This window comes from Sulfitobacter sp. SH24, from assembly GCF_965641895.1.
In the GTDB taxonomy this organism is placed as follows: Bacteria; Pseudomonadota; Alphaproteobacteria; order Rhodobacterales; family Rhodobacteraceae; genus Sulfitobacter; species Sulfitobacter dubius.
Map to the genome: position 1 here is coordinate 726,494 of NZ_OZ282575.1, position 113,048 is coordinate 839,541.

General features: G+C 59.6%; 105 protein-coding genes (2 of these 105 running past the window's edge). 69 read left to right on the forward strand and 36 right to left on the reverse strand.

The genetic code is table 11. The features are described from left to right. Positions 1 to 190: the final stretch of a DUF2938 family protein gene (locus ACSQ16_RS06060; RefSeq protein WP_243261331.1), read on the forward strand. It extends 305 nt beyond the left edge of the window; the window shows 190 of its 495 coding nt (coding positions 306–495); its start codon lies beyond the left edge, outside the window; it ends in the stop codon at positions 188 to 190. 336 nt (positions 191 to 526) lie between these two features. Here the strand turns inward: ACSQ16_RS06060 and ACSQ16_RS06065 are convergent, their stop codons facing one another. Both ACSQ16_RS06065 and ACSQ16_RS06070 read right to left on the reverse strand, forming a co-directional pair. Beyond that, the gene (locus ACSQ16_RS06065) at positions 527 to 910 is read right to left on the reverse strand and encodes a nuclear transport factor 2 family protein (protein WP_243261330.1); all 384 of its coding nucleotides are present in this window, start codon (positions 908 to 910) and stop codon (positions 527 to 529) included. A gap of 361 nt (positions 911 to 1,271) precedes the next feature. Continuing rightward, the gene (locus tag ACSQ16_RS06070; protein ID WP_243261329.1) at positions 1,272 to 1,868 is read right to left on the reverse strand and encodes a TetR/AcrR family transcriptional regulator; all 597 of its coding nucleotides are present in this window, start codon (positions 1,866 to 1,868) and stop codon (positions 1,272 to 1,274) included. A 119-nt stretch (positions 1,869 to 1,987) separates the two neighbouring features. Between ACSQ16_RS06070 and ACSQ16_RS06075 the strand changes: the two genes are divergently transcribed. The 5 genes from ACSQ16_RS06075 to ACSQ16_RS06095 all read left to right on the forward strand — a co-directional run bounded on the left by ACSQ16_RS06075 (position 1,988) and on the right by ACSQ16_RS06095 (position 5,651). After that, the gene (locus ACSQ16_RS06075; RefSeq protein WP_243261328.1) at positions 1,988 to 3,013 is read left to right on the forward strand and encodes an aldo/keto reductase; all 1,026 of its coding nucleotides are present in this window, start codon (positions 1,988 to 1,990) and stop codon (positions 3,011 to 3,013) included. A 68-nt stretch (positions 3,014 to 3,081) separates the two neighbouring features. Beyond that, positions 3,082 to 4,032, forward strand: a complete 951-nt coding sequence (locus ACSQ16_RS06080) for an SDR family oxidoreductase (RefSeq protein ID WP_243261327.1) — start codon at positions 3,082 to 3,084, stop codon at positions 4,030 to 4,032. 75 nt (positions 4,033 to 4,107) lie between these two features. Further along, complete coding sequence (locus tag ACSQ16_RS06085) at positions 4,108 to 4,614, forward strand: hypothetical protein (protein ID WP_093928258.1); 507 nt, start codon at positions 4,108 to 4,110, stop codon at positions 4,612 to 4,614. A gap of 114 nt (positions 4,615 to 4,728) precedes the next feature. After that, positions 4,729 to 4,887, forward strand: coding sequence for a hypothetical protein (locus tag ACSQ16_RS06090; protein ID WP_243261326.1), 159 nt, complete (start codon positions 4,729 to 4,731; stop codon positions 4,885 to 4,887). A 302-nt stretch (positions 4,888 to 5,189) separates the two neighbouring features. Beyond that, positions 5,190 to 5,651, forward strand: coding sequence for a LysR substrate-binding domain-containing protein (locus ACSQ16_RS06095; protein WP_243261325.1), 462 nt, complete (start codon positions 5,190 to 5,192; stop codon positions 5,649 to 5,651). A gap of 130 nt (positions 5,652 to 5,781) precedes the next feature. On the opposite strand, the gene ACSQ16_RS06100 is transcribed toward ACSQ16_RS06095, so the two are convergent. Beyond that, positions 5,782 to 6,147 (reverse strand): bestrophin family ion channel, encoded by a 366-nt coding sequence (locus ACSQ16_RS06100; RefSeq protein ID WP_243261324.1) that lies wholly within the window; start codon positions 6,145 to 6,147, stop codon positions 5,782 to 5,784. Between the two features lie 107 nt (positions 6,148 to 6,254). On the opposite strand from ACSQ16_RS06100, the gene ACSQ16_RS06105 reads away from it, so the two are divergent. Next, positions 6,255 to 6,497, forward strand: a complete 243-nt coding sequence (locus ACSQ16_RS06105) for a hypothetical protein (protein ID WP_435988713.1) — start codon at positions 6,255 to 6,257, stop codon at positions 6,495 to 6,497. A 21-nt stretch (positions 6,498 to 6,518) separates the two neighbouring features. Here ACSQ16_RS06105 and tcuB read toward each other — a convergent pair whose 3' ends face one another. The 3 genes from tcuB to ACSQ16_RS06120 are packed head-to-tail and all read right to left on the reverse strand — an operon-like array spanning position 6,519 to position 9,638. Beyond that, a complete protein-coding gene (gene tcuB / locus ACSQ16_RS06110) occupies positions 6,519 to 7,586 on the reverse strand; it encodes a tricarballylate utilization 4Fe-4S protein TcuB (protein WP_243261323.1) in 1,068 nt (355 codons plus the stop codon). Beyond that, positions 7,576 to 8,961 (reverse strand): FAD-dependent tricarballylate dehydrogenase TcuA, encoded by a 1,386-nt coding sequence (gene tcuA / locus ACSQ16_RS06115; RefSeq protein WP_243261322.1) that lies wholly within the window; start codon positions 8,959 to 8,961, stop codon positions 7,576 to 7,578. Before tcuA ends, tcuB begins: the two co-directional genes overlap by 11 nt. Further along, positions 8,958 to 9,638, reverse strand: a complete 681-nt coding sequence (locus ACSQ16_RS06120) for a GntR family transcriptional regulator (RefSeq protein WP_243261321.1) — start codon at positions 9,636 to 9,638, stop codon at positions 8,958 to 8,960. The genes tcuA and ACSQ16_RS06120 overlap by 4 nt, the downstream gene beginning before the upstream one ends. Before the next feature lie 72 nt (positions 9,639 to 9,710). Between ACSQ16_RS06120 and ACSQ16_RS06125 the strand changes: the two genes are divergently transcribed. Next, complete coding sequence (locus ACSQ16_RS06125) at positions 9,711 to 10,775, forward strand: AbrB family transcriptional regulator (RefSeq protein ID WP_394805067.1); 1,065 nt, start codon at positions 9,711 to 9,713, stop codon at positions 10,773 to 10,775. Here ACSQ16_RS06125 and ACSQ16_RS06130 read toward each other — a convergent pair. The 6 genes from ACSQ16_RS06130 to ACSQ16_RS06155 form a co-directional block, all read right to left on the reverse strand. Further along, positions 10,750 to 11,724, reverse strand: a complete 975-nt coding sequence (locus ACSQ16_RS06130) for a D-2-hydroxyacid dehydrogenase family protein (protein WP_243261319.1) — start codon at positions 11,722 to 11,724, stop codon at positions 10,750 to 10,752. The genes ACSQ16_RS06125 and ACSQ16_RS06130 overlap by 26 nt on opposite strands. Positions 11,725 to 11,732: 8 nt before the next feature. Beyond that, on the reverse strand, positions 11,733 to 11,891 hold the full coding sequence (locus ACSQ16_RS06135; RefSeq protein WP_269345510.1) for a hypothetical protein: 159 nt from the start codon (positions 11,889 to 11,891) through the stop codon (positions 11,733 to 11,735). A 7-nt stretch (positions 11,892 to 11,898) separates the two neighbouring features. Beyond that, complete coding sequence (locus ACSQ16_RS06140; protein ID WP_243261318.1) at positions 11,899 to 12,714, reverse strand: universal stress protein; 816 nt, start codon at positions 12,712 to 12,714, stop codon at positions 11,899 to 11,901. A gap of 1 nt (position 12,715) precedes the next feature. Beyond that, positions 12,716 to 13,804: a 4-oxalomesaconate tautomerase gene (locus tag ACSQ16_RS06145; RefSeq protein ID WP_243261317.1), complete on the reverse strand. Its 1,089-nt coding sequence runs from the start codon at positions 13,802 to 13,804 to the stop codon at positions 12,716 to 12,718. Positions 13,805 to 13,815: 11 nt separating this feature from the next. After that, positions 13,816 to 15,846, reverse strand: coding sequence for a tripartite tricarboxylate transporter permease (locus ACSQ16_RS06150; RefSeq protein WP_243261316.1), 2,031 nt, complete (start codon positions 15,844 to 15,846; stop codon positions 13,816 to 13,818). Positions 15,847 to 15,917: 71 nt separating this feature from the next. Further along, positions 15,918 to 16,994 carry a tricarboxylate transporter gene (locus tag ACSQ16_RS06155; RefSeq protein WP_243261315.1) on the reverse strand — a complete coding sequence of 359 codons (1,077 nt, stop codon included), beginning with the start codon at positions 16,992 to 16,994 and terminating at the stop codon, positions 15,918 to 15,920. 150 nt (positions 16,995 to 17,144) lie between these two features. On the opposite strand from ACSQ16_RS06155, the gene ACSQ16_RS06160 reads away from it, so the two are divergent. After that, positions 17,145 to 17,816 (forward strand): response regulator transcription factor, encoded by a 672-nt coding sequence (locus ACSQ16_RS06160; protein ID WP_243261314.1) that lies wholly within the window; start codon positions 17,145 to 17,147, stop codon positions 17,814 to 17,816. After that, positions 17,813 to 19,183 carry a sensor histidine kinase gene (locus ACSQ16_RS06165; protein ID WP_093928269.1) on the forward strand — a complete coding sequence of 457 codons (1,371 nt, stop codon included), beginning with the start codon at positions 17,813 to 17,815 and terminating at the stop codon, positions 19,181 to 19,183. Before ACSQ16_RS06160 ends, ACSQ16_RS06165 begins: the two co-directional genes overlap by 4 nt. Positions 19,184 to 19,601: 418 nt before the next feature. On the opposite strand, the gene ACSQ16_RS06170 is transcribed toward ACSQ16_RS06165, so the two are convergent. After that, entirely contained in the window at positions 19,602 to 20,579 is a 978-nt protein-coding gene (locus ACSQ16_RS06170; protein ID WP_243261312.1) for an AraC family transcriptional regulator, read from the reverse strand. A 157-nt stretch (positions 20,580 to 20,736) separates the two neighbouring features. Here ACSQ16_RS06170 and ACSQ16_RS06175 point away from each other — a divergent pair, with 157 nt between their 5' ends. From ACSQ16_RS06175 to ACSQ16_RS06215, 9 genes are all read left to right on the forward strand, one after another. Further along, complete coding sequence (locus ACSQ16_RS06175) at positions 20,737 to 21,186, forward strand: cupin domain-containing protein (RefSeq protein WP_243261311.1); 450 nt, start codon at positions 20,737 to 20,739, stop codon at positions 21,184 to 21,186. Between the two features lie 12 nt (positions 21,187 to 21,198). Beyond that, positions 21,199 to 22,032: an alpha/beta hydrolase gene (locus tag ACSQ16_RS06180; protein WP_317405797.1), complete on the forward strand. Its 834-nt coding sequence runs from the start codon at positions 21,199 to 21,201 to the stop codon at positions 22,030 to 22,032. Further along, positions 22,029 to 22,499 carry a cupin domain-containing protein gene (locus tag ACSQ16_RS06185; protein ID WP_093928273.1) on the forward strand — a complete coding sequence of 157 codons (471 nt, stop codon included), beginning with the start codon at positions 22,029 to 22,031 and terminating at the stop codon, positions 22,497 to 22,499. Before ACSQ16_RS06180 ends, ACSQ16_RS06185 begins: the two co-directional genes overlap by 4 nt. After that, the gene (locus ACSQ16_RS06190) at positions 22,496 to 23,740 is read left to right on the forward strand and encodes a flavin-dependent oxidoreductase (RefSeq protein ID WP_243261309.1); all 1,245 of its coding nucleotides are present in this window, start codon (positions 22,496 to 22,498) and stop codon (positions 23,738 to 23,740) included. The genes ACSQ16_RS06185 and ACSQ16_RS06190 overlap by 4 nt, the downstream gene beginning before the upstream one ends. A gap of 92 nt (positions 23,741 to 23,832) precedes the next feature. Further along, complete coding sequence (locus ACSQ16_RS06195) at positions 23,833 to 25,002, forward strand: ABC transporter substrate-binding protein (protein ID WP_243261308.1); 1,170 nt, start codon at positions 23,833 to 23,835, stop codon at positions 25,000 to 25,002. Between the two features lie 73 nt (positions 25,003 to 25,075). Continuing rightward, on the forward strand, positions 25,076 to 26,002 hold the full coding sequence (locus tag ACSQ16_RS06200) for a branched-chain amino acid ABC transporter permease (protein ID WP_093928276.1): 927 nt from the start codon (positions 25,076 to 25,078) through the stop codon (positions 26,000 to 26,002). Next, complete coding sequence (locus ACSQ16_RS06205; RefSeq protein WP_317405800.1) at positions 25,999 to 26,949, forward strand: branched-chain amino acid ABC transporter permease; 951 nt, start codon at positions 25,999 to 26,001, stop codon at positions 26,947 to 26,949. Before ACSQ16_RS06200 ends, ACSQ16_RS06205 begins: the two co-directional genes overlap by 4 nt. Then, a complete protein-coding gene (locus ACSQ16_RS06210) occupies positions 26,946 to 27,692 on the forward strand; it encodes an ABC transporter ATP-binding protein (protein ID WP_243261306.1) in 747 nt (248 codons plus the stop codon). The genes ACSQ16_RS06205 and ACSQ16_RS06210 overlap by 4 nt, the downstream gene beginning before the upstream one ends. Beyond that, positions 27,689 to 28,390 carry an ABC transporter ATP-binding protein gene (locus ACSQ16_RS06215; protein WP_093928278.1) on the forward strand — a complete coding sequence of 234 codons (702 nt, stop codon included), beginning with the start codon at positions 27,689 to 27,691 and terminating at the stop codon, positions 28,388 to 28,390. The genes ACSQ16_RS06210 and ACSQ16_RS06215 overlap by 4 nt, the downstream gene beginning before the upstream one ends. Positions 28,391 to 28,498: 108 nt before the next feature. Here ACSQ16_RS06215 and rlmF read toward each other — a convergent pair whose 3' ends face one another. Further along, positions 28,499 to 29,404 carry a 23S rRNA (adenine(1618)-N(6))-methyltransferase RlmF gene (gene rlmF, locus ACSQ16_RS06220; protein WP_243261305.1) on the reverse strand — a complete coding sequence of 302 codons (906 nt, stop codon included), beginning with the start codon at positions 29,402 to 29,404 and terminating at the stop codon, positions 28,499 to 28,501. A 126-nt stretch (positions 29,405 to 29,530) separates the two neighbouring features. Further along, positions 29,531 to 30,511, reverse strand: coding sequence for a LysR family transcriptional regulator (locus tag ACSQ16_RS06225; protein WP_093928280.1), 981 nt, complete (start codon positions 30,509 to 30,511; stop codon positions 29,531 to 29,533). Positions 30,512 to 30,709: 198 nt separating this feature from the next. Here ACSQ16_RS06225 and ACSQ16_RS06230 point away from each other — a divergent pair, with 198 nt between their 5' ends. From ACSQ16_RS06230 to ACSQ16_RS06260, 7 genes are all read left to right on the forward strand, one after another. Then, positions 30,710 to 31,789: a TRAP transporter substrate-binding protein gene (locus ACSQ16_RS06230; RefSeq protein WP_243261304.1), complete on the forward strand. Its 1,080-nt coding sequence runs from the start codon at positions 30,710 to 30,712 to the stop codon at positions 31,787 to 31,789. 63 nt (positions 31,790 to 31,852) lie between these two features. Next, entirely contained in the window at positions 31,853 to 32,404 is a 552-nt protein-coding gene (locus ACSQ16_RS06235) for a TRAP transporter small permease subunit (protein ID WP_093928282.1), read from the forward strand. Beyond that, positions 32,401 to 34,026, forward strand: a complete 1,626-nt coding sequence (locus tag ACSQ16_RS06240; protein WP_243261303.1) for a TRAP transporter large permease — start codon at positions 32,401 to 32,403, stop codon at positions 34,024 to 34,026. The genes ACSQ16_RS06235 and ACSQ16_RS06240 overlap by 4 nt, the downstream gene beginning before the upstream one ends. A gap of 48 nt (positions 34,027 to 34,074) precedes the next feature. Further along, positions 34,075 to 35,787, forward strand: a complete 1,713-nt coding sequence (gene ilvD / locus ACSQ16_RS06245) for a dihydroxy-acid dehydratase (protein WP_093928284.1) — start codon at positions 34,075 to 34,077, stop codon at positions 35,785 to 35,787. Continuing rightward, the gene (locus ACSQ16_RS06250; RefSeq protein WP_243261302.1) at positions 35,784 to 36,689 is read left to right on the forward strand and encodes an NAD(P)-dependent oxidoreductase; all 906 of its coding nucleotides are present in this window, start codon (positions 35,784 to 35,786) and stop codon (positions 36,687 to 36,689) included. Before ilvD ends, ACSQ16_RS06250 begins: the two co-directional genes overlap by 4 nt. Next, positions 36,686 to 37,453 carry an SDR family NAD(P)-dependent oxidoreductase gene (locus ACSQ16_RS06255; protein ID WP_243261301.1) on the forward strand — a complete coding sequence of 256 codons (768 nt, stop codon included), beginning with the start codon at positions 36,686 to 36,688 and terminating at the stop codon, positions 37,451 to 37,453. Before ACSQ16_RS06250 ends, ACSQ16_RS06255 begins: the two co-directional genes overlap by 4 nt. Positions 37,454 to 37,476: 23 nt before the next feature. Next, positions 37,477 to 38,400, forward strand: a complete 924-nt coding sequence (locus tag ACSQ16_RS06260) for a 2-hydroxyacid dehydrogenase (protein WP_243261300.1) — start codon at positions 37,477 to 37,479, stop codon at positions 38,398 to 38,400. Between the two features lie 477 nt (positions 38,401 to 38,877). Here the strand turns inward: ACSQ16_RS06260 and rsgA are convergent, their stop codons facing one another. Continuing rightward, positions 38,878 to 39,912 carry a ribosome small subunit-dependent GTPase A gene (rsgA, locus tag ACSQ16_RS06265; protein ID WP_243261299.1) on the reverse strand — a complete coding sequence of 345 codons (1,035 nt, stop codon included), beginning with the start codon at positions 39,910 to 39,912 and terminating at the stop codon, positions 38,878 to 38,880. Between the two features lie 777 nt (positions 39,913 to 40,689). Here rsgA and ACSQ16_RS06270 point away from each other — a divergent pair. From ACSQ16_RS06270 to ACSQ16_RS06285, 4 genes are all read left to right on the forward strand, one after another. Continuing rightward, on the forward strand, positions 40,690 to 42,258 hold the full coding sequence (locus tag ACSQ16_RS06270) for an ABC transporter substrate-binding protein (protein WP_243261298.1): 1,569 nt from the start codon (positions 40,690 to 40,692) through the stop codon (positions 42,256 to 42,258). An 82-nt stretch (positions 42,259 to 42,340) separates the two neighbouring features. Beyond that, positions 42,341 to 43,297 carry an ABC transporter permease gene (locus ACSQ16_RS06275; RefSeq protein ID WP_067630964.1) on the forward strand — a complete coding sequence of 319 codons (957 nt, stop codon included), beginning with the start codon at positions 42,341 to 42,343 and terminating at the stop codon, positions 43,295 to 43,297. Positions 43,298 to 43,299: 2 nt separating this feature from the next. After that, positions 43,300 to 44,118 carry an ABC transporter permease gene (locus ACSQ16_RS06280; protein ID WP_243261297.1) on the forward strand — a complete coding sequence of 273 codons (819 nt, stop codon included), beginning with the start codon at positions 43,300 to 43,302 and terminating at the stop codon, positions 44,116 to 44,118. A 19-nt stretch (positions 44,119 to 44,137) separates the two neighbouring features. Continuing rightward, positions 44,138 to 45,754, forward strand: coding sequence for an ABC transporter ATP-binding protein (locus ACSQ16_RS06285; RefSeq protein ID WP_243261296.1), 1,617 nt, complete (start codon positions 44,138 to 44,140; stop codon positions 45,752 to 45,754). 10 nt (positions 45,755 to 45,764) lie between these two features. Here ACSQ16_RS06285 and ACSQ16_RS06290 read toward each other — a convergent pair whose 3' ends face one another. From ACSQ16_RS06290 to ACSQ16_RS06310, 5 genes are read right to left on the reverse strand one after another with little or no spacing between them, the layout of a single operon-like run. Next, positions 45,765 to 47,096, reverse strand: a complete 1,332-nt coding sequence (locus ACSQ16_RS06290) for an aspartate aminotransferase family protein (protein ID WP_243261295.1) — start codon at positions 47,094 to 47,096, stop codon at positions 45,765 to 45,767. Between the two features lie 3 nt (positions 47,097 to 47,099). After that, positions 47,100 to 48,212, reverse strand: coding sequence for a phosphotransferase (locus ACSQ16_RS06295; protein ID WP_243261294.1), 1,113 nt, complete (start codon positions 48,210 to 48,212; stop codon positions 47,100 to 47,102). Further along, positions 48,209 to 49,498, reverse strand: a complete 1,290-nt coding sequence (locus ACSQ16_RS06300) for an ArgE/DapE family deacylase (RefSeq protein WP_243261293.1) — start codon at positions 49,496 to 49,498, stop codon at positions 48,209 to 48,211. The genes ACSQ16_RS06295 and ACSQ16_RS06300 overlap by 4 nt, the downstream gene beginning before the upstream one ends. Before the next feature lie 19 nt (positions 49,499 to 49,517). After that, the gene (locus ACSQ16_RS06305) at positions 49,518 to 51,080 is read right to left on the reverse strand and encodes an acetolactate synthase large subunit (protein WP_243261292.1); all 1,563 of its coding nucleotides are present in this window, start codon (positions 51,078 to 51,080) and stop codon (positions 49,518 to 49,520) included. After that, a complete protein-coding gene (locus tag ACSQ16_RS06310; protein ID WP_243261291.1) occupies positions 51,077 to 52,105 on the reverse strand; it encodes a histone deacetylase family protein in 1,029 nt (342 codons plus the stop codon). The genes ACSQ16_RS06305 and ACSQ16_RS06310 overlap by 4 nt, the downstream gene beginning before the upstream one ends. Positions 52,106 to 52,228: 123 nt before the next feature. On the opposite strand from ACSQ16_RS06310, the gene ACSQ16_RS06315 reads away from it, so the two are divergent. From ACSQ16_RS06315 to ACSQ16_RS06350, 8 genes are all read left to right on the forward strand, one after another. Next, on the forward strand, positions 52,229 to 52,888 hold the full coding sequence (locus tag ACSQ16_RS06315; protein WP_243261290.1) for a GntR family transcriptional regulator: 660 nt from the start codon (positions 52,229 to 52,231) through the stop codon (positions 52,886 to 52,888). 99 nt (positions 52,889 to 52,987) lie between these two features. Continuing rightward, positions 52,988 to 54,562: an ABC transporter substrate-binding protein gene (locus ACSQ16_RS06320; protein WP_394805068.1), complete on the forward strand. Its 1,575-nt coding sequence runs from the start codon at positions 52,988 to 52,990 to the stop codon at positions 54,560 to 54,562. 76 nt (positions 54,563 to 54,638) lie between these two features. Next, positions 54,639 to 55,610, forward strand: coding sequence for an ABC transporter permease (locus ACSQ16_RS06325; RefSeq protein ID WP_093928298.1), 972 nt, complete (start codon positions 54,639 to 54,641; stop codon positions 55,608 to 55,610). Continuing rightward, positions 55,607 to 56,446: an ABC transporter permease gene (locus ACSQ16_RS06330; RefSeq protein ID WP_243261288.1), complete on the forward strand. Its 840-nt coding sequence runs from the start codon at positions 55,607 to 55,609 to the stop codon at positions 56,444 to 56,446. The genes ACSQ16_RS06325 and ACSQ16_RS06330 overlap by 4 nt, the downstream gene beginning before the upstream one ends. Beyond that, positions 56,443 to 58,065 carry an ABC transporter ATP-binding protein gene (locus tag ACSQ16_RS06335; RefSeq protein WP_243261287.1) on the forward strand — a complete coding sequence of 541 codons (1,623 nt, stop codon included), beginning with the start codon at positions 56,443 to 56,445 and terminating at the stop codon, positions 58,063 to 58,065. Before ACSQ16_RS06330 ends, ACSQ16_RS06335 begins: the two co-directional genes overlap by 4 nt. Positions 58,066 to 58,104: 39 nt before the next feature. After that, positions 58,105 to 58,851 carry an SDR family NAD(P)-dependent oxidoreductase gene (locus ACSQ16_RS06340; RefSeq protein ID WP_243261286.1) on the forward strand — a complete coding sequence of 249 codons (747 nt, stop codon included), beginning with the start codon at positions 58,105 to 58,107 and terminating at the stop codon, positions 58,849 to 58,851. Positions 58,852 to 59,005: 154 nt separating this feature from the next. After that, complete coding sequence (locus tag ACSQ16_RS06345; protein ID WP_067940853.1) at positions 59,006 to 59,476, forward strand: (2Fe-2S)-binding protein; 471 nt, start codon at positions 59,006 to 59,008, stop codon at positions 59,474 to 59,476. Next, positions 59,469 to 61,781, forward strand: coding sequence for a molybdopterin cofactor-binding domain-containing protein (locus ACSQ16_RS06350; protein ID WP_435988714.1), 2,313 nt, complete (start codon positions 59,469 to 59,471; stop codon positions 61,779 to 61,781). Before ACSQ16_RS06345 ends, ACSQ16_RS06350 begins: the two co-directional genes overlap by 8 nt. 95 nt (positions 61,782 to 61,876) lie before the next feature. Here ACSQ16_RS06350 and ACSQ16_RS06355 read toward each other — a convergent pair whose 3' ends face one another. From ACSQ16_RS06355 to ACSQ16_RS06375, 5 genes are all read right to left on the reverse strand, one after another. Then, a complete protein-coding gene (locus ACSQ16_RS06355; RefSeq protein ID WP_243261284.1) occupies positions 61,877 to 63,553 on the reverse strand; it encodes an amidohydrolase in 1,677 nt (558 codons plus the stop codon). A gap of 77 nt (positions 63,554 to 63,630) precedes the next feature. Further along, entirely contained in the window at positions 63,631 to 64,650 is a 1,020-nt protein-coding gene (locus ACSQ16_RS06360) for an ABC transporter substrate-binding protein (protein WP_243261283.1), read from the reverse strand. Positions 64,651 to 64,670: 20 nt separating this feature from the next. Beyond that, positions 64,671 to 65,474 carry an ABC transporter permease gene (locus ACSQ16_RS06365; protein WP_093928306.1) on the reverse strand — a complete coding sequence of 268 codons (804 nt, stop codon included), beginning with the start codon at positions 65,472 to 65,474 and terminating at the stop codon, positions 64,671 to 64,673. After that, a complete protein-coding gene (locus tag ACSQ16_RS06370) occupies positions 65,467 to 66,378 on the reverse strand; it encodes an ABC transporter permease (RefSeq protein ID WP_243261282.1) in 912 nt (303 codons plus the stop codon). The genes ACSQ16_RS06365 and ACSQ16_RS06370 overlap by 8 nt, the downstream gene beginning before the upstream one ends. A gap of 3 nt (positions 66,379 to 66,381) precedes the next feature. Beyond that, a complete protein-coding gene (locus ACSQ16_RS06375; protein ID WP_243261281.1) occupies positions 66,382 to 67,455 on the reverse strand; it encodes an ABC transporter ATP-binding protein in 1,074 nt (357 codons plus the stop codon). Positions 67,456 to 67,624: 169 nt separating this feature from the next. Here ACSQ16_RS06375 and ACSQ16_RS06380 point away from each other — a divergent pair, with 169 nt between their 5' ends. The 9 genes from ACSQ16_RS06380 to ACSQ16_RS06420 all read left to right on the forward strand — a co-directional run bounded on the left by ACSQ16_RS06380 (position 67,625) and on the right by ACSQ16_RS06420 (position 78,234). Further along, entirely contained in the window at positions 67,625 to 68,389 is a 765-nt protein-coding gene (locus ACSQ16_RS06380) for a helix-turn-helix transcriptional regulator (protein WP_243261280.1), read from the forward strand. 165 nt (positions 68,390 to 68,554) lie between these two features. Then, entirely contained in the window at positions 68,555 to 68,890 is a 336-nt protein-coding gene (locus ACSQ16_RS06385; protein WP_243261279.1) for an Hpt domain-containing protein, read from the forward strand. A 13-nt stretch (positions 68,891 to 68,903) separates the two neighbouring features. Then, entirely contained in the window at positions 68,904 to 70,847 is a 1,944-nt protein-coding gene (locus ACSQ16_RS06390; protein ID WP_243261278.1) for a cellulose biosynthesis cyclic di-GMP-binding regulatory protein BcsB, read from the forward strand. 6 nt (positions 70,848 to 70,853) lie between these two features. Beyond that, entirely contained in the window at positions 70,854 to 72,746 is a 1,893-nt protein-coding gene (locus tag ACSQ16_RS06395) for a glycosyltransferase family 2 protein (protein WP_243261277.1), read from the forward strand. Then, complete coding sequence (locus tag ACSQ16_RS06400) at positions 72,743 to 74,158, forward strand: hypothetical protein (RefSeq protein WP_243261276.1); 1,416 nt, start codon at positions 72,743 to 72,745, stop codon at positions 74,156 to 74,158. The genes ACSQ16_RS06395 and ACSQ16_RS06400 overlap by 4 nt, the downstream gene beginning before the upstream one ends. 4 nt (positions 74,159 to 74,162) lie before the next feature. Then, positions 74,163 to 75,128 (forward strand): response regulator, encoded by a 966-nt coding sequence (locus ACSQ16_RS06405; RefSeq protein ID WP_243261275.1) that lies wholly within the window; start codon positions 74,163 to 74,165, stop codon positions 75,126 to 75,128. Beyond that, positions 75,115 to 77,118: an ATP-binding protein gene (locus ACSQ16_RS06410; protein ID WP_243261274.1), complete on the forward strand. Its 2,004-nt coding sequence runs from the start codon at positions 75,115 to 75,117 to the stop codon at positions 77,116 to 77,118. The genes ACSQ16_RS06405 and ACSQ16_RS06410 overlap by 14 nt, the downstream gene beginning before the upstream one ends. Beyond that, positions 77,115 to 77,474 carry a response regulator transcription factor gene (locus ACSQ16_RS06415; protein ID WP_243261273.1) on the forward strand — a complete coding sequence of 120 codons (360 nt, stop codon included), beginning with the start codon at positions 77,115 to 77,117 and terminating at the stop codon, positions 77,472 to 77,474. Before ACSQ16_RS06410 ends, ACSQ16_RS06415 begins: the two co-directional genes overlap by 4 nt. A gap of 64 nt (positions 77,475 to 77,538) precedes the next feature. Next, positions 77,539 to 78,234, forward strand: coding sequence for a hypothetical protein (locus ACSQ16_RS06420; protein WP_243261272.1), 696 nt, complete (start codon positions 77,539 to 77,541; stop codon positions 78,232 to 78,234). Here the strand turns inward: ACSQ16_RS06420 and ACSQ16_RS06425 are convergent. Continuing rightward, the gene (locus ACSQ16_RS06425) at positions 78,231 to 79,160 is read right to left on the reverse strand and encodes a LysR family transcriptional regulator (RefSeq protein WP_243261271.1); all 930 of its coding nucleotides are present in this window, start codon (positions 79,158 to 79,160) and stop codon (positions 78,231 to 78,233) included. The genes ACSQ16_RS06420 and ACSQ16_RS06425 overlap by 4 nt on opposite strands. 159 nt (positions 79,161 to 79,319) lie before the next feature. On the opposite strand from ACSQ16_RS06425, the gene ACSQ16_RS06430 reads away from it, so the two are divergent. The 13 genes from ACSQ16_RS06430 (at position 79,320) to ACSQ16_RS06490 (ending at position 98,210) form a co-directional block, all read left to right on the forward strand. Further along, positions 79,320 to 80,306 carry a zinc-dependent alcohol dehydrogenase family protein gene (locus ACSQ16_RS06430; RefSeq protein WP_093928318.1) on the forward strand — a complete coding sequence of 329 codons (987 nt, stop codon included), beginning with the start codon at positions 79,320 to 79,322 and terminating at the stop codon, positions 80,304 to 80,306. Positions 80,307 to 80,480: 174 nt separating this feature from the next. Then, complete coding sequence (locus ACSQ16_RS06435) at positions 80,481 to 81,662, forward strand: efflux RND transporter periplasmic adaptor subunit (protein ID WP_243261270.1); 1,182 nt, start codon at positions 80,481 to 80,483, stop codon at positions 81,660 to 81,662. Then, positions 81,655 to 84,738 carry an efflux RND transporter permease subunit gene (locus tag ACSQ16_RS06440; protein ID WP_243261269.1) on the forward strand — a complete coding sequence of 1,028 codons (3,084 nt, stop codon included), beginning with the start codon at positions 81,655 to 81,657 and terminating at the stop codon, positions 84,736 to 84,738. Before ACSQ16_RS06435 ends, ACSQ16_RS06440 begins: the two co-directional genes overlap by 8 nt. Before the next feature lie 340 nt (positions 84,739 to 85,078). Further along, entirely contained in the window at positions 85,079 to 86,059 is a 981-nt protein-coding gene (locus ACSQ16_RS06445; protein ID WP_243261268.1) for a TAXI family TRAP transporter solute-binding subunit, read from the forward strand. An 88-nt stretch (positions 86,060 to 86,147) separates the two neighbouring features. Continuing rightward, a complete protein-coding gene (locus tag ACSQ16_RS06450; protein ID WP_243261267.1) occupies positions 86,148 to 88,388 on the forward strand; it encodes a TRAP transporter permease in 2,241 nt (746 codons plus the stop codon). A 110-nt stretch (positions 88,389 to 88,498) separates the two neighbouring features. Then, positions 88,499 to 89,410, forward strand: coding sequence for an AEC family transporter (locus ACSQ16_RS06455; RefSeq protein WP_243261266.1), 912 nt, complete (start codon positions 88,499 to 88,501; stop codon positions 89,408 to 89,410). 120 nt (positions 89,411 to 89,530) lie between these two features. Next, on the forward strand, positions 89,531 to 90,121 hold the full coding sequence (locus tag ACSQ16_RS06460; protein ID WP_243261265.1) for a TetR/AcrR family transcriptional regulator: 591 nt from the start codon (positions 89,531 to 89,533) through the stop codon (positions 90,119 to 90,121). Positions 90,122 to 90,123: 2 nt separating this feature from the next. Then, a complete protein-coding gene (locus ACSQ16_RS06465) occupies positions 90,124 to 91,203 on the forward strand; it encodes an efflux RND transporter periplasmic adaptor subunit (RefSeq protein ID WP_243261264.1) in 1,080 nt (359 codons plus the stop codon). A gap of 4 nt (positions 91,204 to 91,207) precedes the next feature. Then, positions 91,208 to 94,258 (forward strand): efflux RND transporter permease subunit, encoded by a 3,051-nt coding sequence (locus tag ACSQ16_RS06470; RefSeq protein WP_243261263.1) that lies wholly within the window; start codon positions 91,208 to 91,210, stop codon positions 94,256 to 94,258. 190 nt (positions 94,259 to 94,448) lie between these two features. Then, the gene (gene osmF / locus ACSQ16_RS06475; protein WP_243261262.1) at positions 94,449 to 95,363 is read left to right on the forward strand and encodes a glycine betaine ABC transporter substrate-binding protein OsmF; all 915 of its coding nucleotides are present in this window, start codon (positions 94,449 to 94,451) and stop codon (positions 95,361 to 95,363) included. 17 nt (positions 95,364 to 95,380) lie between these two features. Then, positions 95,381 to 96,547: an ABC transporter permease gene (locus ACSQ16_RS06480; protein ID WP_435988715.1), complete on the forward strand. Its 1,167-nt coding sequence runs from the start codon at positions 95,381 to 95,383 to the stop codon at positions 96,545 to 96,547. Next, positions 96,544 to 97,479, forward strand: coding sequence for an ABC transporter ATP-binding protein (locus tag ACSQ16_RS06485; protein ID WP_243261260.1), 936 nt, complete (start codon positions 96,544 to 96,546; stop codon positions 97,477 to 97,479). Before ACSQ16_RS06480 ends, ACSQ16_RS06485 begins: the two co-directional genes overlap by 4 nt. Beyond that, positions 97,476 to 98,210, forward strand: a complete 735-nt coding sequence (locus tag ACSQ16_RS06490; RefSeq protein WP_243261259.1) for an ABC transporter permease — start codon at positions 97,476 to 97,478, stop codon at positions 98,208 to 98,210. The genes ACSQ16_RS06485 and ACSQ16_RS06490 overlap by 4 nt, the downstream gene beginning before the upstream one ends. Before the next feature lie 3 nt (positions 98,211 to 98,213). Here ACSQ16_RS06490 and ACSQ16_RS06495 read toward each other — a convergent pair whose 3' ends face one another. The 3 genes from ACSQ16_RS06495 to ACSQ16_RS06505 form a co-directional block, all read right to left on the reverse strand. Beyond that, positions 98,214 to 98,909, reverse strand: coding sequence for a haloacid dehalogenase type II (locus ACSQ16_RS06495; RefSeq protein WP_243261258.1), 696 nt, complete (start codon positions 98,907 to 98,909; stop codon positions 98,214 to 98,216). A gap of 71 nt (positions 98,910 to 98,980) precedes the next feature. Then, entirely contained in the window at positions 98,981 to 100,291 is a 1,311-nt protein-coding gene (locus ACSQ16_RS06500) for an NAD(P)/FAD-dependent oxidoreductase (protein ID WP_243261257.1), read from the reverse strand. Then, positions 100,291 to 101,640 (reverse strand): glutamine synthetase family protein, encoded by a 1,350-nt coding sequence (locus tag ACSQ16_RS06505; RefSeq protein WP_243261256.1) that lies wholly within the window; start codon positions 101,638 to 101,640, stop codon positions 100,291 to 100,293. Before ACSQ16_RS06505 ends, ACSQ16_RS06500 begins: the two co-directional genes overlap by 1 nt. A 125-nt stretch (positions 101,641 to 101,765) precedes the next feature. Here ACSQ16_RS06505 and ACSQ16_RS06510 point away from each other — a divergent pair, with 125 nt between their 5' ends. The 3 genes from ACSQ16_RS06510 to ACSQ16_RS06520 all read left to right on the forward strand — a co-directional run bounded on the left by ACSQ16_RS06510 (position 101,766) and on the right by ACSQ16_RS06520 (position 104,696). Further along, the gene (locus ACSQ16_RS06510; RefSeq protein WP_093928334.1) at positions 101,766 to 102,509 is read left to right on the forward strand and encodes a GntR family transcriptional regulator; all 744 of its coding nucleotides are present in this window, start codon (positions 101,766 to 101,768) and stop codon (positions 102,507 to 102,509) included. Between the two features lie 79 nt (positions 102,510 to 102,588). Next, positions 102,589 to 103,683, forward strand: a complete 1,095-nt coding sequence (locus ACSQ16_RS06515; protein WP_243261255.1) for an alpha/beta hydrolase — start codon at positions 102,589 to 102,591, stop codon at positions 103,681 to 103,683. Between the two features lie 95 nt (positions 103,684 to 103,778). After that, positions 103,779 to 104,696: an MYG1 family protein gene (locus ACSQ16_RS06520; protein WP_435988716.1), complete on the forward strand. Its 918-nt coding sequence runs from the start codon at positions 103,779 to 103,781 to the stop codon at positions 104,694 to 104,696. A gap of 40 nt (positions 104,697 to 104,736) precedes the next feature. Here ACSQ16_RS06520 and ACSQ16_RS06525 read toward each other — a convergent pair whose 3' ends face one another. The 5 genes from ACSQ16_RS06525 to motA all read right to left on the reverse strand — a co-directional run bounded on the left by ACSQ16_RS06525 (position 104,737) and on the right by motA (position 107,115). Beyond that, positions 104,737 to 105,075 (reverse strand): peptidoglycan-binding domain-containing protein, encoded by a 339-nt coding sequence (locus tag ACSQ16_RS06525; RefSeq protein WP_243261253.1) that lies wholly within the window; start codon positions 105,073 to 105,075, stop codon positions 104,737 to 104,739. Between the two features lie 67 nt (positions 105,076 to 105,142). After that, positions 105,143 to 105,274, reverse strand: coding sequence for a hypothetical protein (locus ACSQ16_RS06530; RefSeq protein WP_276326648.1), 132 nt, complete (start codon positions 105,272 to 105,274; stop codon positions 105,143 to 105,145). Positions 105,275 to 105,572: 298 nt separating this feature from the next. Continuing rightward, positions 105,573 to 105,998: a hypothetical protein gene (locus tag ACSQ16_RS06535; protein WP_243261252.1), complete on the reverse strand. Its 426-nt coding sequence runs from the start codon at positions 105,996 to 105,998 to the stop codon at positions 105,573 to 105,575. Continuing rightward, on the reverse strand, positions 105,995 to 106,249 hold the full coding sequence (locus ACSQ16_RS06540; RefSeq protein WP_243261251.1) for a hypothetical protein: 255 nt from the start codon (positions 106,247 to 106,249) through the stop codon (positions 105,995 to 105,997). The genes ACSQ16_RS06535 and ACSQ16_RS06540 overlap by 4 nt, the downstream gene beginning before the upstream one ends. Then, the gene (gene motA / locus ACSQ16_RS06545; RefSeq protein WP_093928340.1) at positions 106,249 to 107,115 is read right to left on the reverse strand and encodes a flagellar motor stator protein MotA; all 867 of its coding nucleotides are present in this window, start codon (positions 107,113 to 107,115) and stop codon (positions 106,249 to 106,251) included. The genes ACSQ16_RS06540 and motA overlap by 1 nt, the downstream gene beginning before the upstream one ends. A gap of 93 nt (positions 107,116 to 107,208) precedes the next feature. Between motA and ACSQ16_RS06550 the strand changes: the two genes are divergently transcribed. The 6 genes from ACSQ16_RS06550 (at position 107,209) to ACSQ16_RS06575 (ending at position 112,842) form a co-directional block, all read left to right on the forward strand. Next, entirely contained in the window at positions 107,209 to 108,309 is a 1,101-nt protein-coding gene (locus ACSQ16_RS06550; RefSeq protein ID WP_093928341.1) for a hypothetical protein, read from the forward strand. Between the two features lie 186 nt (positions 108,310 to 108,495). Beyond that, the gene (locus ACSQ16_RS06555) at positions 108,496 to 108,963 is read left to right on the forward strand and encodes a MucR family transcriptional regulator (RefSeq protein WP_093928342.1); all 468 of its coding nucleotides are present in this window, start codon (positions 108,496 to 108,498) and stop codon (positions 108,961 to 108,963) included. Between the two features lie 42 nt (positions 108,964 to 109,005). Then, positions 109,006 to 109,935, forward strand: a complete 930-nt coding sequence (locus tag ACSQ16_RS06560) for a flagellar motor protein MotB (RefSeq protein ID WP_243261250.1) — start codon at positions 109,006 to 109,008, stop codon at positions 109,933 to 109,935. Between the two features lie 275 nt (positions 109,936 to 110,210). After that, positions 110,211 to 110,843 carry a hypothetical protein gene (locus tag ACSQ16_RS06565; RefSeq protein WP_093928344.1) on the forward strand — a complete coding sequence of 211 codons (633 nt, stop codon included), beginning with the start codon at positions 110,211 to 110,213 and terminating at the stop codon, positions 110,841 to 110,843. 44 nt (positions 110,844 to 110,887) lie between these two features. Continuing rightward, positions 110,888 to 112,162, forward strand: coding sequence for a flagellar hook-length control protein FliK (locus tag ACSQ16_RS06570; protein ID WP_243261249.1), 1,275 nt, complete (start codon positions 110,888 to 110,890; stop codon positions 112,160 to 112,162). Positions 112,163 to 112,173: 11 nt separating this feature from the next. Continuing rightward, positions 112,174 to 112,842 (forward strand): flagellar hook assembly protein FlgD, encoded by a 669-nt coding sequence (locus ACSQ16_RS06575; RefSeq protein ID WP_243261248.1) that lies wholly within the window; start codon positions 112,174 to 112,176, stop codon positions 112,840 to 112,842. A gap of 18 nt (positions 112,843 to 112,860) precedes the next feature. On the opposite strand, the gene ACSQ16_RS06580 is transcribed toward ACSQ16_RS06575, so the two are convergent. Beyond that, positions 112,861 to 113,048, reverse strand: partial view of a hypothetical protein gene (locus ACSQ16_RS06580; protein ID WP_243261247.1) — the final stretch only. It continues 391 nt past the right edge of the window; the window shows 188 of its 579 coding nt (coding positions 392–579); the start codon falls outside the window, past its right edge — the gene reads right to left on this strand; its stop codon occupies positions 112,861 to 112,863.

The window sequence follows — 113,048 nt, forward strand, 5'->3', positions numbered from 1 at the left end:
GCAGCCCATGAGCCTTTCTATTGCTTTGCTTGTCTTGCCGTATTTTATCATGATGCCGGGCATGGGGCTGGGTATCGCAGCGTCGCGGGCGCCTTCTCCGAATGTTGCCCGGTTGAAAAGCGTTTTCGGCCATTCGGTTTTTGGCCTTGGCCTGTTTCTTGCGGCGTTGGTGTTGGAAATCGTTTCCTGAAGTACGCAATTTCTTTCTTGGTATGCAATACAGCCGTGAGTGGCCTGACAAAGTAGAACCTTAAAGGCGGCAGTCATATGACACCTCCCTCAGGGCCAGCCCGCGCACAGTCTGAAGGAGAGGCGATGGGTCATCGCGGCACCAAGCCAGTGCGAGGGACAAATAGGGAGCCGGGCCTTCGAGATCGACAATACGCATGTCAGCCTTGATCGCGCTATCGATGCGACTGGTCACAAAGCTCACTCCCAAGCCTGCGACAAATTTCGAATAGCTTTGACCTTAGGTACATCTCCTGACCCTTAGTTGCTGCATCGTGCTCGAACGGCATCCATTGCTTCAAAACATGCCATTGTCGTTCTTACTATGCACAGGCATTTCCTGAAGCACGTCCCAATGCTCGACGATCTTCCCTTCCTTATCGAGACGGAAAATGTCCATGCCTGCATAGTCGGGGCCGTTGGGCCATAGCTGATGGCAATGCAGGATCACATGATCGCCGTCCACGAATGACCGCTTGACCTCGACATGTTTGCCCGGATGTTCGCGGGCCATCCGTTCGAAATAGTCAACGAAGGCCGCCTTGCCGTCCGCCACATGGGGATTGTGCTGAATGTAATGCGCTCCGGCGTAGCGCGCGATGGCGTCTGCGGGGCGGCAATCATTGAACATCATTTCGTAGAAAGCGATGACGTTGGCCTTGTCGGTCTCTGGATCACGCATGGTCTTCCTTTCTGAACCTGTCGTTATCATGGGGCATGTCTGCGGGGATTTCTGAGAGAGTATCACGATGCTCCACTATCTTTCCATCTTCGACGCGGAGGCGGTCTCCGTCGAGGTGCGGTCAAGCTCTGTCAACTATTGTTGGGGCACCCTTGCCGAGATGGGGTCCAACGGAAAACGGGTTATTCGGGCGGCGTGATAGGTTTTTCTGGTCAGGCCATCTCAAGCGACATCAGGTCTGCTGTTGATGACGCTCCGCACTGGCCCGTGCAAGATCGGCGATCGCCTTGTAGGAGGATACGTCGGAACTGCGCCGATAGATGCAATAGAGGGGAAGCGGAGGCAGCTGCACATCTACCCCTCAGTCTTTCTCGCCGTAATGCGCGAGGAACATGTCCAGGCAATCGGCGATCACCGCCTCTGCGTCGACATCGGCCTTTTCGCCCAAAAGGAACTCCGGCCACATCAGGAAATGCTTGATCATCGACAGGAGCTGCCCGGCGGCAAGGCCCGGTTCGGCCCGCCGCAGCGCGCCAGCCTGCATGGCTTCGGCGATCAGCGCCTGTATCGGGCCGTCCTGCATCGCGGCTTTGGCAAAAAAGGCCTGGGCGAGATCCTGATCGCGCAACAGCTCTGACATTACCAGCCGGTTGAGGCCCATGTATTCTGCGCCCGAGAGGTGGCCTATGTAATCCCGCGCCGCCGCGATCAGCTGTTCTCGCAGTGGGGCCTGAGGGTCGTAGCGCAGCTTCGGCGTGGCGGCGATCTGCTCGAGCAGGATGTCAGTGATAGCTTGGAACAGCACCTCCTTGCTCTCGAAATGTTTGTAGAGCGTGCGCTTCGAAACCTCGGCCAATTCGGCGATTCTATTCACCCGCGCCGCCGGAAACCCCTGTTCGCGGAACTCCTGGATTGCGGCGTCCAGAATATCTTTTCGTTTCTTTTCAGTCAGTTTCATCGGATATACCCCGTTCGGCCGAAAAAATGTAAACACGGGGGTTTACCAAATGCGTCCTCCTTACTAAGTAAACATCGCAGTTTACAAGCGCAAGCGCCGCGGCTCGAAAGGACATCACGATGAAATACAAGCAGCTTGGACATTCCGGTCTCTATGTTTCCGAACTGACGCTGGGCACCATGACCTTCGACAACGAAGACGGCAGCTATGCCGATCTGGTGGGCGCCACCGGTCAGGAGCTGGCAACACGCATGGTCGATCTGGCCATCGAGGCGGGCGTTAACATCTTCGACACCGCCAATGTCTACAGCTCGGGCGTCTCGGAAGAGATGCTTGGCGTGGCGCTTGGCGCGCGCCGTCAGGACACCCTCATCGCCACCAAGCTCTACAACACTATGTCCACCGGCCCGAACGATCTGGGTACCAGCCGGCTGGCCATCATGCGTGAGGTCGAGGGCAGCCTGAAGCGGCTGGGCACCGATTACATCGACCTCTACCAGGTGCATAACTTCGACATCACCACGCCGCTGGAAGAGACGCTGCGCGCGCTCGACGACCTCGTGCGGCAGGGCAAGGTGCGCTACATCGGTCTGTCGAACTTCGCCGGTTGGCAGATTGCCAAGGCGGATGGCGTGGCGCGGCTTCTGGGCACCGAGCGCTTCGTCTCGGCGCAGTCCTACTACAGCCTCGTCGGCCGCGAGCTTGAGCGCGAGATCATTCCCGCCGTGCGCGACCTCGGTCTCGGCACCTTTATCTGGAGCCCGTTGGCCAGCGGTTTCCTGAGCGGCAAATACACCCGCGAGGCCGAAGGCTCCGGCCGCCGCGCCGCCTTTGACTTCCCGCCGGTCGCCAAGGAGCAGGGCTTCGACATCGTCGAGACGCTGGCGCAGATCGCCGAGGAAAAGGACGCCTCGGTGGCGCAGATTGCCCTGGCCTGGCTGCTGCACAAGCCCGGCGTCACCAGCGTCATCGTCGGCGCCCGCAAGGAAGCGCAGCTGGTGGACAACCTGAAAGCCGCCGACATCAGCTTGAGCGAAGCGGAGATGGCGCAGCTCGACGAGGTCAGCGCGCTCAAGCCCGAATACCCCGGCTACCTGCCGGTCTGGCGGCGCGGAGACACGCTGTTCAGCCAGCTTCACGACTGAAGCAAAGACAGCGCGCCCGGATCATACCCGGCCCCCCCCTCCATAGACCCATACCAAGGATCAGACAGATGGCTGATACGACTTTCGGACCCAGGGGCTGGACGCCCGCACGCCTCGGCAATCTTGCCGGCAAGACCTACGTCATCACCGGCGCCAATGCGGGCGCGGGCTTTCAGGCCGCGCGCATCCTGCTCGGCAAGGGCGCGGAAGTGGTGATGCTGAACCGCAGCGCCGAGAAATCCACCGCTGCCGTTAGCGAACTGAAGCAGGAGTTCGGCACCGCCGCGCCCGTGCGCTTTGTCCGCATGGACCTGGCCGAACAGGCCTCTGTCCGCAAGGCCGCCGAAGAGGTTCTGAAGACCACCCCGCGCATCGATGCGCTGATCTGCAACGCCGCCATCGCGCAGGTGCCGACCCGCCAGTTGACCCCCGACGGTTTCGAGAGCCAGTTGGGCACCAACCACTACGGCCACTTCACGCTCTGCGGGATGCTGTTCGACTGCATCGAACAGTCGCAGGGGCGGATCGTTGTCGTTGCCAGCCTCGGCTACAACATGGGCCTGAAGACCATCCGCTTCGACGACATGAACTGGAACGCGGGCTACGGCGCGAACACCGCCTATTCGCAGAGCAAGCTGGCGCAGATGATGTTTGCCTACGAGCTTCAGGACCGGGCAGAGGCCGCCGGCCGCAACGTCGAAGTCTATGTCTGCCACCCCGGCTCGTCGGCGACCTCGTTGATCTCGACCAGCGGCAGCCGGACCATGCGCGCCATCTGGTGGCTGATGACCAAGACGCCGATGGTCCAGAGCGCCGAGCAGGGGGCCTATCCGGAGGTCATGTGCGCTACCGAAGAGGCGCTGACCGAGCAGCGCGCGCTCTATGGCCCGACCGGCACCCGCGAGTTCGTCGGCCCGGTGGGCAAGGGCACGCTGAACGCGCATGCCTACGACAAACCGGTCATGGCCCGGCTCTGGGAGCGGTCCGAGCAGGACACCGGATTTACCTGGACGCTCTGAGCCCATCGACAGTTCGGGGCGTCTCCGGGATCACCGGACGCCTCGCCTTCAACCCTCTGATCGAAAGGTCATCCCATGGACATCGTGAAAGCCGCCAGCGACTGGGCGCGGTTCGAAATGCACTCCGGCGCGGTCTTCGCCGCCTTCGGGCTGGCCTTCCTGCTCGCCGGCCTGGGGTTTCGGCAGTGGGGCGGCACCGATTTCTCCCGCGCCTTACTTGTCCCGATGCTGGTGGCGGGTGTGTTGCTGCTGATCCTAGGCGTCGGCTTGGGCTTGCTGGGGCAGAGCCGTCTGGCAGCGGTGCCTGCGACTTATGCCAGTGATGCCACCGCGTTCCTGACCGCCGAGCTTGCCCGCACCGACAAGGTGCTGAACGACTATCGCATCCTGGCCTTTCGCCTGTTCCCGGCGATCATTGCCCTCTGCGCCTTGGCGATCCCCTTCCTCGACGGGCCCTATTGGCGCGCGAGCCTGATCACTGCTATCGCCTTGTTCACGGTTCTTATCCTCATTGACAGCAACGCCAACGCCCGACTTCAGGATTACAGGCAGCAGCTGTCGATGGCAGAAGCATCAACGTGATCACTGGCGACCGGGCTGGAGTGTAAGGAGTGCCCCAGCAGGGCACAGGTCTTCTCAGCTAAGCTGCGCAATACGGAACGGCAGCATGCCGGTCAGCGTATCGGCGGACAACGCATGACCAAACGTATTCTCATCTTTGGCACGACCGGCACCGTGGGGTCGGGTGCCCTTTTCGAATGCCTGGATCATCCGGAAATCACGGAAGTGATCGGCGCGCCATTCAAATCAGAGATTTGGCCGTTCAATTCGTCCCGCGACAGCAAAGCGGCATAGGCATAGGCTAGTTCGGAGCGGGTCGTGTACCCGCATTTACCGTCTCCCGCGCTGTTGGCGATCTTGGCCTCGGTCTGGCGGTTGCTCTGCACAACCGGCGAGAAGCGGTCCCATCTTCGGGGCCCTGAATGCTGGTGTAGACGATCTTGCGAACGCCAGCGGCCTAGGCCGCCTCGATCACATTGCGGTGCTGGCCGATGCGGTCTTCGGGCGAGGCCGATGACCGAGGCGTGATCTGTTCGTTCTGTGAGTTTGCGGGCGATTTCCTGACCGAGTTGTCCTGAAACGGCGGTGGTTTTGATGTGAATATCCGCGCGGGCTGGCTCGACGACAGTGCGATGATGTCGCGTAAACTGGGCGAAAGCGCGCGCGCCTTGGTGGTCGGCAGCGACTATGCCGCAACGTGCCCGGCCCCCGAACATCCTTGCGATCTGGAAGACTGGGACTGGGTGCGCTACCGACATCGCTCAGACTATACCCGCCTTAGCGGCCCCGGTGGGGAAGAGGCGAAAGTTCTGGGCCAAGCCCGGCTGGAAGTGGACAGCGTGGATGCCCTCTACCATTTCGCCTGCAAGAACCTTGGCGCCACGGTTCTGCCCGAGCATCTCGCCGCCCGGGGGGAGGCGGAGGGCAAATTGAGCCGCCTGTTCCCCGATTGGCGGCTGAAACCGTTGGGAATTTTTGCCGTCTGGCCAGACACCTCGCGGCGCGAGAACCTCACGCTTCTGTTCGTTCGGTTTTTGGCAAAAGAGCTCCATCAATAGGACGGTGCCTATTGGGCCATTTGGTCCCGCATGAAGGGGGCATCTGCCACGTCGCCTTAGATTCCCTCATGGTGCGGCCAAATGAGCCTTTCGCTGAACGAAGCCCCGCCGAAAGCCGCATTCCAGCGGCTCAAGTCAGCACATAGTTTTCCAAGGTTCGCATCGCGGGCGCCTCTTGGCCCAAGGCTTCACAGGCTGAAATCTTGATCACACGACAGATCGCGTCGAGGGACAGGCCGTTCTGGACGTTGCGAAACGGATGTTCCAATTCGTTGGTGACGGCTTGCAGGCCAAAGAATACACAGGCGACCACCGCCGCGAAGACCGGGGCGAACCAGCTCGTCGCCTCGATAAGTGCGAAGGGCAGTAGCCAGCAATAGAGGTATATCGTGCGGCGCACCATAAGCGAGTAGACGAACGGCAAGGGCGTCGTGGCGATGCGATCGCATCCGGCTTGCGATCGCGCCAGTGAGGAGAGCGTGTTGGAAATGGTCATCTGCCCAGAGCCATTGATGGTCCCAATGCGCCCTGATCCAGTCAGCCATCCCTCTGAGGGCCGCATCTGCTGGGGCGGGGCAGGAAATCTCGACGCGTCCGTTCCAGTTGGTCACGGGCCGTGTCTGGCGCGGGTCGGCCTTTGGCGGGGTAAAGGGCCGCTCCGAACTGCCAGACCATGTCGAGCGCTATAGGAACGGCGAATTCAAGCTGAATGATTTTATCACCCACACCATGGGGCTGGAAGAGATCGATCAGGCTTTCAAACTCTTGCATGACGGGAAAAGCATCGGCTCGGTGAATGAGCGCCTCCCGGTCGCGCCGTCTGTCGGCGCGGCCGGGGCGATCTGAAAGCGTTGCTGGAGCACAGCGTCAGACCGTCTCGTGCCGCTGCGCATCCCTGACCAGTGCGGCCATTCGGTAGAACCCATGGGCCATCTTGGTGAAAGGCGTGAGTAAGAAAAATGCAAGCACCGCGCCAAGGTGGATGACCAAAAGCCCCGGCATCCAGCCGGTGCCCCCTGCCGCATAGAGCAGCAGCCCCGATAGTCCGACAAACCCCAGCAACCCGGTAAAGGCTATTTCGCCGCCAAAGGCATTAGTCGCGCCGAGTGATTTGTCAGACCGCAGCTTGAGCCAGACCATCTTGCTACAGCCCAACACCAATAGAACACCGCCCGAAAGCCCGAGGATCTTGGGGGCGGAAAACAGCCCGTAGGGGGCGGGCATATCGAGCAGGTAATGCATCAGCGTCGCCACGCTGGTCGAAGCGAAACACAGCAGAAAGCCATACATGATTGCCTGATGCGCATAGCGGCGGGAATGGGTGAAGCGGTCTTCGTCTTCAAAGTTGCAGCCGTCGCCGTGGCCGCCCTTGAGGTTGCGCATATTGGCAACCGAGCCGATGGCTCCGCTTAGGTGAGATAGGCGGACCGGGGCGCCGCCCACCGTTTGCCAATAGCGCCGCAGCCCGATGGCGATACTGAACAGCGGAAACAGAAAGGCGGGCATAAAAATCGCCACCATCGCATTGTGAGACAGCACCGCATAAAACCCCTCACCCCCCGCAGCGGCCAGCGCACGGGCAGCCCAGAAGAGCAGGGCAAAGCCCAAAACAGTGGCGAGCACGATGGCGAGGCCGTTTTTCTGGAAGGCTTTCCCGGCGGCACGTGGAAAGGCGAACTCCTCCCAACTGTCTTGGCGCACATCGGCCAAGGCTTGCGGCAGGTTCAGTTCAAACTCATGCGGGGCGGTGTATTGGCAGGCATAATAGCAGCCTCGGCAGTTGTGACAGAGGTTCGCCAGTTGGGTCAGGTCTCCGTCCGAGAAGGCGCGTTCGGCCTGAAGGGCAGGGAAGACCGAGCAGTACCCCTCGCAATAGCGGCAGGCGTTGCAGATTTCGGCCTGACGGCGGGCCTCTTGGAGTAAATCAATTTGCATGGGCTGCGGCCTCCTTGCCTGCGATACGTCCGAAAACGGTGCCGATGGTCATGCCGAAACCGGCGAGGTAGCCTTGGCCCAAGATCGACCCTGCCATGGTTTCGCCCGCCGCCCAGAGATTGCTGACAAGGCGGTCGTCAATGGAGCATTGCGCGTTTTCGTCAACCTTCAGGCCGAGATAGGTAAAGGTGACGCCAGTGCGCAGCGAATAGCCGTAGAACGGCGGCTCGGTGATCGGTCGCGCCCAGTTGGTTTTGGGTGGGGTGAGGCCGGAGGTCGCCACGCCATCAAGCTCGGTGGGGTGGAAGGCACTATGATCGCCGCAGGCTTCGTTGAATTCGGCCACGGTCTGCTCTAGCGCGTCGGCGGGTAGGCCCATTTTGCCCGCCAGTTCCGCCAGCGTATCGGCTTTGATTGGTGGAAAAACCGAAGGCATGAACAGGTTCAGCGATTTCGCGTCGATAATGACATAGCCGACCTGATCGGGCTGGGCGGCCACCAGTCGGCCCCAGATGGCGTAGCGTTTGGGCCAGACATCCTCGCCTTCGTCATAGAACCGCTGTGCGTCTTTGTTCACGACGATGGAGAAGGGCACGCAATCCAGCCGCGTGACGATCCCGCCGTCGAACTTCGGCGCGCGCCCGTCGATTGCGACGGCGTGGCATTGGGTCGGGTCGCCGACCTGTGCGATGCCTTGATCCAAGAGGTCTGCCAGAACCACGCCGCGGTTATAGGGCGTGCCGCGGATCAAGAAGTTCTTTGCCGCTGGCCCCCATGCGCGGGCCAACCAGTCGGTGTCCCCCTGAAAGCCGCCAGAGGCAACGACGACGGATTTGGGCGAGAGGCTCTTGGCGGCCCCCTCATGGGTGTAATCCACCCGCGTTACCCGGTCTCCTTCCAGCTCCAGATGGGTGACGGCAGCTTCATAGAGCACATCCACCCCCAATCCTTCGGCGGTGCGGTAATAGGCATTCACAAGGCTTTTGCCACCGCCACGGAAAAACGCATTGGTGCGCGCCAAAGAGAGGGTGCCCGAAAGCGACGGCTGAAACCGCACGCCATGTTCTTCCATCCATGGCAGGCATTCCTCAGAGGTGCGGATGGCAAGGCGCGCAAGATGTTCATCGGTCTTGCCACCCGTCACCTTCATCAGATCGGCAAGATATTCGTCTTCGGTGTAGCTTTCGACCAGCGGCCCCAGTGGCCCGTGGTGCATGCAGCGGAAGTTGCGGGTATGGCGGGAATTGCCGCCCCGGTAGGGTTTCGGTGCCGTTTCAAGGATCAACACGCGGGCGCCCGTTTCGGCGGCGGTGATCGCGGCACAAAGGGCTGCATTGCCGCCGCCGATCACGACGATATCGTAGGCTACGGTCACAGTAGGTCTCCGTCATAGGTCTGATCGCGCGACGGCTGTGCGCGCAGGGCGCGAACACGGACTCGCTGAGCCGCTTCGATATGCGCGCGCATGGCAGCTTCAGCGAGAGTAGCATCGCGGGCCTTGATCGCGTCCAGAACGCCAAAGTGCTCCTCTACCGCTCTCTCGGCGCGGGCAGGGTCGGTGAGGGTTGTCGGGCCGAGGATCATCAGCGTCTTTTGCAGCGTATGGATCGACCGGGTCAGAAAACGGTTCTTTGCGGCGTCCAAGAGGGCTGCGTGAAACTGACGGTTTAGGGTGAAGGCTTCGGGCACATTGCCCAGAGTGGCAAGCTGCTGGTTCATGTCCTGCAGTTCTTCGATTTCGATGTCCGACGCGGCGCGGGCGGCCAGTCGCGCGGCGGTGCCTTCCAACACGGCGCGCATCTCGTAAAGTTCCATCACCTCGGCGTAGTCGAGCGTGCGGATGCTCGCCCCTTGCCGTGGAATATGCGCCACGACGCCGTCGGCCTCCAACTGGCGGATCGCCTCGCGCACGGGGGTGCGGGAGACGCCCAGACGGTCGGCCAGTTCGGTTTCACGCAGCCTGTCGCCGGGGTTCAGCCGACCGGCACGCAGTTCGTCCATCAGTTGCGCATAGGTAGAGTTGCCCTGCGGTGTGCGGTCTTCATCGCTCATGGAAACGTCCCTAGGTTCGCTATTGCATACAAGTGGATACAATCGTATCCCAAAGGGGTCAAGCCCGGAAGAATGAGTGAGTGGACGCCCATGCGCATTTCCCAATCGACCCTAAATCGCACGCTGACCCTGATCCTCGCCGGGGGTGGTACTTTGGTCTTTTGGCGGCTTGATCTGCCGCTGCCATTTCTTTTCGGGCCGATGGCAGCCTGCCTTATCGCGGCATTGTCGAACGTACCGATCAAGGGCTTCGGTCAAGTCTCGGTCGCAGCGCGCACGATCCTCGGGGTGGCGGTCGGCGCCTCGATTACGCCTGACCTGTTCTACCAACTCCCGCAAATGGCGATGTCGGTGGCCTTGGTGCCGGTTTTCATTACACTCATTGGCTTGATCGGCGTTCCGTTCTTCCGCCATGTCTGGGGGTTCGACGGGCCAACGGCCTATTACGCTGCCATGCCGGGTGGCCTGCAGGACATGGTGATCTTTGGTGCCGAAGCGGGGGGCGACCCGCGCGCACTGTCCCTGATCCATGCCACGCGGGTGTTGATTATCGTCACCCTTGCGCCTGCCTTCCTGACGTTGGCCTACGGGGCAGGGCTGACCAATCCCATCGGCGCACCGGTGACGGAGCTTCCGGTGAGCGAGATGGCCCTGATGGCCGCCGCGGCCTTGATCGGCTGGAAAGGGGGAGAGCGGATCGGCCTCTTTGGCGCGTCAATCCTTGGCCCCATGATCGTCACCGCTGTCTTGTCGCTCTCCGGCCTGATCCACAGCCGCCCGCCAGCCGAAGCCATCCTTGCCGCGCAGTTTTTCATCGGCTGCGGGATCGGCGTGCATTTTCTGGGCGTGACATGGGGCGAGCTGACGCGGGTGGTGCTGGCGGGCATCGCCTATGTGCTGGTGCTCGCCGTCTTGGCCGCAGGTTTCACCGGCCTCGTCACTTGGGCAGGGTTGGGCGATCCGGTCGAGGCATTCCTCGCCTTCGCGCCGGGCGGGCAGGCCGAGATGACGGTGCTGGCCATCGTGACCGGCGCGGACTTGGGATTCGTCATCACGCACCACCTAACGCGCATTGTGCTGGTGATCGTCGGCGCGCCGCTGGTCGCGGGCCTTATGGCGCGTAGACGGAAGGGTTGATCATATGGATCGGTGCGCCTGCCGCATAGGCGTTCACCTGTTCGAAGATATCCGCGAATTGCTTGTCGAATTCATCCTCGGTGACAAAGCCGATATGCGGGGTGGCGATCAGCTTGGGGTGGGAGAGCAGGGGGTCTTTGGGATTGGTCAGCGGCTCTGTGTCAAAAACATCCACCGCTGCCGCGCCCAAATGATCGGCGTTGAGCGCATGCAGCAGCGCGCCTTCGGCAATCAGCCCGGCGCGGGAGGTGTTCACCAGTACCGCGCGGGGCGACATGGCGCTGAGGTCTTCCGCGGTGACACTGCCGCGAGTCTCGGGGGTGAGGCGCAGATGCAGCGAAACCACCTCACATGTGCCGAAAAACGCCGCGCGGCTCGTGGCGACGGTCTCGCCATCAGCTTTCGCCCGCGCGCGCCCGGCGTCAGAACTCCACCAGATGACCTCCATCCCGAAGGCGCGGGCATAGTCGGCCACCACACGGCCAATGCGCCCATAGCCATAAAGCCCCAGTCGACGCCCGCGCAGGCTGCGCCCGACGCCCATCTGCCAGTTGCCCGCCTTGGCGCTGGCCATCTGCTGCGGCAGTTGCCGCATGGCTGAAAGGATCAGTGCAAAGGTTAGTTCAGCTGCCGCGTGGTTGGCCCCGTCCGCGCCTTTGTTGGAACACAGCAGCACGCCCTGATCGGTGCAGGCCGCGACATCCACATGCGGATGGGCGCCGCGCTGCGAGATCAGGCGCAGGTTTGGCAGACGCTCCAGCAACCCCTGCGTCACCTTGGTCCGCTCGCGAAACAGCACCACGCAGTCGGCATCCTGTAAACGGTCGGCCAAGATCGCCTCGTCAGGCTGATGATCCGTCCAGACGGTCACGTCGTGCCCCGCCAGCAGGTCAAAGCAAGGCAACCCGCGCAGGGTGTCGAACCAGTCGTCGAGGATATGAACCTTCATCCCTACACCTATGCGGACAGCGCGTTGATCGCTTTGCTCACCCGCTCATGTAGGATCAGCAGATCGGGGTCGCGGTCCTTCTGCGTGCCGATGCTGGCAATCAACTCGGCGCGCAGTTTTTCCAGATCACGGCGGGCGGTGTGGATTTTCTCGTAATTGGTCATCATTCGCTTCTCAATGGGACAACAGAACGGGGATTTTGATCTTTTCCAGCACCTCGGCGGTCACGCCACCAAGGAAATCTTCGCGGAACTTGGAGTGCTCATAGGCACCCAGCACCAGCAGCGACGGATCGTGCCTTTCGCAGTAGGACAGCAGCGTCTGCGCCACCGGATGGGTGGTGGGAAAGTTCTCATGCACCGCTTCGACGCCGTGGCGGTTAAGATGGGTCATCAGGTCGGTGATCGGCCAAGAGGTCCGTTTTCCGACAGTCAAAACACTGACCCGGCCTTCGGTCTCAAGTAAGCGCAGGCTGTCTGACAGTGCCCGCGCGGCGGCGCGTCCGCCGTCCCATGCCAGCGCCGCATGGCTGTGCCGCGCGCCTGCGTCATAGCCCGCGGGCACCACGATCACAGGACGCCCAGATTGCAAGGCGATGCGGTCCGGGTGGTGGGTCACATGAGCGTCGTCACTCTCGGTCCGGGCGCCGACGATCAGCATGTCATAATAGCGCGCGCCTTCGGAGAGCAGCGTGTCGACGCGGCCCGTCTCTTCGCGGATATCCAGCGCGTCGCCCAGACCGAGGGAGGGGCGGAGTTCTTCGAACCGGCGGGTGACCTCGGCCAAGATTTCGCTGTTGGCTGCCTCCAACAGGGCACGGGCCTCTTCAGGGATCCAACGGGAACGACGGTCGATCACCTCATGCGCGGTATGCGCAAGGATCGCCGTCACATGTGCGCCGCGCTGTTTGGCGAGAGAAGCGGCATAGCGCAGCGCGGCGACGGAGGCGTCGGAGCCGTTGAAGGCGACAAGAAGGTTCATCACGGGCATGTCAGCGACCCTCCCAAATGCGCGAGGGGACAAAGACACAGCCATCCGCCAGCTTGCGCGCCGTCCGCAGCAGCCCGGCGGAGTTCAGCGCGAACCCTTCTGACGTGTCGTAATCCACCAGCACGTCAATCGTACCCGAGGCGTGTTCGAGCACCACATCGGCTGGGCTTTGGCCGGGGCGGTCGAGCAGCCCATCCGCCACACTGCCGGGCGTGAGCGCGCAGGACGCTAGGCATTGCGCCCCGGTCACCGCCATGGAGGGGTGCGTGTTCCACGGCATGAAATAGCGTGTCGCGATGGTGCCACCGTTTCGGGCGGGGGCGAGCAGACCGAACTTCGGCGTGACGGATTTTGACACGTCCCCCATGCCCATTGCGGCTCCGGCCTGAAGGCGGATTGCTTCCATCCGCGCAAAGAAATCTTTGTTTGCATCGAGTTCAGCGACGCTCTCGTAACCGGTCAGGCCAAAGTCCGTCGCGCGGGCGATGACCATCGGCATGGCCACATCCATGCAGGTGACTTCGACCCCGTCAAAGGTATCGCGGATGTTGCCCGTGGGCAAAAACGCTCCGGTCGAAGAGCCGACGACACCCATGAAGTTTAGCGCCACGGCGGCACCGGCACCGGGCACGCCTGCGATCTGGGTGTTGCCGTCATAGGTGAGCACGCCACCGGGGGTCAGCACTTTGGACAGCACCTTGGCCCCGGTGTTGACCGCGTGGATTTTGACATCTGTCACATCGCCGGTGGGTTGGACGAGGCCCAATTCCACCGCCGCAGGGCCGACACCCGACAGGATATTTCCGCAGGTCGGTTTGAAATCGACCAGCCGATCCTCGACCGAGACCTGCGCAAAGAAATAGTCTACATCGGCCCAGTCATCGTCCGAAGGCGAAAGCATCGCGACCTTGGTGGTGACCGCCGCGCCGCCGCCGATGCCGTCGATGTTGAGCGGATGGCCAGAGCCCACCACGGCGAGTAGCACTTCGGCCAGCGTTTCGCGGTCTTCCGGCAGATCCGCGCGGTTGAAGTATGGCCCCCGCGAGGTGCCGCCGCGCATGAAGAGATAGGGGATAGCAGTCTGTGTCATCTCTAAGCTCCTCAGTTCAGCGGCCACGGCAGATCGACTGCGCCTTGCAGCAGACCGGGTGGGAAATCACGGTTAAGCGCACCGGCCATGACGCACATCAGCGCGATGCCGCAGGCGGTCAGGATCAGGGTTTTCGGCCAACGTGCTTGTGCCCGGACCCGCAGGAAGCTGACCAAAAAGCCCAAGAGTGCGAGGATGAAGCCGACGAAGTAGGTGGCGATGATCAGCCCCACGAACCAAGCCAGCGTGCCCCACAACCCGTAGGGCGCATCCGCGTCCTCGCCCGAGACTTCCTTGTCGGCAAAGATCGCATCGCTTTCGGGACGCAGGATCATCTGCACCAGCAAGATCAGCAGCGCAGCCAGGGCGATGCCCCCCACAACCAGCGGCACGATCTTGTCGGTCATATTGTAGTCAGGGATCAGCGAGGCATTGATCAGCGCGGCCACGACGTAGCCCATGATGATCAGCAAAAAGACCAACGGTGCGCGTTTGGATCCTGACTGAACGTCGCCTTCGGCCATGATCGACTTGGCCTGACGCAGGCCCAGCACGACAGAGACCACGGTGACGATCAGCAGCACGATGACGATTGGAGAGAAGATATAGTCCATGCCTTCCTCAAAGGATTTGCGGAACCGAAACGATGCGATCTGAAACGCTTGGTTCGAGAATTTCTCGACCGGGTTGGACAGCACGAAACCGATGAGGAAAGCCGGGCGCGACCAGTCAAAACGGCGCAGGAAGATGCCGATCAGCCCGATCAGGAAGAGCGCAAGGATGTCTTCGAAGTTCTGCCCGGACTGAAATGCCGCGAAGGAGATCAGCATGAAGAGGAACGGTGCGAGGTAGGTGAAGCGGATTGTGGTTAGCTTCGCGATGCCGCCCGAAGCCGCGATGCACAGAAGCGTGCCGACGACATTGGCCAGCGCCAGCAACCAGACGATCGAATAGGTGATGTCGAGGTTGTCGCGCAGCATCGATGGGCCGACTTCGATCTCGCCAGATCCCAACAGCGCGATGGCACCAATGAAGATCGCCATGGAGCCAGAGCCCGGAATGCCGAAGAGCAGGGTAGGGACCAAGCCGCCGCCCTCTTTCGCGTTATTCGAGCTCTCCGGCCCGATCACACCGCGCACTTCGCCTTTGCCGAAGTTCGATTTGTCCTTCGTCGTTTGAACCGCATGGCCATAGGCGATCCAATCAACGACAGAGCCACCAAGTCCGGGAATAACGCCAACCACCACGCCGATCAGCGAGCAGCGCACCGAGAGCCATTTGTTATCAACCCAGTCCCGCACGCCTTCGCCCCAGCCTGCGCCAAGCTTGGCTTCTTTTGAAATGGCCCGGTCTTGACGAAGAAGCGATACGATCTCGGGCACCGCAAAGATGCCCAAGCCGACGATCACCAGTTTCAACCCGTCTGTTAGATAGGGGATGTCATAGGTCGCCATGCGCAGGGAGCCGCCAGCATCAGCCTCCCCAATGGTGCCGATGAGCAGGCCGAGGCCCGCCGCCGCAAGACCCTTGAGCGCCACGCGCCCCGCCAGCACCGCCACCATGGACAGGCCGAGGATTGAGATCATCAACATTTCAGGCAGGCCGAAGGACAACACGATGGGCCGCGCGATGACGATGAACATCGTCAGGAACGCCGCGCCGACCAGACCGCCGAAGAGCGATGAGGTGAATGCCGCCGAAAGCGCCCGCGCGGCTTGGCCTTTCTTGGCCATCGGAAAGCCATCGAGCACCGTGGCTTGGCTGGCCGAAGACCCGGGGATGCCCATTAAGACCGAGGCGAAAGTGTCAGAGGTTGGCACCACCGCGACCATGCCAATCATCAGCGCCAGACCCAGCACAGGGTCCATGCCGAACATGAAAGGCAAAAGCAGCGACAGCCCCGCGATCCCGCCGAGGCCGGGAAAGACCCCGACAGCGAGGCCCATGACCACGCCCAGCACCAGATATCCCAGAACCATAGGTTGCAGAATGAGAGCCCATGCCTGGCCAAGCGCAGGCAGAGCGGTTGCGAACAGATCCATCGCACCGACCTCGAAATGTTAGAATAAAGGGGGGTGGCCCCGGGATTGACCCGGGGCCAAGAGGGTTCCGCTTACTTCAGCGAAACGCCATAGGCTTCTTGCAGCCAATTGGTGACGAAGGCCTTCGCCTCCGCAGAGACGGTCGTGCCGCGCTGCGTCGCCTTTGCCGCGCCTTCGCCTACGAAGACGGGGTATTTCCCGACACGCTTCTCGGCGATCTGGGCGAAATCTTCGCGGTTGCGCACCGCGTCAAAGGCCGCTGTGTAGGTCTCGATCACGTCATCGGGCGTCCCTGCAGGCAGGAAGGCGATCTTTTGCACCGGGAAGCCAGCGATAAAGAAGGCTTTCCACGCGTCCCAAGCCTCACCTTCGGTCTCACAGCCTTCGGTCGCTTCGCAGACTTCTTTAAAGGTCAGGATGTCGGGGAAAGTGGGGTCACGAACGATGTTACCGTCCTCGTCCAGCGCACCCCAGGTCATCATCGGCACGGCTTGACCCTTTTCGACCAAATCGGCAGAGGCACCGAGGTAGCTTGACGAGGTCTGATAGTCGATCGTGGCCTCGCCGCGTTCAAACATAAGACGGCCATCGCCACGGCCCTTGATGCCAAAGACCGGCTCGACATTCATGCCCAGCATCTCCCATGCCAGCAGCGGCACGAGGTCAAGGCGCGTGGCCCCCTGCGAGCCGTAGATGAAGTTGACGTCTTTGAGATTGTTGGCAGTGCCGTCGAATTTCTCACCGTCTGTGGGGTTCAGATAGGCGACCCCGCCGGTGCCCGATGCCATGACAGGCTTCCAGTCGCTGTACTCATACCGCACGCGCGGATCGTCCAGCAGATAGGGGAACTGGGTCGAGCCAGAGGTGCCGAAAAGGACCGTGCCCTCGTCATGCTCTTGCTCTTGGAACCAGTTGGCGCCTTTGGTCGAACCAGCACCTGGCATGAACTTGACGACGACGGTGGGGTTGCCGGGCAGTTCTTCGGACAAGAGCGGGGCAAAGAAGTTGGCCCATTTGGCCGAGCCACCCGTTTCCGAGAAGGGGATGACCCACTCGATGGTCTTGCCTGCAAAGTCAACCTCGGCCAGCGCCGGAGCGGCGAGGCAGGCGGCGGATGCAGCGGTTGCGGCGAAATACTTGATAGTCATAGGTGTCCTCCCGTAGACATTCTGTAGCGGTCAGACTTTCACATCTGCCGTCGTTCGGATTTGTTTTAGGGAACGAATCCCTCCTCCAACACGGGCACACTGCCTTTCCAACCTTGCGCGAAACTTGCGCATCAGGATTAAGTTTTAATCATGCGCATAGCAGTCATCGAAGACAATGAGGCCCTTGCTCAAGGAATTGCCCATCGCCTGCGCGATCGCGGCCATGCGGTGGACCTGCTGCACGATGGGGAAGACGCGGATGCTTTTCTGCGCCATGAGGGGGCAGACTTGATCGTACTGGATTGCAATCTGCCCGGTTGCGACGGGCTGGAGGTTCTGACCCGGCTGCGCCGCCGTGGCGATGGCACGCCGGTGATCCTGCTGACCGCGCGGGCGGAGACTTCAGAGCGAGTAGCAGGGCTGGATGCCGGGGCCGATGATTATCTAACCAAGCCCTTCGAGATGGATGAGCTAGAGGCCCGGCTGCGGGCCATGGCGCGGCGCAAAAACCTTGAGTTCGCCGCCCGCGACGCGCTCGGCCCCTTGGTCTTTGACCGAACCAACCGCCAATTGCTGAAGGATGAACAGCCACTGGCCTTCCCCCGCAAAGAACTGGCGACGCTTGAATGCCTGCTGGAGAGGCGCGGGAGGATCGTGTCGAAATCCCAGTTGATCACCCATGTCTACGGCACCGGGGCCGAGCAGGAAGACAGTGCCATCGAACCGCATGTGTCGCGTCTTCGCAAACGGTTGGAGCCCTTCGGCATCCGCATCAAAGCCGCCCGTGGGCTGGGCTATATGCTTGAAGTCGACAGCGCATGACCTCGATGTCGCTGCGCTCTCGGCTTTTCATGTTGATCCTGCCGCCGCTGCTGCTGCTTTCGATCGTTCTGGGGTTTTGGCGCTTCGAAGTGGCGCAGCGCACCTCTGAAACCCTGTTTGACCGTAGCCTGCTGGCCGCAGCTTTGGCGATCTCACGCGATGTGGCGATTTCTGGTGGGGATGCGCTTTCGCCCAGCACGCGGGATTTCGTCTCGGATGCCGGGGGCGGTGAGCTTTTTTACCACGTCACGGGTCCCGGGGGCATTTACATCACCGGCTATGCCTATCCGCCCGTTTCCGGCGGCCGAACGGGCGAGGAGATGCTGAACTACACGATGGCTGAGTATCGGGGCGAGCCTGTGCGGGTTTTGCGGATGCGAGAGAGCACGACCATCGGCAACCTGACGGACGATACGATTGTCACGGTCTGGCAAAGGGACAGTGATCGCAATGCTTTCGCCGCCGCCTTGGCGCGCCGCGCGGCGGCGTTAATCGCCAGTCTGATGGCGGCCCTTGCTTTGGTGGTCTGGTTCGGGGTGAAGATCGGCCTGCGCCCCTTGAACGATTTGCAAGATGCGATCCAACACCGATCCCCCGATGACCTGCGCGATATCCGCCGCCCGGTCCCGGCTGAAGTCTTTGGTATTGTCGCCACATTGAACCGGCTTTTCGGGCAGGTGCGCCAGAGCATTGAGGACCATCAGGTCTTTATCTCCAACGCGGCGCATCAGCTGCGCAACCCCGCCTCCGCACTTTTGTCATTGGCCGAGGTTTTGCCGGATGTCAGCGACCCGCAAGAGCGTCGCCTGCGCGAACGCGAATTGATTGCCGCCGCACGTAAATCGGCGCGGCTCGCCAATCAGTTGTTGTCTCTTGAACGGTTGCGTTACGACGAGGCACCAACATTCGACGCGCTAGAGCTCAACGCTGTCGCTGCCGAAGTCTGCAGTGACTTTGCCCCGACGGTCCTGTCGCGGGACATTGGCTTTGGCTTCGAGCCATATCCTGCCCCGTTACCGGTGAATGGTGATAGCGTGCTGCTGGGTGAGGCGATCACCAATCTAGTTGAAAACGCGCTGTCCCATGGGGGTCCAGGCCTCTCCGCGATCCGCGTGAGCACCGTGGCCGAGACGGGGTATGCGGTGCTGACCGTACAAGATGACGGCATCGGCATCCCCAAAGACAGCACGCAGGCCGCGTTTCAACGGTTCGGTCAATTGAGCGAAGGGGAGGGCAGCGGGCTTGGGCTTGCCATCGTTCAGGATGTTCTGCGCCGTCACGGTGGTGACGTCGAGCTGTTGCCGCAGGATCGGGGGTTGGTCGTGCGGTTGAAAGTTCCGTTGGTGTCGCCGGTCGCAAAGCCCTGATACAAACTGCGCGCTGCTCTAATCCGTGTACTCAGTTACATAGGTCAAATGCATCGATCCTGTCGACCGCATCGTGGTTTGGTGCAGACTTTCCGTTCTAAATCAAATTCGCTTGCTTGCAGGTATTTAGTTTCATGCAATTCGGTTTGTGGTCTGCAAGCGGCGCATAGGGAGCGGCAAGGCGACAGAGTTTCGATGGTGCGACAAAGCCGTTCTAAACTTGGGGAAAGGATTAAACGTAAGACGCTCGAAACGCGGCGCTTGCATCACAGACAACGCCCCGCATAGTCAAACCAATCAGATGAGCCGAACTCTCTCTTAGTGTCGGCCGCCATTGGTCCCCAAAACCTTGACGGCGGACAGGGCTAGGGAATGCGCTGTGTTTCCCTCCCAGCGGTCACTGACTGCGCGTCCCAGTTCACATGCGCTTACAAGGCGTGTGGCCAAATCGAGTGCGGTAGTAGGATGCAAAGCGACCCATGTGCGAGAAGCCGCAAGAATAGGCGGCTTCGGAAACGCTGGGCACGTCACGCCGGGCATGGAGCAGGTAATGCGCCGCGTCCAATCGGGTGTCGCGCAAGACCTGCATCGGTGTCTTTTGGAAAACCCGCAGAAACGATTTTTGCAGCGTACGGACATTCACTTCGGCAGCGGCTGCGATATCAAGCACTGTGATCTGTTCGGCTAGGTTGGCATGCATGAACTCGAGGGCATGGCGGATGTCGCGGGGTCTGGTGCCGCCGTCGGATCGGGCAATTATATGAGAAATATTGCTCCGTTGGAGTGTCAGTAACGCATAAACCAAATCGTGCTCAACCTGCAGGTCACTGCCCGAAAGGGGGCGCTGAAACAGCCCGCCGTTTTCAATCGCAGCCGCGCATGCGGCAAAGGCGCGTTGCAGTTTTTTACCGTTGGGTCGTGTGAAATCGACCTTCATATCAAAGCGGATCGGGCCGGGAGGCGGTGCCCCTGTGAGATTGCGGGCAACGGTCTCAAGATGTGCACTATCGATCTGGAACAAGAGCTTTTGACAGCTTTCCCCCCACCGCAAAAGCGCAGAGCGGTCAGGGTTCAAAATCGTCCCTACGCCGACATGCGCAGTCATCTCGTCGCCCCGGTGCGCAACGCTGGCTTTGCCCGACAATGGCATCTGGAACAAATAGAAAGAGCCCAATTCGCCCGGATCAACGGTGACCTCGGCTCCGTAAGATAGATAATTCACCGATAAATGCTGCCCGCGCACTGCGTTGTGGGTCACTGAAAGCTGTGAATTGCGATTGCTCACATCCAACCGGTGATCGCAGAACCTTTGCGACACTTTAAAGCGCGCCTCGTCAAGATCGCGCGTGCGCAAGACAGGATGGTTTGAAAAGTATGACTGGCGGTGCAGTGACATGATGATCGGTTATACTCCTTAGATGCAGGCTAGAGAGAACCATGGTTATTTCAAGCTTAAAGCATCCGGCGCAAACTTACGTTCGTTTTCTGGATAACCGGTTTGGCACCTTCTGGTGCAGTGTCTGTAAAAAGTTTCACCAAAACGGGGTATCAAGATGAAAAACGCTGTCACTAAAGCCAATCGTGGATTGAACGATCATAGCTGGAATGTCGTAGGGCAAACCTATGTTCCAAAGCTCTATAGCGAGGAGACATTTGTTTGGCATGCCGCGCTTCCTGCCGACAGTTTTGTGCCCCCACACATCCATCCCCATCAAGATGAATGGATCTATGTGCTTGAGGGTGACCTTGAAGTTGAGTTTGGGTCGGAGCTGCATAAAGCCGGGCCGGGCGACACGATAAAAATGCCCCGCGGCGAAGCGCATGGCATATTCAACCGCTCTGGCAAGCCTGCCAACTGCATCTTTGGGGTGGCCCCCTCCCGTAAGCTTTACGAGCTTTTTATAGAGTTGGACGGTGTCACTGATCCTGCGGAACTGGTGCGGATTTCGGCGCTGTATGAGGTCGATTTCCTGCCGCCCCCTGATGCGCCAGAGCAGGGTTAAACAATGCAGTCAATGGATTGGGATGATGCTTTTGCCAATATGGCATATGTGGAAAATTCTCATTTGTTGCCGGATTTTTGGGCAAACCGCGCCGCAAGTTATCGCGCGGAATTGTCGGATCGGCGGCTAGAGGAAGACATCCCTTACGGCGATGAGCCACGTCAGAAGCTTGATATCGTCTGGCCCGACGGCGCTCCGAAAGGTCTTGCAGTTTTTGTGCATGGCGGATTTTGGATGCGCTTGAATAAATCTCACTGGACGGACTTTGCGGAAGGAATGCGCGTTGCGGGGTGGGCTGTGTGCATCCCTAGCTATACATTAACCCCGCAGGCCCGAATTGCGCAGATTACCCGCGAAATTGGCCGGGCGATTACCGTGGCTGCCGCGCGCGTGGACGGGCCGATCCATCTGGCCGGGCATTCAGCGGGCGGGCATCTGGCGACGCGGATGCTGTGCAATGACTGCCCCCTCGAGCCGGAAGTGCAGGCGCGCATTGAGCATACGTTGTCGATCAGCGGGCTCCATGATTTGCGCCCTTTGATGCACACGAAGATGAATGAAACGCTGAAACTTGATGCACAGGAGGCGCGCGCCGAAAGTGCCGTGCTGCGTGATCCCGTTTGCGCGGGTACGTTGACCTGCTGGGTGGGCGGGGGCGAGCGGCCTGAATTCATCCGGCAGACCAGTCTATTGCCCATGATGTGGCAAGGTCTGGGCGTCGCAGCGCGGCATCAGATAGAGGGCTCGCATAATCACTTTACAGTTCTTGAGGGCCTCAAACTGCCAAACACGCCAATTACTGACGCTTTCTTAGGCAGCGCAAAACTTAAAGGAACCGACACATGACAGAAATGGAAGCTGGCATTGTTAAATCCCAAGACAGTATGGATGCTATTCGTTGGAATATCCTTGGACAGATTTACGTTCCCAAGCAACTGACGGAGGATTGTTTTTCATGGCATGCAACATTGCCGCCGGGGACATTTGTGCCGCCTCACATCCACCCCGAACAGGATGAATTCCTTTATATTCTTGAGGGTAAATTTGATATCCTGCTTGATGGCTTGGAAATGATCGCCGAGCCGGGTGACCTTGTAAAACTCCCGCGCGGTATTCCGCATGGCATCTTCAACAAGACGCCTAGTGCGGTCAAAACATTGTTCTGGGTGACCCCGTCCTTACGGCTTTATGATCTGTTCTGGGCATTGAACAATTTGGGCCCTGACGCCAATCCAGCGGATGTTGTTGCGGTGTCAGCGGCCCATGCGATTGATTTCCTGCCGCCCCCCGACGAGGAGGGAGATAGCGCATGACTATACTGATTGCAGGCGCTGGCATTGGCGGGCTGACCGCCGCGCTGATGTTGCACCAGCGCGGCATCAAATCACAGGTGATCGAGCAGGCCACACAGGTGCGCGAAGTGGGTGTTGGCATCAACACCTTGCCTCATTCAATCGCCGAGCTTACCGAGCTTGGTCTGTTGTCACGGCTGGACGAGGTGGGGCTGCGCACGCGCGAGCTGCGTTATCTTACCCGAACGGGCCAAGAAGTGTGGCGCGAATTGCGCGGCATACATGCAGGTCATGAGCACCCCCAGTTTTCGATCCATCGCGGGAGGTTGCAAAAACTGCTGCTCGATGCGGTGATCGAACGTATGGGGCCGGAGGCGGTACAAACAGGGCTGCGTCTGGCTGGTTTCGTGCAAGATGATGCAGGTGTCAGCGCGCATTTCACAGATGCGCATGACGGGTGTTCTTCGCGCACGTTGCGTGGCGAAGTGCTTATCTGTGCAGACGGCATTCACAGTGTGGGACGCCGCCAATTTTACCCAAGCGAAGGCCCTCCCAGCTGGGCGGGGGTGGTCATGTGGCGCGGCGCCGCTGAATGGCCGGTTTGGGAGGACGGGGAGACAATGGCGATTGCTGGCGGGCTGGGGGGTAAACTTGTTCTTTATCCGATTGCACCAGCCAAGGATGGCCGTCAGCTGATGAACTGGGTGGTGAACATCCGCATGGCAGATGCAAGTGTTTCCCCACCGCCGCCTGAAAGTTGGTCGAAAATGGCACCGTTGGCAAAGGTGCTGCCCTATGCAAAGCGCTTTCACGTGCCGGGAATGGACGTTGAGGCGCTTGTGCAAGCAAGCGGTTCAATTTTTGAATATCCAATGGCGGACCGCGATCCGTTGCCGCGTTGGACGCATGGGCGCGTGACCCTGCTCGGGGATGCTGCGCATCCGATGTATCCGGTCGGATCAAATGGTGCCGCGCAGGCGATTTTGGATGCGCGCTGTCTGGCGGATCAACTGGCAAAAGCCGAACACCCGCGCGAAGCTTTGTACCGCTATGAGTTGGAACGTTTGCCCAAGACCGCCGAAATTGTGAGGACAAACCGCATCGGAGGCCCGGAGCGGGTGATTGATGAAGTTGAGCGACTCAAGCCTGCAGGTTTTGATAACATCAATGATATCTTGAGTGTTGCCGACAGAGAGAGCATCGTCAAAGGCTATGCAACAATGGCAGGCTTCTCTGCTCAACAGCCAGGGAATGGTGGCTGAAAAAACGCGATAAGGATGTAAGACTGGCTCGCATAAAGCCGGAACAATTAAGCCCCGAAAAATAACAAGGGGCAAACCAGGGAGAAACGAACATGAAGAAACATCTTAAATATCTGACAACGAGTCTTGCGATGAGCACGGCGCTAGGGTCGATGGCCCTTGCCGAAGACATTAAAATTGGGATGGTCGTAACACTTTCCGGCCCTCCCGCAGCGCTCGGGCAGCAGATCGTTGATGGGTTCCAGCTTGCGCTGGACGAAAAAGACGGCATGTTGGGCGGCCAGAAAATCGAACTGATCGTCGAAGACGATGAACTCAAGCCAGATGTGGCTCTGCTCAAAGCCACCTCACTTGTTGAACGCGATGAGGTCGATTTTGTCGTCGGTACCGTGTTTTCAAACATGCTTCAGGCGATTTTCAAGCCTGTTGTGCAATCAGAGACGTTCTTGGTCAGCCCAAATGCGGGCCCGTCGACCTTTGCGGGGCGCAATTGTAACCCCTATTTCTTTGTGACGTCTTATCAGAACAACCAGAACGCAGAAATCAGCGGCATGATCGCCAATGAAGAAGGGTTCGAGAGTGTCTTTACCATGGTTCCCAACTATCAGGCGGGCCGAGACAATATCGAAGGTTTCAAACAAACCTTTAAAGGCACAGTCACTGACGAGGTTTTCACGCCGCTGGGGCATCAAGATTTCTCGGCTGAACTGGCGCGGATTTCCACTTCGGACGCTGATGCGGTCTTTACCTTTATGCCCGGCGGCATGGGTGTGCGTTTGGTCAATCAGTTCGCCAATGCGGGCCTGTCTGAAAATACAAAATTCATGTCCGTTTTCACCACAGATGAAACAACATTGCCGGGGCAGAAAGATGCGGCTGTTGGGTTCCTTGCGGCAGGTTCATGGGCGCCGGATCTGGCCAATGACGCAAACACCGCCTTTGTTTCTGCGTTTGAAGCGAAATACGGCTATGTGCCGGGCTCTTACGCGATGCAGGCCTACGATGCAGCCAGCCTTATCGACAGTGCCGTTGCCAAAACCGGCGGCGACCTAAGCGATAAAGATGCGGTGCGCGCAGCCCTCAAAGAGGCTGATTTCACCTCCCTGCGCGGCGATTTTTCGTTCAACAATAACCACTATCCGGTTCAGGATTTTCACATGTTGAACGTGATCAAACGGGATGATGGCAATTACCAAACCTCTTTTGTGCGCACTATCGCCGAAGATTACCCCGATAGCTTCCACCAAGACTGCAAAATGTAACTTTTGATATCTCAAAAGGGTGCCTGGCTATATGGGCCAGGCATTTTCTCTCTAATCTAAAAGGCACGTTTTGATGTCTACGACACTGTTTCTAATTCTGTGCCTGAACGGCCTTCAATACGGCATGCTGTTGTTTTTGATTGCAGCGGGGCTGACGCTTGTGTTTGGCGTGATGGGTTTCATCAATCTGGCCCATGGGGTGCAATATATGGTCGGCGCATATCTGGTCTATGCCTATGTGCAATTGACTGGCAGCTTTATTGTTGCAGTGTTCTTGTCGCTCGGCACCGCGTTGATATTTGGCCTATTACTAGAATTTTTTGTCTTCCGGCACCTCTACACCCGCAGCCACCTAGATCAGGTGCTGGCAACATTCGGCATCATCATTTTTCTTAACGAATTGGCCAAGGTTGTTTTTGGGCCGGCCACCTTGTCTGTCGCGCCGCCTGAATTTCTGGCGGGTTCCATTCAGTTGACAGAAACGCTGCGCTATCCGGTCTACCGCTTTGCCACCATCATTGCGGGGCTTGCTGTGGCGGCAGTGCTTTATTTTACCATCAGTTACACGCGCATCGGCATGTTGATCCGCGCCGGGGCTACCTCGGCTGAAATGGTTTCCGCGCTTGGGGTGAACATCCAGCGTCTGTTTATGATCGTGTTTGGGGTGGGCGCCATGCTGGCCGGCTTCGCAGGCGTCATCGCCGCGCCGATATTCGCGATCGAGCCGGGCATGGGCGACAACATTCTCATCGTGACCTTTGTTGTCATCATCATCGGCGGGATCGGGTCAATTGGCGGCGCATTCATTGCTGCGCTACTCGTCGGGTTGATCGACACACTCGGGCGCAGTTTCGCGACCGAAATCCTCTCAACCTTGTTTTCACCGTCATTTGCCAACCAGATCGGGCCAGCCTTGGCGTCGATGCTGATCTACATCCTGATGGCTGCGATCCTTGTGTTCCGTCCAAAAGGGCTGTTGCCTGCCAAAGGGGTCGCATGATGGATCGTTCACTGGTTTTTGCGGCGATCCTATTTGGTCTGTTGCTGTTGATGCCCTTTTTGCTGCCTTTGTTCGGGTCAGAGTATCTGATCGGATTGATCATCAAAGCGATGCTGCTTGCCATTGCCGCCATCTCGCTTGATCTGCTGATCGGGCATGGCGGAATGGTCAGCTTGGGGCATGCGGCCTTTGTTGGTGTTGGTGCCTATGCGACGGCGATCGGGCTGGAAAATGGAATTGAAAATATCCTTTTGCTGCTGGTCATTGCGCTTGCTGTGACGTGTTTTGTTGCCTTGGTTACGGGCAGCCTCGCGCTGCGCACCAGCGGGGTTTATTTCCTGATGATCACACTCGCGTTCGGGCAAATGACCTATTTTACGCTGACCTCCCTTGCGGCCTATGGCGGTGATGACGGTCTTACCCTGTGGTCGCTGGCGACCCTGTTTGGCAGCAATATTGTGCAAAGTGGTAGCGGGCTTTATTTTCTCGTTCTCGGGACGCTTTTTGCAACGTGGTGGGGCGTTTTCCAGATCAGCCGCTCGCGGTTTGGCCGGGTACTGCGCGCGGCGCGGGACAATCCTGAACGAGCGGAGGTGATGGGATATGCCGTGACCCGCTATCGCCTCATTGCCTATCTGATTGCCGCCATGATTGCCGGTGTCTCAGGCCTATTGCTGGTGCAGCACGCCGAATTTGTTAGCCCTGCACTTGCCACATGGCAGCGTTCGGGGGATTTGATTGTGGTCGTGGTTCTGGGTGGGCTGGGCAGCCGCAATGGCGCGATCCTTGGCGCGTTTTTTATCGTGATTATCGAAGAAGTGCTCGGCTCGTTTGTCCATGAATGGCGGCTAATCTATGGCCCTGTTTTGGTGCTCATGGTGCTATTTGCAAAAGGCGGTATCGCTGACTTGTTTGTGTCTAAAGACGCAAAGGGGCGCGCAGCATGAGCAGTTTGGAAATACGCAACCTGAACAAAAGCTTTGGTGCATTGACGGTCAGCCGAGACATTTCAATCAGCATTGGTACTGGTCAGTGTCATGCACTGATCGGTCCAAACGGCGCGGGAAAGACGACGCTGATCCACCAGATCTCGGGGGGGTTACGCTCGGATTCCGGCAATATCTTGATGGATGGCCAAGAGATTTCGCACTTGTCCGTTTCGCGGCGGGTACAAGCCGGACTGGGCCGCACGTTCCAGATTACAACAGTTTTGCCCAGCTTTACCGCGTTGGAAAACACCGCCATTGCCGCGCAGGCCAAATCGGGATCGAGCTTGCGGTTTTTCCGCAATGCCGCGCGCGAAACTGCACTCAACGAATTTGCCCTTGCCACCTTGCAGCGTGTCGGGCTTGAACACCGCGCCAACATCCCGGCGATGGATCTGTCGCATGGGGAGTTGCGTCTACTGGAGCTGGCAATTGCGCTTGCGGGAAAGCCGAAGTTTCTGCTGCTAGATGAACCAATGGCCGGGCTTGGCCGGGCAGAAGGTGTCGCATTGGTTGCCCTCTTGGCCAGCCTGCGCGGATCGCTTCCGATGCTTATGGTGGAGCATGATATGGATGCGATTTTTCAGTTGGCCGATACGGTTTCGGTGTTGGTTGATGGCAGTATTGTGGCCCAAGGCACACCTGATGAAGTGCGCGCCGATCCCGTCGCGCGCGCGGCCTATTTGGGAGAAGCCGGGAAATGAACACGCTGGTTAATATTGAGAATCTGCATGCAGGATACGGCAATACGCAGATCCTGTCGGGCGTCGATCTGGACATCACCGAAGGTCAGGTCAGCACCCTTATGGGGCGCAATGGCATGGGAAAAACTACAACCATTCGCTGCCTGATGGGCTTGCTCAAACCTTTTAAGGGGCAGATCACCATTGCGCAAAAAGACATGATCGGCGCTGCCCCCTACCAGATCGCGCAAGCGGGTGTGGGGCTGGTGCCTGAGGGTCGCCACATTTTTCCTTCCCTCACGGTAGCCGAGAACCTGCGTGCCACCGCCCGTCCCATTGCTGATGGTTGGACGCAAGAACGCGTTTATGATGCCTTTCCCCGCTTGAGCCAGCGGGTGAATAACCTTGGGTTTCAATTGTCAGGTGGGGAACAGCAGATGCTGGCCATCGGGCGCGCGTTGATGACCAATCCTAAACTGCTTATTCTTGACGAAGCAACCGAAGGTTTGGCACCGCTTATCCGCGAGGAGATCTGGTCAATGTTGGGCAGGTTGAAAAAGGACGGCCTGTCGATTTTATTGATTGATAAAAACCTCGACGAGCTCTCTCGGATTTCTGATCGCTATTTCGTCATCGAAAAAGGGGAGATCGTCTGGAAAGGCGATTCACCTGCTTTTCATAAGGAGCGGGATCACGTGGAGCAGTTCTTGCATTTGTGAATGGACGGGCTCCGTGGCTACCGCGCTCGCTCAATCCGGAACCTCAAACTCTCAAAACCAAACCCGCATACTCTCGTTATGAATGAGGGACCAGCGGGGGGGGGCAGGTCAGGTGCGTTGCTTCTTCTTGATGTAGGTCCAAGCGATAAAGCGACTTGTTTTTTGCCCCTGTGCCATTTCGACGACTTTGTATTCAGCGACCTTGGCTTTTCCTAGAATTCGATGGAGCGGCTGGAGGTTGTCTTTCTTTGATACCAATGTGGTAAACCAAAGACACTGTTTGGCGAACTCCGTGCTCTCATTAACCATGCGGGCGATAAACTTTATCTCGCCACCCGGGTACCAAAGTTCAGCATCGCGACCACCGAAATTGAGTTTTGCCGAGCGCCCTTTGCCAAGGCCTGCCCACTTGCGTTGAGTCCCCTTCTTGGCTTGTTCTTTAGACCCGTGGAACGGTGGGTTGCACATGGTGACATGAAAAGCATCGTCGGGCTGGATCACACCGCGAAAGATATTCTCGGGGTTCGTCTGTAGCCTAAGGTCGATGTCCAACCCGTTAGATTCGCAAATTTGGCGTGCCGATTTGATGGCGCCTGCGTCTACATCGACGCCAGTAAAATGCCAACCATACTCGCTCTGGCCCGTTAGGGGGTACACCAAGCTTGCACCGGTGCCGATGTCCAACACCCTGATATGCCGCCCCTGCGGCAGGACCACGTTTTCATCTCCGTCGGTAAGCAAGTCTGCGAGATGGTGGATGTAGTCCACGCGGCCTGGTATTGGAGGGCAAAGATAGCCGGCGGGGATATCCCAAGATTTGATACTATAATGCGTCCTTAACAACGCCTGATTGAGCGTCCGAACAGCCATCGGGTTCTGAAAATTTATCGTCGGCCGACCAACAGGACTATTGATTATGAAGGGCTCAAGCTCAGGTGTCTGTGCGACCAAACGCTTGAAATCATATCCTTCTAAGTGTTGATTCCGGGGGTGGAGCTTCGCTTTGCTGGCCATGGGACGCCTTTGTTAAAGTGTGGAGGACATGGCCCTTCAGGCAGTTTCTCAGGCTTAAGCTTTCATCCGCGAAGTGTAAATTTCTAACCTGCTATATCGACAGAAGCCGAGAACGACCGGCGATGCCTAGAGCTGTTTTGGTGCGTCACCCAATTCACTATCACCCTGTTCTATTGGCGATGACCCAAGACCCTGCGGCTCGCCCGGTGCGATTCCGGCAAAGAATTGGTCAAACCGGCACGTCTCTTGAATTAGTTCAATCAGGGCCAACACGGCCGGGCTGCGCGTGCTTTCTGAGTACGCAACCACATAGGCCAACGGGTCGGGCTTCAGATCTGGCGAAATGCGGCTGACTGCCGCAGAGAATGGGGCCGTATCAAGTATGAAATCAGGCAGTACGGAAATACCATAATTCGAAGTTACTAAGGCGATCATTGCCAGCAGGCCGTCCGCGACGATGACACCACCTAGGTCAGTGCCTTCTGCGCGGGGGCTGCGCGCTACGACCTGATCAAAAAGGGTATTTTCCTGCGCGATCAGGGGCGTCCCGGTCAGGAGGTCTGAGTTCAGGGGGGTGTCTTGCGGGAATTCCCCCCGTGCCGCGCAAAACGATGTCGTTAAGGAGCCAACCGTTTCAAGGGTAAAGCCCGGCGGGTAAAGCGCGGAAGGAACCACCACGAGATCAAGCTCGTTCTCGACAAGCATCTGGCGCAACTTAAAGGCGGACCCCACCCGAAGGTCTAGTTCGAGCCTTGGAAAAGTGGCGTGAACCCTACGCATAAAGTCGGGGATCCAGCTGAAGGAGGAGAGTTCGGTGACGCCAATAGAGACACGGCGCGCGATCATCTCGGGCGAGGACAAACCCGCCACCAACTGATCGGTGCTTTCCAGGATGCCTGCGGCCTGCAGGCAGGCTTCTTGGCCCCGACGGGATAGGGTTGGAACACGGGTAGTTCGATCAAACAAGGCGGCTCCGGTCACCTGTTCGAAGTCTTGGATGCGCCGGGTGATGGTTGACTGCGATGTCTGCAAGTGCCGTGCGGCGGCCTCAAAGCTTCCTAAACGGCCGATCCAATAGAGCGCTTCCAACTGTTTCAACGTTACCATGCGAAGGCCTCACCTAACGAAAGCTGCGAAAGGGCCGCAGCAGAGAAGGCTATGTTTGCCTCAACTGTTGCAGAAAGTGAAACTCAAAATTAAAAATATTCCGTATTGCGGAACTAAATCAGTTCGACCTATGGTGCGTGCGACGAGGTTGGTGCGCGACCGTATCTCCCTTGTTCACATCAGGGAGGATGATCACCAATGAAACGCAGAACAGTATTGTCTGGTGCCGCATTTGGCGCTGCCGCCTTAACACTTGCCGCGCCAGCTGTGGCGCAGAACAAGCGTGTCCTAAAGCTGGTTGGGACATTCCCACGCGGGTTTCCCGGGCTTGGACATGCTGCTGAAAATATTGCCAAGCAGGTTACCGCCGCTACGGACGGCGCGCTGACGGTTGAATATTTTGGCGGCGGCGAATTGGTGCCCCCTTACGGCGTGAACGATGCAGTATCTACCGGTGCCGCAGAGATGGGTCATACGTCGCCCTATTTCGCCGCCGGCAAGATCAAAGCGTCAATGTATTATACCAACATGCCCTACGGCCTTTCTGCGGGCGAACTTGCAGGCTGGATCCGCTATGGTGGCGGACAGGAACTGTGGAATGAGGCCTATGGGCCGTTCAACCTCAAACCATTCTGGGCGGGTAGCTCAATGGCGCAGGCCGGTGGGTGGTTCAAAAAGCCGATCAATTCGCTGGATGACATGCAGGGCTTGAAGATGCGCATCGCTGGATTGGGGGGTGCGATCATGCAAAAGATCGGGGTGTCCTCGGTGAATTTGCCCACAGGCGAAATTTTTCCCGCTTTGCAATCCGGCGTCGTCGATGGGGCGGAGTTTGTTGGGCCTTGGAACGACAAGGCTCTGGGATTGGCTAAGGTCGCCCCGCATTATTATATGCCAGCCCCACACGAAACGGGCGCGGGTCTGGAATGTATCGTGCGTAAGGACGTGTGGGAAGAATTCACACCCGCGCAAAAGGTCATTGTTGAATCGGTCATTTCTGCTGTCGCGGATGAGACGACTTCGGCCTTCGCCTATAACAACGTTGTCGCCTTGCAGCAGTTGATCGCAGAAGGCGTGACACCGTCAGTATTCCCCGATGACGTCGTTGACGCATTGGGTAAGGCTTCGGTCGAGGTGATGGAAGCCTACCCAGACGGTGATGAGATGTCCGAAAAGATTCACGGGCCTTATGTCGAGTACCTCAAGCAGGCCGTGTTCTGCGGCAAGCTTCTGGAAGGTCAGATGTACGCTGACCGTGCCCGCGCCTGGGGCATCTAATCTTTAGGAACGCATCGGCGGGGCGCAATTGCGGCCCGCCTTCGTGGCGAAAAGGACAACCTCATGAAACAGATTGCCGCCGCGATTGATGCGGTGAACGACCTTACCGGGCGCGTGATTTGCTGGGGCATTTTGTTGATGGTGATCTTGCAGTTTGCCGTCGTCATCGCCCGCTACGTTTTCTCGACGTCGACGCTGTTTGGCATTCCCGCAGTGTGGTTTCAGGAGGGGGTGGTCTACCTGCATGGTATGACCATTCTGCTGGGCACCGCATATGCGATGCTTTGGAACAAGAACGTCCGCGTTGATATTCTGTATGACAAAGCCAGCCCACGTGTGCAGGATCTAACCGAATTTTTTGGCAGCCTGCTGTTCGTGTTGCCGCTTTGCTTGGTGATTGGCTGGTCTGCGCTGCCCAACGTTGTCGGCGCTTGGGCGGTCAAGGAAGGGTCGCTCGAACCCAATGGCATTCCGTTCCGCTATGTTCTCAAGGCGTTATCGCTCGTTTTCTGCGTGCTCGTTTCCGCGCAAGCCCTCTCGACGATGATCAAAGCCTTCTTGCGTCTGACAGGGCGCTCAAGCGACCCGATTTATGAAGTGAGTGATGAACTGTGAGCGGATTGATAGCACATCTTGACCTTTTGATGTTCCCGGTGGCGATTGTCTTGCTCCTTCGCGGTTTCCCGGTTGCCTTTACGCTGGCCGGTGTTGGTTTGCTCTTTTCAGTGCTGGGCGCTGTTTTTCAGGTCGGCTTTTTCGCAGGGGGCGACCTTTCATTCCTTCGGGCCTTGTTCGGCCGCATCTTCGGGCTGATGGACGAAACAAACGAAGTGCTCGTCGCGGTTCCGCTATTTGTGTTCATGGGCGTGACATTGGAGCGTAGCGGCGTCGCCGCAGATTTGCTGAGCTCAATGGCCAAAATCTTTGGTCGCTTGCCCGGTGGCCTTGGTATCTCTGTCGCTATTGTCGGGATGTTGCTGGCGGCCTCCACCGGTATCGTGGGCGCGACGGTCGTCACGATGGGCCTGATTTCACTGCCTACCATGCTGAAAGCCAATTACGACAAACGCCTATCAACAGGCATTATCGCTGCATCTGGCACGCTGGGGCAGATCATTCCCCCATCGCTGGTTTTGATCATTCTCGGCGATGTGCTGTCGAACGCCTATATCACCGCGCGCCGCAATGCTGGGGATTGGGCACCCGATCCGGTTTCGGTCGGCGATATTTTTGCGGGTGCCCTTTTGCCCGGGCTGATCCTTGTCGGTGCTTATGTGCTCTATATCCTTTGCGTGGCTCTTTTCGCTCCGCACCGCGCGCCAAGTGTGGTGGCCGAGGGGGAAAAGGTATCGCTTGGTCCTGTTTTGCTGCTGCTGGCCCCGCCGCTTTTGCTGATTGTTGCTGTGTTGGGCTCCATCCTTTTCGGTGTCGCCACCCCGACCGAGGCTGCCTCAATCGGATCTATTGGTGCGATCCTGCTGGCGGGGCAACGCCTGTCGGATCGATCTTCGCTGCCGCAGTTGGTGGCCGTTATCGGCGCGATCATCGTTGTCTACTTCGTGTTGAACTTTGATCTGCGCCTCGCAAAATCTACGATCACCTCAGGTGATAAGATCAACATCGCTATTGTCTCTCTTGGCTTGATCGCCTTCACTTGGGGCAGTGCTGTAAGCCTTTGGCGGATCTGGCTGTCGAAAACAGCGGATGAGCCGTCTGTCCTCACGTCTATTCTGCGCGCCTCGTTGCATATGTCGGTCATGGTTTTTGCCATCTATATCGGCGCGCAGGTCTTTAACCTCGCGTTCCGCGGTCTTGGTGGTGAGGAAACGGTTAATGAGTTCTTCACAGGTCTCCCCGGCGGGCCGTGGATTGCATTGGGCAGCATGCTGTTGATCATGTTCCTGTTGGGGTTCTTCCTCGATTTCCTAGAGATCGTTTTCGTCGTCACCCCGATTATGGCGCCAGTGCTTTTCTCCTTCAGTGGGGCAGATGGGTCGGTATTGTTTCATCCGGTCTGGATTGCCGTTGTAATGGGGTTGAACTTGCAGACATCGTTCCTGACACCGCCGTTCGGATTTGCACTGTTCTATCTGCGCGCTGTCGCCCCCAAAGAGGTGACCACCGGAGATATCTATCGCGGCATCATTCCCTTTGTCGTGATCCAGATCGTCATTCTGGCTGTGGTCCTTTGGTGGAGCGATTTGGCCACATGGCTGCCTGCGCTTTTGACGAGTTGATCGCTCCGCCATCTCTTCCAAACACTCTAATTTCCTAGGACACCGTTCATGAAAACGCCGCGCTTTCGCTCAGAAACCATCCGTGATGGCATCATCCGCAGCACCACACGCAGCTTTCTCTATGCGCTTGGTCTGGACGATGAGGATATCTCGAACCCGCATGTAGCGGTGATCCATACCGGTGGCGATATGAGCCCGTGCAACACCAGTTTGCGCGATCAGGCACAGCACGCGAAGACCGGTGTGTTCGCAGCGGGGGGCACGCCGCATGAGTGTCCCGTGGTCTCGGTGTCGGATGGCCTTAGCGTAGCGCATTCCGGCATGCGGTTCTCGCTCATCTCGCGCGATCTGATCGCCGATAGTGTTGAGGCAACGGTGCGCGGCCACCAGTGGGACGGCATTTTTGGCATTGGCGGCTGTGATAAGAACATGCCGGGCCTGATGATGGGAATGACTCGCTGCAATGTGCCGTCGTTGTTTTTGTATGGCGGGTCGTCACTGCCCGGTCAAATAGGCGGCAAAGATGTCAATATCGTCGATACCTATGAGACGATTGGCAAAGTTCTGGCAGGCGAGGCGACCGAAGAAGAACTGGATCAGATGACCCGCAGTTGTCTGCCCACCTCAGGCGCATGCGCGGGGCAGTTTACGGCGAATACGATGGGTATGGTTTCAGAGATATTGGGCTTTGCACTGATGGGCTCGTCGATGGTCCCTGCGGTCTATGCCGCGCGTGCGCCGCTGGCCCGCCGTGCGGGCAAAGTGTTGATGCAGGCCGTGAAGGGCGACGCGCCTTTGCCGCGGGATCTGGTCACCCGCAAATCGCTTGAGAACGCCTGCGCCGTGGTTGCGGCGACAGGCGGGTCAACCAACGCCGCGCTGCATATCCCGGCGATCGCGCATGAGGCGGGCATTGCGTTTCACCTTGATGATGTTGCCGAGGTATTTGCCCGCACGCCGCTGATCGCGGACCTTAAGCCGGGCGGTCGCTTTCTGGCGCGGGACGTATTCTATGCGGGGGGCGCGCCTGCGATCTTTAAATCTCTGTTGGATGGCGGGTTTTTGCATGGTGATTGCCTGTCGATCACGGGCAAGACCATCGCCGAAGAGCTTTGCGAAACCCCAAAGCCTGATGGCGAAGTCGTTCGTCCCACCGCAAAAGCCATTGCACCGACTGGCGGGGTTGTTGTGCTTAAGGGGAATCTGGCGCCGGATGGTGCATTGCTGAAGGTTGCAGGTCTGAAAAAGCTCGTCCACAGCGGCCCGGCGCGGGTATTCGAATGTGAAGAGGACTGTTTGAAAGCGATCCGAACGCTGGATTACGCCGAAGGCGACGTGATCGTGATCCGTAACGAAGGGCCGCGCGGTGGGCCGGGTATGCGCGAGATGCTGGGCATTACCGCGTTGATTTATGGGCAGGGCAACGGTGAAAAAGTCGCATTGATCACTGACGGCCGCTTCTCTGGGGCGACCCGCGGGATGTGCATCGGCTATGTCTGCCCAGAGGCGGCAAGCGATGGCCCCGTGGGGCTGCTAAAAGACGGAGACATCATCGACATCGATGCGAACGCGGGGGTTTGCACCCTTGCCATGCAGGTGGATGATGAAACCCTTGCCCAACGCCGAAAGGAGCGCGTTGAGCGTCCAACAATTGCCAAAGGCGGATTGCTTGAGAAATACGCAGCCACGGTTGGGCCTGCCGATAAAGGGGCAGTCACCCATAGTGGCAATGTCGTGTGGGAGAAGGATCCGATTGGATGAAGATCGGCTTTGTAGGGTTGGGTGACATGGGGCTGCCGATGGCCCAGTGCCTTTTGGCAGCGGGTCACGATGTTGTCGCTTGGAATAGATCTCCGACCCCGCTGGCTACATTGGCCGCGAAAGGCGCAATCGCCGCCGCGTCGCCCGCTGAGGTTATGGAGAAGGCAGCTATTATCGGGATTTGCGTTTCTTCTCATGATGTTGTGGAAACCATTGCCTTTGGTGCCGATGGTCTGTTTTCAGCACCTACGATCAAAGCGCGCGCGATTGCCGACTTCTCAACCGGCGCGGCAGATGCATCGCGGATCTTTGCCGAGCGCGCAGCCAAGCTGGGTGTCGCGTGGGTCGACGCCCCGGTAAGCGGCGGTGTCGAGGCCGCGCAAAAGGGCGAGTTGATCGTTTTCGCTGGCGGAACGGCAGAGGGTATCAACGCGCTTGGGCCTCTGTTGGACGCAGTTTCGGCGCGGGTGACACATATGGGCGCGTCGGGTAGCGGGCAGGTAACAAAAATCTGCAACCAAATGATCGTTGCAGCAAATGTCATCGCCATCGCTGAAACGACAGCCTTCGCGCGTAAGGCGGGCGTAGACGTCGCTGCTCTTGCTCCGGCGCTCGCAGGTGGTTTCGCGGATTCTGCTCCTTTGCGTATTTTCGGCCCTCGTATGGCAACTCGAACCTTTACGCCTCGGTTGGGCGCAATCGAATTGATGCGCAAGGATGTGGGGCTCGCACAATCATTGGCGGCGGAAATAGGCGCTGACGTGCCGCTGACCGACGCAGCGCGTGCCGTATATGACCGGGCAGGCGAACACCTTTCTGTGTCGCCAGAGGCCGACCTCTCTGCCTTGGTCTGTCTCTATGAAGACGCGATTGCCCATTCCGACGAAGGAGAGCCAAAATGACGAAAACAGTTGTGATCACGGGGGGCGCTTCGGGGATTGGACGGGCCTGCTCTCAGTACTTCATGCAGAACGGTTGGAACGTCGTCCTCAGCTACCTTCTCGACAGTGAGAAAGCCGCCGCTGATGCCTTGGCGGAAGAGGCCAAAGGAAGGAACGTTCAATCAATCTCGTTGCAATCGGACGTTACCAAAGACGATGATTGCAGAGGACTGGCTGCACTTGCCACGAAGACCTTTGGCCGGATCGACGCCCTTGTCTCCTCGGCTGGGACGACACGGTTGGTTCCGCATGGTGACCTCGATGCGCTGACCATGGATGATTTCATGAAGACCGCAGCGGTGAATACAGCGGGTCCATTTCAGATCGTGCGGGCCTGTGCGGAAGCGCTCAAAGCGGGGGAGGGCGGTAGCGTGGTCATCGTCTCGTCCTACGGTGCGATTTGGGGCACTGGATCCTCGATTGCCTATGCAGCATCAAAAGGGGCAACCAACACGTTGACCATGTCCTTGGCACGGGTGTTGGCACCCAAGGTTAGGGTAAATGCCGTTTGCCCGGCGTTGATTGCTGGCGGATTTGTCGAACGTATGGACAAGCAGGTGTTTGACGCGCGGGTTGAGTTGCAAGAGGCGCGGGCACCTTTGCAGATGGTCGGCCAGCCTGAAGATGTAGCCGCAGATGTGTTCTGGCTGTCTACCGGTGCGCGGCTGATGACCGGCTCTGTGTTGTCGCTCGACAGTGGGCTGCATTTGAATGGCGATAGCTAAGTCCCAAAATCGTAAGGAACATTATGTCTGATCTTCTTCTGCTCACGAACGTTACAGACGATATGCGCAAACAGCTTGCGCAGGTATTTACCATTCATAAGGCTGATGACTATCCAGCGGAAAAGATCACGCATGTTCTCACCAGTGGTAGCGTTGGTATCCCACGTGCAACGATGGAGACGTTGCCTAATCTCAAGGCGATTAGCAATTATGGCGTGGGATACGACGCCATCGACATCGATGCTGCGATCGCGCAAGGCGTTATGGTATCGCACACACCCAATGTCCTGAATTCAGACGTGGCGACGACCGCCGTCATGCTGATGTTGATGTGTTACCGAGAGGCCTTGCGCGATGATGCATGGGCGCGTTCGGGAGATTGGGAGGCTTTGGGGGCAGCGCCACTGACGCGTTCCCCTGACAATCAGACCATCGGTATCCTAGGATTGGGGCGGATCGGGCAGGCGATCGCTGACAAACTCGCCCCGTGGAACCCAACTATCGTCTACCACTCGCGCAACGAAAAAGACGTGGCCTACAAGTATTATCGTGATGTGGTGGAAATGGCTGCGGATTGTGATGTCCTGATATGTGTAACCCCCGGTGGCGTAGGAACCAAAGGCATCGTGAATGCCGATGTCCTCGCGGCTTTGGGTCCTCAAGGCACCTTGGTGAACGTCAGTCGTGGTTCAGTTGTGGATGAAGCGGCCCTTATCGAGGCCTTGGAGACGGGTAAGTTGGGCTGGGCCGGTTTGGATGTTTTTGAGACTGAGCCTGCCATTCCACAGGCATTGAAAAACCTGTCGAACACAGTGTTGCTGCCCCATGTCGGCAGCGCGACGGTGGAGACCCGATTGGCGATGGGGCAACTTGCTGTGGACAACATCATTCAACACCAGCACGACGGCACGATGCTTACAAAAGTGCCTGAACATGAGGGCGGATAAACGGCAAGAGAACCGCCCGTTAGACTGGCATTAGAACGGCCCGACTGCCTGCCGAGCAGGTGTATGTATCAGACGAAAGGCAGCCCCCTTGGGGACGTTCGCCTGCGAGGTGCGGAGCGTTGGACCTGAGGCCCCGAGTTTCGACAGCATCTCTGCATAGCCGCTACGCTTGCACCCTCCATAGGCGCAGCCTGCCCGGCAAGACCATGCTGCGCCAGCGTGCGTTGGACCAGATCGTTGGCAGCCGTTAATCCACATAGCCAAGATTGATCGTCATCTTTTCGCTGTCAGGGGTCTTTTCGCGTAGACGCCGAACATTGCTCATCTTCAACTCTCCATCCATGTGGATGGTATGGGGATGTTGGCGTGGGAGTTTGCGAGAGTGGAACGCAGTTTGATCGCCGCAGCACCCACATAGGGCGGCGGCATTCGGCTGCGGTGTATGGCGAGAAGCGTACCGTCGAAATCAGAGCACAGTCAGCGAAACTTTCCGCGCGGGCCGGATTTCTTGTTTCCCCGCGCACCGGTCACGGTAGGTGTGTTCTGTTGATTTTCTTCATGCAGTTTGCGCCAGCGTTCTAAACGCGCCGCGTCCAACGTCCCCGCAGCAACCGCCGCCTGAACCGCGCAGCCGGGTTCATGCAGATGTGTGCAATCGCGAAATCGGCAGTTAGGTGCAAGTTCGGTAATCTCTGCAAAAAGCGCCTCAAGCCCGGAGGACACATCGCTTACATGAAGGGTGCGCATACCGGGGGTATCAATGACCCACCCGCCACCTGCGATCCGGTGCAGCGATCGCGCGGTGGTCGTGTGCCGACCTTTGGCATCATCTTCCCGGATCGCGCCCGTGGCCTGTTTTGCCTCATCAGATTTACGCGCAAGCGTGTTGAGCAGCGTCGATTTCCCAACCCCGGATGACCCGATGAGCGCGACTGTCTGCCCAGTGCCACACCACGGAGCCAGTGCCGCTACGGCATCCAATGAGCGTGCGTTAATGGTGACGACCTCAAGTTCGCGTTGAAGGGCTGCGGCCTGTGCCTCATAGGGTGCCGGATCAGCCACTTGATCGGCCTTCGTCAAGACGATCACCGCCCTCGTGCCCGCCTCGTTGGCAAGCGCCAGATAACGTTCCAGCCGCGCTGGATTAAAATCATCGTTGCACGAGGTGACGACAAAGACCGTATCCACATTTGCGGCGATCAGTTGCGGATTGCGTGCGCCGACCGTCTGACGCTCAAGCAAAGACCGCCGTTCAAGCCGCCGAACAAGGAGGTGACTCTGTGGCTGCGCCAGAACCCAGTCACCAACCGCAAAATGCGATGTGTTGATATGAGCTGGCAGGCTGATCCTGACCGGGCCATGGGTGGATTCACCTTTCATTCGGGACCGGTGCACAGAACTGATGCGCAGGGCATCATACTCTTCGTCTTCGGGAGTAAGTTGCTCTTCATAGAAGGGTGCCCAACCAAGGCCTGGCAAGGTGACAGTTGCAGAGGGGGCGTTATTATTCATGTTCTATTTCGATAAGGTGGCAATCTCGATCTGGCTTATGCCCATGATCGGTTCGGCAGGCAGCAACAAACTGACCTCTACGCATAGACGTTGCCTACGTCACCAAAAAACCGAAAGCTCAAGCTGTCCACTATCCGCGAATGCCGCCCTAGCTGTCGAGTGTTTCAGGGCAGAGCGGATCATTCTGTTGGGGTAAGTATCTCGCAGTACTCCGATGGCATCGGGCCCTATTTCCGTTCCGCATCGGATTGACCGAGGGGAGGGCACAGCGGATCTGATTTCTTGCTTCTGTTTGCTGCGCTACCCGAAGTTTTTCGAAAAAGTTGTGTGGAAGCCATGTCTGAAAGATGATCCTGTCGGGCGCTCGCAGCCCGCAGCGCCAAGAGTGCTGTGCGTTGCGCGATTTGACGGTAAGGACGCGAGACCATAGGCAGGGAGGTCATCTTTTCAAGACAATCAACGTTTTGATATTATGCTATAAACATCAGTCGCCGTAGCGTAAGTTGGCCCCTCTACGTTCAGGCACCTATACCCCGGTCAAAGAACGGGCTATGCCTATGTCCAAGATCATGTGAGCGGGGCGAACGACCGTGAATGATCACTTGGCGGACAAATGCGCGCTGCTGTTTGCAGCCGTCGCGTTTAGACTGCGATGGCGGGCCGAGATGTTACGCCTATGCAGGCGCGAAGGCGAAATGGATCGCCGTGCGACCGCAATAATATTCCGGGCGCTCAGACAGAGCGTTTGACCAAAGAAAACAACTTAAGGGGGATACGATGACCAACTTTACAAAACCCAACGGCGGACCAAACCGCCGCGGCTTTCTTGCCGGAACCGCTGCTGTCGGTGCCGGCCTGCTTCTACCGCACGGTGCTTTCGCGCAGGCGCAGCCTAAAAAGGGCGGCACGCTGCGGGTTGGCTTTACCCAAGGGTCGACCTCCGACAGCCTTGATCCTGCAACCTTCAACAACGACTTCATGTTCGCCAGCGGCTATGCGGTCTTTAACACTCTGACGGAAATTGCCCCCGACGGCACCGCCCAGCCCGACTTGGCTGAGAGCTTTGAGGCCAGCAGCGACGCGGCCACATGGACCTTCCGCCTGCGCGACAACGCGCAATTCTCGGACGGCAAAACGGCGACGGCGAATGACGTGATCGCCTCGATCCGTCACCACATGGGGCCAGAGTCCAAATCTGGTATCAAACCGCTGCTAGAGCAGATCACCGACATCCGCGCCGACGGCGACAAGGTTGTGATCTTTGAACTGGCCGCCGGCAATGCGGATTTCCCGTTCATCTTCAATGACTACCACCTTGGCATTCGCCAAGACACCGGCGATGGCACGATCGACCCCAACAGCCGCATCGGCACCGGCGGCTATGTGATCGACGTCTTCGAGCCGGGCGTGCGGGTCGAACTGACGCGCCGCGATGACTACTGGAAAGAGGGCCGCGCGCATTTCGACAAGGTGGTGATCCTCAAAGTAGGCGATCCGGCGGCCCGGATGAACGCGCTGATGACCGGCGAGGTTGATCTGATCGACCGGCCTGACCTCAAGACAATCAACCTGCTGGGCCGCGCGCCCAACGTGAAGATCCACACCCAAGACGGCACGCTGCATTACATCATGCCGATGCAGACCAACACGGCCCCGTTTGACGACATGAACGTGCGGATGGCGCTGAAATACGGCATCAACCGCGAAGACATGATCGAAAAGGTTCTGCGTGGCTATGGCACCGTGGGCAACGACCAACCAATCTCGCGCTCGATGCCCTATTACAACGATGACCTTGAGCAGATCACCTATGATCCGGAGCGGGCGAAATACCACCTGAAACAGGCGGGGCTTGAAAGCCTTGATGTGACGCTGTCCACCTCGGACGCGGCCTTTAGTGGGGCGGTGGACGCCTCCGTGCTCTTTGCCGAAAGCGCGCGGCCTGCTGGCTTGAACATCGACGTGAAGCGCGAGCCGGATGACGGTTATTGGTCGAACGTCTGGCTGCAAAAGCCCTTCTGCTGCTCCTATTGGGGCGGGCGTCCGACGCCTGACCTGATGTTCTCGACCGGCTATGCCGCCGATGCGGAGTGGAACGAGACCAAATGGGACAATGAGCGTTTCAACGAACTGCTCTTGCAAGCGCGGCCTGAGTTGGACCAGACCCGCCGCGCCGAGATGTACGGCGAGATGCAAAAGATCGTGAAAGAGCAGGGCGGCGCGCTGATCCCGGCCTTTGGTCAATATGTCTCGGCCATGAGCGAAAGCGTTCAGATGCCTGAGGAAGTGTCCGAGATGTGGGATCTCGACAGCCAGCGCTTCATCGAACGCTGGTGGATGGCGTAAACTATCACTGCATACGGACGGCCCCGACGGGCCGTCCGTTTCTGTTCCAAATGGCCCGATCCGGGCCGGAGAAAACCTTAGCATGTCCCGGCTTCAGAAGCTTGTTATCGGTCGAGTGTCCCTCGGCATCCTGACCCTGTTTGTGGTCTCCGCCCTAATGTTTGTCGGCATCGAACTCTTGCCCGGTGATCTGGCGCAGCAGATTCTTGGCCAATCGGCGACTGAATCGACCCTTGCGGCATTCCGCGCCGAACTGGGCCTCGATCAGCCCGCGCATCTTCGCTATCTCGATTGGTTGGGTGGTGTGCTGCGCGGTGACTTTGGCACTTCGCTCGCGTCGGGGCGCGAAGTATCCGAGCTTTTGGGGCCGCGGCTTGCCAATACCATGTTTCTGGCCACCTATGCCGCCGTCATCGCCGCCCCGCTGGCGGTGATCCTCGGCCTTCTGGCGGCGCTGTGGCGCAACACGCTGTTTGACCGTGGCGTAAACCTGACCGCGCTTTCCGCGATCTCTATGCCCGAGTTTTTCGTGGGCTATGTTCTGATCTTATTCCTGTCGATCAAGGCCGGCGTCTTCCCGACGCTGGCGCGGATCGACAGCGCCACGGGGCTGTGGGACGCGCTTTACCGCAGCTTTCTGCCCGCGCTGACGCTTATTCTGGTAGTCGTCGCCCATATGATGCGGATGACGCGGGCGGCCATCATCAACGTGCTCGCCTCGCCCTATATCGAGATGGCCCGCCTTAAGGGTGTGCCGCGCTGGCGCATCATCGTGCAGCACGCGCTGCCCAATGCATTGGCGCCGATCGTCAATGTCGTGGCGCTGAACCTTGCCTATCTGGTGGTCGGCGTGGTGGTGGTAGAGGTCGTCTTTTCCTACCCCGGTCTTGGGCAGTTGCTGGTGGATGCGGTCTCAAGCCGGGATTTCCCGGTGGTGCAGGCGGTGGGGCTGTTCTTTGCCGCTGTTTACATCACGCTCAACGTCTTGGCCGACATCATCTCGATTATGTCGAACCCGCGTCTGCGGCACGGGAGATAACGATGAAATCTTTGCTGAAATCCGCGCCCCCCTCGGCGATCTTTGGGATGGTGGTCCTGGCCATCGTCGCCTTTACGGGGATATTCGCGCCCATCGTCGCGCCCTATGGCGAGACGCAGGTGGTAGGCGATGCCTATTTGCCATGGAGTGCGGCGCATCCGCTGGGCACTGACAATCTGGGCCGCGATATGCTGTCGCGGATGGTCTTTGGGGCGCGCAATACGGTCGGGCTGGCGCTGCTGACGACGGCTATTTCCTTTTCGGTCGGGTCAACGCTGGGGATGCTGGCCGCGCTCAAAGGCGGCTGGCTGGACGAAGTCCTGTCACGCTTGGTCGATGTGCTGATGGCCGTGCCGCCGTTGATCTTGGCGCTGATGCTCTTGGCCATCGTCGGCCCGTCGATCCCGAATATGGTCGGGGTGATCGCGGTGATCTATGTGGCGCCGGTCTACCGGCTGTCGCGGGCTGCGGCGATGAATGTCGTGGGCCTTGATTTTGTCGAAGCCGCAAGACTGCGCGGAGAGCGCACACCATGGCTGCTGCGCCGCGAAATTTTGCCCAACATTTGGTCGACCTTGATCGCCGAGTTTGGGGTGCGCTTTTGTTTCGTGTTCCTCTTTATCGCGGCGCTGTCCTTTCTTGGCATCGGGATCCAACCGCCCACGGCGGACTGGGGGTCGATGGTAAAGGAAAACGCCACCTTGATCAGTTTCGGGGATATCACCCCGTTGATCCCGGCGGCGGCCATCGCCTTGCTGACGGTTGCGATCAACCTGATCGTCGATTGGATGCTGCACCGCGCCAGCGGTCTGAAAAGTTAACCGAGCAGGGGCCAAGCATATGGGAAATCTTCTGAACATTGGCGGTCTCCGGCTTGAGGCAGGCAGCCGCGCGCGGCCCAATGTGATCCTCAAAGGGCTCGATCTGGAACTGGAGCGGGGTGAAGTGCTGGGCCTTGTCGGTGAAAGCGGGGCGGGCAAAAGCTCCGCCGGGCTGGCGGCGATGGGCTATGTCCGCGACGGGGTGCGCTTTGCCGGGGGCAGCGTCGAATTCGACGGGGCCGAGTTAATCGGCATGGGGCGCGGGCAATTGCGCCGGTTGCACGGCAAGCGCATCGCCTATGTCGCCCAGTCCGCCGCGGCGAGCTTCAACCCCGCTAAGACGTTGATCGACCAATATACCGAAGCGCCCCGCCTGCACGGTGTCTCGGGCCGTGCGGCGGCAGAGCAGGACGCCGTCGCGCTCTATCGTCAGATGCAATTGCCCAACCCCGAAGAGATCGGCTTTCGCTACCCGCACCAAGTGTCGGGCGGCCAGTTGCAGCGGGCGATGACGGCCATGGCCATGGCCTGCCGCCCCGACTTGATCATCTTTGATGAGCCGACGACCGCCTTGGACGTGACCACCCAGATCGAAGTGCTGGGCGCGATCCGTGATATTGTCGAGCAATATGACACGGCGGCGATCTATATCACTCATGATCTGGCGGTGGTCAGCCAGATGGCTGACCGCATCTGCGTGATGAAGGATGGCGAGGCGGTCGAGACCGCGCCGACCAAAACCATGTTGGACGCCCCGCAGGAGGAATACACCCGCTCGCTCTGGGCCGTGCGGTCGTTTCGCCGCCCCGACGCTGAGGCGGGGGAGGCTCCGGCGCTGATCCGCTGCGAGGGGGTCTCGGCGGCCTATGGGCCGATGACCGTGCTGGATAATCTAAACTTCACCTTCCCGCGCGGCCAGACCACGGCGGTGGTGGGGGAAAGCGGGTCGGGGAAATCCACCCTCGCGCGGGTGATTGCGGGGCTGCTGCCCCCCGCCTCGGGGCAGTTTTTCTGGGATGACGCCCCGCTGGAGCCACGGCTGGCAAAGCGCGACCCCGAGACGCTGCGCAACATTCAGATGATCTATCAATCGGCGGATACCTCGCTGAACCCGCGCCACAATATCCGCGAGATATTGACGCGCCCGGTGCGCAAGTTCACGGGCCGCAAGGGGCAAGAGCTTCGGGCGCGGGTGGAGGAGTTGATGGATTTGGTCGACCTCGACCGCGCCTTCCTTGACCGCAAACCCAGCGAACTCTCCGGCGGTCAGAAGCAGCGCGTTGGTATCGCCCGCGCGCTTGCCGCCGAGCCTGAGTTCATCATCTGCGACGAGGTCACCAGCGCGCTGGACCAATTGGTGGCCGAGGGGATTCTGCGGCTGCTGGTGCGTTTGCAGACCGAGCTGGACCTGACCTTCATGTTCATCACCCATGACTTGGCCACGGTAGAGGCGATTGCCCATAAGGTGATCGTGCTCAAGAATGGCCAGATCGTGGAGCAGGGCGGGCGTGATGAGATCTTCTGCGACCCAAAGCAGGCCTATACCAAGCGGCTGCTGACATCGGTGCCGCAGATGGACCCGGAATGGCTGACCGAGGCCCGCGCGCGGGAGCGGGCCTTGCGCGAGGCGCAGTAGGGCCGCAGGGTTAAACCCCCTCGGCCCGCGCGGCGGCGAAGGCGGCTTCGGTCGCGTCGAGGAACAGCGTGGCCTCGGCCTGCTGCAAGACAAGCGGGGGGCGGATTTTCATCACATTGGCCCCCGGCCCGGTGGCGCTGATAAGCACGCCATTCTGGCGCAGGTGGTTGACCACGAATTTGGCGCGGGCGGCGTCGGGCGCGTTGGTCTCGCGCGCGGTGACGCATTCGACCGCCAGAAACAACCCCGCGCCGCGCACATGGCCGATCTCGGGGTAGCGGGTCGCGATGTCTTGCAAGCCGCCCTTGAGGTAGCCGCCGACGGCTGTGGCATTGGCCTGCAACCCCTCATCCACGATCACGTCGAGCACGGCCATGCCTGCGGCGGCGGCCACGGGGTTGCCGCCAAAGGTGTTGAAATAGCGTGCCTTTTCGCCGAACTCCTGCACCAGCTCTGGCCGCATCGCGGTGCCGGAAAGGGGGAAACCATTGCCCATCGGCTTGCCCATCGTGACCATGTCAGGCACCAGCCTGTGGCGCTGGAACCCCCAGAAGGCGTCGCCGGTACGGGCAAAGCCGGGCTGCACCTCATCGGCGATGAATAGCCCGCCCTCGGCGCGGATCAGATCGACCGCCGGTTGCAGGAACCCCGCCGGATCGGGATGCAGCCCATCGCTGGAAAAGATCGTATCGACGATGAAGGCCGCAGGCTCGACGCCATCGGCGCGCATCTCGGCAATCGCTTGGCCCAGATCGGCGGCGAGTTTGGCCCCTTGCTCGGCTGCCGGAATACGCAGCGTGTCGGGCGCGTCGATGAGCCGGATGCGCGGGCTGCGCGGGGTGAAATCGCCCAGAGAGGGGGAGAGTTCGGCCACCGCTTCGGTCAGCCCGTGATAGGCAAGGCGGGTCACGATGACGCCCTCGCGCCGGGTATAGCTGCGGGCGATGCGCAGGGCGATGTCATTCGCCTCGGACCCGGTGCAGGTGAACATGACATGACCGAGTGCATCGGGCATCGTGGCGAGCAGCCGTTCGGCGTAAGTCACCACGTTTTCATGCAGATAGCGGGTGTGGGTGTTCAGCACGCCCAACTGGTGGGTGATCGCCTCGACCACGCGCGGATGACAATGGCCGACCGAGGCGACGTTGTTATAGGCATCAAGGTATTTGCGTCCGTCTTTGTCCCAGAGCCAGACACCCTCACTGCGCGTGATATGCAGCGGCTGGTCGTAGAACAGCCGGTAGGCGGGACCGAGCGCCTTGGCGCGGCGGTCGATCAGGGCGCGGTCGGCGGGGCTTAGGGCGTCAGCTTGGGCGTTGTCATAGGCGTTGATCATGGTCATCGGTCACTCCGTCCCCGCAGCATGGTGCAGGGCTTTGATCGCGGCGGGGTCGCCCACATGGTCGAGCGCGGCCAGCCCGCGTTGCGAGGCGGCGGCGTTGCGCAGGATATAGGGGGCGTTGTCGGGATAGCGCCGGGCGCGGGAGGCGCCGATGGCCAAGGTGGTGGCGTGGCGCAGGCGGATCAGACTGGGCAGAAGCGCGATCTCTTCGGCTTCCAGCGGCAGCCGTGCGGCAAAGCCCGCGACCATCTCGCAGATGGCGCCGAGCGGGTGCGCGTCGTGGCCGAGTTGATAGGAGCAGGCCACCGCCAGATCACAGGCCAGCGGCGTATGCACCATATCGCCGAAGTCGATCAGCCCGACGGGGTGCTGCGCCTGTGGCGCGTCGACCAAAATGTTATGAGGGTTGAAGTCGTTATGCACGATCTGCGCCCGTAGATGTGGAAGCTGGGGCGCGACCTCCGCATCAAAGTGATCAAGGGCGCGCCCCAGTTGGGCGCGCAAGGCGGCGTCTTGCACATCCGCCAGCAGCGGGCGCAGATGGCCTGCCTGTTTGATGTCCCACTGCAGAAAATGTCCCCCCGCCGGATGGAAAAAACCGCGCAGCCCCAGTGCCACCCGCGCGTGAAAATCCCCCAAAGCGCGGTGAAGGCCGGGGCGCGGCGTGGCATTGCTGAGGACAGTGCCGCCAAGGAAGGTCATCAAACGCACGACATGGGGCTGCCCATCGGCGGCGGTGGCCACTTCGGCGGCCTTGCCGCTGAGGCTGGCGCAGATGCGCTGCACGGGGAGGTCGGGATCAGCGGTGGCCAGATGCATCAACGCGGCAGTCTGCATATCAGTTACAGCACGCTCTTCGGCGGCATTGGTGATCTTCAGCAACGCCTCTTCTCCGCTTGGCAGGGTGATCAGGAAATTTGCATCCTTCTCTGCCGCCAGTGGCTTGATCTCACCTGAGATACCATAGCGTTGCAAGGCAACCTCTGCCGCGCGTGCCGCGTCAAAGGCGGGCGGATCTTGCGCTAGAAGATCGGTCTTGTTGCCGCTCTCTTCGGCCAGCACACCGCTGAGAAAGGGGGGCAAGCCGCCTTGAGGCGTGATCCCGACCTCGGTCATGGGGTGATGTCCTCGGTCCCGCACCATTCGGCGATAAACAGCGCCATGGCTTGGGTGATCTTTTTCACCGAACTCAGACTGACGGATTCATTGATCCCATGGATGTTGCGCGATTTTGGCCCGTAGCAGAGCGCCGGGATCTTGTTGTAAAGCGCATAGACCCGCGTATCGAGATAGCCCGCTGTCATAAAGGACTGTAGCGGCGCGCCGATGGCCTCTTCATGGGCGCGTTCCAACACGGCTTCGGCTTCGCTGCCCGGCTCCAGCACATAGCCTTCGGCGTGAAAGCCGTTAAAGACCACTTTGGGCGGGTTATTGGACAGGAAGTTGTCACTCTGAGCGAAGGTCTTGACCCGCTCGGTGATCTCCCGCGCGGCATCCTCGGCACTGCGGCCCGGATAGATGGAAACGCGGCAATCAATGTTGCACCATGACGGCACCGATGACGCCCAATCACCGCCTTCGATCTTGCCGATGTTGAGGTTAATGGGATGGGCTTCGTCTTCGAAATGCGGGTGGTCGCCTTTCTCGGCGTTCCAGTCCTCCTCCATCTCGCGCAGGGCGGTGATGACGCGGGTCGCCGCGTCGATGGCATTGGCCCCTTCGCCCATTTCGCGCACATGGACGGGCACGCCGCGTACTTGTACCTGAAACCAAATGACACCGGTGTTGGCGCGGACCAGCATCTCTTCTTCGGGTTCGGGGATGAAGGCCGCATCGGCGGTGTAGCCTTGCAGGAAGGTCTGGAGCGCGCCGTTGCCGGTGGATTCCTCCTCGACCACGGATTGCACATAGACGGTCGCCGCCGGTTGCAACCCGATGCGGCGCAGCGCGTCGAGCGCAAAGATATTCGCCGCAGCACCCGCCTTCATATCGCCCGCGCCCCGGCCATACATCCAATCGCCGTCGATCTTGGCCGAGTAGGGCGGATCGTCCCACATGTCGTGCAACCCCTCGGGCACCACGTCCAGATGCGATTGCAGGATCAGCGAGCGGCCCGTCTCATCGCGCGGACGGTGGATTCCCACGACGATGGGCGCGTCGGAATGATCGTCCGAATATTTCGACCCGCCGGGATGCGCCTCGATCGCGGCGCGGTCCATCTTGAAACGGTCCATCGCATAGCCACGGCTTTGCAGGTTGCGAAACAGCAGGTCTTGGATCGCATGTTCATGGCCGCGCAGCGAAGGGGTCTGCACGAGTTGTTGGGTAAAGCTCACTTGCTCAGCGAAGCCATCTTCGACAGCCTGAAGGATGCGGGATTTCAGATCAGGATCGAGGGTCATGTCGTGTCCTTTCGGTGGGTTACAGCATCGCTTCGATGAGGAAGGGGCCGGGCTCTTTCGCAGCCTCTTCGATGGTGCGCATCAAGTCGGCGATGTCTTCGACCCGTTTGCCCGGCACGCCCATGCCCTTGGCCATCGCGACGAAATCCAATTGCGGGCGGTCGAGGTTCAGCATGCTCAGCGCATCAGGGCCGGGTTGGGCACCGACGTTGTGCAACTCGCCCTTGAGGATCTCATAGGACTGGTTGGCGAGGATGATCGTGGTGACGTTGGAGTTCTCGCGCGCTTGGGTCCAGAGTCCTTGGATGGTGTACATGGCCGAGCCATCTGCCTGCAGCGTGATGACCGGACGGTCGGGGCAGGCGATGGCCGCTCCGGCGGAGAGGGGGATGCCGATGCCGATCGACCCGCCAGTCAGCGCGAGCCAAGTGTTCGGCGCGGCACTGTCGCCTGCGGGGAAGGTGGCCCCGCCAGAGGATACCGCCTCATCGACCACAATCGCATCTTCGGGCAATGCGTTCGCCAAGGCCGCGCCGAGGTTTTGCAAGGTGATGCCGCCCGCTTGCGGCGCCGCGGGCCGTGCGTGGTCGCGCGGGGTGGCGGGTTTCGCGCCGATACGGTCTGCCAGTGCGGCCAAAGCCGTGGGGCCGTCCGCATCGACGGCGGCTAGGGTCACATTATGGCAATCGACCGGCAGCAGCAGGCTCGGTTTGCCGGGATAGGCAAAGAAGGCGACGGGGGGCGGCGTCTCGATGAGGATCGCGCGGCTGTAGGGGGCAAGGCATTCAAGGGCTGCGTTGATCGGGTAGGGGACTTTGTTGATCGCAAAGCGGCCCTGCCCACGCTCCATCCGGCGGTTCGAGGTGGGCGCGAGGATGTCGGCCCCAGTCTTGTCTGCAATGCCGTGCAGCAGGGCCATCGCCTCTTGGTTTTCCAACACCGCGCTGCCGACCAGCAGAACGGTTTTCTCACCGCTCTCCAAAGCCTTGATCGCGGCATCTAACGCGCGTTCATCCAACGGGGCAGGGGCGGCGGGGGCCACGACCTCGGCCATTTTGCCGCCCGCGTCCCAGCCGATGTCCGCAGGGGCGATCAGTGTGGCGACCTTGCCGGGCTTGCTCTGCGCCACGGCGAGGGCGGTCATCGCATCAGCGGCAAAACTACCCGCATCACGGCCCGAACGCACCCAGTCGCTGAAGGGTGCACAGGCACCTTCGACATCTGCCGAGAGGGGGGCGTCATATTTCTGGTGCCGCAACGCGTGATCGCCCACAAGGTTCACCATTGGCACCCGTGCCTTGCGGGCGTTGTGCAGGTTGGCGGCGGCATTGGCGAAACCGGGCGCGAGGTGCAGCAGGGTCACTGCCGGTTTCCCGGCCATGCGGGCATAGCCATCGGCGGCACCGGTCACCACCCCCTCAAACAACCCCAAGACGCAGCGCATCAGTTTGGTGCGGTCCAGCGCGTCGACGAATTGCATCTCAGAAGTGCCGGGATTGGCGAAACAGACCTCCACCCCGCCCGCATGTAGGCTGCGGACAACGCTTTCAGCGCCGTTCATCTCTTTGGGTGTCTTGCTCATGCTGTGGCCTCGCGGAATGTCGTGAGAAATGATTTTGCGTTATCGGCAAGGGAGGGGCCAAGGTAGCCGCCCTCTTGAATCAATGCCGTGGGAAGGTTCAGCGCCGCCAGACGCCGCGCCATTTCGGCAAAGCCGTCGGGGTAGACGTTCACGGCGGCCAGCGGATCGTCGGCGGCCATGTCAAAGCCCAGCGAGACCACGAGCGCCTCGGCCCCGAAATCACGGATCGCGGCGATGCCCTTGTCGAGCAGGGCCAGCACGTCATCTTGGCTCGCGCCCTGTTCCAGCAGCAGGTTCAGCGATTTACCCGCCCCGTCGCCTTCGCCCGTCTCATCGGCATGGCCGAGGTAGAAGGTGGGGTAGGTGGCCGGATCGGGATGCAGTGAGCAAAAGAAGATGTCGCCGCGTTCGTAGAGGATGTCGAGCGAGCCATTGCCGGTGTGCACGTCGATATCGATCAGCGCGACCTTTTTGTAGGTCTGGGTCAGATGCTCCGCCGCAATGCAGGCGTTGTTGAAAAAGCAAAACCCGTTCGAGCAATCGCGCATCGCGTGGTGGCCGGGCGGACGGCAGAGCGCATAGGCGGCGCGGGCACCCGCCGCCACCGTCTGAGCCGTCTCAATGGCGGTTTGGGCCGACCAATAGGCCGCGTCCCATGACCCTTCGGTCAGTGGGGTCGATGTGTCGGTCATCCACCAGCCCAACTGGCCGTGAATGTCCTTGGGCTCTTTCCCGCGCCGCACGCCGGGGTGCATGGTTGGGATGGCCAGCGCATCAGGGCCCGCGCTTTCGACGAAACGGGCATGGGCGTCGGGCAGGAAGTCGACATAGTCAGGGTTGTGCACGGCCTTGATCGGGGCAAGCCCGTGGTCTTGGGGTTTGGTAATCTTAAACCCTTCGCCGATTAACATATCGCGTAGAATTTCAGCACGTTGTGGCTGTTCTTGATGCGGCATGGCCGCGCCGCGCCGAAAGTAGTGGGTCGGTGCATGGCCAAGCTGGCGTTCGTCGAAAAAGACTTTCATCACATTCCCTGTGGTCTGATGTCGCTGCGGCAGAGCATTGCAGTTTTAATTTGCAGGCTCAATAGAAATGATGCATCATGCATCATAACTGGCCATGGTTCGGTCGGTAAGGACGAGGGCGCGATGGCCGAGATCAGTCAAGTTTCGTTGGGCGATGCGATCTATGATCGGGTCTGTCAGGACTTGGTAGAAGGCAAGCTGCGCCCGAATGAAAAGGTCACCATTCGCGGCTTGGCCGAGCGGCTGGGCACCAGTTCGACGCCAGTACGCGACGCGGTGCAGCGGCTTTTGCGGGATGAGGCTTTGATCCAGCGCAGCATGCGCGACGTGCGCGTGCCGGTGCTGACAGAGGCGCAGTATCTTGAGATCGCAAGCATCCGGCGCGAGTTGGAGGGTTTTGCCGCAGGCCGCGCCGCCGAGATGGTGGGCCCCAAGGAGGTCCGCCGCCTGAAAAAGATCGTGGAGAGGAATGAAGCCGCAGCCGTGGCCGGGCGCTGGCCGCAGGCGGTGAAGTACAATCAGGAGTTCCACTTCGCATTGGTGGAGGCGGCTGAGATGCCGATCCTGCTGGCGATACTCAGCGGGCTGTGGCTGCGCATGGGGCCGCTAATTGCCGGGTACTATGCGCGGGAACAACTGGGGCTGGTCCGACATCATCAGGCGATCATTGCCGCCTGTGAAAATCGCGATCCTGCGGCGGCTGCCGCGGAGATGCGCGCAGACATAGATGACGCAAAGGAGGGGATCATCAGATACATCCAATCGTTCACCATAGACGAATAAGCAATTCAAGCGCTGCGCATCGCGCGGCCATCACCCAAACGACTGCAAGAAGCCGACATCAGATCGGACGCTGTCACTGGGCGAGTTAAAGCAAAACCAATGGGGATTTACATGCTACACACCACTAAATTAACCGCAGCCGTTCTGGCGCTGGCACTGGCCGGGCCACTGGCCGCGCAGGATGGCGAACCAAAATCCGGTGGCACGCTCAACGTTGTGATCCAACCCGAACCGCCCAGCCTGATGATCGGCCTTGTGCAGAACGGCCCGACACAGATGGTCGGCGGCGATATCTACGAAAGCCTGCTGCGCTATGATTTCGATCTGAAACCCGAAGGCCAATTGGCTGAATCTTGGGAGATTTCAGAGGACGGCAAGACCTATACCTTCAAGCTGCGCGAAGGCGTGGTTTTCCATGATGGAGAGCCCTTCACCTCGGCGGATGTTGAATTCTCCATGGATAAGTTCCTGCGCGAGAGCCATTCGCGGATGCGCACCTATATGGAGCATGTTGAGAGCATTGAGACGCCGGATGAATACACGGTCGTCTTTAACCTGAAGCAGCCCTTCGGCCCCTTCATCGGCATCTTTGAGCCGGGCACCGCGCCCATGATCCCAAAACACATCTACGAAGGCACGGATTTCGCAAACAATGAGGCGAACAACACGCCCATCGGCACCGGCCCCTTCAAGTTCGACAAATGGGAAAAGGGCAGCTTCATCCATCTGGTCAAGAACGAAGACTACTACATGGAGGGCAAACCCTACGTTGACGAAGTCTATTACCATGTGATCCCCGACGCGGCCTCCCGCGCCGTGGCCTATGAGACCGGCAAGGTCGACGTGCTGCCCGGCGGCTCGGTCGAAAACTTCGACGTGGCGCGCATTCAGGCGATGGACAACACCTGCATCACCGACAAAGGCTGGGAATACTTTGGCCCGCTGTCTTGGATGTGGGTGAACAACGACAACAAGCCGCTTGATGATGTGAAGGTACGCAAGGCGATCATGCATGGCGTCGACCGCCAGTTCGCCAAGGACGCGCTTTGGAATGGTCTGGGCAAGGTCTCGACCGGGCCGCTGTCGTCCTCCACCCGTTTCTATGACGGCGATACGCCGGATATCTCCTATGATCCGGAAAAGGCCAAAGCACTGCTGGAAGAAAGCAGCTATGACGGTGAAACCATCCGCATCTTGGGTCTGCCTTACGGTGAGACGTGGCAGCGCTGGGCGGAGGCGGTCAAACAGAACCTGAGCGAGATCGGCATGACGACCGAGATCGTGCCGTCGGATGTGGCGGGTTGGAACCAGAAGGTCGCAGATCGCGACTATGATCTCGCCTTTACCTACCTCTACCAATACGGTGATCCCGCACTTGGCGTTTCGCGGACCTATATGGGCGACAATGCCGCTCCTGGTTCGCCTTGGAACAACGTGGCAAACTATCAAAATGCCGAAACGGACAAGCTGTTCGCCGAAGCGGCACTGATGGCCAGCCCCGAAGAGCGCAAGGCCGCCTATAAGGAGATCCAAGATCAGATCGTCGAAGATGTGCCGAACATCTGGCTCTTGGAGCTGGGCTTCCCCACGATCTACCGCTGTGACGTGAAGAACCCCGTTAACACCGCCTTTGGTGTGAACGACGGTTTCCGCGACGTGTGGCTGGATAAGTAAACGACGCACCTATGCGCAAGGTTCGGGCTGCTTAGGTGGCCCGGACAAATCTTAGAACAAGAACGGGGCGGATAGCGTGATACGTTTCATATTGGGCAGGTTGATCAAGGCAGTGTTTATCCTGCTGGCGATCCTTGTCTTCAATTTCCTGCTGATCCATGCGGCACCGGGTGACCCTGCGGCGGTCATGGCGGGCGAAGCCGGGGCGGCGGATGAGAAATTCCTTGCAGACCTGCGGGCGCGTTTCGGGCTGGACCAGCCGCTCTACATGCAGCTGTGGCTCTATATCAAAGGCGCGGTGCAGCTTGATCTGGGCTATTCCTTTCGCCAGCAGATGCCGGTGGCCGAGATGATTGGCGACCGCCTGCCAGCGACGCTTTTGCTGACCGGCGTGGCCTTCGTGCTGTCGTTGGTGCTGGGCGTAACTGCCGGCGTCGCGGCCTCTGCCCGGCAGGGGCGGTGGGGTGACACGCTGATCTCCACCTTCGCGCTGCTGTTTTACGCGACACCGTTGTTCTGGGTGGCGCTGATGGCGACGCTGGTGTTCTCGGTCTGGCTCGAATGGTTGCCGGGTTTTGGGTATTCGACCATCGGGGCGGGCTATACCGGTATGGCCCATGTGCTTGACGTGGCGAAACACCTTGTCCTTCCGGCCAGTACCTTGGGCCTGTTCTTCACGGCGATTTATATGCGCATGACGCGGGCCTCGATGCTGGAAGTTTCGCGGCTCGATTTCGTCAAAACTGCCCGCGCCAAAGGGTTGACCCGCGGCGTGATCCAACGGCGGCACATCCTGCGCAATGCGCTTTTGCCGGTCATCACGCTTGCGGGGCTTCAGGCGGGGCAGATCTTTGGCGGGGCGATCCTGACCGAGACCGTTTTCGCATGGCCCGGCATTGGGCGGCTGATGTTCGAGGCGATCAACCAGCGGGATTACAACGTGATCCTCGGGGTCTTTTACATCTCGGCGGCCATGGTGCTGCTGTTCAACCTGATCACGGATGTCATCTATGTCATTGTTGATCCGCGGATAAGGCTGACGACATGATGAGCTTTTGGAAACGTTTCAGCTATAACCGTGGCGCGGTGATCGGTCTGGTCATCCTGACCTTCGTCGTGGCCGCCGCTATCCTCGCGCCTATCCTGTTCCCGCAAAGCCCGTGGAAAATGGTGCAGCGTCCCTTCCTGCCGCCGTTCACCCAAGACGGGCTGCTTCTGGGTACAGATGCGCTTGGCCGTAATGTGCTGGCGGGGCTGGCTCATGGCGCTTATGTGAGCCTGCTGGTCGGCTTAGTCTCAACCATCGTGGCGCTGGCGATCGGCGTGCCGGTCGGTGCGGCGGCGGGGTATTTCGCAGGCCGGATCGACGACGCGCTCATGCGGTTTACCGAGTTCTTTCAGACCATCCCCAGCTTTGCGCTGGCGATCGTGCTCTTGGCGATTTTCCAGCCCAGCCTGACCTTTGTGATCATCGCGATCTCCATCGTGTCATGGCCCCCGGTGGCGCGTTTGGTGCGCGGCGAAGTGCTGTCGCTCAGGACCCGCGAGTTTGTCGAAGCGGCGAGCCTGTCCGGCCTCGGCAACCTTCAGATCATCACCCGCCACATCCTGCCCAACGCACTGCCGCCGATCATCGTGCTGGCTTCGCTCATGGTGGCGCAGGCGATCCTGTTGGAAAGTTCGCTGTCCTTTCTGGGGCTGGGCGATCCGAACATCATGTCTTGGGGCTATATGATCGGGGCTGCACGCACCGTGATCCGCACCGCATGGTGGCTGTCCTTCCTGCCGGGCATGGCGATCCTGTTGACCGTGCTGGCGCTGAACCTGATCGGCGAAGGCCTGAACGACGCGCTGAACCCGCGATTGACGAGGAAATCCGAATGACCCTGCTTAGCATCCGTGATCTGTCTATCGCTTTGCCCATGGGGGCGGATCGGCTCTATGCCGCGAAGGACATCAACTTCGACCTCGCACCGGGAGAGATCCTCTGCATCGTGGGCGAAAGCGGGTCTGGCAAATCCATGTCGGCCAATGCGGTGATGGGGCTGCTGCCGCAGGGGGTTGTGCCCGACAAGGGCAGCATCACCTTTGACGGGCAATCGATCCTTGGCCTGTCTGAGAAAGAGATGCTGAGCCTGCGTGGCAGCCGCATTTCGATGATCTTTCAAGAACCCCTCAGCGCGCTGAACCCGCTGATGCGTGTCGGCGCGCAGATCGCTGAGGTGTTTGAGGCACATGGCGCGCTTGCCAAGGCCGAACGCCGTGCCCGTGCGCTGAAGCTTTTGGAAGAGGTGGGCATCCCCGACCCCCAAGCGGCGATCCGGGCCTATCCTTTCCAACTGTCGGGCGGGCAGCGACAAAGGGTCATGATTGCGATGGCCTTGGCGCTCGAGCCTGACATCCTGATCGCGGATGAGCCGACCACGGCGCTCGATGTGACCACACAGGCGCAGATCCTCAAACTCATCGAAGACCTGCGCCGCAAGCGCGGTATGGCAGTGATCTTTATCACCCATGACTTTGGCGTGGTGGCCGATATCGCCGACCGAGTCATCGTCATGAAAAAGGGTGAGATCGTTGAGTCTGGCCCGGCGCAAGAGGTGCTGTTGAAGCCCCAGCACCCCTATACCCGCGCCCTGATCGACGCGATCCCCCGGCTGACCCAGAGCGAGGCACCTGAGCCAATCGACCGCACAGCATTGCTAAAAGTCGAAGGGTTGCAAAAGACCTTTTCGACCGGCTCTGGCACGCTCTTCGGCAAGCGCCGCGTGGTGAAGGCCGTGCAGGACGTGAGCTTTGACCTCTACGCAGGCGAGACGATTGGCATCGTCGGAGAGTCCGGGTCGGGCAAATCCACCGTCGGGCGCTGTCTGGTGCGTCTGCTCGATCCTGATGGCGGCAGGGTGTTGATGGACGGCGTCGATATCGCGGATATGTCAGGCGCGGAACTGCGCGCGCAGAGGCGCAAGTTGCAAATGATTTTCCAAGACCCGTTTTCGTCACTCAACCCCCGCGCCCGCGTGTCCCGCATCCTCACCGAGGGGCTAATCGCCTATGGCACGCCGGATAAAGAGGCGAAGGCCAAAGCGCGTGAACTGCTGGAACTAGTTGGGCTGGACGAAAGCGCGATGAAACGGTTCCCGCACGAGTTCTCCGGCGGGCAGCGGCAACGGATCGGCATTGCCCGCGCGCTGGCGCTGGAGCCGTCGATCATCATCGCGGATGAGGCCGTATCGGCTCTCGACGTCTCCATTCAGGCGCAGGTGCTTGATCTGCTGGCGGAGTTGAAGACCCGGCTGAACCTGTCGATGCTTTTCATCACCCATGACCTGCGCGTCGCTGCGCGGATTTGTGACCGGATCATCGTCATGCAAAAGGGCCAAATCGTCGAAGCCGGGCCGGTCAGCAAAGTGTTGCACGACCCCGATACCGCCTATACGCGCAGCCTGCTCGACGCTATTCCGGGGCAGGATTATGAACGCGCGCTGGCGGCTGCCGACTAGGGCGCTATTTCAGGCGTTACGCCAGATTTGGATCAAGCGATGGATACTGCGGTTCACGACCAAAAGACGCTGCTTTTGACAGGGGCGAGCCGGGGCATCGGCCATGCCACGGCCAAGGCTTTCGCAGGCAAGGGCTGGCGGGTGATCGGCTGTTCGCGTCAAGCGTTTTCGCCCGAATGCCCTTGGCCCGGAGGGGCGCAGGACCATGTTCAGGTCGATCTCAGCGATCCCAACCAGACGATCGAGGCCGTCGCGCAGGTCAAGCGGCTGCTGAACGGCAACCCCCTGCACGCATTGGTCAACAATGCGGGCGTGTCTCCCAAGGGTGAAGATGGCGCGCGGCTCAGCACGCTCGACACCGATCTGCGGACATGGGGGCAGGTGTTTCATGTGAATTTCTTCGCCTCCGTGGTGCTGGCGCGGGGGCTTCAGGATGAACTGTCTGCCGGGCGCGGGTCGGTGGTGAATGTGACCTCCATCGCCGGGTCGCGGGTGCATCCTTTTGCCGGGGCGGCCTATGCGACCTCAAAGGCGGCGCTCGCCGCACTGACGCGCGAGATGGCTCATGATTTCGGCCCCCTCGGCGTCAGGGTCAACGCCATTGCACCGGGCGAGGTGGACACGGCAATCCTCAGCGAAGGCACCGATAAAATTGTGCAGACCATTCCGCTGCGCCGTCTTGGTCAGCCCGATGAGGTCGCGCGGGCGATCTATTTCCTGTGCAGCGAGGAAAGCTCTTACGTCTCTGGGACCGAAATTGAGGTGAACGGCGGGCAGCACGTCTGAGGCCACACGCGCGCGCCTTCGTTCTGACAATTCCGTGATGACGTCAATCTGGCGCTGTGCCTGCGCTGCATTAGACTTATGTACAGCTCCTCACGTCAGGGCAGCTATACGCGCGCTCCCCTCAGGCAAATCATACCCCAAGGGACACCACTTCATGATAAAATTCGAATTGAACGGGCGGCAGATCTCTGTCGACGCAGACCCGGACATGCCCCTACTGTGGGCGATCCGCGATGAAATCGGTCTTACCGGCACCAAGTTTGGCTGCGGCATCGGGGCCTGCGGCGCTTGTACCGTGCATATCGACGGCACCGCGACACGGTCTTGCATCACCTATCTCGCGGATGTAGAGGGCCTGTCGGTCACCACGATTGAAGGGCTGGACGAAGAGGGCAAGCACCCGGTTCAAGAAGCATGGCGCAACCTGCGCGTACCGCAATGCGGCTACTGCCAGTCGGGCCAGATCATGCAGGCGGCCTCGCTGTTGCAAGACACGCCCAACCCCAGCGATGAAGACATCGACGCGGTGATGACCGGCAACCTTTGCCGTTGCATGACCTATCCCCGTATCCGCCAAGCCGTGCGCGACGCCGCCACCGCAATGGGAGGCTCCGACAATGGCTAATCTGATGTCCCGCCTGAAAGGCTCCGACAATCAATCGCAAATGACCCGCCGTGGGTTTTTGGTGTCCATGACCGCCGCTGGCGTTGCCTTTGGCTTCCCACAAGCGTCGAACGCCGCGATGAACCCCGCCGTGCCAGATGGCACGCCGATCACTCCGAACGGCCAGCCGTTTGAGCCGTCGATGTGGTACTGGATCGACGCCGATGGTCAGGTCAACGTCAACATCATTCGCGCCGAAATGGGCCAGCACGTCGGCACCGCCATCGCGCGTATTCTGGCGGATGAGTTGGAAGTCGCTTGGGAGAATGTGCACATCACCCATGTCGACACGGCTGAGAAATGGGGCCTGATGGTCACCGGCGGCAGCTGGTCGATCTGGCAAAGCTGGCCGGTCTACCGTCAGGCAGGCGCTGCCGGGCGCACTGCGCTAATCGAAGCGGCGGCGGCCAAATGGGGCGTCGATGCCTCTGGTCTGACCGCGCGCGACGGTGCCGTGACCGATGGCACGCAAAGCATCAGCTATGGCGATCTGGTGGCCGAAGGGCTCGACCGGAGCTTTACCGAAGATGAATTGGCAGCCCTGCCGCTGAAACCCCATGCCGATCTGCGGCTCGTAGGTCAGGATGTGCATCCGCTTGATCTGGATACCAAGACGACCGGTCAGGCGATCTATGGTCTGGATGCCAAGGTCGACGGCATGGTCTACGGCGTTCCGATGCTGCCGCCGACGCGCTATGGCTCCAAGGTTAATTCAGTCGATGACAGCGCCGCGAAAGAGGTCAAAGGCTATCTTGAAACCGTGGTGCTGGATGACCCGTCGGGCACCGTGCCGGGCTGGGTTGTGGTGTTGGGCAAAACGCTCCACGCCGCGCGGATGGCCACCTATGAGATCAGCGTCGATTGGACAGCGGGCGAGACGGCCGATGTCTCCGAAGACGATATCCAAGCCCGTTCGCGCGAGTTGATCGGAAGCGACGCCGGGTCGATCCTGCACACTGAACAGCCCGAGACCAGCGCCGTTTTCGACGCCGCTGCCGAGACGCTGGAGGCCGAGTACACCACGCAATCCGTGTTGCACTTCCAGATGGAGCCGGTGAACGCGACCGTCTTCCAGAACGCCGATGGCATCTGGGAAACGCATGCGGGCAACCAGTGGCAATCGCTGATCCTGCCTACGCTGTCCACGGCGCTTGAGGTACCTGCCGACAAGATCGTGATGCGCAGCTATATGCTGGGCGGGGGCTTTGGCCGTCGTTTGAATGGTGATTATATCGTGCCGGCCGCGCTGGCCTCAAAGGCTGTCGGCAAGCCCGTCAAGCTGGTCTTCTCCCGCGAGGAAGACGCCCAGTTCGACAGCATCCGCTCGCCTTCGGTGCAAAAACTGCGCATGGCGTTTGACGATGCCAAAGCCGTCACAGGCATGGAACACCACGCCGCCGCCGGTTGGCCGACGCAGGTGATGGCGCCGGGCTTCATGCCCAAAGGTGTCAACGAAGAGCCTTACGACCCCTTTGCAATCGACGGGGCCGATCACTGGTACACCGTCGGCCCGCACCGCGTGCGGGCGATCTCGAACGATTTGGCGAATGCGACCTTCCGCCCCGGTTGGCTGCGCTCGGTCGGGCCGGGCTGGACCAACTTTGCCGTGGAAAGCTTCATGGATGAAGCCGCGCATAAGATCGGCGCCGATCCGTTGCAGTTCCGTCTGGATCACTTGAAGGCCGAAGGCATCAACGCGGGCTCTGCGCCCAATGCGGTAGGTGGGGCGTCGCGTCAGGCGGCTGTCTTGCAGCGCGTGGCAGAGATGTCGGGCTATGGCAAAACCGACCTGCCCGAGGGCACGGCAATCGGGATCGCCACCACCTTTGGCCAGTCGCGGACCATGCCAACTTGGACCGCAGCCGCGGTCAAACTGGCGGTGGATGCCGAAACGGGCGAGGTCGCTGTCGAGAAGATGTGGCTGGCGTTCGATTGTGGTACGGTTGTCGACCCCGACGGGGCGCGCGCGCAATGCGAAGGCGCGGCACTTTGGGGCCTGTCCATGGCCCTGCACGAAGGCACGCGGATCGAAGATGGCAAGGTTGTCGACCTTAACCTCGGCTCCTACACGCCGCTGCGGATGGTCGACGTACCAGATGTCGAAGTCGCGTTCGTGGACAGCACGGAAGTGCCTGTGGGTCTTGGCGAGCCGGGCACCACGGTCATTGCGCCTGCCATCGCCAATGCGATCTTCAACGCGACGGGCGCACGGGTTCGGCATTTGCCGATCACCCCAGATGCGATCCTTGCTGCGCTGGAAAGCTGAAAAACAACAGACGGGCGCGACATGTCGCGCCCGTCTCATCGCTCAGCCGATCAATAGGTTGCTTTCGCGCATGTCGGACCGTTGGGCTTTTATACTCATCTCTGAAACGTCACCTCACCGCCCATGATGGTGGCACGGGCTTCGGCTTCGGTAATGTTTTCGGGTGCCAATCGCGTCAAATCGTGGCTCAGCACGGCCACATCGGCGTCCATGCCGGGTTTAAGCCTGCCGCGCCTGTCTTCAGCAAACTCAACCCAAGCATTGTCGCGGGTATAGCTCGCGAGCGTGTCTGTCAGGCTCTGGCTCTGATCCGCCCATTCTTTACCAAGATCCAGTGGCGCAATCGCGGCTTTGATGCTGCGCATGACGTCTACGGGGATCACTGGCCAATCGGTTGAAAAGACGACTTTCGCGCCGCTTTCACGGATCGACTGCCACGCATATGCGCCGGGGATTTGGTCGGGGTGCAGATAGTTTGTGACCCCCTCGGGTGGAAAGATGTGGCCGCGCGGCGCGTGACCGGGCTGCAGCGAAGCGACGATGCCCAACTCAGATAGGCGGGGCAGGTCGTCGAGATGCATCACTTCGATATGTTCAACCCGGTGGCGGCTGTCGCGTGTGCCATTGGCCTTTTGTGCGGCCTCAAAGGCATCAATGGTGCGCCGTACGGCAGCGTCACCGATCGCATGGACCGCAATTTGAAAGCCGAGCCGATCGGCCTCCGCGCAGGCCGCGACAAAATGTTCTTGGGTAAAGACCTCATCGCCAGTATTGCCACCTGCACCCAGATCGCCGGGGTAGGGGCGTAGCATCAGCGCGGTGCCGCTTTCGATCACGCCGTCGATGAACATTTTTACATGGATGCAGCGCAGTTTGTCGCCTTGGTAATCGGCGCGCATGGAGGGGGCTTCGTGGCCGATCCGCTCAACGGGGTCGGTGCCTCTAAGGTGAAAGGGCACGGTGCAGCGGCAGATCAAACGACCTTCGGCCTCAAGCTCGGACAGCAGTTCAAGCTGGTAGCGGTTGCCATCCATCAGGTGCAGGCCGGTGATGCCTTGCGCGGCGCAATGGGCAAGGCCACGGGCGATGACATCTTTGTCCATCTCGCGTTGCTGTGCGGTCGCGGGCGGCACCGGGTCTTTGCCGCTTGTCAGTCCCAGCATATCGCGCCCACCGTGGCGGGTGAGGGCAAGGACCGGACTATAGGCACCGGGTTCCAGCAACTCACCGCTTGCCAGTCCATCCGCGCCCATCACGATCTCTGAGCCCGCATCGACCTCGCCCCCTTCAAGCAGCCCTGCGGCCTTGAGCGCGGTGGTATTGGCCCAGACGGTGTGATGGTCGGGCGCGAACATGGCAAGGGGGCGGTCGGGCAAGATGGTGTCCAGATCCTGCCGCGTCAGCGTGCTGCCGGTGCCAAGAATGCCGTAGTCTGCCATCACGCAAAACAGCAGTTTGTCATCGGGATTGGCCTTGGCATAGGGCAGGATCAGACGGCGCATCTCGTCCAAACCTTTGACGCCATAAAGGTTGAGGTATTCCAGCTCGACCGAGCCACCAAAGAGATGCACATGGCTGTCGATAAATCCCGGCAACACGGTGCCGCCCTGTGCGTCGATGACGCGGGTTTCGGCTCCAATCTGGGCCATCACCTCGGCGTCAGTGCCGACATGGGTGATCTTACCGCCTGAAATCGCGAGCGCCTCAGCTTGGGGTTGGGCCTCATCGAAGGTCATCAAAGCCCCGTTGTGGATGACGATTTCTGCCGGCATGGGGGAGGTTCCTTTGTCTTGAATGGGGCCGTGGAGGTGCAGGCGGACCGAAGACCGCCTGCACCCGTGTGACGCGATTACTTCTGAAGGTCAGTCCAGATCGCGGTGTAGAGCTTTTGCGCCTCGGGTGGGCAGACCTTGGCGACGTAGGCAGCAGCCTTCAGCTCCTCCGGAACCACAACCTCGGGCGCGTTTTTCATGTCTTCGGGCATGAACTCTTCCGAGCCTTTGATGCCGTTCGCATAGCGCGCGAACTCAGACAGCATCGCAGCGTTTTCCGGGTCCATCACGAAATTGAGGAAGGTTTTCGCCTCTTCCACATTGGTCGCATCGGCAAGGATTGCCGCATTGTCCATCCAGACGGGGTAGCCTTCTTGCGGGTAACCAAAGGCGATGTCTTCGTTCTGGTTGCGTGCCCGGAAGGACGCGCCGTTCCAGTTCACCCCGGCGGCGAGGTCACCCTTGGCGTATTTCTCGATGTTGCCATAGTCCATCGACAGCCAGTTCGGCTTGGCCGCGCGCAGGATGTCGCGGACCTCTTTCAAGACCTCTTTGTCGGCGGTGCATTGATCGCCGCCCGCATAGTGGATCGCCATGCCCATGACGTCGTTCATTTCCGGCACCACGTTGATCTTGCCTTTCAACTCTTCAGGCGGGTCAAAGATCACGGCGGCGGTGTTGATGTCACCGCTATAAACTGCGGTATTGACTGTCACACCAACGGTGCCCCACTGCCACGGCACGGTGTAATTGCGGCCCGGATCGAATTCGACATCAACCCACTGCGGGTCCATGTTTTTGAAGTTCTCCATCTCGTTAGGCTTGCTCTCCATCAGCAGCCCTTCACCGATGAAGATCGGCACATAGGTGCCTGAGGGCACAACGATGTCAAAGCCATGACCACCCGCCTTGATCTTGGCCAGTGCGGTGTCGTTGCTGTCATAGTCGGTGATGGTGACCTTGATGCCGGTCTCTTTCTCGAACTTCTCGATCATTTCCGGGCTGGTGTAATTGCCCCAGTTGTAGAGGTTCAGCTCCCCTTCGGCCAAGGCTGGCCCGGCAAGGATAAGGCCGATCGCTGTCAGTGTCTTTTTCATCTTAAGCTCCCTTTGGTTGATTATTTTTTGGTTCTGCTGAGCAGGGTATAGGCGATCACCATCAAGACAGAGATCATCAACAATACGGTCGAAATCGCGTTGATCTCTGGCGTCACCACCCGCCGTAATTGGCCCAGCATGTAAGTTGGCAGCGTATCCTGCCCGGCGGATTTAACAAACTCGGTTATCACCACATCATCAAGGCTGATGACGAATGCCAGCATCGCCCCGGCAAGGATGCCCGGCCAAAGTTGCGGCAGTGTCACCCGGCGAAAGACTTGAAAGGGTGTGGCGTAAAGATCGGCTGCGGCTTGCTCGAGGCTGAGGTCCATCCCCTGTAACCGTGCGCGGATCGGCAGGTAGGCGAAAGGGATGCAAAAGGCCGAATGCGCGATGATCAGATACATCAGACCGGTGTAGCCGGTGGCGACCTTGATCGTGGCAAAGAAGATAAGCAGCGCCACGGCTGTCACAATCTCGGGCACCATGAGAGGTTGGTGGATCAGCGCAAAGATCGCGGTTTGCCCACGGAATTTGCGGTTGCGGGTGGTGGCGAGTGCCGCAAGAACCGCGGCCGTCGTCGCGATGGCGGCAGCAGACAGCGCGATAATCAAGCTGCGCACCGTCGCCTCTTGCACCATCTCATTGTCCCAAGCCGAGACATACCAGCGCCAAGAGAACCCCTCCCAAATCGCGACGGAAGTGCCTGCGTTGAAGGAATAGACCACCAAGAGCACGATGGGCATGTAAAGCATGACGAAGCAGGTCATGGCGATGCCGGAAAAACCCCTGAGCTTGCGAATGTCAAAACCGCGTTTAGCCATGTTTCACCTCCTCATTCCCCGCGGCGCGGACATAGGCCAGAAGGGCCACCATCACGATCGCCAGCAGGGTGATCGACAGCGCAGCGCCCAAAGGCCAGTTGCGTCCCTGTCCGAACTGCAATTCAATCAGATTGCCCAGCATCAACTGGTTGCCACCGCCCATGACGCGCGGTGTCACATAGGCACCCAGCGACGGCACCAGCACGAGGATTGACCCCGCGATCACCCCCGGTTTGACCAGTGGCAGGATCACCCGGCGCAGCACGTTGAACCGAGTCGCATAAAGATCATACCCCGCCTCAACGAACCGGAAGTCCAACCGCTCAAGTGAAGCATAGATCGGCAAGACCATCAGCGGCAGATAGACATAGACCATGCCAAGGATGATCGAGAACTCAGTGAATAGCATCTGGATCGGCTCATCAATGATGCCCAGAGCCATCAGCACAGTGTTGATCGTGCCCTCGTTGCGGATCAACTCCAGAATGGCAAAGGTGCGGATCAGCAAGTTTGTCCAGAACGGGATGATGATCAGCAGCATCCAGAATTCGCGCTGTTTCTTGGGCCGTGTCGCGATGAAATAGGCCGTCGGAAAGCCAAAGAAGAGACAGGCGATTGTGGTCAGGACGGACAGTTTGACCGACCGCCACAGAATGCTGAGATGCGCATCCGACCAGCCGAGCGTGTCATCAAAAATGTCGCGCTGCATCAAGACGCCAAACCATGCGTCGGTCGAAAATTTCCACTCCACGCCGCCGTAATCGCCGGGGGTGAGGAAGGAATAGAACAGCGTAATGAGCAGTGGGCCACTGGCGGCAAAGATCAGGATGATCAGCGCCGGGGTCAGCAGCAGCCAGCGGTTGCGTGCAGCGCGTTGCGAGACGGTGTTGGATAGCTCTGCCATGGCTTAATCCCTCAACACTTGGGCGGCCCCGGCGGGGAAGGTCAGCCCGACCCGATCACCGGTTGCAAAATCATTGCCATCGGCGGGGGAATTTTGGCGCCGCAGGACAAAATCGCTGCCATCGTCGAGGGTGACATGGAAATGCGTATCGGTCCCAAAATAGACAACTTCGCGCAACGTCCCGGCAAGCAACCCCGCGCCATCGTCGGTCAACTCAGCGTGCTCTGGTCGCAGGGCCAACGTGACCTTGCCTTGGGCCCCATCGCGCGCGTGTGCATCAACCTCTTGCCCCGAGGAGAGACGCAGACGCGTGACCTCGCCGCTGTTAGAGATCACCTCGGCCGGTAGGAAATTCGTATCACCAATGAAATCAGCGACGAAACGATCAGCGGGGCGATCATAAATCTCGCGGGGGCGGCCAATCTGACGAATGGCACCGTTCGACATGACCGCGATCCGGTCTGACATGGTCAGTGCTTCTTCTTGGTCATGGGTCACAAAGATAAAGGTGATGCCGGTTTCAGTCTGCAGGCGCTTCAACTCTAACTGCATCTGTTTGCGCAGCTTAAAATCCAGCGCGCTGAGCGGTTCATCCAGCAATAGGATTTTGGGGCGGGGAGCCAAGGCGCGGGCCAGCGCCACACGCTGTTGCTGCCCGCCAGAGATTTGCCCGGTCTGACGGTCGGCGAGATGAGACATCTGCACCAGTTCCATCATCTCGCCCACTGTCGCTTTGACAGATGCTTTGGGTGTGCCAAGCATTTGCAGCCCAAAAGCGATGTTTTCCGCCACGGTCATATGCGGGAAAAGCGCGTAGTTTTGAAAGACAGTATTGATCGGGCGTTTGTAAGGGGGCGCGTCAAGCAAGCTTTCCCCAAACATGTCCAGCTTGCCTGAGGTCGGATGCTCAAACCCCGCGATCAGCCTCAGCAGAGTCGTTTTTCCACAGCCTGATGGCCCTAGCAGCGTGAAAAATTCATTGTCCTGAATCTCAACGTCAATACTTGCCAATGCTTCTACCGGCGGATTGCCGGGATATACCTTGCGCAGTGATTGTGCGGTGATTGCCTTGGTCATTGAACCCCCTGTCAGTTCGGCCTGCGATATTTGATCAAACAAGCGCATACCCGCATGATTGCGGCAATGGGCGTGACAATATATACCCCCACTGGGGTAGTAAATTTGACCATATTACCCGAAATGTGAGTATTTTTTGAGCGATAATCTGACAATAAGCGAGGTTTCCTTGCTCCGCGACGCCATGCAGGCGGTCGGCACCCCGGCCTTTTTTGACGTCTATCAAGCGCTGTTTCGCGCGCGGGTGGCCTTTGGCACCTTTCTGATGATGCGCTTTGATCCCGGTCAGCCGCCCAGCTTGTTGGACCATTGGATCGAGCCCGGCCGCCTGCGCCCCACGGCCCTGGCTGAGTATCTGGAAAGCACCTATGCCTTTGACCCGTTTTTTCAGTATCGGGACCGTGTTGAGGGCGGCGGCGTCTTTCGTCTGTCGGAGGTCGCGCCGGACAGGTTCTTCTCCAGTGAGTATTACCTGCAATATTATCGGGGGTCGGGGCTGTGTGATGAGGTTGGGCTGCTGGCCCCGGTGGCGCGGGGTGGGGTGGCGCATCTATCTATGAGCCGCCGCGATGCCCAAGGGCCGTTTCGCCGGGCAGAGTTACGGTATTTGCGCAAGTATGCCCCGCTGTTACTGGAGTTGTTGACGCAGCATTGCAACAAAATCTCCCCGGCGGCGCAGGACGGGCTGGTTGTCGCCCGCCCGCCTTTGGCTGATTTGATCCGAAACTACGCCAAGCACGTGCTGCAATTTGCCCTGACCGCCCGCGAGGCGCAGATTGCGGGGCTAGTTTTGCAGGGGCACTCCAACGGTTCTGCCGCCAAGACGTTGGAAATCGCGACAGAGACCTGCAAGGTGCATCGCCGCAACCTATACCGCAAACTTAACATCTCGTCCCAGCGTGACCTCTTTGGTTTGTTCAAACATCTTTTGTGACCTGCGGCAGCGCAGGGTCCGCCTAAATTGGATCGGGAGAATTCCCTTCGTTTTCTGTGAAAATCGTAAGAAATGCTGTGTTGTGCCACAATTTTGACAGCTTTCTGACATTTAAATCAGGTTGGCTATTTTTGTTCCTTTTCGGGCAAGCAAGAAGGACAGTCTGTGGCACCATCTGAGACATATGAACAACGCGTTGCGGCGACACGAAAGCGCTTTATCGAAGGGCTGCCAGCGCGAACGCAAGCCATTTCCGACACGCTGCGCGAAGCGGAAGATGCTGACCCATCAGAGAGGAAAGTGCGCAAAATTCATCGTATGCTGCATGATCTGGCTGGAAACGCAGCGATGCTCGAATACACCGAAATTGAAGATTGCCTACGCAAGGGGCTGCACGTAGCGGAAGACGCTGATAATAATGGTTCTACCTTGTCAGCAGATGAGGTTCGTATAATTGAAACCGCCTTAGCCGATGCCAATGACGTCGTTGTAAAGATATAAGAAAGCCTCCCCCATGAAGTATCCCGCAATCGGTCTATTGGCGGCCCTGCTGCCGTTTCACGTACACGCCCAGACGACTGCTACTGATGAGGGGGCAAGCGTAACGGCACCTCAGGCCCAAGAGGGGCTGATTTCGCGCGAATTCGATCTGACGGAGCTTGGGTTTCAGGACGGCCTTTCGTTCCGCCAATTGTCGGGAAATGCGACCATCTTTATCCCGCTACCCGAAGCGGGGGCCTTGAATTCGGGCACTTTGGAGCTGGAGCTTAATCACGCCTCAACCGCTGAGGTGGATCGCTATTTGCAGGTTTCTGTCGGCGGCCGACCGGTGTCATCCCAAGCTTTGCCAGATGGGGCAGGGCGTCTTAGCGTGCCGGTACCACTGCGCCCCGAAGATGTATCAGGTGGCTTCATCGCGGTTGGCCTTTCCTATTCCGGCGCGTTCAGTGATCGTGTCTGTGTTGATGAACGCGCCTCAGGTGATTTTCTTGAGATCGCCGCGTCGTCGTCTGTCACGTTGCAACTGGATCAAGCGGCGGTCGACACTTCGACAGCCTTTGCAGGCCTGCGCCCAGCAGATACGCGCCTTGCCATCAACGGCAGCGACTCTTTGGCGGCCTTGGCCGCAGCGACCCGCGCCGCCGCGCTTTTTGACGCTGAAGCAGGGCGCTTGCGTTTCGGCCCGGCAGAGGCCAATGCCGCAGGCACATGGTCTGAAGGGGTTATCCAGCTTGACGTGACCTCTTCGGGGGCGGCCAGCGAGATGACTGTCGACAGCCAGTCGGGCATGCCCGTGCTGAACCTGCGTGGCAGTGATCCGCAGGTGGGGCTGTGGCAAATGGTTTCGGAATGGTCGGCCCTGTCGAACAGCGATGCAACGGTGGTAGAGGTGGCCGAGGGACCGGTCCTGTTTGACAACCGTCTGCCGCTTGCCGGGTTGAACGCCGATCTAAACCCCCGTGCGGTGGTATCGACCGAAGATTTCTTGATCCCGTTCCAATCCTCTGACCTGCCGGTTGGAAAGGCCGTTTCCGGTGTAAGCCTGCAAATCGCTGCCGCACTCGACCCCGAAGGGCGGGGGGCTACGGCGTCGGTCTTCCTCAACGATTCACTCTTGGGCAACCGCCCGCTTGGCAGTGGCCAGCCAGAGCAGTTGAGCTTTTCGGTTCCCAAAGGGCTTTTGGGCCGCGATAACTTGCTGCGCGTGTCGATCCAGCGTCAGCCCACGGGCGGCGAATGCCGGTTCAAACCTCAGGGCTACCCGGCGCAGATCCTTCCCGGCAGCGCGCTGGTGCTTTCCGATGCAGAGCCACAGGACCGAGATTTTTTCTCGCTCAGGCAAGAGTTTGGCGATGGCGTTCAGGTCGTGCTTGACCCTGAGCTGTCGCTTGATTTCGAGCAGGTCTTGCCATGGCTCGCAGGTGTTGCTGGCAGCGTCATCCCAGACCGCGCGTCCATTTTGCCGCGTCCTTCGATCGACGCGCTGGAAACGAATGACCCGTTCTTCGTGATCTCTGACCAAAACCCCGGCGATGGGGAGCCGCTTATTACCTTTGATCAAGGCCGGATCGAGGTTCGCGATACCCAAGACAACCTGATCTATTCAGGTGAAGACCTGTCGCGCCTTGGCGTGGTGCAGATCGTTACCCGCGGTGAGACGCGCGGCCTGTGGCTGCGCCCGGGCAACGGCCCCGCGCCAGAGCTTACACCGCAGATGCCCATGGTGCTGGACCGGGGCGATCTGGCCCTGATCGGGCAGCAGGGGGTGATCCTTGCCACTGCCACCGACCGCAGCCCACTGGTTGACGTCGTCTATCCTGACCGCACCAGCTTTGCGCAGATGCTGGCCAAGTATCGCCCTTGGATCGTTGGGGGCATTTGGGTGCTGGTGACGCTGCTTGTGCTGATCGTATTCCAGCGTGTCTACCGTGCAAGACGCGGCCGGGACGAGACGTAAGTCACCATGGCGTTGGATGCCGAAAGCGAAGCCATTGGTTCGCTGCTGCTTGACCGTGGCGCGCTGACGGTCGAACAACTCGACGCAGCAGAGGATCTGGCCGAAGACTGGAATGTCTCGTTGGTTAAGGTTCTTCTGTCGCGGCGGTGGCTGACGGCGCATGACCTCTACCGCGAGATTGCCTTTTACCACGGGCTGACGCTGGTCGATCTGATCGAAGACCGGGCCGATGATGATCTGATCCGTCAGTATGATCCGGTGGTGATGAACCAATATATGACGGTGCCGATTGGCCGGGCAGAGGATGGCACGCTGACGGTCGCCACCTCACGCCCCGGCCCGCGCACGGTGTTGCACATCCGCGAGGTTTACGGCACCGGTGTGACCATCGTCGTGGCCTCGCATTTCGATGTGTCATGGCAGTTACAACGCGCCTTCCGCGAGAAACATTCCCACGAAGCGGTCTTTGCCTTGGCAGAGCTGGACCCGGATATGTCGGCGCAGAATGTCGTGACCCCGCCGCAAATCTTGGTGATTTACCTCTTGGTCTCGGCACTGTTGCTGGGGCTGGCCTTTGCGCCCGTGGCGACGCTGATCGTGCTGAACGTCTTTTTGACGATCTTCTACACGGGCAACTTCCTGTTCAAAGCGCTGTTGGTTTGGCTGGGCGGCGCGGCGCAGGAAACGTCATCACGGGCCATTGCGGCTGAGGCATCGCTGCTGCGCGACGAAGACCTGCCCATCTATACCGTGCTGGTGCCGATGTTCCGCGAGCCCGAAGTGCTGCCGATCCTTGCCCAAGCGCTGCGCAACCTCGACTACCCGCTGGCCAAGCTCGACATCAAGATCGTGCTGGAAGAGGGCGATCACGAGACGATTGACGCGGCCCGCAAGCTCGACCTTGAAGGCGTGTTTGAGATTATCCGCGTCCCGGCCTCCCATCCGCAGACCAAGCCAAAGGCCTGTAACTTTGCACTGCGCTATGCGCAGGGCGATTTTCTCGTGATCTTTGACGCCGAGGATAAGCCCGAACCGGATCAGTTAAAAAAGGTCATCGCCGCCTTCAACCAATCCGCGCCCAATACCGCCTGTATCCAGTGCCGGTTGAACTATTACAACGCCCGGGAAAACTGGCTGACACGGATGTTCACGCTGGACTATTCGCTGTGGTTCGACCTGATGCTGCCGGGGCTGGAGCGTTTGGGCGTGCCTATTCCGCTGGGCGGCACCTCGAACCACTTCCGCATGGACGTGCTGCGCGAGTTGAACGCATGGGATCCCTTCAACGTGACCGAGGATGCCGATCTGGGCATTCGTCTGACGCAAAAGGGCTACCGCGTCGGCGTCATCGATTCCACGACCTTTGAAGAGGCCAATGTCTCGATCCCGAACTGGGTGCGCCAACGCTCGCGCTGGATCAAAGGCTATATGCAGACCTTCCTCGTCCACAGCCGCAGGCCGATCCATCTGTGGCAGTCAGTCGGCACCGCAGGGATCTTTGGCTTTATCTTCTTCATCGGCGGCACGGTGCTGTCGGGCCTCCTGAATCCGGTGTTCTGGTCGATCTTTGCCATTTGGCTGATTTTTGGGACCGAAGTCATCTCTCCCTATTTCCCGCTACCGGTGCTGTATCTTTCGCTGGTGAACCTCTTGGCGGGCAACGGGCTGTTGATCTACCTCACCATGGTCGCGCCCTTCAGGCGCAGGTGGACCGATCTGGCGCCTTGGGGGATCACCGTCGTGGGGTATTGGGTGCTGATGACTGTGGCCTCCTACAAGGCGCTGTCGCAACTGATCTTCAACCCGTTCTACTGGGAAAAAACGCAGCACGGCCTGTCAAAACACACGGCCAATGAGGTCGCCGAAGCCAGTGCCGAAGCGACGGAGGCCGCGCAGTGATCCGCGCCGCCTCTTGGTCTGTTGGCTTTGTCGCGCTGACATTGGTGCTGCTGCTCAGTCTCGGCTGGACCGAGGCAAATGGTTTTGTCTCGATGGACGTGACGGACCTTTGGGCCAAGTCCGTCGTACAAATCGAAGGCCCGGCGCAGTTCAAAGCGACCGATGCCTTTTATCCTCCTGTGCCCTATGCGCTTTCCCTTTTGGGGCAGGCGCTTTTGACGGGCACGCAGGTGCCCGTGCCTTTTGTCCTATCCGCTTTGGTGGGCGCGGGGCTTTTGGTTCTGTGGTTTCTAAACCTGCGGGATACGGGGCGTTTCTCGGGCTTTACCTCGGCCATTTTAGTGCTGCTTTTGGCGCTGAATCCATTCTTTCTGCGTGCATTAGCCGATGGGCCAGAGATGATGTTCTGCATCTTGGGCACATGGCTTTTTGCGCGAGGGATCGTCAATCTACGCCTGACCGGCAATGCACCCGATATGATGAAAGTGGCAGTGGGGCTGCTGGTTGTCGCCTTGTCGGATAGTTTCGGCCTGATGCTGTGCCTTGGGGCGATGCCCTTCATGATCGTGGCAGCGCGGCCCAGCATGATTGCCGCCTCGTCGACGGGATATCTTGTCGCGATGTTCTACCCTGTGGCTGCGGCTGTGGGGTCATTGATGTTTGTCAGTCTGATCTTCGACAGCCGCCTTGTTCCGCTTTTGTCAGAGACGGTGGTGCCACTTACTTCTTCGCAACATATGATCGTGCTGCTGGGACTTTGTCCTGCGGCGCTGGTTGCGATATTGCGCAACATCCTGATGCCACGGCTGTTTATGCCGTTGCTGGCCGCCGTGGGCGCGGTACTTGGGGGGTATACTCTCAATACATTCTTCCATGTCGAAGGGGATCCGGCGATGGCGATTGCGCCCATGCTGGGCGTTCTGGTCGCGGCGATCCGTTTCTGGCCGAACCTGTCCCTGCGTGAACCAATTGCTATTGCTCTGTTGTCTTTCTCGCTGGTGTCATCCGTGCTGGTCACGCGCTACGTTGCCCATGACGAAACCCGCAATTGGGCTAGAGCGATGGTCGGAATTGAGAACGCAGCGTCGAGACCGGACCGAGAGGTCATTTCATTCTTGCGCGACAAGTCAGAAATTATGGTAGACGTCGAAAAAAATCCCGAAATCGTCATCGGGTTTGGTAGCGTTGACCAATTGGTGATCGCTGGGCAACCATCTTACGACTGGGCGCTAGAAGGGGGCGTGCCGCGGACAAGGTACATCGTGGTACCGCGGCAGGCAGAGGGGCAGGCCACAGCAGACAGAATTCTGCGTAGATTCCCGCAGCTAAAGCAATCTAAGCTGCCGGGATATGGGGAGGTTTTTGAAAACAGCGAGTGGCGGGTTTTCGAAAGAAGTAACGAGTGGAATTAATAGTATGAGCCAACGAATTATCGCAGTTGACGACTCTGACATTGCGCAGGATTTTATCAGCGCGACCCTCGCAGAGCTTGGGTTTGAGGACGTCGTTAGCTTCGTTGACCCGCGTGTCGCGCTCAGCGCTATTGAACGCGGTGAGGCGACTGCCGATCTGATCCTCATGGACATTATGATGCCCGATATCGATGGTATCGAGTTATGCGCCCGTATCCGTGCTTTGGAAAAATGGAGCGACGTGCCGATCATTATGCTGACCAGCCGGACAGATATGGGATCGCTTTCTGAGGCCTTTCTTGCGGGGGCCAATGACTATGTCACGAAACCTTTCAACAGGATTGAGCTTCAGGCCCGCATGCGCAGCTGTCTGCGCCTGAAATCCGAGTTGGACCGCCGCCGATCTGATGAAACACGCGGTGCCCGCCGCCGTTCTGCGCAAGCAATCTTTGAGGCCACTGTGCCAAGCATGTTGGGCAGCAAAGCTGGGTTCCAAGCCAATCTTATGGCGCTGTCACCGGCCATGCAAAAAGAACTTGGTCTGATTGTTTTCAGGATCGACGGTGACCGTGACCAATCTGACGCGGCGCGGGTGCAACGAAAAGAGCTTCAGCGTCTTGTGGCAGGGCTGTTCGGCAAAGTCGATATTCCCGCGCAGGACAGTCTAGCCCATTGGGAAGACGATCTTTTTGTCTTGGGTACGCTCCACTCAGATCGTGCCCAGCTTGAGCAGCGCGCGCAACAGTTTATCAAACAAGTGGCAGCGGCGTCGGCCACCGTCAAAGAAGGCTGGACATCCCGTCGATTGACCGTCAGTGCCTGCATTGTTCCGCCCTCCGATGCGGCCGTGGCCTCCTCGCTTGCGCAGGGAATTCAAGGCGTAGAGAGTGCGGGAAAAACGGGCGCGCCGGGAATGATCTCTTTCGCCTCCACCGACATAGGACACCTACAAGAGAATGGTCAGCACTGAGCTCGCAAACAAAGACGAGGCGGAAACGTCTTCGAGTGCACAAACTCTTTTCTGGGGTCTGATCTCTACGGTCGTTGTACTGTATTTCATCGGGCTCGCGTTTCTGACGTGGTCTGACTACAACCGTGCGACCACCCGCGCGGAAGTGGAGCTTGAGCATTTTGCGGAGCTCTATGAGCAGGCCGTTGATGCCACCCTGTCGGTTGCGAATGTGCGGATGTGGGGGCTGATCGATGAACTGTCGACGGCGATGCTGGATGATCCTGACCAGTTTGAAGCCCAATATGGCGCGCTGATGAATTCAGCCGTAGAGGAAATTCAACAGGTTGATGCGCTCGTTCTGATTGGCGCTGATGGTGTTGTGCTTTGGGCCACAGTCGAACCATTGCTGGGCCAGTACCTTGGGGATCGCGCTTATTTTCAGACTGCGGTTGGGCTTGGCGTTGATGACTATACCGTCGGAGTGCCTATTCAATCACGCGCAACTGGCCGTCGCATAACGCCTATTGCATGGCCCTTGATTGGCATCGACGGAAAAGTGCGGGGGGTATTGGCCTCTTCGCTGGGTGAGGACTATTACGCGGAACTTCTTGCAGCTGATGGGGTTCAGGAAGACATGTTTGTCGAGGTTGTCACCGCCAATGGAGAACGTGCCTTTTCATCGGGCCGGGCGCAGCGTGATCCCGATACGCCTGTGTTTAGCGCACGCAAGGAAATCCCTGCGCTTGACCTTTACATTGACGTGACCCGCAGCAAAGAGGCGGTTTTGCGCAGCTTCTGGCAGCGCACCTTGGTCTTTACTGGCCTTGCAACAATTTTGTTTCTGACAGTCATCAACGCAGCGATCCGCGCCCGTGCTCAATCGACAAAATTAGCGCAAGCGCTGCGCAACTCTGAGCGCGACCGTGAGCGAATTCGCGTCGCTCAGAGCGAATTTGATGCTATTTTTGAGAACGTCGGTGACGGGATCATCGTTTACAACGACAACAACAAGCTGCACCGCTCCAACCGCAAGGCGCGGGAACTCATGGGGGTTTCTTCGAATATCAAAGCTGTTGAACAGCTGCGCAGCATGATCCCGCCTTTCTCGCAGATGGACGAAGAGGTGGCGATACACCGCATTCATGTCCGCAACGCCGAGAATGAAAGCGTGGCGGTGCAATGCCGAGTGATGAAGATGCATCTGCACGGAGATTACATCGCCTATAACGTGCTTCAAGATATCTCGGCCGAGGAACGTCTCGTGGCGGCGCGAACGGCCTTTGTAACCTCGGTCAACCATGAATTGCGCACGCCGCTTACGTCGTTGGCCGGATCGCTTGAGATTCTGCACGAACGGTTTGGCGAGGCGATGCCTGCGAATGCGGGCAAGCTGTTGTCGATGGCGACCCGCAATGCGGATCGTTTGCTGGTGTTGGTCAATGACATCCTGACGCTTCAGGCGATCGACCAACAGCAGCTAAGCATACAAAAAGAGCGGGTTTCGGTGTCAGAAGTGCTGTCAGAGGCGATTGCAGCCAATACGGGCTATGGGGTGAACCGCGATGTTCAGCTTGGCATCCATGGTGGTCCTAACGCATCCGATGCCGCCTATGTCCAAGTTGACACGGTTCGGATGCAGCAGGTGTTTTCGAACCTGATTTCCAATGCGGTTAAATATACGCCGCGCGGCGGGACAGTGAAAATTGGTGCTGATCTGGACGAAGACGCGGTCACGTTCTATGTCTGCGACTCCGGCCCGGGTATTCCTAGGTCCGCGCATGATCGTATGTTTAAAAGGTTTGCGGACCCCGTCCATTCCCGCGACAACCAAGCGAGTGGAACAGGGCTTGGGCTGGCCATCACGCGGGAGTTGGTGGTGCGACAAGGGGGCGATATCAGCTTTCAAACGCGGTCCGCCGAAGACGGGGATGAAAATCCCGGCACCACATTCTTTGTGCGTTTGCCCCGCGACGATGACACCGCACCTACAAAAGGAACGCCCGTATGAGAGTTCTATTTGTCGATGATGAGGATGACATCCGTGAACTCATTGAGTTTGCGCTGATGACCGAAGATGACATCGAGCCTACATTCGCGGCCACGGGATTTGACGCGATTGCAACGATGGAAACCCAAGCGTTTGACGTGATCATGCTGGATGTCATGATGCCGCCCCCCGACGGGATGGAGGTGTTGCGCTGTGCGCGGGCCAACGCTGATTTGGATGATACCAAAATCGTTATGTGCACGGCCAAGACATCGCATGAATCTGAGAAGAAGTTTCGCGCACTCGGCGCGGACCATATCCTGCATAAACCGTTCAAGCCGCTCAAGCTGGCAGAATATCTACGGTCTATCGCCTAACACTGATCGCCCAGCCCCAAGCGGCCCTGAAAACGCGGGATTTATTATGTCTAGAACAATAAATATGCCTTCTCCATCCAGCGCGCGGGTCAGCGCGGGTGTTGTGTTTTCTGCGGCGTTCGCGGCACTGGCTCTGGCGGGGAATGAGGTGGCATCTGCTGCTTGGCCGCGGGGCGAAGACAAAAGCTTTATGACCCTTTCATATGAATCGACCGTCGATGGCCCCGACTTCGGTGATTTCGGTTCGTTTTATTATGAATATGGCCTGACCGAAAAACTGACATTCGGCTTGGACATCGGCAAAAGCCAAGATGCCGGGCAAGTCAACGCCATCGCCTTTCTGCGCTATCCTGTGGAACTGACGGACGGCGATGATGTCTTTGCCGTCGAACTGGGGCTTGGCTGGGCTGAACGCGACAGCAGCGCGGTCGCAACGTTACGGCCCGGCTTCTCTTGGGGGCGCCCGGTTGAGGGGGCGTGGGGCAACGGTTGGCTTGGGGTCGAAAGCACATATGCGCTGTATGAAGACGGCGGCAGTCTGGGCAAAATCGACAGCACCTTTGGCATCAACCACGCCAATGGAAACCTGTCGATTTTCAAGCTGGAGTTCGCGGCCCCCTCTGATGGCGATGAAACGTTGGCTTTCGTGCCCTCGCATGTGGTCAAAGTTTCTGAGAACAGTTTTCTAGAGTTCGGCCTTTCGCATGAATTCACCGAGTCCGTGACCAAGATGAAGCTTGGGGTTTGGCATAGTTTCTAAGCGGGCGCGGCGCTGCCTGCATGATCACGCCAATCGGGCCGGTTGCCTAGGTTTGCGATCAGAAAATCGATGAAAAACCGTGTTTTCGGGGTCAGCACATTAGAGCGCGGGTAGACCAGCCAAAGCACTGAATGGTCATTCATCCGCCAGCCCGGAAGAAGCCGGACCAACCGTCCCGATGCGAGCTCCTCCGACACGCTCCACAGTGAATTGATGGATATTCCGGCCCCCGCGACCGTCGCCTCGCGCTGCGCATCCCCATCATCCAAAATGGCACGACAGATCATGTCGCTGGGATTCAACGTAGCAGCCTCGCCGCCCGGTCCGATTAAAGGGCGCGGCTCAAGGTCGCTCCATGCGATGAACTGATGGTTTTCCAGTTCGGCAGGGGTTTTGGGCATCCCGTGGGTTTCCACATAAGACGGCGCCGCACAAAGAACGCGGGTGTCGTCGGCCAGCTTGCGGCCCCGCAGGCTGCTGTCGGTCAAAGGCGCGCTGCGCAGGGCAAGGTCAAAGCTACCTTCGATGGCGTCAAACCGGGTGTCGGACAGGCGCAGATCTAATGTCAGCTCGGGGTAGGTCTCGTGAAATTTCGGCAAAAGCGGCATGATATGACGCTGGGCAAAGCTACTGGGGGCCGCGAAACGCAAAATGCCTTTCGGCCCTGCTTTTGTACCGCCAAGAATGGCCCGCGCTGCATCGGACTGCGCCAGAATTTCCCGCGCGTAGGGCAGGAAATCCGACCCATCAAGCGAGAGTGAGACCTTCCGCGTGGTGCGCCGCAAAAGCTCGACCCCCAACTCTTGCTCTAGTTTGGCAAGCCGTGCGCTGGCCACGGCGGGCGCAATGCCCAAGGCGCGACCGGCAGCGGAGATGTTGAGCAATTCAGCGGCCATCACAAAAAGGCGCAGGTTGTCGGTGTCCATAGGGATCGTATCCTCAAAGCGGTTAACGGCCTTTGCTACACTACCGCGGTCGGCATTATATTCAATGTAAAGAAACTGAACTCACAATTGGCCTAATTATCTGGGGCTGAGGGCTGTTCTATATCGTTCTCAACGCAATACTTAACGGGAGAGACCCCCATGAAGTCCATGACTCTAACAAGCTACGGTGCCGATGCGCCATTTGTCGAAGCCGAACTGCCACGTCCCTTGGTCACCCCCGGCCATGTGGTGCTGCGCGTCAAAGCGACAAGCGTGAATACCATCGACACGATGATCAAAGGGGCAGGCAAAGACCTGCCGTTGTCGCCCGATCTACCTGCCGTGCTAGGCATGGATTTTGCTGGTGTGATCGAAGAGGTCGGCGAAGGCGTCACAGGTTTCGCCGTCGGTGACGAAGTTTATGGCTGCGCGGGCGGCTTGGCCGATCTGCAAGGTGCGCTGGCCGAATTCATGCGGGCCGATGCGCGTTTGATCGCCCATAAACCAAAAACTCTATCGATGCGGGAGGCCGCCGCTCTGCCGCTGGTTGGCATCACCGCTTGGGAAGGGTTGCAGCGCGCCGGTGTCTCGGCAGATCAAAAGGTTCTCGTGCAAGGTGGCGCGGGCGGTGTTGGTCATCTGGCCGTGCAACTGGCGCGGCATCTGGGGGCGGATGTTTCCGCAACCGGCACCGGGGATGACCAGCTTTCGGTGATCGGCGGTTATGGCGCATGGCCCATCGATTTCATGGATGAAAAGATCGAAGATTACGTCGCCAACCACACCCATGGCAAAGGATTTGACGCGGTGTTTGACACGGTGGGCGGGGCGAATTTGACCAACTCTTTCGCCGCCACTGCGTTGAACGGTCATGTCGTCACAACTGTCGCCTTGTCTGAGATTGATCTTTCGCCTGCGCATTTTAACGGGTTATCGCTGCATATCGTCTTTATGCTGCTGCCGATGCTGCATGACGTGAACCGCGAGGTGCATGGCGACATCCTTGGTAAGCTTGCCAAATTGGTGGACGCAGGCACGGTGAAGCCATTGTTGGATGACGCGACATTCACGCTGGCCGAGGTTGGCGACGCCTATGCGCGCCTTCAAAGCGGCAAGGCTCTGGGCAAAGTGGTTATCGAAGTCTGAGGCTTTTCGGTTCTTTCTCAGCGCCAAGTCAAAAGCCTCGCTGCAAGTTTCTTGCGGCGGGGCTAATCTGTTTCGGCTCAAGATAAGAAAAGTAAAATATCTGCATTTTTCAGCGACGGAAATTTCCCGGCCCTGCGTATCAGCTTCAAGTCGGCTAACCGGGAAGAAATTGCGATGAAGCGAATTGCGGAGTTATTGCTCGGCTTAATGGCCGTGGCTGCTGTGACCTATTGGCTCTTTGGGGAGCGGCTGATGCCGTCCCAAGGTGCGGTCGCGGCGGAAGAGAGCGGCGCAGGTGCGGCTCCGGGTGGAGGCCGACCGGGCGGTGGGCGACCGGGTGGCAATCGCGCCGCCACAGTGACCATGCAATCCGTCGAACTTAGCCCCTATGTGTTGGAATATCAGGCCGTCGGCACGATCGAATCCACCGCACGCGTCGCGGTGGTGGCAGAGGCTAGCGGCCAAGTCGAAGAACTGCTGGTTGCACCGGGCGACCGGGTGACCGCAGATGCGCCGCTGCTACGGCTAGAGCAACGAACCCAAAAGCTTGATCTTAACAGCGCGAAGGCATCGCTAGCTGAGGCGGAAAATGCGCTGGAACGGGTGGAACGGCTAAGCGCGACAGGGTCTGTGGCCGTCACCTCGGTACAGGTCCAAGAGGCGCAGACGGCGACCGACCTCGCGCAGGTGGCAGTCGACCGCGCCGAATTGGCGCTTGATCGGCGCATCATCCGATCACCCATTGATGGGGTGGTCGGCCTGATTGATGCGCGGTTGGGTGACTATCTGAACGCGAACGCGCAGATCACCACCGTAAGTGTGCCCGAGCAGCTAAAGGTGGGCTTTTCCTTGCCCGAACGGGCCGTTGCCGTGCTGGAGCCGGGCCTGTCGGTGGATGTGCTGCTGCCCGCGCGTATCGGGCAGGTGTTTAAAGCGCAGATCACCGCGATTGATACTGAAATTGATCCAGTCACGCGGCTTATTGACGTCGAGGCGCAGCTTCAGGGCGATGTCACCGGGCTGCGCCATGGGATGATCGCCAATGTGGTATTGGTAGAAGAGCAAGAGGCGATGCCCGCGATCCCGGCCCTTTCGATCGCGTGGAGCCGCGAGGGCGCGTCTGTTTTCGTGGCCGAGCAGGGCACTGTACGCCGCGTGCCTGTTACCATCCGGCATCGTTTGGATGATCGCGTCTGGGTCGATGGCACGTTGGCTGAGGGCGATCAGATCGTTGTCGAAGGGGTGCAAAAGTTGCGCGAAGGTGGGCAGGTCCAGACGTTGCAATTGGCCCAAGCGGAAACCAAAAAGCGCAGAGCGCCTAGGCCCAACGCGCAGGAGCCTTCTGTAAATGAGTAATCCCGCGCCCAAAGCAGGCTTTTCCAGTCTGTTCGTCAAACGGCCTGTCTTGGCGGTTGTTTTGAACCTGCTGATCATCATCGCAGGTGCCGCTGCGTATCTTGGCGTCGATATTCGTGAGATGCCCAACGTCGATCAACCCGTTTTGTCGGTGCGCACCACATATGAAAATGCCGCGCCTGAGACGGTCGATACCGAAGTCACAGCGGTGCTTGAGGATGCGTTAAGCGCACTGGAGGGGGTCGAAGCAATTTCCTCCCAGTCCAGCTTTGGCAGTTCGCGGATCACGCTGGAACTGTCGTCATCCGTGGATATCAACACAGCCTCGAATGAGGCGCGCGAGATCGTGGCGGGGCTTAGCCGGCAACTACCTGATGATCTGGAGCCGGAGGTTAGCAAGAACGATGCAGACGCCGATCCGATCATTCGTGTTGCCCTTTATGGCACGGCCAGCCTTGAAGACCTGTCTCGGCTGGCCGAAGACCGCGTTGCGACCGAATTGGGTGGCATTGACGGGATCGCCACGGTCGAGGTCGCGGGCACGCAGGAGTATGAGTATCTCGTGCGGTTGAACATGACCGCGCTGACGGGGCGGGGGCTTACGGTTGAGGATGTCTCCACCGCATTGGCACAGCTTGATAACAGCGCGGCCCTCGGCACTTTGGAAAGTGCAGATCAGAAACTGACCCTGAAACTCGCCTCAGAAGATGTGTTAGTCGAAGACATCGCCAGCCTGCGGATCGACAGGAATACCCGGTTGAGCGACGTGGCATTGGTGCAGTTGACTGCCGTGGACCGTACGGTTTTCTCGCGGGTGAATGAACAAGCTGCTGTGGCGATCAATGTCTATCGCCAGTCGGTCGCAAATACGCTGACCATCAGCCAAGACGTTGCTGCCGCCTTGGCTGATTTGCAACTGGACATGCCCGATGGGGTGCAGATGATCACGACGGCCGATGACGGCATCTATGTCGAACAGGCGCTGGACGAGGTTGTAAGTTCAATCCTGCTGGCCGTGGTGATCGTGGTACTGGTGCTCTACGCATTCCTGCGTTCGTGGCGTGCAGTGCTAATCCCGGCGCTGACCATTCCGGTGGCGCTGATCGGGACATTGGCGGCGATCTGGATGGCGGGGTTTTCGGTCAACACAATCACGCTGTTGGCCTTGGTCTTGGCCACCGGCATGGTCGTTGATGACGCCATTGTCGTGGTCGAAAACGTTGTGCGTAAACGGCAAGAAGGGTTAGGTCGGTACGCGGCGGCAGCCGAGGGGGCGAATGAGGTCTTCTTCGCCGTCATCTCGACCACGGCCACATTGGCAGCGGTCTTTATCCCGATCTCGTTCCTGCCGGGGCAGGCGGGGGGCATTTTCCTTGAGTTCGGCTTTGTGCTGGCTTTCTGCGTGACGATCTCGTCTTTCGTGGCGTTGACGCTGGTCCCTATGCTGGCCGCCTTTTTGGACCCGGGCCGCACTGGGGAACCCGTGACGGAGGGCTCTGAGGGCGATGCCAGCCTGCTGGGTCGCGGCTTGCTTTGGCTGGTGGACCGCGCGCTTGCGTTGCCGATCTTGGTCGTTGCGCTGGCGCTGTGCTTTGGGGTCTTTTCAATCTCTCTCTATGGCTCGCTCAACAGTGCGTTGACCCCGACTGAAGACCGGGGAGCCTTCATGGTTCGGGCCCGTGCGCCATCGGGCGTGTCATCCAGCTTTACCGATCAGCAGGTGCAGCAGATCGAAAGCATGGTGGCCCCCTATGTCGAAAGCGGTGAGGTCGCGGCGGTACAATCCATCGTCGGGCTTGGCGGGGGGACATCGGCCTTTGTTATCGTGAAGCTTGCCGATTGGGCAGAACGGGACCGCTCGCAAGAAGAGATCATGGCCGAACTAAACCGCGAGTTTCAGGCGATCACCGGCCTCACCGTCTTTGCACGCTCGCCCAACAGCCTTGGTATTCGGGGCGGTGGCTCGGGCCTCACGGCGGCGGTGACGGGGACGAACCCTGCGCTGCTGACCGCGCAGGCTGAAAAGCTGGTCGCAGCCATGCAGGCGCAGCCCGCGCTGTTTTCAAGCGCGCAGCTTAGCGAAGAGGCCTATGTCCCTGAGATTGAGGTGACAATTGATGCCGATCTGGCGCGGGAATATGGGCTGACCCCTTCTGAGATCGACGCCACGATCAGCGCCATGACCGCCGGGGTAGAGGCCGCAGAGGTGTTTCTGAACGGCGAAGAGATCACGGTACAGGTCGAGCCGGGTGGCCGCCCGATTAATGATCCTGCCGACCTCAACACCGTGTCCCTGCGCGGCGATACGGGCAGTTTTCTGCCCCTGTCGAGCGTGGCGCAGTTTGAGCAGGTGGCGGGCCTGTCGCGGGTCAGCCGTGAGGAAGGCAACCGCGCTGTGGCGGTCCAAGCGGCCCTGCCCAGCGGGGTGGACATGGGCGAGGCGGCAGCGGCGCTTGAGGAACTGGCGCGCGATGTCTTGGATGAAGGCGTGACCCTTGTGTTCACCGGCGAAGCGGCCAGCTTAGAGACAGCTGAGAGCGGCATCTATATGGTCTTCGGCATTGCGTTTGTCATCGTGCTCTTGGTGCTGTCGGCACAGTTTGAAAGCCTGATCTCTGCTGCCGTTATCATGCTCGCCGTGCCGTTCGGGCTGGGTGCTGCGGTGGTGGCAATCGCCGTGACGGGCGGCAGTCTGAACTACTACAGCCAGATCGGTTTGGTGCTTTTAGTCGGCATCATGGCCAAGAACGGCATCTTGATCGTGGAATTCGCAAACCAATTGCGCGAAGCGGGGGCCACGGTTGATGCCGCGATCCGCAGCGCCATGCGCCTGCGTTTGCGGCCTGTGATGATGACCATGGTTTCGACCGTGTTGGGTGGGGTGCCTTTGATCGCAGCCACAGGGGCCGGGGCCGAAGCGCGCATTTCCGTCGGCTGGGTCATCGTGGGCGGGCTTGGCTTCGCCACTGTCTTCACGCTTTTTCTGACGCCTGTGCTGTACCGAATTCTGGCACCGCTCGCCCCGGTTCCCGGCGCCCCGACCCGGCAGTTGGAGCAGGAGTTGGCTGCGGCGTAATGCGATGACCAATCCCGCGATCCTGAGCAATAGGGCCGCGTGTCAAAGCAGAAGGGCGGGTGGCGTGAGGCGCTCGCCCTTTTTCGTGCATGGGCGTCGGCGTTTAGGGCCGTGCAAACCGCCCGCGATCTTGGGGCAGCGCCAAAATCCGAAAAGTTCAGGACATTTTGACCTATTCCTTCAGCAGAATGCTTCTTTGGTCCCGAACTGGGCAGCTGTGGCATTTTCGGTCTTGCCACTGAGGGTTGGAGTACATTTAACTAGCGCGGCAAGCTGAACACAGCAGCCGAGCGGGGCATCAAAAGCTTACGTTCGGTAAGGTTAATCAAGGGAGAGAGACATGAAATTCACCGCAATCCTCGCCGCCAGCACCATTCTGGCAGGCGCCGCCGTCGCACAGGACGTTGATAAAACTGGTTGGCCAAGCAGCTTTACCGTCGGCACCGCCAGCCAAGGTGGCACTTACTTCGCCTATGGCTCCGGCTGGGCGAACCTCGTGGCCAAAGAACTGGGTCTGACAGGCGGCGGCGAAGTCACCGGCGGCCCGATGCAGAACATGGCGCTGGTCCACACCGGCGAAGCGGCCTTCGGCATGACCACGATGGGCCCGGCGGCGGAATCTCTGGCAGGGACCAACCCCATCGCACCCGGTCTGGAAATGACCCAAGCCTGCGCGATGTTCCCGATGTACCAGACGCCTTTCTCGGTGACCGCGCTTGCGTCCTCGGGCATCGAAACCGTGGCTGACATCCCAGCAGGGGCCAAGATCGGCTTTGGTCCGGCGGGCTCCACCTCTGACACTTATTTCCCGCGCATGATGGACACGCTGGGCGTGCAATATGAGCGCCGCAACGGTGGTTGGACCGATCTGGGTGGTCAGTTGCAGGATGGTCTGCTGGACGTGATCGCTTTTGCCGCCGGTGTACCTGTGCCAGCGGTCAGCCAGTTGGAAGTTCAGACCGATGTGAACATCATCGAGTTCACCGAGGAAGAGCAGGCCAAACTGCTTGAAGAATTCCCGGTATCCGAGTTCGCGATCAAAGCCAGCACCTACACCACGCTGGAAGCGGACGCGCGGTCGGTCTCCATGTGGAACTTCTCTATCGCCAACTGCGATCTGCCGGAATCTTTCGTGAAAGCGGCGGTGGACGTGGTCATGTCCGATAACGAGCGTATGACGGGCATCCATAAAGCGGCGGCGTCGACCCTGCCTGAGAACTGGGACAAAAACAAAGTCCTGAAATGGCACCCCGGTGCGGCGGCGTGGTTCAAAGAGAACGCGAATGCCGACATTCCTGACGACATGATCTACGGCAACTAAGCTAACGCCTAGACAAACTTGCATGCCGTCCCTAATCGGGGCGGCATCTTGCCATCATCCCGCATGATTGCCGGGAAAGGGAGCTTCCATGACAGACCAGCATAGCGCCGACCCTCAAGGCCCGATTGTCGCCGAAGGGGTTGATGACGAACCCGTAGAAAGCAACCGTCGCATATTCACCGGGCGCACCTATCTGGTCGTCGCGGCCATGTCGGCCATCTATGCGTTCTTTCACATGGCCGCGTTGAACGGCATGTCGATTGGTGAGCTTACCGGCATCCGCATCCCGCTTTTGCCGACCTTCCCGATGGAGACATGGAACTTCCGCATCGTGCACATCGCGGGCGCGCTGATCCTTGGTTTCACGCTCTATTCCGCCCGCGGATTTGTCGACGAAGGCGCCGGGCAGGGCCGTCATCCGTTGGATTTCGTGGCATGGGCTGCGATGATCCCTGCGCTTTATGCCATCTGGACAGCCTGGGGCATCGCCAGTCAGATCAACTCCGGGGTGCAGTGGAATGGCATGAGCCCCGAGTTCAAGAACCTCGAAATTTACCACTATGGTCTGCCGCTGGTGGCGGCGACGGCCATAGGTATCGTTGTCGGCTGGCTTCGGGGCCGTGAGCGGGGGCAGGTTTCGCCCGCGGATCTGTTGCTGTCGGTCTGTGGCATCGCCGTGGCGATCTATCTGATCACCATGTACAGCACCTTGATGCGCAACTCGACGGGCACGCCCTTTGCGCCCATCGGCATTTCCATCGCCGCTGTCGCAGGCACCGCGTTGATCATGGAGCTGACGCGCCGGGTTGCGGGGCTTGCGCTGATCGTGATCTCGGGCATCTTCCTGATCTACGTCTTTGTGGGGGATATGCTGCCGGGCTTCCTGAATGCGCCCAACATCCAGTGGACGCGGTTCTTTAGCCAAGTCTACACCGATGCGGGTATCCTCGGGCCGACCACGGCGGTCTCTTCGACCTACATCATCTTGTTCATCATCTTCGCGGCCTTCCTTCAGGCCTCGAAAGTGGGCGACTACTTCGTCAATTTCGCCTTTGCCGCTGCGGGACGTTCGCGCGGGGGGCCTGCAAAGGTTGCGATCTTTGCCTCGGGCCTCATGGGCATGATCAACGGCACTTCGGCGGGGAATGTGGTGGCGACCGGATCGCTGACCATTCCGCTGATGAAAAAGGTCGGCTACCCGGCCCGTACCGCAGGCGCGGTTGAGGCTGCGGCCTCGACCGGTGGGCAGATCATGCCGCCGATCATGGGGGCAGGTGCCTTTATCATGGCCGAGATCACGGGCATTCCTTACACCGACATCGCCGTGGCGGCGATCATCCCGGCGGTGCTCTACTTCGTGTCGATCTACTTCATGGTGGATTTCGAAGCGGCCAAGCTGGGCATGCGCGGGATGCGTTCTGAAGAGCTGCCCAAGCTCAAGGACATGATGCGCCGGGTGTTCCTGTTCATTCCGATCATCATCCTGATCTATGCGCTGTTCATGGGCTATTCGATCATCCGCGCGGGCACGCTGGCGACGGCGGCAGCGGCGGTGGTGTCGTGGTTCACGCCCTTCCGCATGGGGCCGCGCAGCATCGTCAAAGCCTTTGACTTGGCCGGGATCATGTCGATCCAGATCATCGCGGTCTGCGCCTGTGCGGGCATCATCGTGGGTGTCATCAGCCTGACCGGTGTCGGCGCGCGTTTCTCTTCCGTGCTGCTGGGTCTGGCGGAGGCAAGCCAATTCCTCGCCCTGTTCTTTGCCATGTGTATCGCCATTCTGCTGGGGATGGGCATGCCGACCACGGCGGCCTATGCGGTGGCGGCCTCGGTCGTGGCGCCGGGGCTGGTGCAACTGGGCATTCCGCTGCTGACGGCGCATTTCTTTGTCTTCTACTTCGCCGTGGTCTCGGCCATCACGCCGCCCGTGGCGCTGGCCAGTTACGCGGCGGCAGGGATATCGGGGGCCAACCCGATGGAGACTTCAGTGGCGTCCTTCAAGATCGGCATCTCGGCCTTCATCGTGCCCTTCATGTTCTTCTACAACGGCGCAATCCTGATGGACGGCACATGGTTCGAGGTGATCCGCGCCGGTGTTACAGCGATCTTTGGCGTCTATCTGCTGTCATCGGGCATGCAGGGCTGGTTTGCGGGCAGCTTGGCCGCGTGGTTCATCCGGTTGGGTCTGGTCCTTGCGGCGCTGTGCATGATCGCGGGCGGTTTGGTGACCGACCTGATCGGCATCGCGATTGCGGCGTTGATCTTTGTCATCCAGCTGAAGTTCCGCCCCGCCGCAAACGCCCAAATCGCCGTGCGCGGCAGCGATTAACCCATGCCCCGGCCCTTCGGGGCCAGGGTGCCCTCAATTGAGGCGACTGCCCCTGTTGCATCCGGGCCAAGCGCCGCCTAGGGTCCGCGCGATCCTTCCGGGCGGTTAATATGTTCACTATCTTTCTGGCCATCGCGCCGGTCTTTGCGCTGATCCTCATGGGCTATGGCCTGCGGCGGGGCGGCATCCCCTCAACCAAATTTTGGAACCTGAATGACCGGCTGGTCTATTGGGTGCTGATGCCCGCGCTGTTCTTTGCCAAGATCTCGGCGGCAGACCTCAGCGGGGGCCTCGGGGACTATGCCCTGCTGCTCTATGCCGGGTTCTTTGCGGCGATCCTTTGTGGGTGGCTGTTCGGGCGGGCCTATGCCGCGCCGCAGGGCAGTTCGCTGATGCAGGGCAGTGCGCGGTTCAACACCTTCATTGGCCTTGCGATTGCCGAGGCCGTCTTTGGTACAGCGGGGCTACAGATCGCGGTACTTGGCTCGGCGCTGCTGGTGCCGGTGGTGAATGTAACTGTGGTAACGCTGATGACCCGACAGTTGGGCGGGGGCGGTAAATCCATCCTCAAAGGGTTGGTCAAGAACCCGCTGATCCTTGGCATCCTTGCGGGTGTGTTTTTCAACTTCGCCGGTCTGCACGAAGTGCCGGTCCTGCACGAAAGCGCGCGGATTTTGGGCGATGCGGCCCTTCCGATCATGCTGCTTTGTGTGGGGGCCAATCTGCGGCTGCGCGGGCTGTCGGGGTCTGTCTCGGTCATCGGGCTGTCGATTGTGGGCAAACATCTGGTGAACCCGCTGGCCGTGCTTCTGGCGGCGCTGGTGTTGAACCCCGCGCCGCTGACGCTGCAAATTGCCCTGATCTTTGCGGCTCTGCCAACCGGGGTGGCCAGCTATACGCTGGCGCGTGAAATGCGGGGAGATGCGCCATTGATGGCGGCGATCATCACCACGCAGACGCTGCTGAGCTTTTTCACGCTGCCGCTAACACTCTATCTAGGGAGCCTCATTTCTGCACTCTGAACGCGGAATCTGTGCAAAAACGCATTCGTGATCCACTTGGGCTTTGTGAGTCATCTTTTACATGTTGACATATTTGGTTCAAATGTCCAATTGCGGCTTAGCCAAAGCTTAGGATTCCCCATGACCGAACTTGAAAAGACCGTGCTTGACGCTGCGCTGCATGTCTTTTCGCGCTATGGGGTCAAGCGTACCAGCATGGGGGATCTCTGCGAAGAGGCGGGCGTCTCGCGTCAGACCCTCTACAACCGTTTTCGCAACAAGGACGACATTCTGCGCGGGCTCATCGGGCGCTATACCGAGCTTGCGCTTGAAGAGATCGCCGAAGAGTTGCCTAAGGCCCCCGATCTGGCCGCTCAGATTGATCTGATCTTTGACCGGATGGTGGTGCGGGGTTTTGACACGATGCAGGCGATGCCCAACGCCCAAGATTTTATTGATGGGGCAAATGCGGTCAGCCAAGAGGCGCTGCAATGCTCTGCTGGTCGGTTCCGCGCTGTTATTGCCGAGGTGCTGATGCCCCATGAAGGCGCAATCAACCGCGCAGGTATGACCGTCGAGGCCCTTGCCGATTGCCTTCAACGCGCCGCCAAGGCCGCAGGTATGCATGCGCAGGACCGTGCACATTTTCTCGCGCAGTTGCGCACCCTCAAACAACTATGTCTGACCGCCGCCCTCGGGCCTGTGCCGGATGCTACACATAAGGAAGACTGACCATGGCCAACTGGCTTAATGAGACGATACGCGTCGCAGGCGCGGGGCGACTGTTGGGGTTTGCGCTGACCCTAGCTGCGGCAGTGGCTGGCCCAATGGCCGCCGCGGCCGAAATGCCGGTGGTAAAGCTGGAAACGGTCAAGGTCAGCAACGCCGAGATGGAGCGCGTGTTTTTTGGCAAGGTGGTTGCACGTGAAACCGTGGACCTTGCCTTTCAGGTCGGCGGACAGATCGAGCAGTTTCCCGTCGAAGAGGGGACCACGGTCAGCAAAGACTCGGTCGTGGCGCGGATGGACCTAGAGCCGTTTGAACTGGCGTTAGAGCAGGCGCAGGCCAATGACGCGCAGGCCCGCCGCACGATGGAACGCTATCAGAAATTGGCCGGGTCGTCGGTTGCGGAGGTTAACCTTCAAGACGCCGAAACTGCCGTGACGGTGAACGACATCGCCGTGCGCAATGCAGAACGCGACCTTGAAAACGCCACTTTGCACGCGCCATTTGATGCGATTGTGGCGTCGCGCTTGGTGCCCAACTACTCCACCGTCAGCTCTGGTACACCAGTGGTGCGCCTGCATGACATGTCAGAACTGCGGGTCGAGATCGACGTGCCTGAAACCTTGTTCCTGCGCGCGGGGCGTGATCCTAATGTGCGGTTCGTGGCAAAATTCCCGGCCAATTCGGAAAGCTACCCGATGGCGATCCGCGAGTACAACGCTGAAACCGCGGATATCGGGCAGACCTATAGCATCACCCTCGGGGCCGAGTTGCCCGAAGACTTTGTGCCGCTGCCCGGTGCCTCGGTCGAGGTGCGCGCCACGCTGAACATCGGCGGGCAAAGCATCATTGTCCCTGATTCCGCTATCGTCGTGGGCAATGATCGCGGCACCTATGTCATGGTGTTCGATCCCACCGGCGCACGGGAGGGGACGGTCACCCGCACCGAGGTTGAAATTACCCCGACTGTTCGGGGCGATGTCACGGTCAATTCGGGCCTTTCTGACGGGCAAGAGATCGTCGTGAGCGGCGCAAGCCAGCTTGAAGACGGGGCCGCAGTGCGCCGCTTCGTCGGCTTCGGAGACTGAGCGCATGGATATCGCACGCCTGTCCATCAACCGCCCGATCTATACGTGGATCATAATGCTGATCTGTCTTTTGGGCGGCATCTGGGGTTTCGCGACCCTTGGCCGTCTCGAAGACCCGGCATTCACCATCAAAACCGCTGTGGTCGTGACGCAATACCCCGGCGCCTCTGCCGAAGAGGTGGCGCTTGAGGTCACTGAGCCGCTAGAATCACAGATCCAAAAGATGTCCGAGATTAAGGACATCGAATCCATGAACCAGCCCGGTCTGTCATGGATCACGGTCAATATGCAGGACACGTTCGACGGGTCCGAACTGCCGGAAATCTGGACCAAGTTGCGCAACCGCGTGAATGAGGCCCCCATGCCAAGTGGGGCGTCTCAGCCCTATGTGAACGACGGCTTCGGTGACGTTTACGGGATCTACTATGCCGTCACGGCCGATGGTTACTCTGACGCAGAGGTGAATGAGCTGTCCAGCTACCTGCGGCGTGAACTGCTGCTAGTGGAAGGCGTGTCAGATGTGGCGCTGTCGGGCGTGCCGAATGAGGTGATCTATGTCGAGCCGCAGCTTGCGCTCAGCACCACGCTCGGCATTCCACCCACGGCGATTGTCGGTGCGGTTTCCAGCGCCAATGAAATTGTCGACGGGGGTGTCATTCAGGGTGACGAGGGACGCACGCTGATCCAGCGGCCCGAAGGGTCTGACAGCGTGTCTGAGATCGCCGCGCTGTCTGTAGGGGTTGGTGGTCAGGTGATTAACCTTGCCGATGTGACCAATATCTACCGCACCCGCGAAGCCGACCCTGAGCTTGTGATCCGACACAACCGGCAAGACGCCTTTACCGTCGGCGTTGCCGGCATCGCGACCGATAATATCGTCGACATCGGCAAACGGGTAGACGACAAGCTTGCGCAACTGCGCGAAACGCTGCCCTTGGGCATCTCGATTGAATCCATCTACCGTCAGCATACGGTGGTCGAAGAAGCGTCGAACGCCTTTCTGGTGAACCTTGCCATGTCCGTTGCCATCGTGGTTGCGGTGCTGGCCGTCTTCATGGGCTGGCGTGCGGCGGTTGTTGTGGGCTCCACCTTGTTGCTGACGGTGGTGGGCACGCTCTTTTTCATGGCGCTTGGCGCGATTGAGATGGAGCGTATTTCCCTCGGGGCGTTGATCATCGCGATGGGGATGCTGGTCGACAACGCCATCGTTGTGGCCGAAGGGATGCAGATCTCTATGCAGCAGGGCAAAAGCTCTCGCGAGGCGGCGACCGAGGCGGCAAGCAAAACGCAGATCCCGCTTTTGGGAGCCACGGTCATCGGGATCATGGCCTTTGCCGGGATCGGGCTAAGCCCTGATGCGACGGGTGAATTTCTATTTTCGCTCTTTGCTGTGATCGGCATTTCGCTGTTGCTGTCTTGGGTGCTGGCCATCACCGCGACCCCGCTTTTGGGGCACTACTTCTTTAAACGCGGGGCCGAAGGTGGTGCGGGCGGCTATGACGGGGCGATCTTTAGAGGTTATGCCGCCGTGCTGCGCGCGTCGCTCAAACTGCGTTGGCTGGTGGTTGCTGGACTGATCGCGGGCACGGTCGTTTGCTATGCCCTTTTTGGGCAGATCAAGCAGCAGTTCTTCCCCGACAGCAACACGCCGCTTTACTTTGTGCACTACAAATTGCCGCAAGGCTCTTCGATCCACCAGACGTCTAATGATCTGGCCGTGCTTGAAGATTGGCTGGCGGAGCGTGAAAACGTTGAGAACGTGACATCCTACGCGGGGCAGGGGGCGGCGCGTTTCATGCTGACATATCAGGCCGAAGACCCCAACCCCAGCTATGGCCATCTCATCGTTCGTGTCTCCGATCTTGAGGTGATCCAAGACGAGATGAACGCGCTCGAAGAATTCGCGGTCGATGCCCTTCCCCAAGGGGAGTTCCGGGCCAAACGTCTGGCCTTTGGGCCAGGGGGCGGCGCACCGATCGAGGTGCGTTTCTCGGGCCGGAATCCTGATGTGCTGCGTGATCTGGCCGATGAAGCCATGTCGCGGATGCAGGCGGCGTCGGACAATATCATCACCCCGCGTCAGGATTGGCGCGAGCGTGAATTGGTGCTGCGACCAATCTATGCCGAAGAGCGCGCGCAGGATGCGGGTATTTCAAGGACCGAGATCACGGAGACGTTGCAGTTTGCCACCGAAGGCACCAGCGGTGGGACCTTCCGCGAGCGGGATCGTCAGATTCCCATCGTGATCCGCGCCCCACGGGACGCTGATTTGGCGCTGACGGACCATGTTCTCTATGAGCAAAACACCAATGCGCTGATTCCGATGGAGCAGGTGATCGACGGTTTCAGGTTCGAACCGCAGGACACACTGCTTTACCGCCGCGACCGGGCTGATGTCATCACCGTGGGGGCCGATATTCCACGGGGTGTGACAGCAGCGCAGGTCCAAGCCGAGGTGCAGGAAACCATTGAAGCGATGGAGATCCCCGAAGGCTATGCGATGGAGTGGGGCGGTGAATTGGAAAGTGCGGGCGAAGCGCAGGCCGCTTTGGGCAAGCAGTTGCCGTTCAGTCTTATCATCATGGTGCTGATCTCGGTCCTGCTGTTCAACGCGCTGAAACAGCCGATCATTATCTGGCTCTTGGTGCCGATGGCGGTCAACGGGGTCAGCCTTGCGCTACTGGGAACGGGGCTGCCCTTTACCTTCACCGCGCTTTTGGGGCTGTTGTCGCTCTCGGGGATGTTGATCAAGAACGGCATCGTGTTGGTGGAAGAGATCGATCTTACCCGTGCCGCTGATCCGACGTTGGATCTGAAAGAGGCCATCGTGCTTGCGTCGACTTCGCGTTTGCGCCCGGTGTTCTTGGCTGCGGCCACAACCATTCTGGGGATGCTGCCGCTTTTGTCGGATGCGTTTTTCCAGTCAATGGCGGCAACGATCATGGGTGGATTGGCATTTGCTTCGGTCCTGACACTGATCGCGGCACCGGTGCTGTACTTTATTTTCTTCAAGCGCAGTGCCGCGCGCGAAGCCGAGGCAGCGAAGGCTGTCTAAATAAAGCGATAATGAGAAGAAGGGCGCCTCTGGTAATGCCGGGGGCGCCCTTTTTCGTGAGCGCCACCTAGCGAAAAAATGAGAGCAGCACCGGATTTCCTCCTTGGTTTCGGTGACATGCCCGCTACCTTACCGTTTTCAAATGGCGCTTCGCTGTGTCTGTTCATTGCTGTCAAGGAGTCATCTTCCGATGGGTACCCGCATTCTCTCTACCGCCGCCGCCGCTGGCCTTGCCGCCACTCTGGCCTCTGCCGCCTCGGCGGACATCACCGTTTCGTCGAAGATCGACACCGAAGGCGGCCTCTTGGGCAACGTCATCGCGCTGGCGCTCGAAGATGCAGGGCTGCCGGTTGAGCGGCGTCTGCAGCTGGGTGGCACACAGGTGGTGCGCGAAGCGATCCTGTCTGACCAGATCGACATTTACCCCGAATACACCGGCAACGCGGCTTTCTTCTTTAACGAAGCGGAAAGCGATGTTTGGAAAGACGCGGCCAAGGCCCATGCCCGGGCCAAGGAATTGGACGGCGGTGAGAATAACATCACTTGGCTCGATTCCGCGCCGGCCAACAACACATGGGCCATCGCCGTGACCGGCCCGGTAGCCGAGGAAAATAACCTCACCACCATGTCCGATTTCGGCGCATGGGTGGCCGAGGGCGGTGAGGTGAAGCTTGCCGCCTCGACCGAGTTCGTGTCCTCCCCCGCCGTGCTTCCCGCGATGCAAGAGACCTACGGCTTTGAGCTGACCCAAGATCAGACCGTGATCCTGTCGGGCGGTGACACGGCAGCGACCATTCAGGCGGCGGCGCGTGGCACATCGGGCGTGAACGCGGCGATGGTGTATGGCACCGATGGCGGTGTCGGTGCGACCGGCCTTGTGGTGATGGAAGACGACAAGGGCGTGCAGCCGGTCTATGAACCCGCCCCCATCGTCCGCGCCGAAGTGTTGGAGGAATACCCCCAGATCGCCGAGGTGCTGAACCCGATCTTCGCCGGGCTCGACATGGCGACGCTGCAAAAGCTGAACGGTCGCATTCAGGTCGGCGGGGAGCCAGCCGAGGCCGTGGCCCGCGCTTATCTGACCGAGACCGGGGTGCTGGACTGATCTCCGCCACCCGGACATTGACCGGCCCCGGCGCAGGGTTTTCTGCGCCGGGGCTTTTGTTCGCCGTGCTGGGCGCGGCGGCGCTTTGCGTGCCTTTCATGACCCACGCCGCCAATCGGATTGTGGCGGGTGAAGGGGTGATGGCATGGGGCGTGGCCTCTTTGCCCGTTGTGCTGCCGGGGCTCGCCGCGATCGTTGCGGGTCTGATCATGGGGCTCCCCGCAGGACGGAACAGCCTGCGTATTGCAGGAGCGGCTTTGGGCGTCGGCGGTCTGCTGTGGCTGCTGACCCAAGGGGCGTCCGGTTTGCTGGCCGAGGCCGGTGACTATGCCCGTGTTTCGCCCTCGGTGGGCTTTTGGTGCCTGCTGGTCGTCTTCATGTTGCTCATGGCTGATGCACTTGCCGCGATGGCACCGGGGCCGCTGATGCGCGGGGCTGTGCTGGTGGGCGTGCTTGCAGTGTTGGGCGCGATCCTGTGGTCGGGGGTGCTGTCGGATCTGTCGGTCATGCAGGAACATGCCAGCCGCGCGGATGCCTTTGGTCGGGAGTTCCTGCGCCATCTGGGGCTGGCCTTCGGCTCGCTTGCTGCCGCGGCGGTGATTGGCTTTCCGCTCGGCGTACTTTGCCACCGCCTTGCCAGCCTGCGCGGGGCCACCTTGCCGGTGTTGAGCTTTTTGCAAACCATTCCTTCGCTTGCCATGTTCGGCCTTATGATCCCGATCCTCGGCTGGGTGGGGGCCAACCTGCCCGGCGCGAGGGCGCTCGGCATCGCGGGCATCGGCTTTGCGCCTGCGTTTTTGGCGCTGGTGCTCTATTCGTTGCTGCCCGTGGTCGGCAACACGGTGGCGGGGCTCGCATCCGCCCCGCCTGCGGCGCTTGAGGCCGCGCGGGGCATGGGGATGACGCCCCTTCAGCGTCTGTTGCGGGTAGAGTTCCCGCTGGGCCTTCCGATCATCCTGACCGGGCTGCGCATCGTATTGGTGCAGAACATCGGGCTGGCGGTCATCGCCGGCCTGATCGGCGGCGGCGGCTTTGGCACGTTCGTCTTCCAAGGGCTGAACCAGACCGCGACCGACCTGATCCTGCTGGGTGCCCTGCCGACCTTGGCGCTGGCCCTGACGGCGGCCATCGTGATGGATATATTGGTCGAACTGACCCGCAAGACCCCAAAGGACAGCGCATGATCGAGATCGACCGCATCACCAAGACTTATGGCGACATTCGCGCGGTGGATTCCGTGTCGATGACGGTGGAGACGGGCACGATCACGGTGATCGTCGGCACCTCCGGCTCAGGGAAAACGACGCTTTTGCGGATGATCAACCGGCTGGAGGAGCCGACCTCGGGGGAGGTGCGGATCAACGGCGACTCCACCCTGTCGGTGAAGCCGCATATCCTGCGGCGGCGCATCGGCTATGCCATCCAAGGGCACGGGCTGTTCCCGCATCACACCGTGGGGCGCAACATCGGCGCGGTACCGCAACTGCTGGGCTGGACGCGCGACAAGATCGCGGCGCGGGTGGATGAACTGCTGGCGCTTTTCTCGATGGACCCCGCGCAATTCCGCGACCGTTATCCGGCGGAACTGTCAGGCGGGCAGCAGCAGCGTGTCGGTGTGGCGCGGGCCTTGGCCTCGCGGCCTGATTTGCTGTTGATGGACGAACCCTTTGGCGCGCTGGACCCGATCATTCGCACCCGCGCGCAGGAGGATTTGCGGCGCATTCAGCAGCGGCTTGGCTCCACCATCATGCTGGTGACCCACGACATGGAAGAGGCGATCCGGCTGGGCGACCGCGTGGCAGTGATGGACGGGGGCAAGCTGGTGCAGCATGGCACACCGGCTGAAGTCATCGCCGCGCCCGCCACCGATTTCGTGGCGGATATGGTCGGCGATGTGGAGCGGCCCCTGCGGCTTCTCTCGCTGATCCCCGCCGCCGAGTTGGTGGAAGAGGGCAGCGCCGAAGGCGAAGCGCTGTCTTCCGATGCCAGCCTGCGCGACGCGCTTTCGGCCTGCCTGTGGACGGGGCGCGCGGCGGTGCCGGTCTCGAAAGACGGGGTGCCGATGGGTCGGGTGACCCTCGACGCAATCCGCGCCCGGGCCGGGCAGCACGCATGAGGATCGGCTGGTTCCTGCGGCCGCTTCTGGTGGCGGTGCTGCTGGCTTTGGTCCTGCGGCCTGAGTGGTTCACGCCGCTGCTTGCGCCCTTGGCCCCGGCGAACGGTCCGGTGATCTACACGCGCGCCTCTCTTCTGTCGCTCTCGCTGAGCCATCTGGCGCTGGTCGCGATGGCCTCGGCTGCTGCGACGGTGGTGGCGGTGACGCTGGCGGTCCTTGTGACCCGGCCTGCGGGCGCGGCCTTTCGCCCGCTGTCACGCACCATCACCAACATGGGGCAGACCTTTCCGCCCGTCGCGGTTCTGGCTCTGGCCGTTCCCGCCTTGGGCTTTGGTGCCGGGCCAACGCTGGTGGCGCTCTTTCTCTATGGGCTTCTGCCGATTTTTGAAAACGCGGTGACGGGGCTGACCAATCTGCCTCCCGCAACGATGGAGGCCGCGCGCGGCATCGGGCTGAGCCGTTGGCAAAGGCTGTGGCGGGTGGAACTGCCGCTGGCCCTGCCGGTGACGCTGACGGGCATCCGACTGTCGGTGGTCATCGCGCTTGGCACGGCGACCATCGGCTCGACCGTGGCGGCGCGGACCTTGGGTGAGGTGATCATCGCCGGGCTTTTGACCAACAACACCGCCTTTGTCGTTCAGGGCGGGCTGGCGGTTGGGCTGTTTGCAGTGCTGATTTATGACGCGATGGTACAGTTGGAAACCCGGCTGGCGCGGCGCATGGGCGGTTGAGGATCAGGCGCGGTTCGCGGCGGTGATCTGGTCGGCTAGATCAACCAAATCGTCCGAGATGTAGTGCGGCTGCGGTACGTTTTCGGCCTTAATCAGGTTGTTGTTGGGGCGGGTCAGAAAGGCCCCCTGACAGCCTGCCGCCTGCGCGCCGATGGTGTCCCACAGATGGCAGGCCACCATGCAAAGGTCATCGGTTTCCAGTTCAAGCGCCTCGGCCACCATCTGGTAGGTTGCCGGATGGGGTTTGAACTTTGCCACCTCATCAACGCTAAAGCTGCGGTCGAAGAAATCAGCGATACCAGCTTTCTCTAGCGGCGTGGGCGCGGGAGAGGGGGGCGAGTTGGTCAGCGTGACCAGCCGGAAACCTGCCTCGCGCAGCCTGCGTAGGGCGGGGGCGACATCCGGGTGAGCGGGCATGGAGCCGATGAGCGATTTTAACTCGGTCACGTCCTCATCACTGATCGTCACGTCCTTGTTCGCGCCGACCATCCGCAAGACACCCCCTGCCAGCGCACCGAAGGGGGCATAGCGGCCCGAGAGGGTCATGGTCTGCGAATAGAGGATCAGTTCGGCGAACCATTCGCGCAGGACCGAGGCGTCGCCGAACACCCGCGCGAACAGCGGTTCCAGCGTCGTGATGTCGAGCAGGGTCTCGTTCACGTCGAAGACGATTGTAGAGACGGGCTTTTGATCGGGCATGGGGATCCTTCCTGTCACGGCGGGCGGTGCGCCCGGTCATTTGAAGAAACCCCCAGCCCTGTCAAAAGGTTTCAGACCCCCAAACGGTCGCGCAGCCCGTACCACCACGATCCCATCACCGAATAGGGCACGCGCAACATGCGCCCGCCGGGGAAGGGGAACCACGGCACATTGGCGAAGACGTCAAAGCGGGTCAGATCGCCGTCGATCGCCTCGGACAGGATGCGCCCGAAGGTATGCGAGCCGGTCACGCCATGGCCGCTGTATCCGTGCGCGAAATAGGTGTTGTCGCCGATCCGGCCCATCTGCGGAACACGGCTGAAGGACAGGGCGAAGTTGCCGCTCCAGGCATAGTCGATCTTCACGTCTTTGAGTTGAGGGAAGACCTTGTCCATGTTGCGTTTGAGCTTGGCCTTGATGTCGCGCGGGTCAGCACCGCCATAGACGGTGCCGCCCCCGAAAAGCATGCGTTTGTCGCCCGACAGTCGATAATAATCAAGGATATAGCGGATGTCTTCGATGCAGGCGTCGGTGGGCAGTAGCGCGTGAGCCTGCGCCTCGCTCAGCGGTTCGGTGGCCATCACTTGGGTCGAGACGGGCATCACCCGCGGGGTCAAGGTGGGTACCACATGGCCAAGATAGGCGTTGCCGCAGAGCACCAGCGTTTTGCAGGTCATTGTGCCCTTGGCGGTTCTGACCACGGGGCGTGGGGCGTCGTGATCGACATCCGTCACGGGGGACATCTCATAGATCGTGCCGCCGTTTTTCTCAAACGCCGCCGCCTCACCGAGGGCGAGGTTGAGTGGGTGCATGTGACCGCCCGAATGGTCAATCAGCCCGCCTTCATAGAGGTCGGAATTGACGTGGGCACGCAACTGATCCTTGTCCAGCATCTCTTGATTGTCGATGCCGTAGCTCTGCCAGAGCTTCTGACGCTCCTCCAACTCGCGCATATGCGCGGGCGTGAGGCCGGTGAAGATGTTCTTTTCCTTGAGATCGCATTCGATGTCATAGGTGCGGACCCGCTCGCGGATGATCTCGCCGCCTTCTTGCACCAACCCGGCCACGAAGGTCGCCGTGTCCTGACCGTAGCGGCGCTTGATCGTTTGCAGGCTGGCGTTCAACCCGTTGACGATCTGCCCGCCGTTGCGCCCCGAGGCCCCCCAGCCTACGCGCGCGCCTTCGATGATGACGACTTTGTAGCCCTTTTCGGCCAAATGCAGGCCGGTCGACAGACCGCTATAGCCCGCGCCGACGATGCAGACGTCGATCTCGTGATCGCCCTTGAGTTCGGGACGTTCGGGCGAGGGGTTGGCCGAGGCCGCGTAGTAGCTCGACGTATGGCTGCCGTCACCGGCGTAGGGGTGGCTTTGGCGAGACATCAGACGATCTCCAAATAGGTGTCATATTCGAAATGGGTCACTTGGCGTGCGAATTTGCGCAGCTCTTGGGTCTTGCATTCGACCATCATGGTCTGCAAGCGGGCGGAGAAGATGCCGGGCACATCCGGCCCTTTGCGGAAGGCATCAATCGCCGTGGCCCAGTCTAGCGGCAGGTTGTCGAGCTTCATCGTATAGGCGTCGCCGGTGATCGGAGCGACGGGCTGCATGTCTTGCTCGATCCCCAAAAGTGCGCCGCCCAAGATGCTGGTCAGCACCAGATAGGGGTTCGCATCGGCCCCAGCCACACGGTGCTCGATGCGCCGTGCCTTGGCATCTCCGCCGGGGATGCGGATCGCGGCGGTGCGGTTCTCATAGCCCCAAGCGACATTGGTCGGCGCATGGGCACCCGGCAGCAGGCGGCGGTAGGAGTTTTCATGCGGCGCGAAGGTCAGCGTGTTTTGCTGCATCGTGGCCAGCAGACCGGCGACGGCATTGAGCATCAGGGGTGTGCCTTCCTCCCCGCCGTTGTCGAAGACATTGACGCCGTTTTCATCCACCAAGGAGAAGTGAACGTGAAAGCCGCTGCCCGCCAGATCGCCATAGGGTTTGGCCATGAAAGTTGCGGCAAAGCCATGTTTGCGGGCGATGCCGCGCACCAACCGTTTGAACAGCACCGCGTCATCAGCCGCGCGCAGCGGATCGTCGACATGGCGCATGTTGATCTCGAACTGCCCCGCCCCGTTTTCCGAGATCGCCGCATCCGCCGGGATGCCCTGCAATTCGCAGGCGTCATAGACCTCGTTCAGGAACTCATCGAAATGCTGCAACTCGTCCAGCGACAATGCGCCGTCGGAATCCAGTCGCTTGCCGGTGACAGGGGAGCAGGGCGCCTGCGGGTGATCCTCGGACGGATCAACGAGATAGAACTCCAACTCGGTCGCAACCACGGGGGTGAGACCACGTGCTTTGAACTTGGCCGCCACTTCGGCCAGCGCGCGGCGCGGATCGCCGGGGAAGGGGGTGCCGTTTTCCTGACGCATCCACAGCATCGCCAGCGCGGTCGGGCGCGAAGTCCATGTGATGGGCATGAGGGGGCGGCCCGTGAAATCGCACAGCCCGTCGGAATCCCCAGTCTCAAACACCAGTTCGCTGTTTTCGACATCTTCGCCCCAGATATCCATGCCGACGATGGACAGGGGCATTCGCAACCCGCCTTCGACAACCTTGGAAACCTGATCCGACGGCACCCGCTTGCCGCGCATGGTTCCGTTAAGGTCGCAGACACAGGCAAAGATCGATTCGATCTCTGGGTGTTGCGCCAGCCACGCTTCGGCTTTGCTCTGAGACATGGGATTCCTTCCGATATCGAAATCAAAAAATGTGATACCATTTGTTAGAACGTAATATCAATATTCGCTTGTCTGTCAATTGCCCTCTACCTTATGGTCGCCCCTGAAAGACCGAAGGCGGCAAGATGATCGAGACGGAAAACGACGCGCTGAATATTCCCGAAATCCCCGAGATATCGGGGGCGACGACGCAGGAATATGTTTACGCGCGGCTGCGCAACGCGATCATGCTTGGGGCGATCACGCCGGGCACGTCGCTGACCATGCGCGGCATCGCAGAGCGGTTGCACCTGAGCCCGACCCCGGTGCGCGAAGCGGTGCGGCGGCTGAGTTCGGAACATGCAATTCAGATCAAAGACAACCGCCGCCTGACCGTGCCGTTGATGACGCTCGACCGTTTCGAAGAATTGGTCGCCCTTCGGATCGCCGTTGAAACCCACGCCGCCCTGCGCGCTCTGCCTTACATTTCGGACATCGTGATCGGCAAATTGACCGAGATTGACGGCAGCATGGACCGTTTCGTGGCCGAGCGGGACTCAGACCAGTTAACGCTGCTGAACCAAGCGTTTCACCGCATTCTCTATACCGTAAACCCCGCGCAATCGTCGCTGCCGATGATCGAGAGTATCTGGCTGCAGCTTGGCCCTTTTCAGCGCCAAGTGATCACCGAAGTTGCGGAGTACTATCAGATCGATCGTCACAAAGAGGTGCTGGCGGCGCTGACCGCGCGTGATGGCGATGCGCTGAGTGCTGCCATCGCCAATGACATCCGCGATGGCGTTTTGGAGACGGGCCGCAGCCTGCTGGCAGCGGCGGAGGGCGGGGATATGGCGCTGCCGGATGTCTCGGGTGCAACTGGTCAGGTCTGATGCCAGCCTCGTCACGGCCTTTTGCCTATGATTTCGCTAGAAGAATAGGCTAGAACGGCGGCGAAAGATGGGGGCAGGGATGCGCAATACTCAAAGTCAAAACCTTGGTGGCCTCGGCATGCGTGCCCTCTGCGCGGTGATGATCATCGCCCTATCGGCCTGCGCACCGCGCCCGGGTGGAGAGACGCTGACCGTCGTGCCTGCCGCCCAGCCCACGGGAAAGAGCGTTGCGATCACCGTCGCCTCTACCCGTGGCCGCGAAGCAAAGACGGGCGATTACACAGACGCCCGCGCACATCAGATGAACTTTGAGCGTTTCACCATTGCCATTCCGCCCAGCCATGAGGCAAGCCGGATCGAATGGCCAGAGGAGGAGCCAGACCCCAGCCGCAGTTTTGCCGTGACAGCCCGCGAGCCTTTGTCTGCGCTTGATATCCAGCGCGGAGCGGGGGGGCGGCAAGACGTGATGGTTTTTGTCCACGGATACAACCAAACCTTCCCGGAATCGCTCTTTCGCCTCGCGCAGGTGGCCGTAGATGGTGATTTGCCCGAACAACCGATCCTCTTTGCCTGGCCCTCGGCGGGGACGGTGGTGGGCTATGTCGCTGACAAAGACGCGGCGGCCTATTCGCGCGATGAGCTTGCCGCGGTGCTCAGCACCCTTGCCGCTGATCCTGATGTGGGAAAGATCACGCTTTTTGGCCATAGTATGGGGGGATGGCTGGTGGCAGAAACCCTGCGCCAGTTACGGCTTTCGGGCAAAGATGCCGTGATCGAAAGGTTAAGCGACGTGGTTCTTGCCGCGCCGGATATCGACGTGGATGTGTTCCGCAAACAGATTGAGGTTATCGGCCCGCTTGAGCCACCTATGGCGATTTTGGTTGCCCCCGATGACCGGGCGCTGCGCATTTCTGCGGGGCTGGCCGGGGCGCGGCCTAGGGTTGGTCGGACCAATGCCAGCACCCCTGCGGTTCAGGCTTTGGCCAAGAAAAACGGCGTTCAGCTTGTCGATATTTCGGGCATCGGGGCAGTGGATGGCACCCATCACAACCGCTTTGCGTCTCTCGTGCAGTTGATCCCAGAGCAACGCGATGGTCTGACCCAAACCCGTGCGCAGGTGGGGGCGTTTATTCTTGATCCCGTTTCAGCCACGCTGGTGGCGCTTTCGCGCTAAGACCCGCCGCTTGCACTTGTGCTGCGCCCCGCAGTATGGGGGCGAACGCGATGATCCCGATACCTCTTTTTCCAGCCTTAGCGGAGCCTGTCCCCATGACTATTACCCATCTCGTCACCCACTCTGGGGGCTTTCACGCGGATGAGCTTTTGTCCTCTGTCATTCTTACCCGGCTTTACCCAGAGGCAACGCTGCTGCGCAGCCGTGATGCGGATTGGATCACCCCCGGCGCGGGGCGGATCATCTATGATGTGGGCCGCGACTATGACGCCGACGCACTGATCTTTGACCACCACCAGCGCCCCGGCCCGTTGCGCGAAGATGACCAGCCTTTCAGCTCTTTCGGGTTGATCTGGCAGCACTATGGCCGCGATTATCTGCGCAGCTTTGGTGTACCTGAAGCTGATGTAGATGATATTCACCGCAGTTTCGATCAGGGGTTTGTCCTGCCCGTTGATCTGATTGATAACGGCGCGTTGGAGCCTTCGGTGGCAGGGCCTCTCGCTGGGATGACGTTGCCGGTGCTGCTGGAAACGCTGAAACCTGTCTTTGACGAACGGGGCGAGAATGCCGACGATCGCGCCTTTATGGCGGCACTTCCGGTCGCGCGCGCCTTTGTAGAGGCGGCGATCAAGGGCAAAGCCGCCAAGCGGCGCGCCGAGGCGATGGTGATGCAGGCGATTGAAGCGGCAGGCACTGGCCGTGTGCTGGAACTGCCCAGCGGGATGCCCTTCCGCTCGGCAGTGGAAAAGGCCGGGGCGGATCATCTATTGTTTGTCGTGCATCCGCGTGGCGAAGATTGGGCGCTGACGACGATCCGAAAAAGTGGCGACAGTTTTGAGGCCCGCGCCGACCTTCCCGAAGCTTGGGCTGGGCTGACGGATGCCGATCTTGAGGATGCAAGCGGTATGAGCGGCGCAAAGTTCTGCCACAACGCACGCTTCATCGCCGTGGCGGCAAATCGTGAGGCGGTTCTGCGTATGGCCGAATTGGCGGTTCAGGACGTGGTATAAGGCCGAGGCCCGCAAGGGCGCCTCGGCAAGGTTCAGCGGTTTACATGTAGGCGTCTGAGGTCAGGAAGAACATCGTTTCGCTGACCTGCACCTCAGGTGCGAACGTCCATGTCGGGGCATGACGCTGATAGCGGTCAGAGGCCATGAGCGCGCGAAAGGCGGCTGCGGTCCCCGGCCCCCATGCGCCATCAATCGTGCCATTGTAATAGCCCGCATGCTTCAGACTTTCTTGCACCATGCGCCGCGCGCCAAGGTCGCGGCTTTGGAACAGCGCCTGAACTTCGGCAAGGGTGACGTGAAATGATTGCGCATAGGATGGCGCGGGGCTGACCGATGCAGCACCAATCGCGGCGGCGGCTAGAAAACCTCTACTTTTCATTGCAGTTCCTTTTGGGAAAAAACGGGTTGGGGGAAAACGGGGTCGATAATGCGACCCCGGGGAGCGTTTAGGCAGGCATAGAAGGTGTGCGTTTCGACATCATCGCGGCGATGACGCCCCAGATGATCGACAGCGGCCACGTGATTAACGCGCCAAACCCCAAGGTGACAGCGCCGATGAGAATGGCCAGAATAATCATAACGCCACCGCCGGCGACGGTGGCATAGAGCAATCCAAGAGGGCCAAAAAGAAACGTGAGGAAGAACGCCGCGACGACGCTCTTCTGCGGCTTAGCGTGAACAATCGTTGTGGTGTGTGTAGGGGCATCAGCGATAGATAGGCTCCTGTATAGATTAAATAAATTTCTCCGATGCCGCCGTAACGGCGACAAACTGAATGCGATGTTAATGAAATGCAATTGCGGCGTTTTCTAGGCCGATATTCGCCAATTAGGGGAATTTGTCGAAAAACCTCCCGTACGCCGGGAGGTGTCGTTACTACCGTTGATCTTCCAGCCAGATCGATAGGAAGCCTTCGGCTTGAGCGGCAGTTTCGGCTTGTTCCAGCGCCAGTTTGCGGGCTTCGGAGCGGCGGGTGCGGATCAGGTCTATGCGCTTGGCCTCGGCGAAAAGGTCGTTCAACCGGTCGTGGATGCCCGCACTATCCGCGCGTAACCGCTCGGCTTCGGCCTCTTTGCGATGAATCGTCTCTGACACGTTACGGATAAAGGCCGAGACGACCCGCGTGGATTCCACGGCATCGGGATCGCCCCGGTCGTTAAGTTGCTCCATGAGGGTATGGCGTTCGTTCTCGATTTGGCTGAGGGCGCGGTTTACCTCGACCATTTCCAGCGCCACATTCTCCATCTCAAAACGCTTTAGGCGTGAGAGCACAGCAAGCCCATCACCGCGCCGAGGCTTCACTGGCGCACGCCCTGAGAGAGAACGATCAACCGTTCGCGCATCCGTTCCAGTATTTCGGGATCAAGGAGCGGTAGCCCCTCCATCGGGGCGACGTGGCCGATTACTCCGTGGCTGCGCATAGAGTTGGGGAGCTTCGCCTCAGCGGCTTCGGCTTGGTCGACCTTCTCCTCTCCCTTATCCTTGGCGGCACCGGCGGCCAGCGCTGGCCCGGCCAGCAGTGCCATAAACGCGAACAGGGGCAGGCGGGCCATCATACGGCAGGCAATTCGCGCTGCGAGGCCTCTACGGCAGAGAAATTCGGCTGCTTCGTGGTGGGAATGTTGCCGCGGCCCAGTTCAATACAGATGCTGGGCGGGTGGCCAGCAACGATGGCGACGATCACATCACGGATCACGGTATACATTGCGCTGTCTTCTTCTTCGATCTGCTCCAACCGGCCAGCAATGGGCTGCACCATACAATAGGCAAGGAAAACCCCAAGGAACGTGCCGACCAAGGCGCCCCCGATCATCGCGCCAAGGATCTCTGGCGGTTTGTCGATGGAGGACATGGTTTTGATCACGCCCAGAACCGCTGCAACAATGCCGATGGCGGGCAGGCCGTCGGCCATGCTTTGGATCGCGCTGGCAGAAACCAACGATTCATGGTGGTGCTTTTTGATCTTTCGGTTCATCACGTCTTCCATCTGGAAACGGTCATCAAACTGCATCGACATCATGCGGAAGCTGTCGGCGATAAGGTCGGTGACGAAGTGGTCTTTCGTCAGCTTTGGATAACGCTGGAAGATCGGGCTCGCTTCGGGATTTTCGATATGCTCGTCCATCGCAACGATGCCCTTGGTCTTATAAAGACGCGCCAGTTCGAACATCAGCGCCAGCAGATCATTGTAATCCGCCGCCTTCCAGCGCGGCCCTTTAATGACCCGCAGAACCCCGCCCAGCGACGACTTTACCACCGAAAATGAGTTGGCAATTACAAAAGCACCAAGTGAAGCGCCGCCGATCATCATTCCCTCGTAGGGCAGGGCATGCAGAACGATGTCCATATTGCCCCCCGACAGCATGAAGCCGCCAAAGACCAAACCAAAGACCATTACAAGACCAAGCAAGAGTGTCATTGCTGCACACGCCTCCAAAAAGAAACTATTCTTACTTTATCCTTGAGCGATAACGTCTATACAAGTATTATCTAGGAAAGAACTTGGGTTTCTATGATGAATAGTGGTTTTTCGGTCAAAGAAGAGTTGAAGGAAGATGTCGACGCTCAGCAAGAGCCCGATGCCTTTGCCTATTTCGTCGATCCTTCCGAGCTTTCGGTTCTTGTGCAGGGCTGGCCCGCTGAAATGCGGCTGTTGCTTTGTATGGATGCCACCGGTCTTTGCGAGTTCGTGGTCTTTCATAATGATGAAGAGCATGCAGTTTTTGACCGGGTTTCAGATATCCTTGACCGGCCCGTGGGCAGCTTTGCCGTCAGCCCCGAGGTTGAGGGCCATCCTTGCCGTAGGTTATTGTTTTCCGAAGAAAACGCGCTGTTAAAAGCGATTCAAGAAAGCAAGACACTTGAAGAAACCGCTGCGGATTATCTGATAAACTACAACTTCGCCCGCGAAGAGGGGTTGGATTTTGATGAGTTGATGCGCCAGCGCCCGGAGTTGGATCAGTTCCAGCGGGTAAGCACGAATAAGATCTTTCCCATCGGGACACGCAAGCGCCGCAAGCCGCGCTCCGGCCCTCCGGAGGGGTATGTCCCCTCTGCCGAAGCGCAGCCGGGGGCGTGTTTCTACGTCAGTCTTGAGATGTGGCTGGCAGGCGGCCGGATGCGAATCGCGGCCACTCCTGACAAACCCTTGCCAATGGTGCCGACCTTGGTGCGGGACATCGCGTTCCGTGATGATTTTGCATCGGTCTATATTCCGCGCGATACGCTCGCAGCAGAGTGGTGCCCCAAGGATAACATGGTTATCGACATTCCTGCCGAACTCTTCCCCGCTGGCTTTAGCGACAGCTGTGAGCGGCGCGAAGTGAAGGTCGCGGTGATGCCGCGTGGCATCTTTGTTGAGTTTGGTGCCCCGATTGACGTGCCCGAAGTGCCCGAGCCCGAATTGCTGGACCCGGCGACGCTTACCCCGCAACCGCCCGCGCCGCGCAAAAGCCTGTGGAAGTCCATCCATATCCCGCTGATCGCGGTGGCGGGTCTGGGTTTTACCGGGCTGTTCAGTACGATCATCGCCCAGACCACAGGCAATGATGTTGCCTCTGATCCGGCCCCGAAAAGCGCGATTTTCAGAACAGTCGCGCAGATGGAGCCGTGATGCATTTTTCACAATATGGCGAAAAAATGCTTGTCAATGCTTGGGCGGGTTCCAAATACAATTCGAATCGTGATAAGAATAAACGGCGGAGAGTAATTTATCTTTGCTGCACCACTTGCGAAGCCCTTTCTAGGTGTTTCGCGAACCTTGCAGAAGGCAAGATTAACTTAACAAGGAAGTTGCTCCATGCCTAATGTGCCCCCCAAGCAGAACCTAAGCGATACCGCCATTGCGACGATCGTTTCCGGTTTCGCCACGCGCAGCGATGTGACGATCGACGACATTCTAACATTGGTCGAACGTTTGCGCGCCACCCCTGCCGACAGTGCTGCGACCGCTTTGGCCAATATCCCCGCCGCCGTTGCCCCCGTCGCGCCCAAAGCGCAGGGCATGGCCGCCGCACCCGGCGAGCAGCCGATGACCGACGACACAATCTTTTGTCTGTGCTGCGGCAAAGGTTTCAAAATGCTTAAGCGTCACCTCGGTGCCGAACACGGCCTCACCGAAGCGGAATACCGCGTGATGTTCAATCTGGCGGCGGACACACCGCTGGTCGCGCCGAGCTATTCCAAACGCAAAGCCGAATACGCCAAGCGCGCCGGCCTGGGTAAATACAGCCGCGACAAGTCGGACAACAACGCAGAGCTTTCCTGATCTGGCTATCGGCCCGATCTTGTGTAGTCGGGAGGCCCTGTAATGGCTGACAAAAAGAACGAATTGATCATCATCAAGCGCTACGAAGCGGAGGGCGGCCACGCCCACCACGGTGGCGGTTGGAAGGTGGCCTACGCGGATTTTATGACCGCGATGATGGCGTTCTTTTTGCTTTTGTGGATCCTCGCTGCTTCGGACGAGGAGAAACTGCGCGGTCTGGCAAATTACTTTACGCCAACGGTCTCTGACGGCGGATCATCCTCGGATGCGGCGGCTGATTTGCGCCCGCTGATGGCCGCAGGCGTGATGACGGGCGCGGTCGACAATACTGGCAACGTGCAAAAACCTACCTTTGGCCGTGACAACCCGATGATGGTCTTTGACAGCCGCCTGCGCGACAAGCCGGCAGAGGTAGTCGTGGAATATGCAGATGCGCCAGAGCCTGCGGCAGCCGCTGATCCTGCCACGCTCGCCGCTGTCGAAGAGGCCGCGCGCCGTAAGTCTGAGATTGACCGAATGGCAGAGGATATCGCCGAACGGATTACCTCAGACGGTGCGCTCAGCGACTTGGCGCGCAATGTTCGGCTGGAGAAATCGAACGGTGCGTTGACGGTGCAGGTGTTGGATCAAGACGAGCGGTCGCTCTTTACCCGGGGCAGTGCAGATGTCACCCCAAAGACCCGCGAGCTGCTATTGGCGATTGGCGATGTGATCGCCGAGCAGAACCAGCCTGTCGAGATCATCGGCCATACTGACGCCGCCGCATTTGGTGCGAACAATGGCTACACGAACTGGGAGCTGTCCGCAGATCGTGCAAACGCCACGCGCCGCACCTTGATGGCCGCAGGGATCAACGGGGCGCGGTTCATGCGGGTCTCTGGCGTGGCAGACACGCAGCCAATCAACACAATCGACCCGCTGGCGCCAGAAAATCGTCGCATCTCAATTCGTCTGGTGTACCAAGCCGAATAGGCCCTTATTTTATTAAAAATTAGGCGGTTTTGTGCCGAAATCGACTGCCTGAAAAAGTGCGACATCCCTGCCGCTGATTCCCGAAAATGTGGCGCTGGCATGTAAAATTGTTGACGGTCAAGGTCTTGCGATCTAGACCTAAGGCAATAAACGAGCATCAGGCACCTAAAAAACTTTTAAAAATAGCCTGGAAAAACCATGGACAGAATGTCCTGAACGAGGCGGAAATGCAGGTAAACTCACTTATCGGTGGCATCTGGAAGGGTGCCTGCCACATGGATTCATCGGCCGATGGCCGCCATTTTAACATGCTGATCCGGGCGTTGATTCCGGTTCAGGCTTCGGTTTTCGAAATGCAGGATTGGGCCGGTCATCCGGTGGCAATGCCAGATTGCATCGAACCGATTCCAGGTATTTGCCTTGGCGATATTCTGGCCGAAGAGCTTGACGCTGATGTGCCTTACGGCTCGCTCGTCGTTATACGCAAAAGCGATAATTTCACCAATATCTCCCAAGCCGCCGGTGCGCTGGTGGGCGAAGTCTTGATCGGTATCATCGGGCGCGGACTGTTCCCCATGATGGACGAAGACAGCGTTCTGCATGCTTTGGGTCAGTCTTACTATCACGCGGCAGAGGCAGATGAGCTGCTCAAGCTGGGGCTTGAACCTGCGGCTTTCCGCATGGGGCTGAGCACGGTTTTGGGTCAGTACTGGGGCCGTCCGGTCGACAGCCACACATTCTTTGCTGCCGATCAGGCCGATGGGGCAGAGCTTTCGCTGTTGGAACTGACCGGGACAGAGAGACCCGTGACCCTAAACCAGTGGACGCTTAGGCTGAAATCCCTTGTCGAGACCCGCAGTGCGCGTCGCTCGTTTGCTGATCGGCGCGGGAACGTGCGGATCTCCTGATCTTAATTCGAGAGTCTTCGGAATCCCAAGGTGGAGGACGTCAGATGATAGCTCAGCTTCAGGCAGCACCCGCGGCCTCCGGTGCCGTAGTTTCCGGGCAGCCCTCGAAAAAGGAGGCTGTCGAAGGCTTTGCGGCGTTGATGCAGGGTGTGGCCGGGCAGGACGTGGCATCGCAGCCGCAGCCTAAAGATGCGAAGGCCACCGCACCCGAAGTGGATGGCGCAACCGACGCGCTGCCTGAAGAGGCCGACCTTGAGACGGCTGAGGGGTTAATCGCCCTGATGGATCACACGATTGCTGCACTTCAAGAGGGCAACCGTCACGTCACCCCCAAAGCCGTCCGCGCCGCTTTTGCCGAAGCTTTGGGAGAGGCCCCGACAGACGAGGTTGGCGCGTTGAAAGCGGTTGCCAAACTGGAAGACCCCACCTTAGAGGCTGCGCTTGAGGAAAAAATCGCTGGCGCATTGCGCCTTCCCACGGCGAATAGCCAGCTTAGCGTCGCGTCTGCGGTGGTTCCGGCAGTTGGCCGCTTGACGATGGGGGCGACCCGTGAACAGCAGGCGCCGTCCATTCTTATGGCCGGGGAAGCGACGAAACAGGTAACAGCCGACCTGTCAGGGATGAGCGACCCGCAAATGACGCGGCTTGACGCGATTGCTACAGCTAACGTCGACGCGGCCGCAGAAATCGCAGATCCGCGTATCGCTGCCGCCGATCAATTCAGTGCCGCTGTCGATACAGCGAAACCGGCCCAACCTGGCGTGAACACACCCGCGGCAGAGGCCGCCTTGCGTGAAGTTGCCGCTTTGACCGCGCCGCAAGCACCTCAACCAGAGGCGCTTCGCCTTAGTCCGCCGCAACCCACGCCGGCGCCCGCACCAAACCCCGCCGCCGCGCCGGAAGAGCAGTTGCGCCAGCACGTTAGCCAACAGATCCGCAGTCTAGATACAGGCGACAACAAGCTGCGCTTCTCGCTGTCACCCTATGGGATGGGCGAGATCGAGATTGAGGTCGTTCGGACTGAAACCGGTCGTATGCAAATCGCCATGACGACCGAAACTGCATCGGTTCTGAACCTGCTACGCCAAGACCGCGAGCAACTGATTGATGCGCTGCAATCGCGCGGCATCAGCGCAGAGAGCGCCGATCTTGATTTCCAGACCTTCGGCGAACGGGGCCGCAATGGCGGTCAGAACGCGGGTCCGGACCTTGCTCTGCATATGCCAGAAGCCGATGACGCGCAGGGCAGCGACGCCCAGCCGTCGGCCCAGACACCGACCCCGTCCATGATAGCTGGGCAGTTGGATATCCTCACCTGAAAGGCGAGACTATGATCGACGCGAGTATTGCAAGCACCATGACCAGCAGCGGCACCTCCGCTGCGGCAACCTCGGCCACCGAGCTTCAAGAAAGCTACAACAGCTTTCTGACCCTACTGACGGCGCAAATCTCGAACCAAGACCCCCTGAACCCGGTGGATTCAACTCAGTTCGTCTCGCAGTTGGCGCAGTTGACGCAGGTTGAACAAAGCATTGCCACCAATGCGAGCCTTGAGCAGATCAGCACCATGCTATCCACCGTCGGGGCAATGTCTGACCTGCAATTGATCGGGCGCGATGTGCTGGTGCCGTCGTCCCAAGTGCGCATGACCGAGGATGATTTTCCGCTGAGCTATCAGTTGGATGCAGGCGCAGAGGATGTGACCATTCGCATCTATTCCGAAGACGGCACCCTTGTCCGCGAGATGCCCGGCGCGTCAACCGCCGAAGGCGAGGTGATCGACGTTGAATGGGATCGTCTTGATTCCGTCGGCCTGCCGGTGCCGCCAGATACGTTCCGGATTGAAATTACGGCAAGTGATGCAAGTGGCAATGATGTCGGGGCAACGACATTGACCCGCGCCGAGGTGACGCGCGTGAACTTCACCGGGCAGGGGCCGGAGCTGGAATTGGATAACGGGGAACAGGTGCTTTCTTATGTGGTGCGTTCAGTTCTCTGAACGGCCACGCGGCGCGGGTTAAAGCCGCGCCACATCCTGTTTATAAAGCGATACGAACATGACATCATCAACGCCCTGATGCTCTTTGCTGATCAGGTCGCGCAGCAACTGCGACAGCGCTTCGCTGTCGATTGCCACACCGCGCAGCACCGCGCTTTCGGCGGCAAGGTTCATCGCCTGAAGCAGTGAATCGCGCATCCGTGTCG

Excerpts from the sequence above, each read along its gene's own strand:
- ACSQ16_RS06065 (WP_243261330.1), bottom strand. The coding sequence starts at position 910 with ATGCGTGATCCAGAGACCGACAAGGCCAACGTCATCGCTTTCTACGAA.
- ACSQ16_RS06070 (WP_243261329.1), bottom strand. The coding sequence starts at position 1,868 with ATGAAACTGACTGAAAAGAAACGAAAAGATATTCTGGACGCCGCAATC.
- ACSQ16_RS06075 (WP_243261328.1), top strand. The coding sequence starts at position 1,988 with ATGAAATACAAGCAGCTTGGACATTCCGGTCTCTATGTTTCCGAACTG.
- ACSQ16_RS06080 (WP_243261327.1), top strand. The coding sequence starts at position 3,082 with ATGGCTGATACGACTTTCGGACCCAGGGGCTGGACGCCCGCACGCCTC.
- ACSQ16_RS06085 (WP_093928258.1), top strand. The coding sequence starts at position 4,108 with ATGGACATCGTGAAAGCCGCCAGCGACTGGGCGCGGTTCGAAATGCAC.
- ACSQ16_RS06090 (WP_243261326.1), top strand. The coding sequence starts at position 4,729 with ATGACCAAACGTATTCTCATCTTTGGCACGACCGGCACCGTGGGGTCG.
- ACSQ16_RS06100 (WP_243261324.1), bottom strand. The coding sequence starts at position 6,147 with ATGACCATTTCCAACACGCTCTCCTCACTGGCGCGATCGCAAGCCGGA.
- tcuB (WP_243261323.1), bottom strand. The coding sequence starts at position 7,586 with ATGCAAATTGATTTACTCCAAGAGGCCCGCCGTCAGGCCGAAATCTGC.
- ACSQ16_RS06120 (WP_243261321.1), bottom strand. The coding sequence starts at position 9,638 with ATGAGCGATGAAGACCGCACACCGCAGGGCAACTCTACCTATGCGCAA.
- ACSQ16_RS06125 (WP_394805067.1), top strand. The coding sequence starts at position 9,711 with ATGAGTGAGTGGACGCCCATGCGCATTTCCCAATCGACCCTAAATCGC.
- ACSQ16_RS06130 (WP_243261319.1), bottom strand. The coding sequence starts at position 11,724 with ATGAAGGTTCATATCCTCGACGACTGGTTCGACACCCTGCGCGGGTTG.
- ACSQ16_RS06135 (WP_269345510.1), bottom strand. The coding sequence starts at position 11,891 with ATGATGACCAATTACGAGAAAATCCACACCGCCCGCCGTGATCTGGAA.
- ACSQ16_RS06140 (WP_243261318.1), bottom strand. The coding sequence starts at position 12,714 with ATGCCCGTGATGAACCTTCTTGTCGCCTTCAACGGCTCCGACGCCTCC.
- ACSQ16_RS06145 (WP_243261317.1), bottom strand. The coding sequence starts at position 13,804 with ATGACACAGACTGCTATCCCCTATCTCTTCATGCGCGGCGGCACCTCG.
- ACSQ16_RS06150 (WP_243261316.1), bottom strand. The coding sequence starts at position 15,846 with ATGGATCTGTTCGCAACCGCTCTGCCTGCGCTTGGCCAGGCATGGGCT.
- ACSQ16_RS06155 (WP_243261315.1), bottom strand. The coding sequence starts at position 16,994 with ATGACTATCAAGTATTTCGCCGCAACCGCTGCATCCGCCGCCTGCCTC.
- ACSQ16_RS06160 (WP_243261314.1), top strand. The coding sequence starts at position 17,145 with ATGCGCATAGCAGTCATCGAAGACAATGAGGCCCTTGCTCAAGGAATT.
- ACSQ16_RS06165 (WP_093928269.1), top strand. The coding sequence starts at position 17,813 with ATGACCTCGATGTCGCTGCGCTCTCGGCTTTTCATGTTGATCCTGCCG.
- ACSQ16_RS06170 (WP_243261312.1), bottom strand. The coding sequence starts at position 20,579 with ATGTCACTGCACCGCCAGTCATACTTTTCAAACCATCCTGTCTTGCGC.
- ACSQ16_RS06175 (WP_243261311.1), top strand. The coding sequence starts at position 20,737 with ATGAAAAACGCTGTCACTAAAGCCAATCGTGGATTGAACGATCATAGC.
- ACSQ16_RS06180 (WP_317405797.1), top strand. The coding sequence starts at position 21,199 with ATGGATTGGGATGATGCTTTTGCCAATATGGCATATGTGGAAAATTCT.
- ACSQ16_RS06185 (WP_093928273.1), top strand. The coding sequence starts at position 22,029 with ATGACAGAAATGGAAGCTGGCATTGTTAAATCCCAAGACAGTATGGAT.
- ACSQ16_RS06190 (WP_243261309.1), top strand. The coding sequence starts at position 22,496 with ATGACTATACTGATTGCAGGCGCTGGCATTGGCGGGCTGACCGCCGCG.
- ACSQ16_RS06195 (WP_243261308.1), top strand. The coding sequence starts at position 23,833 with ATGAAGAAACATCTTAAATATCTGACAACGAGTCTTGCGATGAGCACG.
- ACSQ16_RS06200 (WP_093928276.1), top strand. The coding sequence starts at position 25,076 with ATGTCTACGACACTGTTTCTAATTCTGTGCCTGAACGGCCTTCAATAC.
- ACSQ16_RS06205 (WP_317405800.1), top strand. The coding sequence starts at position 25,999 with ATGATGGATCGTTCACTGGTTTTTGCGGCGATCCTATTTGGTCTGTTG.
- ACSQ16_RS06210 (WP_243261306.1), top strand. The coding sequence starts at position 26,946 with ATGAGCAGTTTGGAAATACGCAACCTGAACAAAAGCTTTGGTGCATTG.
- ACSQ16_RS06215 (WP_093928278.1), top strand. The coding sequence starts at position 27,689 with ATGAACACGCTGGTTAATATTGAGAATCTGCATGCAGGATACGGCAAT.
- rlmF (WP_243261305.1), bottom strand. The coding sequence starts at position 29,404 with ATGGCCAGCAAAGCGAAGCTCCACCCCCGGAATCAACACTTAGAAGGA.
- ACSQ16_RS06225 (WP_093928280.1), bottom strand. The coding sequence starts at position 30,511 with ATGGTAACGTTGAAACAGTTGGAAGCGCTCTATTGGATCGGCCGTTTA.
- ACSQ16_RS06230 (WP_243261304.1), top strand. The coding sequence starts at position 30,710 with ATGAAACGCAGAACAGTATTGTCTGGTGCCGCATTTGGCGCTGCCGCC.
- ACSQ16_RS06235 (WP_093928282.1), top strand. The coding sequence starts at position 31,853 with ATGAAACAGATTGCCGCCGCGATTGATGCGGTGAACGACCTTACCGGG.
- ilvD (WP_093928284.1), top strand. The coding sequence starts at position 34,075 with ATGAAAACGCCGCGCTTTCGCTCAGAAACCATCCGTGATGGCATCATC.
- ACSQ16_RS06250 (WP_243261302.1), top strand. The coding sequence starts at position 35,784 with ATGAAGATCGGCTTTGTAGGGTTGGGTGACATGGGGCTGCCGATGGCC.
- ACSQ16_RS06255 (WP_243261301.1), top strand. The coding sequence starts at position 36,686 with ATGACGAAAACAGTTGTGATCACGGGGGGCGCTTCGGGGATTGGACGG.
- ACSQ16_RS06260 (WP_243261300.1), top strand. The coding sequence starts at position 37,477 with ATGTCTGATCTTCTTCTGCTCACGAACGTTACAGACGATATGCGCAAA.
- rsgA (WP_243261299.1), bottom strand. The coding sequence starts at position 39,912 with ATGAATAATAACGCCCCCTCTGCAACTGTCACCTTGCCAGGCCTTGGT.
- ACSQ16_RS06270 (WP_243261298.1), top strand. The coding sequence starts at position 40,690 with ATGACCAACTTTACAAAACCCAACGGCGGACCAAACCGCCGCGGCTTT.
- ACSQ16_RS06275 (WP_067630964.1), top strand. The coding sequence starts at position 42,341 with ATGTCCCGGCTTCAGAAGCTTGTTATCGGTCGAGTGTCCCTCGGCATC.
- ACSQ16_RS06280 (WP_243261297.1), top strand. The coding sequence starts at position 43,300 with ATGAAATCTTTGCTGAAATCCGCGCCCCCCTCGGCGATCTTTGGGATG.
- ACSQ16_RS06285 (WP_243261296.1), top strand. The coding sequence starts at position 44,138 with ATGGGAAATCTTCTGAACATTGGCGGTCTCCGGCTTGAGGCAGGCAGC.
- ACSQ16_RS06290 (WP_243261295.1), bottom strand. The coding sequence starts at position 47,096 with ATGACCATGATCAACGCCTATGACAACGCCCAAGCTGACGCCCTAAGC.
- ACSQ16_RS06295 (WP_243261294.1), bottom strand. The coding sequence starts at position 48,212 with ATGACCGAGGTCGGGATCACGCCTCAAGGCGGCTTGCCCCCCTTTCTC.
- ACSQ16_RS06300 (WP_243261293.1), bottom strand. The coding sequence starts at position 49,498 with ATGACCCTCGATCCTGATCTGAAATCCCGCATCCTTCAGGCTGTCGAA.
- ACSQ16_RS06305 (WP_243261292.1), bottom strand. The coding sequence starts at position 51,080 with ATGAGCAAGACACCCAAAGAGATGAACGGCGCTGAAAGCGTTGTCCGC.
- ACSQ16_RS06310 (WP_243261291.1), bottom strand. The coding sequence starts at position 52,105 with ATGAAAGTCTTTTTCGACGAACGCCAGCTTGGCCATGCACCGACCCAC.
- ACSQ16_RS06315 (WP_243261290.1), top strand. The coding sequence starts at position 52,229 with ATGGCCGAGATCAGTCAAGTTTCGTTGGGCGATGCGATCTATGATCGG.
- ACSQ16_RS06320 (WP_394805068.1), top strand. The coding sequence starts at position 52,988 with ATGGGGATTTACATGCTACACACCACTAAATTAACCGCAGCCGTTCTG.
- ACSQ16_RS06330 (WP_243261288.1), top strand. The coding sequence starts at position 55,607 with ATGATGAGCTTTTGGAAACGTTTCAGCTATAACCGTGGCGCGGTGATC.
- ACSQ16_RS06335 (WP_243261287.1), top strand. The coding sequence starts at position 56,443 with ATGACCCTGCTTAGCATCCGTGATCTGTCTATCGCTTTGCCCATGGGG.
- ACSQ16_RS06340 (WP_243261286.1), top strand. The coding sequence starts at position 58,105 with ATGGATACTGCGGTTCACGACCAAAAGACGCTGCTTTTGACAGGGGCG.
- ACSQ16_RS06345 (WP_067940853.1), top strand. The coding sequence starts at position 59,006 with ATGATAAAATTCGAATTGAACGGGCGGCAGATCTCTGTCGACGCAGAC.
- ACSQ16_RS06350 (WP_435988714.1), top strand. The coding sequence starts at position 59,469 with ATGGCTAATCTGATGTCCCGCCTGAAAGGCTCCGACAATCAATCGCAA.
- ACSQ16_RS06355 (WP_243261284.1), bottom strand. The coding sequence starts at position 63,553 with ATGCCGGCAGAAATCGTCATCCACAACGGGGCTTTGATGACCTTCGAT.
- ACSQ16_RS06360 (WP_243261283.1), bottom strand. The coding sequence starts at position 64,650 with ATGAAAAAGACACTGACAGCGATCGGCCTTATCCTTGCCGGGCCAGCC.
- ACSQ16_RS06365 (WP_093928306.1), bottom strand. The coding sequence starts at position 65,474 with ATGGCTAAACGCGGTTTTGACATTCGCAAGCTCAGGGGTTTTTCCGGC.
- ACSQ16_RS06370 (WP_243261282.1), bottom strand. The coding sequence starts at position 66,378 with ATGGCAGAGCTATCCAACACCGTCTCGCAACGCGCTGCACGCAACCGC.
- ACSQ16_RS06375 (WP_243261281.1), bottom strand. The coding sequence starts at position 67,455 with ATGACCAAGGCAATCACCGCACAATCACTGCGCAAGGTATATCCCGGC.
- ACSQ16_RS06390 (WP_243261278.1), top strand. The coding sequence starts at position 68,904 with ATGAAGTATCCCGCAATCGGTCTATTGGCGGCCCTGCTGCCGTTTCAC.
- ACSQ16_RS06395 (WP_243261277.1), top strand. The coding sequence starts at position 70,854 with ATGGCGTTGGATGCCGAAAGCGAAGCCATTGGTTCGCTGCTGCTTGAC.
- ACSQ16_RS06405 (WP_243261275.1), top strand. The coding sequence starts at position 74,163 with ATGAGCCAACGAATTATCGCAGTTGACGACTCTGACATTGCGCAGGAT.
- ACSQ16_RS06410 (WP_243261274.1), top strand. The coding sequence starts at position 75,115 with ATGGTCAGCACTGAGCTCGCAAACAAAGACGAGGCGGAAACGTCTTCG.
- ACSQ16_RS06415 (WP_243261273.1), top strand. The coding sequence starts at position 77,115 with ATGAGAGTTCTATTTGTCGATGATGAGGATGACATCCGTGAACTCATT.
- ACSQ16_RS06420 (WP_243261272.1), top strand. The coding sequence starts at position 77,539 with ATGCCTTCTCCATCCAGCGCGCGGGTCAGCGCGGGTGTTGTGTTTTCT.
- ACSQ16_RS06425 (WP_243261271.1), bottom strand. The coding sequence starts at position 79,160 with ATGGACACCGACAACCTGCGCCTTTTTGTGATGGCCGCTGAATTGCTC.
- ACSQ16_RS06430 (WP_093928318.1), top strand. The coding sequence starts at position 79,320 with ATGAAGTCCATGACTCTAACAAGCTACGGTGCCGATGCGCCATTTGTC.
- ACSQ16_RS06435 (WP_243261270.1), top strand. The coding sequence starts at position 80,481 with ATGAAGCGAATTGCGGAGTTATTGCTCGGCTTAATGGCCGTGGCTGCT.
- ACSQ16_RS06440 (WP_243261269.1), top strand. The coding sequence starts at position 81,655 with ATGAGTAATCCCGCGCCCAAAGCAGGCTTTTCCAGTCTGTTCGTCAAA.
- ACSQ16_RS06445 (WP_243261268.1), top strand. The coding sequence starts at position 85,079 with ATGAAATTCACCGCAATCCTCGCCGCCAGCACCATTCTGGCAGGCGCC.
- ACSQ16_RS06450 (WP_243261267.1), top strand. The coding sequence starts at position 86,148 with ATGACAGACCAGCATAGCGCCGACCCTCAAGGCCCGATTGTCGCCGAA.
- ACSQ16_RS06455 (WP_243261266.1), top strand. The coding sequence starts at position 88,499 with ATGTTCACTATCTTTCTGGCCATCGCGCCGGTCTTTGCGCTGATCCTC.
- ACSQ16_RS06460 (WP_243261265.1), top strand. The coding sequence starts at position 89,531 with ATGACCGAACTTGAAAAGACCGTGCTTGACGCTGCGCTGCATGTCTTT.
- ACSQ16_RS06465 (WP_243261264.1), top strand. The coding sequence starts at position 90,124 with ATGGCCAACTGGCTTAATGAGACGATACGCGTCGCAGGCGCGGGGCGA.
- ACSQ16_RS06470 (WP_243261263.1), top strand. The coding sequence starts at position 91,208 with ATGGATATCGCACGCCTGTCCATCAACCGCCCGATCTATACGTGGATC.
- osmF (WP_243261262.1), top strand. The coding sequence starts at position 94,449 with ATGGGTACCCGCATTCTCTCTACCGCCGCCGCCGCTGGCCTTGCCGCC.
- ACSQ16_RS06485 (WP_243261260.1), top strand. The coding sequence starts at position 96,544 with ATGATCGAGATCGACCGCATCACCAAGACTTATGGCGACATTCGCGCG.
- ACSQ16_RS06490 (WP_243261259.1), top strand. The coding sequence starts at position 97,476 with ATGAGGATCGGCTGGTTCCTGCGGCCGCTTCTGGTGGCGGTGCTGCTG.
- ACSQ16_RS06495 (WP_243261258.1), bottom strand. The coding sequence starts at position 98,909 with ATGCCCGATCAAAAGCCCGTCTCTACAATCGTCTTCGACGTGAACGAG.
- ACSQ16_RS06500 (WP_243261257.1), bottom strand. The coding sequence starts at position 100,291 with ATGTCTCGCCAAAGCCACCCCTACGCCGGTGACGGCAGCCATACGTCG.
- ACSQ16_RS06505 (WP_243261256.1), bottom strand. The coding sequence starts at position 101,640 with ATGTCTCAGAGCAAAGCCGAAGCGTGGCTGGCGCAACACCCAGAGATC.
- ACSQ16_RS06510 (WP_093928334.1), top strand. The coding sequence starts at position 101,766 with ATGATCGAGACGGAAAACGACGCGCTGAATATTCCCGAAATCCCCGAG.
- ACSQ16_RS06515 (WP_243261255.1), top strand. The coding sequence starts at position 102,589 with ATGCGCAATACTCAAAGTCAAAACCTTGGTGGCCTCGGCATGCGTGCC.
- ACSQ16_RS06520 (WP_435988716.1), top strand. The coding sequence starts at position 103,779 with ATGACTATTACCCATCTCGTCACCCACTCTGGGGGCTTTCACGCGGAT.
- ACSQ16_RS06525 (WP_243261253.1), bottom strand. The coding sequence starts at position 105,075 with ATGAAAAGTAGAGGTTTTCTAGCCGCCGCCGCGATTGGTGCTGCATCG.
- ACSQ16_RS06530 (WP_276326648.1), bottom strand. The coding sequence starts at position 105,274 with ATGATTATTCTGGCCATTCTCATCGGCGCTGTCACCTTGGGGTTTGGC.
- ACSQ16_RS06540 (WP_243261251.1), bottom strand. The coding sequence starts at position 106,249 with ATGGCCCGCCTGCCCCTGTTCGCGTTTATGGCACTGCTGGCCGGGCCA.
- motA (WP_093928340.1), bottom strand. The coding sequence starts at position 107,115 with ATGACACTCTTGCTTGGTCTTGTAATGGTCTTTGGTTTGGTCTTTGGC.
- ACSQ16_RS06550 (WP_093928341.1), top strand. The coding sequence starts at position 107,209 with ATGATGAATAGTGGTTTTTCGGTCAAAGAAGAGTTGAAGGAAGATGTC.
- ACSQ16_RS06555 (WP_093928342.1), top strand. The coding sequence starts at position 108,496 with ATGCCTAATGTGCCCCCCAAGCAGAACCTAAGCGATACCGCCATTGCG.
- ACSQ16_RS06560 (WP_243261250.1), top strand. The coding sequence starts at position 109,006 with ATGGCTGACAAAAAGAACGAATTGATCATCATCAAGCGCTACGAAGCG.
- ACSQ16_RS06565 (WP_093928344.1), top strand. The coding sequence starts at position 110,211 with ATGGATTCATCGGCCGATGGCCGCCATTTTAACATGCTGATCCGGGCG.
- ACSQ16_RS06570 (WP_243261249.1), top strand. The coding sequence starts at position 110,888 with ATGATAGCTCAGCTTCAGGCAGCACCCGCGGCCTCCGGTGCCGTAGTT.
- ACSQ16_RS06575 (WP_243261248.1), top strand. The coding sequence starts at position 112,174 with ATGATCGACGCGAGTATTGCAAGCACCATGACCAGCAGCGGCACCTCC.